The following is a 115343-nucleotide window of genomic DNA, read 5'->3' as shown; positions in this document are numbered from 1 at the left end:
AGATAACTCGGCTTGCGGGACAGTCGCTCGGGACGAGGTGCCATGACCGAACTCTACCGACTCGTTGGTGTTCCCAACGAAGTCGTCTATCGTTGGCCGTACCAACGAAAGGATCCGACCATGATCACCGAGTTCCCCGACGACCGACTCGAGATCGCCGACCTCGTGGCCCGGCTGGGCTTCTGGCTCGACCGCCGCGGTGGCGACCCCGCCTCGATCTACGACCAGGACGTCGTCGTTCGCAGCCCGGGCGGAGAGTTCACCGGCTTCGACGCCGTGATCGCGTACCTGACCCGCGACGATGCCGCCGACGAGCGGGCTCAGCACTTCCACACCGACCTGATCATCGACCTCGACGGCGACCGGGCCAGGGTCCGGGGCAACCAGCTCGTGCAGGTCTTCCGGACCGGCCAGCCGCCACACCGGACCGCCGGACTCCGGCTCGACTACCGACTGATCCGGCGCGCCGAAGGCTGGCGCCTGGCCACGATCGACATCGACCTCGCCTGGGTCATCGGAGCGCTCGCGGCCGCCTGACCCAGAGGAAATCTAAGGCAGCTATATTTTTAGAGGTGCTCAATCAAGCGATGGGGAGAGCGGCCATGCCAGAACCGGCACAGCACGTCGTCGAAACCAACGGCATCGCTCTGCACGTGAGCGAGGCGGGAACCGGACCGGCCGTGTTGCTGCTGCACGGCTTCCCGGAGCTCGCCTATTCCTGGCGCCACCAGCTGAGCGGGCTCGCGGCGGCCGGCTACCGCGCGATCGCTCCCGATCTCCGTGGTCACGGCCGATCCGCTGCGCCCGCGAAGGTCGAGGCGTACGGGATGCGCACGCTGATGGCCGACCTCACCGGCCTGCTGGACGCACTCGACGTCGGCGAGGCGGTCGTGGTCGGCCATGATCAGGGTGCGCTGCTGGCGTGGGCGCTGGCCGAGGCCCATCCCGAGCGGGTGACCGCGGTCGCCGCGCTCGGGGTGCCGTACCACCCGCGGCCGCCCAAGCCGCTGACCCGACTGCTGACCGAGCACGCTCCGGACACCTTCAACGTCGTGACGTACTTCCAGCAGCCCGAGGTCCCGGAGCAGGAGTTGCAGGCCGATGTCCGGGACACGCTGCTGAAGGTGTTCGCGGCTCAGTCCGGCGATGCCGACCCGGAGCTGGTGCCGAGATGGCTGACCGGCACACCGGCCGGCTCCGGCTTTCTCGAACCGTTGCCGGCGCCGGCTCGGCTGCCGTACTGGCTGAGCGAGGAGGACCTGGACCGCTACACAGCGGAGTACCGGCGCACCGGCTTCACCGGCACGCTGAACCGCTATCGCAACATCGACGCCGACTGGTTCGACCTGCCCGAGCTCGGTACGGGCACGATCACGCAGCCGGCGCTCTATCTGACCGGCGACCTGGACTCCGCCTACCGGCTCGGCACGCTGGAACCGATGAAGGCCCACTCGGCCGATCTTCGCGCGATCATCATCCTGCCCGGCTGCGGGCACTGGACCCAGCAGGAACGGCCGCAGGCGGTGACCGATCACCTGATCGCCTTCCTGGCCGGCCTCGACCCGAAGCCCTGAGCCCCTCCGCGGCAACTCTGAGACGGTTTGTCACAGTCGTCGCCTGCAGGTAACCCGCAGCTAACCCGGGTCCCGGCATCATCGTCCACGAGGCGCTCACCACCGGGTTCGATGCCGCGGGGAACCCGGTGGGGCGCCTCACCAAGCTCGTCGATGCCGTTCCGGAGGCGAAATCAGCCACCGACCCCTTCCGTCGACCGGTCACTTCTGCAGCGACACGCCGCCAGAACGCCTGCTTTGGTGACCGGTCGGCGGAATCTTAGAGGAGGCGCTTGCGGGGGTCGGGAGCGGCGGCGAGGAGGCGTTGGGTGTACTCGTGCTGCGGGTCGGCGATCACTTGGCGGCTCGGGCCGCGTTCGACGACCTCGCCGTGATACATGACCAGGGTCTCGTCGGAGTAGGCCTCGGCGCTGCCCAGGTCGTGGGTGATGTAGAGGATCGCCAGGTTCTCCTCGCGGCGCAGGGTGTCGAGCAGGTCGAGCATCTCCTTGCGGATGCTGACGTCCAGCATCGAGACCGGCTCGTCGGCCAGCAACACCCTGGGCTCCGCGGCCAGGGCCCTGGCGAACGAGATCCGCTGTCGCTCGCCGCCGGACAGCTCGTGCGGAAAACGATCAAGGTAGCGGTCGGCCGGCTCCAGGTTGACCCGGCGGAGCAGCTCCAGCGAGCGCTCCCTGATCTCCGCGGCCGTCGAGGCCTTGCCGTGGATCTTCAGCACCCGGCCCAGCACGTGGTTGATCCGGTGCAATGGGTTCAGTGACGCGAACGGGTCCTGCAAGATCATCTGGACCGAGCCGCAGTACCGGGTGAACGCCTTGCCGCCGAGCGCTCGCACCGGTTCCCCGTCGAGCAGGATCTCGCCGGACGTGATCGGCTGCAGCTGCGCCATCAGCCGGGCCACCGTGCTCTTGCCCGAGCCGCTCTGGCCGACCAGCGCCGTCACCCGGCCCGGTATCAGGCCGAGCGATACGTCGCTGACCGCGCGGAACCGGTTCGCCGAGCCGATCCGCCGGCCGGCCCGGCGGAACTCCTTGATCAGGTTCCGGCCCTCGAGGACGTACTCGGTCACAGTCGGGCCCCCAGATCAGCCAGCGAGGTGAGCAGCGATCGGGTGTACGGGTGCCCCGGCTCGGCGTACACCTCGACGGACGGGCCGTACTCGACCAGCCGACCGGCCCGCATGATCGCGATCGAGTCGCTGATCTCCAACAGCAGGGCCAGGTCGTGGGTGGTGAAGATGATCGCGAAGCCGAACTCGTCCCGCAGGGCCATGATCTGATCCAGCACCTCGCGCTGCACCAGCAGGTCCAGCGCGGTGGTCGGCTCGTCCATGATGATCACGTCCGGGTCCAGCACCAGCGCCAGCGCGATCGCGACCCGCTGCTTCATTCCGCCGGACAGCTCGTGCGGGTAGTTGTGCACCCGGTCCGGCTCGATCCCGACCTTGATCAACATCTGCTGGGCCAGTTCGGTCCGTTCGGCGCGCGACATCCGCGGCCGGTGCACCCGGAGCACGTCGTCGAACTGCGCCCGGATCGTGGTGACCGGGTTCAGCGCGTTCATCGCCGACTGGAAGACGATCGCGATCTCGGACCAGCGCAACGAGCGGAGCTCCGGCTGGGACAGGCCGAGCACGTCGACGGCCGTGGCGTCGTCGGGTCCGGTCTGCCCTTCGACAAGCTCAGGGGACGTTCGGCCGGCACGCCGGTGGTACGTCACGGTGCCGCCGGCCACCTCCGCCGGGGCGCGGAGCAGCCGGGTCACGGTGTTGGTCAGCGTCGTCTTGCCGCTGCCCGACTCGCCGGCCAGGCCGAGGATCTCGCCGCGATGCAACGTCAGCGACACGTCCTGGACGGCATGCACCAGACCATGATCGGTCGGGTAGTCGACGCGCAAGTTGCGCACCTCGATCACCGGGGCTCCGTCCCGACCGGCCCGATCCCGGATCACCGGTTCGGCCTCGGCGAACTCCCGGCGATCGGCCTCGCGGGCTGTCTCGACCACCGGTTCCTCGCCGGCCACCGGCTCGGTCAACGCCGGCCCGGCCCCGGGCGGTGTGCTCGCCGCGGACAGGTCCAGGGCCGCGGCGCGCCGCCCGACGGCGGCCTTTCCACGCCGCTTGCCGGTCCGGAGCCGCGGGTTGGCGTACTCGTCGATGCCGAAGTTGATCAAGGCCAGGCCGGCGCCGAGCAGGGCGATCGCCAGACCCGGCGGCACGAACCACCACCAGGCGCCGTACAGGAACGCCTGTGAGCTCTGGGCGAAGTAGAGCATCGAGCCCCAGCTGACCGTGGTCAGCGAACCCAGTCCGAGGAAGGACAGGCCGGCCTCGGCCATCACGCCGCCGATCACCATGAACAGGAAGCCGGAGGCGATCAACGGCAGCTCGTTGGGGATCACCTCGGTGAAGATGATCCGCCAGCGCGACTCGCCGGTGGCCCGGGCCGCCTCGACGAAATCCCTGTTGCGCAAGGACATCGTCTGAGCCCGGAGCACGCGCGCTGAGCCAGCCCAGGAAGTGATCGCGATGACCACGGCCACCGCCTGGATGCCGCGGTTGGGCAGGTAGCCGGTCAGCACGATCAGCAGCGGCATCCCCGGGATCACCAGGAACACGGCGGTCAGGATGTAGAGCAGATCGTCGGTGACGCCGCGGACATAGCCGCCGATCACACCGATCAGCACCGCGATGATCTTGGAGATGATCGCCGCGAAGACGCCGACGGCGAGCGAGACGCGCGCTCCGTAGACGAACTGGGCGAAGACGTCCTCGCCGATCTGCGTGGTGCCGAGCCAGTGCGCCGGCGACGGCGGCTGGAGCAGGTCGCGGCTGGTCGCGTCCGGTGAGTGCTGGGCCAGCAGCGGGCCGAACACCGCGAACAGGACGAAGAAGATCGCGATGATCAGGCCGGCCCGGACCTTGCCCGACTCGGGCCAGAGTCGCCCCAATGCCGTGCGGATCGGGCTCGGCCCTTCGACAGGCTCAGGGCTCGTGTGCCGGCTCATGCCTGCTCCTGCCGGGTGCGCGGATCGAGGAAGACGTAGACCACGTCGGCGGCCAGGTTGGCGATGATCACCGCGAATGAGATCACCAGGAACATGCCCTGCATCAGCGGGAAGTCCTGGTTCTGCACGGCGGTGAACAGGGCGTAGCCGACGCCGGGATAGTTGAAGATCACCTCGGTCAGCATCGAGCCGCCGACGACGGCGCCGAGGGAGAGCGCGAACGACGTGACCGAGGGCAGGATCGCGTTGCGAGCCGCGTACCCGAGCATGACCATCCGCTTCGGCAGGCCCTTCGCCTCGGCCAGCGTCACGTAGTCCTCGCCGAGGATGGTGACGGTCATGTTGCGCATGCCCATCACCCAGCCGGCAAACGAGGCGAGCACGATCGTGATCGCCGGTAACGCGGCGTAGTAGAGCACCGAGCCGATGAAGTCACCGGTCCAGCCCGGCGTGATCGCCGGATCGTAGCCGCCGGCGATCTCGAACCAGCCCAGGGTCACGCCGAACACCAGCACCAAGATCAACGCCAGCCAGAAGTACGGGATCGCGTTGAGAAAGGTGAGCACCGGCAGCAGATGATCGGTCCAGCTGCCGCGGCGCCAGGCCAGCAGCACCCCGAGCAGCGTGCCGATCAGGAAGCTGATCACCGTCGTGGTGCCGATCAGCCCGATCGTCCAGGGCATCGCGTCCCCGACGATCTTGGCCACCGGCACCGGATAGAACCCGATCGAGAGGCCGAGATCGCCACGGAACAAGGCGAACAGGTAGTCCCGGTACTGCAACAGCAGATTCGTCTCGGTCAGCCCGTAGGCCTCGCGCAGGGCCTGCAGCGCCGCCGGATCGAGGGTGCCCTCGATCCGCTCGGTGAGCAGGTCCACCGGATCGCCCGGCATCAGCCGGGGGATCAGGAAGTTGAGCGTGATCGCGGACCACGCGATGAACAGGTAGAGCGCAATCTTGCGAAGCAGATATCGCATCGAGAACGCGGGCTACTTGGTCGGCTTCAGTTGCTTGATCACCAACAGGTTGTCCGGGTAGGAGTACGGCGCCGGCAGCGCGTACGGATTCTCCTTGGTCGGCCAGCCGTCGAAGTTGACCGTCCGGTACTGGAACCAGTTCGGGCTCTGCAGCAAGGGAATCAGCGGCAGTTCGTCGACCACGATCTGCTGCATCCCGGCGATCGCCTGCTGCTGCGCCGCGGCGTCGTTGCTGCCCTCGTACTTCGCGAACAGCGCGTCGGTCTCCGTGTCGTACCACCGGCTGTAGTTCGACGTGGCCGGCTTGCCCTCGGCCACCTTGAACTCGGAGCTCATCATCGACCGGTAGAGGAAGTACGGCGCGGTGCCGCCGGCCACCGAGGCGATGGTGATGTCGTAGTTGCCGAGGTTCCGGTTCTCCGACCAGTTCTGCGTCGCGACGCCCTGCGGCTTGAGATCGATCCCGATCTCCTTCAGCTGCTCCTGCAGCAGCTTGCTCATCGCCACCCAGTCCACGTAGCCGGACGGGATGACCAGGTCGAAGCTCAGCTTCTTGCCGTCCGGCGAGGTCCGGATGCCGTCGGCACCGCGGGTGTAACCGGCGTCGTCCAAGATCTTGTTCGCCTGGGCGGGATCGTGGACGAACTTCGCGTCCTTGTACTTCGGGTCCATCGCGGACTCGAAGGCGGGCAGCACCAGGCCGGTCGGGTGGGCCGGCGGCGTGTAGCCCTGCATCGCCGTGTCCGACAGCACCTGCCGGTCGACCCCGAGGCTGATCGCCTTGCGCAGGTCAAGATCATCGAACGGCGCCTTCTGCTGGTTGACCAACAGGTTGACCGAACCGTCGCCGGGGAACCAGTACTTGTTGTGCTGCGGGTCCTTGGCCACGAAGATCTGGTCGATGTTGGCGACGAAGCCGCCGGACCAGTCCAGCTTGCCCTGCTGCAGGCTGGTGGTGAAGGTCTGCGTCGTCGAGGCCGGGAAGGCGATCTGCTCGACCTTGATCGACTCCGCGTCCCAGTACTTCGGGTTCTTCTGCAGCGTGTAGACCTGATCACTGAAGGACTTCAGCGTGTACGGCCCGGTCCCGATCGGCTTCTCGTTGGTGAACTCGACCGGCTTCTCCTTGCCGAACACGTGTTCCGGCAGCGGAGTGGTGTTGCCGATGCTCGGCATCCGGGCGAACGCCGGCTCGGTGAAGGTCACCGTCACGGTGTCCTCGTCCACCTTCTTCGCCGACTTCACCGGCAGTGCGCCGGTGTTCGTCGCGGGCTCCTCGACGTACAGATTGAAGGTGTACGCGACGTCGTCGGCCGTGAACGGCTCGCCGTCGGACCAGGTCACCCCGGCCCGCAGGTCGAGGGTGAGCTCGGTGCCGTCGTCGTTGAACTCCGCCTTCTCGGCGAGCCACGGCTGGCCCTCGTTCGGCTTCATCGGCGTGTACGCCATCAGCGGCTCGTAGATCAGCCCGCGGGTGCCCGGCAGGAACGTGACCGAGATCGGGTTGAAGTTCGCCTGGTACGTCGGCGTCGAGCTGGCGTGCACGTTGAGCACCGGCTGCTCGCCGCCGTTCTGCCCCGGCTGCTGGCCACCACTACCGGCGGTGCTGCAGCCCGTGATCATCAACGCCGCGGCGCCGATCAGAGCAGCCGCACGGAGAGAGAACCTCCGGGGATGGAAGGTCCGGGGGTGGAACGTCATGGGTTGTCTTCTCCTCGTCGCCGCAGCCTGCCGGCAGGGTATTGAGTGACCGTAGGGGCCTGCAACCGGCCATGTCAAGGATTTACAAGATCTGTGATCAACGTGTCGTTCTACGACAAAAGATCTTGACTCACAGGTCGCGGTCGAGTCGCTGCCGGATCCGGTCCAGGGCGCGCTCGGCGGCCGCGGCGACCAGCCGGTCGGGATCGTCGGCGGCGCCGGCCAGGACCGGCAGGTGCTCGCCCTCGCCGACCGCGGCCAGGGCCCGGCAGGCGGCGGCACGGACCCGCGGCACCGGGTCGCCGGCGACCAGGTCGGCCAGCCGGTCGGCCGCGTCCGGCACCTCCCGGTTGCTGATCACCTTCCCGGCGAGCTCTCGTACCCGCCAGTGATCATCATCGAGCGCGGCGGCGACAGCCGGTCCGGCGCTGTCGTCCCAGACGTAGAGCAGGGCCCGGCAGGCCCAGACCCGGGCCCAGTAGCGGTGGCCGGGCGGCTTGCCGCCGGCCAGCCAGTCCCGGGTCGCCGCCCGCTCGGCCACGCCCTCCCGGATGTCGGTCCTGAGCATGGTGATCAACTCGAGCGGTTCCCCGGAGACGACCTCGGCCGGGTCGGTGCCCAGGGTCTCAGCCGCGACCCGGACCACGCGGTCCGCGCCCCACAGCCGGACCGCGTACGCGACCCGCTCGGCGGGCGTGCCACGGTCGTCGGCCATGGCACGTGAGCGTAGCGGCCCCCAACGCGCACTGAGCCTGTTGTCCTGGCCTCAGCGGAAGCTGCGGAGGCGGAGGCTGTTGCCGACCACGAACAGGCTGGACGCCGCCATCGCCGCGCCGGCCAGCATCGGGTTGAGCAGGCCGGAGGCGGCCAGCGGGATCGCCGCCGTGTTGTACGCGAACGCCCAGAACAAGTTGATCTTGATCGTGGACAGGGTCCGCCGAGACAGCCGGATCGCGTCCGCCGCGGCCCTCAGATCGCCCCGGACCAGGGTCAGGTCCGCCGCCTCGATCGCCACGTCGGTCCCGGTGCCCATCGCGAGGCCCAGGTCGGCCGCGGCCAGGGCGGCCGCGTCGTTCACGCCGTCGCCGACCATGGCCACGATCTTGCCCTCGCCCTGCAGCTCGGTGATCACGTCCACCTTGTCCTGCGGCAGCACCTCGGCGATCACCCGGTCGATGCCCACCTCGGCGGCGACCCGTTCGGCCACGACCCGGTTGTCACCGGTCAGCAGCACCGGGGTCAGGCCGAGTTTGGCGAACCGGCGCACGGCCTCGGCGCTGGTCGGCTTGATCGCGTCCGCGATGATCAACACCGCCCGAGCCTGGCCGTCCCAGCCGATCAGGACCGCGGTCCGGCCCTCCTGTTCGGCCTTCTCGCGGGCCGTGATCAAGTCGTCCGGCACAGTCACGGATTCCGAGACCAGGAAGGACTCCCGACCGACCAGCACCTCGCGACCGTCGACCGTCGCCCGGACGCCGCGGCCTTCGACGTTGGCGAAGCCGGACACCGGCGGCAGGTCGCCCGCCTCGGCCGCAGCGGCGGCGATGGCTCGGGCGATCGGGTGTTCGGAGGCGTCCTCCACCGCCCCGGCCAGCCGGAGCGCCTCGTCCGAGTCCGTACCCTCGGCGGCAACGACGCCGTGCAGCGCCATCGTGCCGGTGGTCACGGTCCCGGTCTTGTCCAGCACGATGGTGTCCACCCGCCGGGTCGACTCCAGCACCTCCGGACCCTTGATCAGGATGCCGAGCTGCGCGCCCCGGCCGGTGCCGACCAGCAGCGCGGTCGGCGTGGCCAGCCCGAGGGCACACGGGCAGGCGATGATCAGGACGGCGACCGCCGCGGTGATCGCGCCGGCCGGCCCGGATCCGGCGCCGAGCCAGAAGCCCAGCGTGATCGCGGAGATCCCGATCACGATCGGGACGAACACCCCGGAGACCCGGTCCACCAGGCGTTGCACCGCGGCCTTGCCGGACTGTGCGTCCTCGACCAGCCGGGCCATCTGGGCCAGCTGGGTGTCGGCGCCGACCCGGGTCGCCCGGACGACGAGCCGGCCGCCCGCGTTCACGGTCGCGCCGGTCACCGGGTCGCCCTCGGCCACCTCGACCGGAACCGACTCGCCGGTCAACATGCTCGCGTCGACCGCCGAGCGTCCCTCGACGATCACGCCGTCGGTCGCGATCTTCTCGCCGGGGCGGACGACGAACCGGTCGCCCACCGCCAGTTCACCGATGTCGATCAAGGTCTCGGTGCCGTCCCGCAGCACCGACACCTGCTTGGCGCCGAGGTCGAGCAGGGCCCGCAGTGCCGCCCCCGCCTGCCGCTTGGACCGCTTCTCCAGATAGCGGCCGGTCAGGACGAACATGATCACGCCCGCGGCGACCTCGAGATACATGTTGGCCGCGCCGTCGCTGAGTTCGATCACCAGCCGGAACGGGTGCTTCATGCCCGGCATCCCGGCCGTGCCGAGGAACAACGCGTACAAGGACCAGCCGAACGCCGCCAAGGTACCCAGCGAGATCAGCGTGTCCATCGTCGCGGTGCCGTGCCGCAGGTTGAGCAGGGCGGCCCGGTGGAACGGCCAACCGGCCCAGATCACCACCGGCGCGGCCAGGGCCAGCGAGGCCCACTGCCAGTAGTTGAACTGCAGCGCCGGGACCATCGCCAGGACGATCACCGGTACGCCGAGCACGACGGCACCGATCAGCCGGTTCCGCAGCGCGGTCAGTTCGAGATCTGCCGGCTCGGGCCGGTCCGGCTCGTCCCGGCCGGCCGGCGGTGCGGGCACCGTCGCGGAGTAGCCGGTCTGCTCGACCACGCCGATCAGGGTCGCCGGCTCGACGCCGGCCGGAGCGGTGATCGCCGCCTTCTCGGTCGCGTAGTTGACGGTCGCCGAGACGCCGTCCAGCCGGTTCAGCTTCTTCTCGATCCGTACCGCACAGGAGGCGCAGGTCATCCCGCCGATCTCGAGTTCGATGGCGCGCATCGGCTCAGACTCGGTGGTGGTCATCGCTCTTCCTGTTCTCCCGAATCGTGTCCATGATCATCGGAGTCGTCCGATTCGTGATCTTGTTCGTGGCTGTCGTCGCCGCCGAGGACGAACTCCGCGGTCCGTACCTTCCCGTCGACCTGGAAGTCGAAGTAGAGCAGGTAGCGGCTCTCGGTCGGCGCCTGCGCGATGAAGGTCACCTCGGGCCCGGACGTCTCGCCCGGCTTGGGCTCCGCCCCTTCCGGGTGGACGTGCAGATAGCCGAGATCGCCCTGACGCAGGATCACCAGGTGACCGTACGCACCCAGGTAGGGCTGCAGCTCGGTCACCGGCTTCCCGTCCTTCGTCACCGTCACGGTGAGCTCGGACTCGCCGTGAGCGGTCAGCTCGCCGGACAGCTCGGCCCGGTAGCCGTCGACGGTGCTGGTGGTCTTGATCTTGGTCGCCGGTTCCGGACGGAGTTCGCCCGGGATGTCGAAGGCGTACCCGAGTGTGGTCGGGTCGCCGGACGCGGTCGGCACGAAGTCGGCGAACATCCGGTAGGTGCCGGCGGTCGGCCACTGCCAGGCGATCGACCAGGTGCCGTCCGCGGCCATGGTCGGGTGCACGTGCCGGAACTCCCGGCCGTCGGTGCGGACCATGATCAGGTGCAGCTTCTTCTCGTGCGAGACCTCGAAGGCGGTGACCGGTTTCCCTTCGGCGTCCATGATCATGAACTCGAGGGTGCCCCGCTGGCCGGTCCGGGCCGGGGCGGTCGGCGGCGAGAGCCGGAAACCGTCCTGCTCCAGCGACAGCCCGCGGACCTCACCCGAACCGCCGGAGTTGTGACCGCCGTGGCCCTCGGACTCGCCGGGGGCCGGGGTCTCGCCCGGCTCGTCGCCGCCGTGCTCGGAGCCGCCGCCGTGGCCGGACATCGTCGGCGTCGGCGCGGCCGGCGCCGCCTGCTGCGTCGGGTCCTCCGGCAGCAGGATCCGGCCGGCCGCGAAGCTGCCCCCGACCAGCAGGACCAGCGCCGCCGCGAAGCCGCCGAGCTTGACGGCCGGGCTCACGACGCCGGGACGGCCGAGTAGCCGGCCTCGTCGACGGCGGCCAGGACCTGCTCCACCGTGAGGGGGGCCGCGGAGGTGATCACCAGGCGACCGGTCGCGGAGCTGACCTCGATGCCCTGGACCCCGTCGAGCTGTTCGACCTCGGACCTGATGGCCGCCTCGCAGTGCGCGCAGGACATTCCGCTCACCTGGTACTCGGCGACAGTCATCTCGGTTCCTTTCGTCACGTTTCATACCCCCTAGGGGTACTTCCTGACTCAATGTATACCCCTGCTGGGTATCAGAGTCAAGCGTGGTCCGATGCTGACTTCAGGGTGGGTGACCCACTTCGAAGTGCGTACTTGTGAGACCTCCGATCCGGGGTGAGGCTTGGCCTCGACGGCGCCGCAGATCTCCATCCGTACAACGAAAGTGAGCTCATGTCCGACCCCACTCCCGTGACCGTGATCGGGCTGGGCCCGATGGGCCAGGCGATGGCCCGGGCCTATCTGGATCGCGGCCATCCGACGACTGTGTTCAATCGCACACCGAGCCGCGGAGACGCCCTGGTCGCCGAGGGGGCGAAGCGGGCCGAGACGGCGGCCGAGGCGCTCGACGCCAGCCCGGTCGTCGTGCTCAGCCTGACCCACTACCAGGCGATGTACGACCTGCTCGGGCCGGCCGTGGACCGGCTGGCCGGGAAGACCCTGGTCAATCTCAGCTCCGACACCCCGAGCGCCTCGGTGCGGGCCGCGGCCTGGGCGGCCGAGCACGGTGCGACGTTCGTCACCGGCGGCGTCATGGCCAACCCGCCACTGGTCGGCAAGGAGGGCTCGTACGTCTTCTACAGCGGGCCGTCCGAGGCGGTCGAGCGGCACCGGTCCACGCTCGAGGCGCTCGGCCGCGTCGACTACCGCGGCGAGGCGCCGGAGCTGGCCCAGGTCTGGTATCAGGCGATGCTCGACCTGTTCATGACGATCCTGGCCAGCACCTCGCACGCCGCCGCGCTGGTCGGCTCCGCGGGCGTACCGGCCAAGGACTTCTTCCCGTACGCACAGGAGCTGATCGGCCAGATGCCGTACTTCATGCAGGGCATGGCGGACGAGATCGGCAGCCGGAACTACCCCGACCAGGGCGGCAACACGGCGATGATGGCGGCCGGGATGGAGCACATCACGGACGCCAGTGCCGAAGCAGGCCTGGACCCGGGCCTGCCCGCTGCCGTACGCGATCTCTACCGGCGCGCGGTCGCCGCCGGCCGTGGCGGCGAGAGCTCGACCGTGCTCTACGAGATGATCATCGACCCCGCCGCCGGCCAGTGACCCTCCGCGCGTTGTGGTTCAGAGCAGGACGAACAGCATGATCAGGGGAAGGGCGATCAGACCGGCGGCGAGGAGATAGACGAAGGCCGCCAGGGCTCGGCGGCGGGCGGGTGGCGGGTCGGGCTCGGCCAGCCGGATCACCCGGACGGCGATGTCGCGGTCACCGGCGGCCAGGGCGGCGGCCGGGCTCGGGGCGCCGGCCATGGCGACCAGGGCCCGGGCCAGCGGCAACGGACCGGTCCGGCGGCGGGCGGCGTCGTCGGCCAGCATCTCCACCAGCAGTTGGGAACGGTGCCACGGCATCTCGCTCCGCACCATCACCGGGAACGCCCGGTGCAGCGCCTGGAAGCCGTCCAGGACAAGATCATGACGAGCTCGGACGTGCGCCGCCTCGTGCTCCAGCACCGCGGTGATCTCCTCCTCGGTGAGCCGGTCCAGGGCGCCGGCGCTGAGCACCACCCGGGACTCCCGGACGCCCGGCAGGCAGTACGCCATCGGCAGCTTCTCGGCCAGGATCCGCAGCCCCCGGACGGAGCGTGAGTCGTCCGGCCGGCCGAGCAGATCGACGGCCAGCCGGTGCCGGCGCCTCCGGGCACTGGTGTCCGCACCGACCTTGATCAACGACCAGACCAGGCGGCCGATGACGATCGCCGTGAAGGCCGCCACCAGTGCGGTGATCACGGCTTCCGCGGGTGGCATCCGGGTCAGCAGCGCGGGATCGGCCAGCAGCGGCAGCGTGATCAACACTCCGGCCCCGATCACCGAGACCAGGGCCGCGACGGTGCCGGCCTGCCAGAGCACGATCGCCGCCCGGGGCACCTGTTGCAGGAAGCGCCAGCGCCCGACCCAGAGCGGACCGGGGCCGACCAGGATCACGGTCAGCAGGCCGAGCGCCGCCGCCGCGAGCGTGATCCCCATGATCACTCAGCCCTTCGGTGCGCGCGTCCTGCGCCGCCCGGTGGCCGGTTCGCCTCCTGACGTCTCCAGGGAGTCCAGGGCCGCGCGCATCGCGGCGGCCTCGGTGTCACTGACCCGCCCGACGAACGCGACCAGGGCGGCGGTCCGGTCCTGGCCCGACTCGAGCGCGGTGTGCATCAGCTCGGCCACCATCTCCTCCCGGTCCTGCACCGGCAGATAGCGGTAGGCACGGCCGTCCCGCTCGCGCCGTACCACGCCCTTCTTGGCCAGCCGGTCCAGCACCGTCATCACGGTGGTGTACGCCAGCTCCCGGTCCTGACTCAGCGCATGGTGCACGTCGCGGACCGACTGCGGGCCGGCCGCGTCCCACAGCAGCTCCATCACCTTGCGTTCGAGTTCTCCGAGTGCCACGCCGCCATCCTACTACCTGGCTTCGTACTACTTTGCTTAGTACGACACTCAGTAGTAGATTGCGAGACGAGGAGGCCACCGCACATGGACGCACTGACCTTGGCCCGCTGGCAGTTCGGGATCACGACGGTCTACCACTTCTTCTTCGTACCGCTGACGATCGGGCTGTCCGGCCTGGTGGCCGTCCTGCAGACGATCTGGCACCGCACCGGCAACGAGGCGTTCCTCAAGCTGACCAAGTTCTTCGGCAAGCTGTTCTTGATCAACTTCGCGCTGGGCATCGTCACCGGGATCGTCCAGGAGTTCCAGTTCGGGATGAACTGGAGCTCGTACTCGCGGTTCGTCGGTGACATCTTCGGCGCACCGCTGGCCCTGGAGGGGTTGCTCGCGTTCTTCCTCGAGTCGACCTTCCTGGGCCTGTGGATCTTCGGCTGGGATCGGCTGCCGAAGCGGATCCACCTCGCCTGCATCTGGATCGCATCGATCGGCACCGTGTTCAGCGCCTACTTCATCCTGGCCGCCAACTCGTTCATGCAGAACCCGGTCGGCTTCACCTACAACCCGGTGACGGAACGGGCCGAGCTCACCGACTTCGTCGCCGTCCTGACCAATCCGGTGGTGCTGGTGACCTTCCCGCACCAGATCTTCGCCTGCTACCTGGTCGCCGGGGCCTTCCTGGTTGCGGTCGCCGGTTGGCACCTGTGGCGGGCACCGCGCGCTGAGCCTGTCGAAGCGCCCGATCCGGGCAGCGAGTCGGGGGCCCTTCGACAGGCTCAGGGCACGGATCAGCATGATCATCGGGCGTTCCGTTCGGCACTGCGGATCGGGGCGGTCGTGATGATCGTCGCCGGGGCCGGGGTCGCGGTCAGCGGCGACGCGCAGAGCAAGGTGATGGTGGAGGTGCAGCCGATGAAGATGGCGGCCGCGGAGGCGCTGTACGAGACGGAGGCGCCGGCCTCGTTCTCGATCTTGACGATCGGCACGCTGGACGGCCAGCACGAGCTGTTCTCGATCCGGATCCCTTACCTGCTGTCGTTCCTCAGCACCGGTGACCCGCAGGGCGAGGTGAAGGGGATCCGCGAGCTGCAGCGGACCTATGAGGAGACGTACGGGCCGGGCAGCTACGCGCCGATCATTCCGAGCACGTACTGGACGTTCCGGCTGATGATCGGTCTCGGGATGGCCTCGGTCGGGCTCGGCGCACTGCTGCTCTGGGTGACCCGGCGGGACCGGTTGCCGAAGGCCTGGTTCTGGGGTCCGGTCCTGGTCGCCCTGCCACTGCTGCCCCTGTTCGCCAACAGCTTCGGCTGGATCTTCACCGAGACCGGCCGACAACCCTGGCTGGTCTTCGGCCTGCTGCCGACGGCGGCCGGCGTCTCGCCCGGCACCACCCTCACCGAGGTCGCGATCTCGCTCACCACGTTCACCCTGATCTACGGCGCACTGGCCGTGATCGAGGTCCGGCTGCTGCTCACCTACATCCGGGCCGGGCTGCCCGACGTCACCCCGCCGAAGGCGGAGGACGGCGAGGAAACCCCGCTCACGTTCGCCTACTAGGAGTCGATCATGGAACTCACCACGCTCTGGTTCTGCCTGATCGCCTTCCTCTGGATCGGCTACTTCGTCCTGGAGGGCTTCGACTTCGGCGTCGGCATGCTGGTCGGCCTGCTCGGCCGCAACGACCGCGAGCGCCGGCTCGTGATCAACACGATCGGCCCGGTCTGGGACGGCAACGAGGTCTGGCTGATCGTCGCCGGCGGGGCCACCTTCGCGGCCTTCCCCGAGTGGTACGCCACCCTGTTCTCCGGGTTCTACCTGCCGCTGCTGGTGATCTTGGTCTCGCTGATCCTGCGCAATGTCGCCTTCGACTACCGCGGCAAGCGCACCGATCCCGGCTGGCGGCGGCGCTGGGACTGGTGCATCATCGGCGGCTCCGCGCTGCCGGCGCTGCTCTGGGGCGTGGCATTCGGCAACCTCGTCCGCGGTGTGCCGATCGACGCGTCCGGGGAGTACGTCGGCGGGCTGGTCGACCTGCTCAACCCGTTCGCACTGCTGGCCGGGCTGGTCACGCTCACCGTCTTCCTCACCCACGGCGCGGTCTTCCTGGCGCTGAAGACCGACGGCGAGATCCGCGGCCGGGCCCGCCGGTTCGCCGCCCGGTCCGGCGTACTCGCGACCGGCCTGGCCGCCGTCCTGCTGGTCTGGGCGAACCTCCACGGCGGGACGGCGGTCGGCTGGGTACTCGCCGGCATCGCGGCAGCCGGCCTGATCGGCGGCCTCGTCGCCAACGCGGCGGGCCGGGAAGGCTGGGCTTTCCTCGGCACGGCCGCGGCGATCGTGGCGACCGTGAGCAACCTGTTCGTGATCTTGTTCCCGAACGTGATGCCGAGCAGTCTCGATCCGGCCTGGAGTCTGACCGTCAGCAACGCCGCCTCGACTCCGTACACCTTGACGATCATGACCTGGGCGGCCCTGATCGCGACGCCGGTGGTGCTGGCCTATCAGGGCTGGACCTACTGGGTGTTCCGGAAGCGGCTCACGGTCGCCTCGATCCCGGAGGACCAGCATGCCCACTGAGGTCGGCCCCGCGGAGGAGGCCGTACGGGCTCGCGGACCGGTCGATCCACGACTGCTCCGCCGGGCCCGGCCGGTCCGCCGGCTCCTTGTGCTGGCGGTGCTGATCGGCTCCGCGACCGCCGCCGCGATCGTCGGGCAGGCCTGGCTGATCGCGTCATCGGTGGGCAGCGCGTTCGCCGAGCGGACCCTGAGCCCGGCCCTGGCCGTGCTGCCCTGGCTGGCGCTCGTGATCATGGTCCGAGCCGGTCTGAACTGGCTCACCCACACCGTCGGGGCCCGCGCCGCGGCGGCGGTCAAGTCGCAACTGCGGCTGGAGATCATGACCGCTCGGCTCTCCGCACCGGACACGCCCGACGTGCCGGCCGGACGGCTGGTGACCACGATCACCGGTGGGCTGGACGCACTGGACGGCTACTTCGCCAAGTATCTGCCCCAGCTCGTGCTGGCCGTCACGGTGCCGTTGATCATCGGGGCCGCGATCCTCTCCGCCGATCCGGTCTCCGCCCTGATCGTGGCACTCACCTTGCCGCTGATCCCGCTGTTCATGATCCTGGTCGGCTGGATGACCCAGGCCCTGACCCGGCGCCGATTCGCCGCTCAGTCCCGGCTGGCCCACCACTTCGCCGACCTGGTCGCCGGGCTGCCCACGCTGCAGGTGTTCGGCCGGGCCCGAGCCCAGGCGGAAGGGCTGCGCCGGTCCGGCGAACTGCATCGGCGGGAGACCCTGCGCACGCTGCGGATCGCGCTGCTGTCCGCCCTGGTGCTCGAGCTGCTGGCCTCGCTGTCCGTCGCCCTGGTCGCGGTCGGCATCGGGCTCCGGGTCGTCGAGGGCGACCTGACCCTCACCATCGGGCTGTTCGTGCTGATCCTGGCGCCGGAGGCGTACCTGCCGCTGCGCCTGGTCGGCGCGCACTACCACGACTCCGCGGACGGCGTGGCCGCTGTCGAGCAGGCCTTCGCGATCATCGACCGAAGGTCCCCCGAACCTGTCGAAGGGCAGGCCCGATCAGTCCCCCTCGGGCCCTCGCTCATCGAGCTGACCGGCATCACCGTGCCGTACCCGGACGCCGACCATCCCGCGGTGTCGGGCGTCGACCTGGTCATCGAACCCGGCGAGCTGGTCGCGCTGGCCGGACCGAGCGGGTCCGGGAAGTCCACCCTGCTTCAGGTGCTGCTCGGGTTCCGTCGCCCCACGGCCGGCACGATCACGATCGGCGGGACCCCGTTGGCCGACCTTGATCAGGACCATTGGCGGGCCCAGCTGGCCTGGGTGCCGCAACAACCGGCCCTGATCAGCGGCACCGTCGCCGACAACGTCCGGCTCGGAGCGCCCGGGGCTCCGCCGGGACGGATCCGGGCCGCGCTGCTCCGCGCCGGCGCCCAGGGCCTCGACCCGGACCGGCCGCTGCGGGCCGCCGGCGCCGAGCTGTCCGCCGGTGAGCTGCGCCGGGTCGCCCTGGCCCGTGCCCTGCTCAAGATCGACTGCGGCGGCGCGCGCTGGCTGCTGCTGGACGAACCGACGGCCGGGCTCGACCCGGACACGGAACTGGCCGCGATCGCCGGGGTACGGCAGCTCGGCGTCGGCGGGCTGGTGATCAGCCACCGGGCCGCCGTGCTGGACGCCGCTGATCGGATCGTCGCGCTGCCGCGGGCGACACCGGCCCACCCTTCGACCGGCTCCGGGAGTGGTGAGGTTGCTGATGATCAACGTTGACCGCCGGCGGCTGGCCGGCGCCGTGGCGCTCGGCGTCCTGGCGCAAGGGGCCGCGGTCGGACTGCTGGCGACCTCGGCCTGGCTGCTGTCCCGGGCCGCCGAACACCCGCCCGTGCTCTACCTGCTGGTCGCGGTCGTCGCGGTCCGGGCGCTCGGCCTCGGCCGGGGCGTCTTCCGTTACCTGGAACGGCTGGTCGGCCACGACGTGGCGCTGCGGGCCCAGGCATCGCTGCGGCTGGACAGCTACCGCGCGCTCGCCCGGACCACCTGGCTCGGCCGCCGCGGCGGCGACCTGTTGTCCCGGATGATCAACGACGTCGAGGCCGTCCAGGATGTCGTGGTCCGGGTGATCGTCCCGATCAGTGCCGCGGCGCTGGTGATCGTCGGCGCTCAGAGCATGATCACCGTGCTGTCCCCGGCGGCCGGCCTGGCCACGCTGGTCTGCGTCGCGGTGGCCGCCGGCCTGGTTCCGGTGCTGGCCGGGCGGCTGTCGGCCGGCTTGGACCGGCGGGTCGCCGTGCTGCGCGGTGAACTGGCCGAGGCCGTTGCCGAGGCGGCCGAGGCGGCGCCCGACTTGATCGCGTACGGGCCGCAGCCGGCCCTGGACCGGATCCGCCGTGCCGACGAACGGCTGCGACGGGCCGAGCAACGGGCCGCGCTGGCTCAGGGCGTCGCCGCCGCCGGCCAGACCCTGGGCACCGGCGCCGCCGTGATCGGAGCGCTGCTGCTCGGCTCGGCCGGACTCGCCGCCGGAACCGTACCGCCGGTGCAGTTGGCCGTCCTGGCCCTCACCCCGCTCGCCCTGGCCGAGGTGATCGCCGCGATCCCGCCCGCCGTGCAGACCCTGACCCGGGCGAGGGCGGCGCTCCGCCGGGTCCGGCATGTGGTCGAGGCGCCGGCCGTCGGCTCCGGTGATCGACCGGCCGCGGCTGCAACCACCCGGCCGGGTGTCCGGCTGGACGGGGTCACGGCCGGTTGGCCGGACGGACCGGTCGTCACCACCGGGCTCGATCTCGAGCTGAGGCCGGGCGACCGGGTCGGCCTGGTCGGGCTGAGCGGCAGCGGGAAGACCACCGTCGCCGCGACGATCATGGGCCTCATCCCGGCCCGGGCCGGCACGGTCGACGTCCGCGGCCGGGTCGGCTACCTCGCCCAGGACGCGTACCTCTTCGACACGACCGTCGCCGAGAACCTCCGGCTCGGCCGTCGCGACGCCGACGACCAGGAGTTGATCATGGTGCTCGACCGGGTCGGGCTCGACCTGGCCCTGGACCGGCTGGTCGGCGTCCACGGCACCCGGCTGTCCGGCGGCGAGGCGCGCCGGCTCGCCCTGGCCCGAGTGCTGCTGACCGACCCCGACGTGTTGATCTTGGACGAGCCGACCGAGCACCTGGACGCGCCGACCGCGGAGCGACTGCTGGCCGACCTGGACCGGCTCACCGCCGACGTTGCGGTCTTGATCATCACCCACGACCCGCGGGTGGCCGGGCGCTGCAGCCGGCTGATCGAGCTCGGGCACGCCGCCGGCCGCGCGGCGCCCGGTCGTGATCGAGAACTCCCGCGGCATCGTTCCGCCGTGGAGCGCGGGTAGCCTGCCCGCGTGATCATTTCAGGCGAGGTCTGACCGTGCGGTGGCTGGTGCGGGTGTTCTGGGGTCCGCGACCCGAGCCGGTCGAACAGTTGGCCGGACGGTGGCGGACGACCCTCGAGCAGTTGAGCGAGGTGCAGCCGGTCGAGGATTGGAGCCAGGTCCACCCCGACCGCCCCGCAACGAGGATCGCCCCCGACTTCGACACCCTGCTGAGCCTGCTGACCGTGGCCCAGCGGGACGAGGCCTGGTCCGATCTCACCGGCACCGGACTACGGTTGATCGGCACCGGCGAGCCGGGCTGGCGGGTCGAGGTCAGTGGACTGGCGGGCGGTGCACCCGAGTACCTGCTCCAGTCCTACGTCGTCGCGATCGATTCGCCCGATGACCGGACCGGGACCGCGGGGGACCGCCTGCTGGCGTTGCTGGCCCAGGGCTGGGAACCGGACTTCGGCGACGTGACGGACGACGATCTGCTCGACGCGCTCGAGGACGCCGGGTACTCCGTCGGTGATCCCGTGACCGGCTGGGTCGGCTATCTTTCCCCGGCCCGCGCCGCGCTTGTCCCGGCTGCCCTGCGGATCTCCGGCGACAGGCTGCCGGACGGCGGGATGGTGCTGCGCGTCGCCCAGGACGGGAAACCGGCGGCCGTGGTCGACCTCTATCGGCAACTTCGGGAGGCCGGGGCGCTGCAGCCGTTGCCTCGACCGATGACCCGGCCTCGGCTCTGAGCGCCGCCCGCAAGCTCAGCTTGCCGACCCGAGGTCGTCGGCGCGGCGGGTCAGGTAGTCGCGCTCGACGGCGTTGTCGGTGAGCTCGGCTGCCGCGCGGTAGTCGGCGACGGCGGCGCCGGTCTCGCCCCGGCGCTCCTTCAGGTGGCCGCGGACGGCGAGCACCCGCTGCCGGAGCAGCCGGTCGTCGGACAGTCCGTACTCGTCCTCCAGCTGGGCCAGCAGGGCGAGCCCGCGCTCGGTCCCGTACGCCTGCGCGACGGCGACCACGCGGCTGAGCCGGACCGGCGCGGTCGGCTGGGCCCGCTCCAGCCAGAGGTAGAGGGTCGCGATCTGCTCCCAGTCGGTCTCGGCGGCGCTGCCCGCCTGGGCGTGCACGGCGGAGATGGCCGCCTGCAGTTGGTACGGCCCGACCGTGCGCCCGGACCAAGCCTGGTTCAGGATCGCTGTACCCTCGTCGATCAAGGCCCGGTCCCAGCGGGCCCGGTCCTGCTCCTCCAGGGGCACCAGCCCGCCGTCGGGTCCGGACCGCGCCGCCGTACGCGATTCGTTGATCAACATCAGCGCCAGCAGTCCGGCCGCCTCCGGGTCGTCCGGTAGCTGTCGGTGGAGCATCCGGGTCAGCCGGATCGCCTCGCCGGTCAGTTCGGACCGGGCCAGCCGATCACCGGCGCTCGCCGTGTAGCCCTCGTTGAAGATCAGATAGAGCACCCGCAGCACGATCGCGACCCGCTGCTGCCGCTCCTCCGGCGCCGGCAGCGCGAACCGAGCGCCGGCCTGACGCAGCTGCTGCTTGGCCCGGCTGATCCGGCTGGCCAGCGTCGCCTCCGTCGCCCCGTACGCATGGGCGATCTCGGCCGTCGTCAGACCGCCGACCGCACGCAGTGTGAGGGCCACCTGGGAGTCCGGGGTCAGCGCCGGATGGCAACACAGCAAGAGAACCTGCAGGCTGTCGTCGGTGTCGACGACAGCTGCGGCCCGGGCCGGTTCCTGCATCGCCAGGTCCGCGACGCCGAGCTCAGCCTCGCGCCGCTGCCGGGCCTGATCGGAGCGCAGCAGGTCCACCATCCGGCGATACCCGACCCTGATCAGCCAGCTCCGCGGCTCGTCCGGCACGCCCGCCTCGGGCCATTGCCGGCTGGCCGTCAGCAGGGCCTCCTGCACCGCGTCCTCGGCGACGTCGAACCGGCCGAACCGGCGGGTGAGCGCGCCCAGCACGTGCGGCGCCTCGGTGCGCAGCAGGTCCTCGACGGCCTTCGGTTCAGGCGAAGTCATCGCCCATGATCGGCCGGATCTCGATCGGCTCGCCGAGCACCTGAACGATCCGGCCGGCGATCTCGACGGCGCGCTGCTGGTCGGCGACGTCGATGATCGCGAAGCTGGCCAGCACCTCCTTCAGCTCGACGTACGGCCCGTCGGTCGCGGTCACCCCGTCGCCCGACTTCTGGACCGTGACACTGACCGCCGGGTGGCCGAGTCCCTCGCTGGAGACGAACTCGCCCGTCGCCCGGAGCTCCGCCTCGAACTTCTGGTAGGCGGCGAAGGCGGCCAGCGCCTCCTCGTTCTCGTTGTCCGGCACCCCGGCATCCCAGGCCGCGGCGGGGGTGTAGCCCAGCAGCAGATACTTCATGATCTTGAGCTCCGTCTCGTCGGCGCGATGCACATGGTCGCGACGATGGTAGCCAGGGACCCCTATCCACAGCGTATGTGACGTGGCTCACATCATCCTGGTGTCAAGGAGGGCCGGTCGGCTCCGAGGTAGCAGTGTCGCGGGGAGGCCGCGACGAACCGAGAAGGAGACCACGATGAGCACCGACGACACCACCCATGAGGAGATCCCGCAGACCCCGAGCGATGCGGTCCGTGCGCTGGACCGACTGGTCGGCACCTGGACCGTGACCGGCGGCGCCGAGGGCACCGTGCGGTACGCCTGGCAGCCGGGCGGCTTCTTCCTGATCCAGCACGTCGACATGGTCAGCGGCAGACAGCAGATCAGCGGATTCGAGGTGATCGGCCAGCTGCGGCCGTTCGGCGAGCCGGCCAGTCAGGACGTGCACTCGCGGTTCTACGACTCGCTCGGCAACACCCTCGACTACGTGTACGAGCTGGAGGGCGACACCCTGACGATCTGGGGTGGAGCCAAGGGCAGCCCGGCCTATTTCCGCGGCACGTTCAACGCCGACGACAGCGTGATGGACGGAGCCTGGGTCTACCCCGGCGGTGGCGGCTACGACTCGACGATGACGCGCAGTTGAGCGGCGGCCGATCCGTCGAGAAGCGACTCCCGGGCACGCTTCTCGACGGATGTCCGGGCCGGTCCGGATCCGTACCTTCGAAGCATGGACGTGATCAAGAAACTGCACTGGCCGCTCGTCTTCGGGCTGGCCGCCCTGGCCCTGGTCCAGCCGCTGCTCGGCATGATCACGACCGCGAGCGGGGCCCCGGCCGCGCCACCGGTGCGGGCCGGACTGGCGATCGTGATCTCGATCGTCTGGATCGCGGTCGTGGGCCTGACCCGGGTCCGGCATCCGGTGCTCACGCTGATCTTCGCCGGGATCAGCTACGGCGTCTTCGAAACCCTGCTCAGCGGGGTCATGTCGCCGGTCCTCACCGGTGAACTCCGCGGCCCGCTCGCGATGCCGTGGACCATCATCGCCGTGTTGATCAGCAACGCCATCTGGGGCGCGGTCGCCGGCTTGCTCGCGCTGGCCGTACAGCGGCTGCGGGGGTTCCGCCCGCAACAGTAGGCTCGACCCATGACCATCGGGTACGAGGCCGTGTTGATCAACGGGACCGTCGGCGTCGGCAAGACGACCGTCCTGGACGCACTGGGTGATCAACTCGCGGCCGAAGGGATCCCGGGGGTCGCGGTCGACCTGGACGAGCTGGGCCGCCTCTGGCCGAATCCGCCCGGCGACGGCTTCAACCTCGCCTTCACCCTGGCCAACCTGCGCGATCTCTCCGCCAACGCCCGGGCCGCCGGCGCCGAGAAGTTGATCATGGCCGGCGTGGTGGAGACGCCGGACCAGCGGGCCCGCTTCGCCGAGGCCGTCGGCGGTCGGCTGCACCTGGTCCGCCTGACCGCCGACCTGGAGTTGATCAAGGAGCGGATCCGGCGGCGACACGAGCAGGATCCCGAGGGCCGCGACTGGCACCTCGACCGGGTCGGCGAACTCACCGAGATTCTGGACAACGCCGCCGTCGACGATCACGTCATCGACGTCACCGAACTCGCCCCGGAGCAGACCGCGAAGCGGATCCGCACCCTCATCCCACTGTGACTCGCGGCTCACGACCCATCCCGAAACGCAGGCCCCGGAGCGAGCCCGCAGCCGGAGGTCGGACCCCGGCCCCAAGGGTGCTGCCGCTACGTCCACCGAGCCCGCCATGGTCCAAGCCCACCTCGAACGTCCCCTGAGCCCGTCGAAGGGCAAGCCCGATCTCGGTTCAACCGGACCACCAGGTCCGGCGCTCGTTCGGCTCGGCGCCTAGGGTCGAGGCCATGAACCGCCTCGTGGGTGAACTGCTGCCCGCACTGGGCCTGGACGACGGGTGGGCGGCGCGCCTCGACCTCGCGTCCGACAGCGCGCTGCCCGCCGTTCTTCCGGTCAACACGCTCGCCTGCGGCTCGGTGGCACTGGCCGCCCTGTCGGCCGAGGCGCTGCGCGGCGGCGGGGAGCGGGTGCACGTCGACCCGCGCCAGGTGTCGGTCGCGTTCCGCAATGATCAGCTCCAGACGGTCGACGGTGAGCGGGAGCCCGCGTTCGCCCCGATGTCCGGGTTCTTCGCGGCCCGGGACGGCTGGGTCCGTACGCATGCGAACTACCCGCACCACCGGGACCGGCTCGCCCGTGCCCTCGGCCTGCCGCACGACGCCGACCGGGAGGCCGTGGCCGCGGTGATCGCCAACCGCGGAGCCCAGGAACTGGAAGACGTGATCACCGCCGACCACGGCATCTGCGTACGCGTACGTACCCGTCGGGAGTGGCTGGCGGGCGAGCAGGCCCAGGCCGTCGAGCGGCACCCCGTGTTGGCGGTCGACCGACTGCCGGCCGAGGCGCCGAGCGTGGCGGTGCCGGAACGCCCCCGGATCCTCGACCTGACCCGCGTCATCGCCGGGCCGGTCGCCACCCGCACACTCGCGTTCGCCGGCTGTGACGTGCTGCGGGTCGATCCGCCCGCCATGCCGGAGCTGAGGGCGCAACACCTCGACACGGACGCCGGCAAGCGCTCCACGCTGGTGGACCTGCACGACCCGCACGCCCGCCGGCGAGTCCACGAACTGCTCGACCGCGCCGACGTGGTGGTGACCGGGTACCGCCCAGGCGCGCTGGCGGCCTTCGGGCTCGACGCCGATCACCTCGCGCGAACCCACCCTCAGGTGATCCACGCCAGCCTCTCGGCCTGGACACCCAGCGGGCCGTGGGCAGGTCGACGCGGGTTCGACAGCATCGTGCAGGCGGCGACCGGCATCGCGCTGATCGAGTCGGCCGACGGCATCCACCCGGGCGCCCTGCCGGCCCAGGCGCTCGATCATGCAACCGGCTACCTACTGGCGGCCGGGGTCCTCAGCGCCCTGCGGCGCCGGGCCGAGCAGGGCGGCACCTGGCGGGTCTCGGCCCATCTGGCCAGGACCGCCCACTGGCTGCTGCGTACCGACGCCCACGACGGCCCGGCCCACCACCTCGACGATCCCGGGCCGTGGCTCACCGAGACCAGGACGGAGCTCGGCCTGGTCCGCCAGTCACGACCGGCCTTCGGACCCGACCACCGGGCGTTCGCCTGGGTCGGGCGGCGGTTCGGCCGGGACACGGTCGAGTGGGTCGATGCCTAGGAGGGTGTCGAACGGTGGCGCAGCGATGCCGACGACCGTGACGCGGACGGTCCGCAACTCGGGCTCTCGAGGTGAGGAGGCTGGGCAAAGGCGCACGCACCGAGCCAGGCACCGAGGCGCGCCTCGGTCCCGTCAGAACCAGCCCTCGCGCGGCTGACCAGGAAGCCGCGACGGCACGGGGGCGACCAACGTACTCCAGCTCCGGCGGCCGAGTGGTGGGTTTGTCGACAACCCCACCGCGGAAGGGGCCCGGTCGGTGGGATTGTCGACAACCGCACCCTTCTCGGCGTCGGAGCAGCGCCGGGCGGGACGCTGGGCACGCCCGGCGACGGCGGTACCGGCCAGGGCTGCCAGCAGCTCGACCGGCCGCGAGCCCGGGGGCTCGGTGCCGCGTCAGGGTCCACTCGGCAACACTGCCGCGGACGGGCGGCGGGTGCTGCGCGTGACTGCCGTGACTTCGGGTCGGCAAGGGGTGATTCAGGCGGCGGTCGGGACCTTGTCCGGGTCGGCGTAGGTGGGTTCGTGGCGCTTGAGGATCGCGATCACGCGGTAGGTGATCGGCATGACCAGGACCTCGACCAGGGTCTTCCAGAGGAAGCCGACGATCACGTAGTTGATGAAGTCGGCGGCAGTGGTGATGCCGATGGCGCCGGCGGCGATGCTGCAGAAGATCAGGGTGTCGGCGAACTCGCCGACCACGGTCGAGCCGATCAGGCGGACCCAGAGGCGGCGTTCGCCGTAGCGGTTCTTGATCCAGACCAGGACGGCGGAGTTCAGCAACTGCCCGGCCAGGTACGCGATCACGCCGGCCAGCACCAGCCGCGGTACGACGCCGATCACGGCCTCCAGCGCGGCCTGGTTCTCGTAGAAGTCGGCGGCCGGGAGCTGGATCACGATCCAGAAGCAGGCCGAGGCGAGCAGCAGGGTGACGAACCCGGTGATCACGGTGCGGCGCGCGGCGCGGAAGCCGTACACCTCGCTGAGCACGTCGCCGAGGACGTACGCGAGCGGGAAGAGGAAGAACGCGCCGTCGGTGTTGATCGGCAGGATCTGCAGCGGTCCGAGCGTGAGCGACTGATCGCCGAAGAAGCTGACACCCTTGCTGGCCGCGACGTTGGAGATGATCAAGGTCGCCGTGAACAGGGCGGTGATGATCGGGTAGAAGCTGCGGGGCGGTTCGGCGTAACTCACGGGACCCTAGTCTGCCCTGCCGAGCCGCCGGGCCAGCAGCCCGATCCGCTCGATGAGAACGTCGAAGAACCGCTCCGGATCGGTACGGACCGCTACCCAGGCGTTCGGCTCGCGGCCCCACTTGCCGTCCCAGTCCGCGATCGTCGTACCCCGGGTCAAGGTCCCGGCCAGCTCCACGTCGACGGTCGCGGCGCGCAGCTCGGCCCAGTTCTGATCGAGGGCGACGGCGGCGGCGAACGGGTCGTGCAGGTGGGCGAACCAGCCCCAGTTCCAGTCCCGGTGGAACTCGAAGTAGAACCGGATCGCATCCGTCAGGTGCCGGATCAGCGGGTTGCTCGCGGTCGAGCGGGTGCCGTCAGGCCGGTCCGGCGAGGGCGCCTCGGCCGGCGTCGACCCGGCCGCCTCGGCCAGCCGGATCACGTGCTCGGGCTGCAGTGCGATGGTCTCGGTGACGTTGAGCCCGCAGACGATCGGCCGGCGGTCCTCCGGCAGTCCGCTGAAGGCGTCGAAAACGATCTTGGCCGCGTCCGGGTCGACCGCGATGTTCCACTCCGACGTCGGCGTGGTGTTGCCCGGATGATCGAACGTCCCGCCCATGATCACGATCCGCTGCAGCAGCCGGGGCAGTTCCGGATCCGTGCGTACGGCGAGCGCCAGGTTGGTCAGCGGGCCGGTGATCAGGCCGACCACCTCACCGGGATGGCGGCGCGCCACTTCGCTCCACAGCTCCACCGCGTGCCGGTCCGAGATCCGCCGGGTCGGCGCCGGCAGCTCGGCCCAGCCGATTCCCTGCGGGCCATGGGTTTCCGGCGACGTCTTGAGCGGCTGGATCAACGGGATCTCCGAGCCGAGGCAGACCTCGATCTCCGGCGCGCCGACCAACTCCAGCCAGGCCAGGTTGTTCAGCGCCACCTGCCGGGCCGAGACGTTACCGGCCGTACCGGAGATGCCGAGGATCTCCGCGTCCGGCGAGCCGAGCAGGTAGAGCAGGGCGAACGAGTCGTCGATCCCGGTGTCGACATCGAGCAGCAGCTTGGTCACCCGATGATCATGACAGGCGTCACCGAGCCGCGCCCGCCGCCCGCGCTAACCGGCCGCGGCCGCGATCAGCCGCTCGGCCGTCGCCGGGTCGGTGACCAGGCGCTTGAAATAACCGGCCTGGGCGCCGGCCAGGATGGAGTTGATCTTGTCCGGGCCGGAGGCGACGGCGATCGAGATGGGGATCCGCTGCAACTCTTCCAGGGACAGCGCGATCAGTCGCTCGCTGCCCGGGTACGGGACGGGCCGGCCCGCCCGGTCGTAGAACCGGGAACAGACGTCGCCGACCGCGTCGACCAACGAGGCCGCACCGGCGGGCACGAAGAGCGGCATGTCCGAGCGGACCATGGGCGGCGCGCCGACGCCGGTCAGCACGCAGCGGGCCCGCGGCCACAGGTGCAGCACCCGCTGGATCGACGGGTCCTTGATCAAGGTCTTGTACAGGTCGGGGCCGGGCAGCGCGGGCGCGAACAGGTAGGTCGCGCGGCCGCCGACCCGGGCCGCGATCATCCGGGTGATCTCGTTGGTCTGGTACCAGCCCTCGGGCTGATCCTGCCCGCCGACGGTCGGCGCGACGACGACGCCGGGCAGTTGCTGCAGCTCGCAGCGGGCCACCTCGTAGACGGTCCGGCCGGAGGAGACCAGCAGCACATCACCCGAGGCCAGGTTCGCCTCGGCGAGCGCCGTACTCACCGCCGGGGCCAGCGCGGGACCGAGCGTCTCGCCGACCGGCGGGGCACCGCGCAGCGACGCGGACAGATAGACCCGCTCCAGTCCCAGCGCGGCGGCCAGCCGGTCGGCCAGGCCGGCGTCGGAGTCCTCGCCGGGCGGGATGATCTCGATCCGCACGATGCCGCGCCGGCGGGCCTCGGCGAGCAGCCGGGACACCGTGGCCCGGCTGGTGCCGAGCCGGCTGGCCACGTCGGCCTGCGTCGCCTCGTCGTCGTAGTACATCTTCGCCGCCGTGTAGAGCAGCGAAGCGGGGAAGTGGCCGGCCTCGTTGGTACGGCCGCGGCGACCCAACTCCACCGGCCGCTCCGCCGGCGGCTCGGACCCGTTGGTCATTGCCATGCGGACAGTATGACCCACATCGGTACGGAATCTGAACGAATGTGCACATCTCTCTCATGTCTGCAACTTTGTTCTGGACATATGTACGAGCGCTCGCCTACAGTCGTCCTAGCACGCCGGAGCGTGGCTCTCCGGTGTTGGCCCGGACTTGGAGGAGCTCGATGTCGAACCCCGCGGAGATCCCGCAGACCATGCAGGCCGTCATCTGTCACGGCCCCGAGAATTACACGTTGGAAGAGGTTCCGGTCCCCACGCCCGGACCCGGTGAGGCCCTGGTCAAGGTCGACGCGGTGGGCATCTGCGCGAGCGACCTGAAGTGCTACCACGGTGCCGCGAAGTTCTGGGGCGACGACTCCCGGCCGGCCTGGGCGGAGACCGAGGTGATCCCCGGTCACGAGTTCGCCGGAACGGTTGTTCAGCTCGACGATCTCGCCGCCGAGAAGTGGAAGGTCGGCGTCGGCGACCGGGTGGTCAGCGAGCAGATCGTGCCCTGCTGGAAGTGCCGCTACTGTCTGCGCGGCCAGTACTGGATGTGCGGCCCGCACGACCTGTACGGGTTCAAGCGCCGCACGCCGGGCGCCATGGCCGAGTACATGATCTACAACGTCGACGCGCTGGTGCACAAGGTGCCGAACGAGATCCCGCCGCACCATGCCGCGTTCGCCGAGCCGCTGTCCTGCTCCCTGCACGCGGTCGAGCGAGCCGGCATCGGCTTCGACGACGTCGTCGTGGTGGCCGGCTGCGGCCCGATCGGGCTGGGCATGGTGGCCGGCGCCAAGTCGAAGAACCCGGCCAAGGTGGTCGCGCTGGACATGGCGCCGCACAAGCTGGAGATCGCCAAGGAGTGCGGCGCCGACGTGGTGATCAACATCGCCGAGGAGGACGCCGACAAGATCGTCAAGGACCTCACCGACGGTTACGGCGCGGACGTCTACCTGGAGGGCACCGGCCACCCGGCTGCCGTACCGCAGGGGCTGAAGCTGCTCCGCAAGCTCGGCACCTACGTCGAGTACGGGGTCTTCCGCGACGACGTCACGGTGGACTGGTCGATCATCAGCGACGACAAGGAACTCGACGTGCTCGGCGCGCACCTCGGCCCGCACTGCTGGCCGGCGGCGATCCGGCTGATCGAGTCCGGCGCGCTGCCGATGGACAAGATCTGCACCCACCAGTTGCCGCTGGCGGACTTCCAGAAGGGCCTCGACCTCGTCGGCGACGGTACCTCGTCGATCAAGGTCTCCCTGATCCCCTGACCCTTCAGCGCCCTGAGCCTGTCGAAGGGCCTTGGCTGCATGGGGCTTGGCCCTTCGACAGGCTCAGGGAGCGTTGTGGCGTTACTCAACGGAGAGGCAAGAACGATGGCTGATCACAGACTGACCCGGCGCGCGGCGCTCGGACTCGGCGCCGCGGCGGCCGCGACTCCCCTGCTCAGTGCCTGCGGCATCGGCGGTGCTCCGGCCGTCGTCAACGGCGCGGCCGGGGTGACCGGCGGCTTCGACTGGAAGAAGGCCGCCGGTACGACGATCAAGGTGCTGCAGACGCCGCACCCGTACCAGCAGTCCTTCCAGCCGCTGCTCAAGGAGTTCAGCGAGCTGACCGGCATCGAGGTGATCACCGACCTGGTGCCGGAGAGCAGCTACTTCACCAAGCTCAACACCGAGCTGGCCGGCGGCACCGGCAAGCACGACGCGTTCATGCTGGGCGCCTACTTCATCTGGCAGTACGGCCCGCCGAACTGGCTCGAGGACCTCAAGCCCTGGATCGAGAACCCGGCCGCCACCCACGACGAGTACGACTTCGAGGACATCTACGAAGGGCTGCGCCAGTCGACCCAGTGGGACTTCCAGGCCGGCAGCCCGCTCGGCAGCGGCGGCCAGTGGGCCATCCCGTGGGGCTTCGAGAACAACGTCGTCACGTACAACAAGAAGTACTTCGACAGCAAGGGAATCCGGCTGCCGGACCGGTTCGACGACTTCATCCAGCTGGCCGTCGACCTGACCGACCGGACCGAGAACCGGTACGGCGTCGCGGCCCGCGGCTCGAAGTCCTGGGCGACGATCCACCCGGGCTTCATGACCCAGTTCAGCCGGGAGGGCGGCGTCGACTACGCGTTCGAGAACGGTGCGTACACGGCCCAGATGAACTCCGACCTCTCGGTCGCCTTCCACGAGAAGTGGATCGAGCTGATGCGGCAGGCCGGACCCACCTCCTGGACGACGTACGACTACCCGCAGGCCACCGGTGATCTTGGTGACGGCGTGGCGATGATGTGTTACGACGCGGACTCCGCCACGTATCCGAAGAACCGGGCCGGAGTGGCGAAGGAGTCGGGCAACCTCGGCTGGTACGCGGGGCCGGCCGGTCCCGACGGCAACTACAAGACGAACCTGTGGACCTGGTCCTTGGCGATGAACTCGCAGGCCAAGAACAAGCTCGGCGCCTGGCTGTTCATCCAGTGGGCGACCGGCAAGCAGGCACTCAGCAAGGCGGTGTCGGGCGGCAAGTTCGCCGACCCGGTCCGCGCCTCGGTCTTCGACTCGGTGTTCAAGAGCCAGCTCGATGATCAGCCCGGTTACCTGGAGGCCTTCGAGACGGTGATCAAGGACTCCAAGATCCAGTTCTCGCCGCAGAAGAAGTTCTTCGGCACCACAGAGGACTGGGCGGTCGCGCTGCAGGACATCTACGGCGGCGAGGACGCCCGGAGCCGGCTGGACAGCCTGGCCCGTACCAACACGTCCAAGATCAATCTCTGAGGGAGGCCGATCAATGACGACGACCCAAGCGCCCACCGGCGCCCCCGCGGGCCAGGCCGCCCGGCCGGCCCCGCCGGAGGTGCCGGACTGGCGCCGCAAGCTGCGCCCCTATCTGCTGTCGGTGCCGGCGGTGGCGATCATCATCGGCATCCTCTACCCGTTCGCGATCGGCGCCATCTACACGGTGCTCAACTACGCGGCGGTGAACCCGAACCCGCGCTTCGTCGGGCTGGCCAACTTCGAGTCGGTGCTCACCGACACGAAGTTCTGGGGCAGTGTTGGGGTGACCCTGCTGTTCGCGGTCGCGGCGACCGCGCTGGAGACCGTGATCGGCGTGATCATCGCGCTGCTGCTCAACCGGTCCAGCCTGATCGGGCGGATCTTCGAGAAGGTGCTGATCCTGCCGTTGATGATCGCTCCGGTGATCGCCGGGGTGATCTGGAAGCTGATGTTCAATCCCCAGTTCGGTGTGCTGAACCACATCTTCGGCCTCGGCGCGACGTTCGACTGGCTGAGCCGGCAGAACGCGCTGGCGTCGGTGATCCTGGTCGACATCTGGATCTTCACGCCGTTCGTGGCGATCCTGGTGCTGGCCGGGATCCGGTCGCTGCCGAAGGAGCCGTTCGAGGCCTCCGACGTGGACGGGGCGAGCTGGTTCTACATGTTCCGCCGGCTGATGCTGCCGATGATCTGGCCGTACATCCTGGTCGCGGTGATCTTCCGGTTCATGGACAACCTCAAGGTGTTCGACCACATCTACGTGCTGACCTCCGGCGGACCCGGCGTTGCCACCCGGACCCTGCAGATCGGCGCCTTCGAGGACTCGATCACCAACATGGACTACTCCCGCGGCTCCACCTACATGTTGATCTTGTGGATCATCGTGTTCATCACCGCGCGCTACCTGGTCGGCGTGCTGGGCAAAGCGCAGGCCCGCGCGGCCGGAACGGAGGGCTGAACCATGGCACGCGAACTGCTGCCCGGCCAGCGCCGGTTCACTCCCGCCGGGATCGGCGGCGACCTGATCCTGCTCGGCTGGTTCCTGTTCTCGCTGTTCCCGATCTTCTGGATGGTCCTGCTGTCGTTGAAGACCGAGGCCGAGCAGACCACGACGTTCTTCGTCTTCTCGCCCACGCTGGAGAACTTCGCCACCGTGCTGTCCCAGCGCGGCACCGACCTGACCAGCGTCGACTACAAGGCGGCCCTGCTGACCAGCCTGATCAACTGCGGCGGCGCGGTGATCGTCTCGCTGGTGATCGGCATCCCGGCCGCCTACGCGGCGGGACGCTGGAAGTACCGCGGCTCCAACGACCTGATGTTCCAGATGCTGTCGTTCCGGTTCGCCCCGGAGCTGATGGTGATCGTGCCGCTGTTCGTGATCTACAACCAGGTCGGTCTGTTCGACACGCAGGTCGGCATGATCTGGGTGTTGCAGCTGGTCACGATGCCGCTGGTGGTGTGGATCCTGAGGTCGTACTTCCAGGATCTTCCCGAGGACCTGGAGCAGGCCGCGCTGCTGGACGGCTACACCCGCCGGCAGGCGTTCGTCATGGTGGCGCTGCCGCTGGTCCGGCCCGGCATCGCCGCGGCCGCCCTGCTGGCGTTCATCTTCGCCTGGAACAACTACGTCTTCCCGTTGATCTTGTCCGACACGGCGGCCAGTACGGTCACCGTGGCGATCACCAAGTTCCTCGGCGGTGGCGGCCAGGCCTACTACAACCTCACCGCGGCAGCCGCGGTGATCGGCGCCCTGCCGCCGCTGGTGCTGGCCTTGACCATCCAGCGCTACCTGGTCCAGGGCCTCTCGTTTGGGGCGGTGAAGTCCTGATGGCAACCGTGGCTGTGGCCAATCTGACCAAGCACTACGGCAAGACCGTGGGCGTCGACGATCTCTCCCTGGAGATCGGTGACGGCGAGTTCTTCGTGATCTTGGGCCCGTCCGGGGCCGGGAAGACGACGACGCTCAAGTCGATCGCCGGGCTGCTCGACATCGACGGCGGGTCGGTGCACATCGGCGGCACCGACATGACCCGGGTCGAGCCGTACCACCGCAACGTGGCGATGGCCTTCGAATCGTACGCGCTCTATCCGCAGAAGACGCTGCGGGAGAACCTCGCCTCGCCGCTCAAGTCCGGCCGGACCGGCAAGTACACGCCGGCCCAGCAGCAGGAGCGGATCGACCAGGTCACCACGACGCTCGGCATCAACCACCTGCAAGATCGTTTCCCGCGCGAGCTGTCCAACGGGCAGCGGCAGCGGGTGGCGCTCGGCCGGGTGCTGGTCCGGCCGGCCGACGTCTATCTGCTGGACGAGCCGCTGAGCCACCTGGACGCCAAGCTCCGGGCCGAGATGCGGGCCGAGCTGAAGACGCTCGGCGCAATGTCCAACACGACCACGGTCTACGTGACCCACGACTACCAGGAGGCGCTTGCGCTGGGCACCCGGATCGCGGTGATCAGGAACGGGAGACTGGTCCAGGTCGACACCCCGGCGGAGATCTGGCACCACCCCGCCGACACGTTCGTCGCCCGGGCCTTGGGCCAGCCGGAGATCAACCTGGTCGACGCGGTGATCGACGGCGGCAACGTGATCATCCCGGACACCCGGTTCGCGATTCCGGTTCCCGGTGATCTTGGTCTGGGCGCCGGCGATCGGGTGCGGATCGGCATCCGGCCCAGCGATCTTGAGCTGGCCGATCCTTCGCGCCCTGAGCCTGTCGAAGGGCACCTCACGGTGCCCGGCCGGGTCATCCTGGCCGAGCGGCTGGGCCGCAACATCGAAGTCTCGGTCGACCTCGGCGGCACCACGCTGATCGGGCTCTCGCCCGGCGGGCCGCTGGCCGAGGAGGGCGTCGACGTGTCGGTCCGGGTCGACCTCGAGCATGTCCACCTGTTCGCCGCCGGTGACGGGGACACGGCGCGGCTCGGCAGTGCCGCAGCGCAGCGGAAGGAGTCCTGATCATGAGCACCGCAACGGCCACGCAGGTGGCGCAGAGCCTCACCCTCGGCTCGCTGAACAAGATCTACAACCCGCAGGGCAAGCACGAATTCCATGCGGTCAAGGGAATCGACCTGGAGATCGAGCCCGGCGAGCTGATCGCGCTGCTCGGCCCGTCCGGCTGCGGCAAGACCACGACGCTGCGCATGATCGCCGGGCTGGAGACCGTGACCAGCGGTTCGATCAAGATCGGCGAGCGGGAGATCAGCCAGCTGCCGCCGGGCAAGCGCGGCATCGGCGTCGGCTTCGAGTCGTACGCTCTCTATCCGCCGCTGTCGGTCCGGGAGAACCTCGCGTACGGGCTGAAGGCACGGAAGGTGCCCGGCGCGGCCGAGCTGGTGACCAAGATCGCCGAGCGGCTGGAGATGACCGATCTGCTGGAGCTGCGGCCGTCCGCCCTGTCCAGCGGTCAGAAGCAGCGGGTCGCGCTGGCCCGGGCGCTGGTCCGCAATCCGCCGGTGCTGCTGCTCGACGAACCGCTGTCGCACCTGGACGCGTCCGCCCGGAACCGGGTTCGGCGCGAACTGAAACTGCTGCAGCGGGAGTTCGGCTACACCACGATCGTGGTCACCCATGATCAGGTGGAGGCGCTCAGCCTGGCCGACCGGCTGGCCGTGATGGACGGCGGCGTGATCCAGCAGTTCGGCACGCCGGACGAGGTGTTCGACGACCCGGCCAACCTGTTCGTGGCCCGGTTCGTCGGCGAGCCCCAGATCAACATCATCGAGGGGACCTTGATCGTTTCCGGTGAGCGGCGCTCGGTCCGGATCGGCGACGGCGAACTGCCGGTGACGGTCACCGGCGGCGCCGACGGTGACCGGGTGCTGGTCGGCATCCGGCCCCAGGATGCCCTGCTGGCTTCCTCGTCCCCTGAGCCTGTCGAAGGGGCCGGGGTCGAGGTCACCGTGCAGTACTTCGAACACCTGATGGAATTCGGCCAGGCCACGCTGGACCTGGCCGGTGACGGTGCCGACGTGATCGTCCAGACTCCGGCCGCCGAGACGTACGCGGTGGGTGATCAGGTGCGGCTGACGGCACCGCCGGAACGGGTCTACCTGTTCCACCCGGACACGTCGGAACGCATTCGCTGACGACGATCGACCGGTCACTTGTGCAGCGACACGCCGTCCCTTCGACAAGCTCAGGACAGGCGCCGCCGCTGCTTTGGTGACCGGTCGGCGGAAGTTTTCTTTGGGGAGGGTTTGTGACCAAGCTGTGGAATGATCCGGCGACGTTCACCGAGGACGTGGTGGCCGGGTTCCTGGACGCCAATGCCGATTACGTGGTCGGGGTGCCGGGCGGGGTGGTCCGGGCGACCGCGACGCGGCCGGGCAAGGTGGCCGTGGTCACCGGCGGCGGCTCCGGGCACTACCCGGCGTTCTGCGGAACGGTCGGGCCGGGCTTCGCCGACGGCGCGGTGATCGGCAACGTGTTCACGTCGCCGTCCGCCGCCGAGGCCGCGTCGGTGGCCCGGGCGGCCCACGGCGACGCGGGCGTGATCTTGACCACCGGCAACTATGCCGGCGACGTGCTCAACTTCGGGTTGGCCGTGCAGCAGTTGCGCGCGGACGGGATCGACGCCCGCTATCTCGCGGTCACGGATGACATCGCCAGCGCCGGCCCGGAGGAGCACGAGAAGCGGCGCGGCATCGCGGGCGACTTCACCGTCTTCAAGATCATGTCGGCGGCCGCCGAGGAGGGGTACGGCATCGACGACGTGGTCCGGGTCGGTGAGGCGAGCAACGCCGCCACCCGTACCCTCGGCGTCGCCTTCGACGGCTGCACCCTGCCCGGCGCCGACCAGCCGCTGTTCACCGTGCCGGAGGGCAGGATGGGTGTCGGCCTCGGCATCCACGGCGAGCCCGGCGTTGCCGAGCAAGATCAACCGCGGGCCGCCGACCTGGCCCGGCTCCTGGTCGACGGGGTGCTGGCCGAGGTGCCGGACGCGGCGCCGCGCCGGCTGGCAGTGATCTTGAACGGGCTCGGCCGGACCAAGTATGAGGAGCTGTTCGTGGTCTGGGGCACGGCCGCCCGGCTGCTCCGCGAGGCCGGCTTCGACCTGGTCCGCCCCGAGGTCGGCGAGCTGGTGACCAGCCTGGACATGGCCGGCTGCTCGCTGACGATCACCTGGCTGGACGAGGAACTCGAGCGGCTCTGGCTGGCCCCGGCCGACACCCCGACCTTCCGCCGCGGCTCCCTGCGTCCTGAGCCTGTCGAAGGACGACGGCGGGAGAGCGCTTCGACAGGCTCAGCGCACGTTGAGACCGTGGCCGGCGACGCCGAGTCGCAGCGGGTCGCCGCCGGGATCGCGGACGCCCTGGCGGTGATCACCGAGGCGATGGCGGCTGATGAGGAGGAACTGGGCCGGATCGACGCGGTGGCCGGCGACGGTGATCATGGTCGCGGCATGGTGAAGGGTTCCCAGGCCGCGAGCGATGCGGCCCGAGCGGCGGTCGAGGCCGGCGCGGGGGCGGGCGGAACGCTGCGGGCGGCCGGCGACCAGTGGGCGGCCCGGGCCGGCGGCACCTCGGGCGTGCTCTGGGGCGCGGCGCTGACCGCGTTCGGCGCGCGGCTCGGGGACGCCGGCCGGCCGGACGGCGCCGTGCTGGCGGAGGCGGTACGAGCCTCGTACCAGGCCTTGATCGACCTCGGCGGAGCGCAGCCGGGCGACAAGACGATGCTGGACGCCTGGCTGCCGTTCGCCGAGACCGTCGAGGCCGAGGTCGGCCGGGGTACGGACTGGCTGGCGGCCTGGACCGCCGGAGCGAAGGCCGCCACCGACGCCGCCGGGCGGACCGCCGAGTTGCGGCCGAAGGTGGGCCGGGCCAGGCCGCTGGCCGAGCGCAGTGTCGGCACTCCGGACGCGGGCGCGGTGTCGTTCGCCCGGTGTGTCACCGTGGTTGCTGAGCTGTACCGGAATCGATAGGGACTGAGATGAGTGAACCGAAGTGGCGGATCGTCGTCGGCTGTGACGACGCGGGCCTGCAGTACAAGGAGATCCTGAAGCAGGACCTGGCCGGCGACGACCGGGTCGCCGAGGTGGTCGACGTCGGCGTCGGCGCCGACGAGCACACCGCCTACCCGCACGTCGCGGTCGAGGCGGCCAAGCTGATCGCCGAGGGCAAGGCCGACCGGGCGCTGCTGGTCTGCGGCACCGGCCTCGGCGTCGCGATCAGCGCGAACAAGGTGCCGGGCGTCCGGGCCGTCACGGCGCACGACTCGTTCTCGGTGGAGCGCTCCGTGCTCAGCAACGACGCCCAGGTGCTCTGCTTCGGCCAGCGCGTGGTCGGCATCGAACTGGCCCGCCGGCTGGCCCGGGAATGGCTCGGTTACGTCTTCGACCCGTCCTCCGCCTCGGCGGCCAAGGTCGCCGCGATCGGCGAGTACGACGGGTCCTGCTGACCTGATGACCGTCTCGACCATCGAGGGCAGCCACGGCAGCATCGCGGTGCACGACTGGCCGGTCCCGGAGCCGAGCTGGATCGCGATCCTCGTGCACGGGTACGGCGAGCATCTCGGCCGCTACCCGCACGTCGCGGCCCGGCTCAACGCGGCCGGCGCCATGGTATCCGGTCCTGATCATGAAGGGCACGGCGCGTCGGCCGGCGAGCGGGTCCTGATCGAGGACTTCGAGACCGTGGTGGACGACCTGGACGCGGTCGTCTCCCGTGCCGTGGCAGTGAATCCCGGGCTCCCGGTGATCATGATCGGCCACTCGATGGGCGGCATGATCGCGGCGCGCTACGCCCAGCGGCACGGTGACCGGCTGCGGGCGCTGGTGCTGTCCGGGCCGGTGCTCGGCTCCTGGCACCCGACCGCGCTGGCCGACCTGGACGAGATCCCGGACGACCCGCTGGACACGTCCACGCTGTCCCGGGACGACGCGGTCGGCGCCGCCTACTCGGCCGATCCGCTGGTCTGGCACGGTCCCTTCAAGCGCCCGATGCTGCGGTCGATCGCCCGTACCCTGGACGTGATCAACAACGGCGGCGACCTGGGTGACCTGCCGACGCTGTGGGTGCACGGCGAGGCCGACACCCTGGTCCCGATCGGGCCCAGCCGGCAGGGCATCGAGCGGCTCCGCGGCACGGACCTGACCGAGATCGTCTATCCGGAGGCCCGGCACGAGGTGTTCAACGAGACGAACCAGGACGCGGTGCTGGACGACGTGATCGACTTCGCCCGGCACCGCCTCGGATCCGCCGACACCGGTTGACCGAACCCCGGTCCGGGAGGACCTTGGGACCATGGCCCTCCATCTCGGCCGCCGCGTCATCGAGCAGTTCGCCGAACTGCAGTACGAGCCCACGCCGAAGCGGATCCGTGCGTTCACGCGCGGCCGGGCCGTCGTCGACACCCGGAACGCCGTGCTGGTCTGGGAGCCCAAGCGGGTGGTTCCCTCCTACGCGGTCCCGGTCGCGGACCTGACCGGCGCGCTGGTCCCGGCGAACGTGGCCGCGGCAGCCGAGCACCCAGTGCGGCTCGGCGACGACGGGCCGCCGGTCCTCGACCCGCGGACCCCGTTCCCGGTGCACACGACGCCGGGTACCTCCCTGACCCTCCGCACCGATGACGCCGAGCTGCCCGGTGCCGCCTTTCGCTGCGAGGACCCCGAACTCGCCGACTACGTCGTGCTCGACTTCGCCGCCTTCGAGGAGTGGCGCGAGGAGGACGACCGGATCTACGCGCATCCGCGGGATCCGTACAAGCGGATCGACGTGCGGCAGAGTTCCCGCCATGTCGTGATCAGCCGGGACGGTCAGCGGCTGGCCGAGAGCCGCCGGCCGAAGCTCCTCTTCGAGACCCACATCACGCCGCGTTGCTACCTCCCGGCCGAGGACGTGCGGCAGGACCTGCTGATCCCCTCGGACACCCGCACGGAATGTGCCTACAAGGGGACCGCCCGCTACTGGTCGGCGCAGCTGTCCGGCGGCGTCGTACCGGATCTGTGTTGGTCGTACGAGGAGCCGCTGTCCGACGGGGTCGAGGTCCGCGGCATGATCTGCTTCTTCGACGAGCGCGTGGATGTCATGCTCGACGGGATCCCCCAGCCGCGGCCGGTCACGCCATGGTCCTGACGGGTTCAGTCCCTGTAAGGGTTGTTCGGCCCAGGCAGGTTACCTGATCATGGATGGCGTGTTGCCCCACAGATTTCCCCGCCCCGCCGGTTCGCACGGCTGGTCCGACGGAACGACCACCGAGTCGGGCCGCTGCTACCAGCGCTGCGCGTGCGGCGCCTGGCGCGTCCTGCACCAGGGCGAGGAGTTCTGGCGTTCGACCGACCGGCCGTGCCCCGAGGCTCCCCCGATCGAGCCGATCCCGCGCGGCTGGCCGTACCGCAAGGCCTGGGGCGCCGCCCGCCTCTTCTTCTGACCGACGCCCCCGCCGGGCGGGAAATCGTCCGACAAGGCAGAATCGGGCTGTGATCGAGTATCGAACCCCGGCAGAGATCGAGCAGATGCGTGCGGCGGGCCAGTTCGTGGCCTCCGTGCTGACCGCGTTGCGCAAGCACGCCGACGTCGGCGTCAACCTGCTGGAGCTGGACGAGCTCGCGCACCAGATGATCAAGGACCGCGGCGCCACGTCGTGCTACATCGACTACCACCCGTCGTTCGGCGCCAGCCCGTTCGGCAAGGTGCTCTGCACCTCGGTCAACGACGCCGTCCTGCACGGGCTGCCGCACGACTACCAGCTCGTCGACGGTGACCTGCTCAGCGTCGACTTCGCCGCCGAGGTGGACGGCTGGGTGGCCGACTCGGCGCTCTCCGTCGTCGTCGGTACGCCGCGCCCGCAGGACCTGAAGCTGATCGAGACCACCGAGGTCGCACTGGCCGCCGGGATCGACGCGGCCCGGGTCGGCAACAAGCTCGGCGACATCTCGTACGCGATCGCCCAGGTCGCCACCAAGGCCGGCTACAAGATCAACACCGACTTCGGCGGGCACGGCGTCGGCCGCACCATGCACGGCGATCCGCACGTACCCAACAACGGTCGGCGCGGCCGCGGTCTCCCCCTGAAGCCCGGCTTGGTGATCGCCATCGAGCCCTGGTTCCTGGAGACCACCGACAAGATCTACACCGATCAGGACGGCTGGACCCTGCGCAGCCAGGACGGCTCCCGCGGGTCGCACTCCGAGCACACGATCGCGATCACCGCGGATGGCCCGATCATCCTGACCCAGCGCGATTGACCGCGACCGCGTCCGCCGTCCTACGAATCCGAAACTGATTTCAAGAATCCTCCCCAAATCGTTGAACGTTTGCGCAAACTGTAGGCAGACAGGCTGCTTCGAGCGGAGCAGCGACGTTCACGGGGTGGGGGCCTGCGGTGACACTTGGAGCCATTGCGATGCGCTCGGACGCTGGTGGCTCGGCCGAGGATCAGCAATTCGACGACCGGGCGTGCCCGACGGTCAGAGGTCGACCGAGTTCCACGGATCGCAGTGCCATCGTGCCCTGCCCTCTCGGACTCAGTTCCATCACCGAGGGAGCTTGCGATGGGTGAGTTCGGACTCGGCGACCGCCACTTGGCAGAACTCGTCCGCGAGCAGAACGAGCGTTGCCTTGCGGTCTACGCCGAGGATCCGAGCCGAGTCGAACAGGACGCAAATGCGGAGCTGCGGATCTTCGAGGGCGGATACAGCGAACGGCAGCTGCACGAGCTGATCCAGAACGCAGTCGACGCTGCGCGTTCGGACGGTTCACGGGTCGAGGTTCTGCTGACTGACCAAGCCCTCTACGTCGCCAACGACGGTCAGCCCTTCACCGCTGAGGGGGTCCAGGCAGTCATGGCCTCCGACCTCTCCAGAAAGGACGACGACCGTATCGGGCGATTCGGCATCGGGATCAAGTCGGTCCTGGCGATCAGTCGCAACCCGAGGATCTTCAGCCGGTCGATCTCCTTCGACTTCGATCGTGACTGGGCAGCGCAGGTCATCCGCGACGCCGGGTTCGAAGCCCCGCGCTACCCGGTGATGCGCCTGGCCAGGCCGCTCGATCCGGATGTCGAGTCGGGCTCTGACGACCGACTCGCGGATCTCCTGAGCTGGGCCTCGACCGTCGTAGCACTCCCGCTCGCCGCACCCGCCGCCAAGTTGTCCGCTCAGCTCGCCGAGTTCCCTCGCGAATTCCTGCTCTTCTCGCCGCACGTGCAAAAAGCACGATTCCGGGACGAGACTCGAGCTGATCCGGTCGACGACGAGATCGGTCAGCGGGTCGACGGGGCCCACGTGCACCTGTCCGTGGGCGGACGGTCGTCGACCTGGTGTGTGGTCCGCGCCAGCTACCGGCCGAGCCCGCAAGCTCTGGCGGCGGCGAGTCGCATGGCGGCTCGAGAACTGATCCAGGTCCAGTATGCCGTGTCGGTCCCGCCGCGCGCCACGACGGGCCAGTTCTGGGCGTACTTCCCAACCGCGTTCGACACCACGCTGGCGGGTTTCGTGAACGCGCCCTGGCGACTCAGCGAGGACCGTACACGACTGCTCGAAGGCATGTTCAACGAGGAGATCCTGACCGAGATAGTGCCTCGACTGGTCGGGCAGAGCCTGTCCGTTGTCGCCGAAGCAGGCAACCCGATGGCGGCCGTCGATGCCCTTCCGGCTCGGGGCCGCGAGGCGCGCAACTGGGCCGACGACCGGATCAACCAGCCGATCTTCACGCACGCGCGCACCATTCCGTCGGTGCCGAACATGAACGGGACCCTGACCACGCCGTCTCGTCTGCACTGGGTCGACGGCGTGGAGCTCTCCTGGTTGGCCGCATGGGCCGAGATCCCCGCGGCCCCCCGCACGACCTGGGTCCACTCCGATGGCTATCGGACCGCGGAGCGGGTCTCGAAAATCCGCCGGCTCGTCGGTGAGGCCAGCGGGATCGAGACCTGGCTCGAGGCCCTGGTCCAGGACGGCACGGCTCAGTCGTCCGCTGCCGCGATCCATCTCGCCGCCTTCATCGTCCGCGACTGTGAACGATTCGATCGCGACCGCCGGCGGCAGGTGCAGCTGGCGGTGAGTCGAGCTCGGTTCATCCGACTCGAGAACGGGACCTTCCGACGCCCCGAGCGAGGCCGCGTGTTCGTCCGAGTGGCGGCCGCGGACGAAGGTCATGACTTCGTCGACGCGGAGCTGGCGGCTCTCCCGCGAGTGACGGAGGATCTGGCACAACTCGGCGTGGTTCTGCTGGACCGTTCGGGGGAACTCCGGGCACTGCTGCGGCAGTGTCGCGGCCTGGTGGCCCGCAAGGATTCCAGGCGGCTGGGTGACGTGTGGGACCGGATCTGGCGGATCTCACGCACGCTGGCGCCGGAGACCGCGCGGGACATCATCCTCGACGACCTCAGCGGTCAGCCCGAAGTCGCCTGTCGAGTTCACACCGCTGACGGCGGCTGGCGACCCATCGCGGAGGCCTACCTGGCCGGTGCAGTCGTCCCGGCCGACGGCAGGCGTGACCGGGATCGCCTCATCGATCCCCGTTATCACCGCGAGGACATCGAACTGCTCCGCGAACTCGGTGCGGTCGAGGGCCCGACCTGGCGCCACGATCCTCCGTTCGAGGCGTGGCGTGGCCAGTACGAGCAGGCGATCAAGGACCTCTTCATCCGAAGTCAGCGCGGCAGCAAGCCGGATCCGGCCAAGCTGGTCGTCACCGGGACACCGCCGCCGTGGCCACTCGGGCCGCTGGCGTCGATGTCGGACCAGGCCAAGGTGGAGGGCACCAAGCTGGTCCTGTCCCGCGGGCTGCCAGGATCGTGGACGGTCCATCACAGCACCAACGCCTCGTACGGCGTGCATCGGTTCAAGGCGCCCGAGATCTGGTTCCTCGCGAAGAACGGGCTGGTGGAGACGTCGTTCGGTCCGCTCCGGGCATCGCGAGCAGTCCAACCCGACGAGGCCTTCGATCCGCACATCCTGCCCGTGGTCGACCTGCCGGCCCAGGTCGCCGAACCTCTCGGTGTGCAGGAGAGCGTGGACGACTTCAGCGCCAACGACTGGACGAAGCTCAAGTCGATCGCGGACACCTGGACCGATGACGAGCGACGAGCCGCCTTCTATGCCTGGTTGCCGGGCAGGATCGCGCCGCCGGAGACCCTTGTCGTCCGGGTCGGCCCCGGGCGGCAGCCGGTGGCGCCCGAGCACATCGGCGTGACCTCCGAGCGCACGATCTACACCTCGATGATCGACGCGCGGGTGCCGGCTCTGTGGCTCGAATCCGACGAGGACGTCGGGATCCTCGTCTCGTCCTGGGACCTGCATCCGGGCAAGGACCTGCTCCAGGAGCAGGTCGAGCCGGAGGTGGCCGGTGAGGCCACCTACCTCGTCGACGAGTTCCCGCCGCTGAAGCTGTACCTCCAGAATGCCGAGGACCAGAACCTGCTCCTGCAGCCCTGCAACCGCATCGTCAAGATGATCGCGACCCCGCGCGGCCAGATCGACCGGCCGCTTCCCGCGCTGCTGGAGAATCATTGCGTCTACGTCACCGCCACGGAACCCGTTCAGCAGTTGCTGCAGATCGGGGAGGCGCTGAAGCTGCCCGGGTTTGATCAACGCGAGGCACACCGGGTCCTCGAGCAGATGAAGAACACAGCCGCCAACGAACTCCGTCACCGGATCCGGGCGGCTGCTGACGACGACCTGCGGTTGATCGAGGCCGTGGGTGTGGAAGCACTTCGTGGATGCGTTCCGGAGCAAGCGATCGCAGCGCTCGAATCCACCGCGTCACCCCTGGAACCGCGCCGGGTGGCTGCGCTGGCTCGCGCCGTGCACGGCGTCGATGTCCTCAAGACGCTGACCTCGGCACTCGAGGAACGGAGGCTGGAGCCGCCGCGGGAATGGTCCGGCAGACGGACAGCGCGCCTGTTCTGTGCCGATCTCGGCTTTCCGATCGAGTGGGCCGGCTTCCCTGGCGGATCCCGTCCCGCGATCGAGGCCGTCGAGGGGCCGGTCACGCTCCGCCCGTTGCACGAGTACCAGGCCTACGTCATCGATCGGATCAAGAGCCTTCTGCTCGGTGCCGGACCGGACAGAGGCGTGGTTTCCCTGCCCACCGGCGCCGGGAAGACAAGGGTGACGACCGAGGCTCTGGTCGGCGCTATGCGCGACGACGTGCTGCCGCGGGAGAAGCCGATCGTCTGGATCGCCGACAGCGACGAGTTGTGCGAACAGGCTGTCGAGACCTGGGCCCATGTATGGCGTGCCGTGGGGCTGCCAGCTCCACTGTCCATCGGACGGCTCTGGGCGAACAACGAGATCGTCGAGGAACCGGGCACACACCAGATCGTCGTCGCCTCGATCCAGAAGCTTGACTCGGTGCGCCAACGCACGAACACGCCGTACGAGTGGGTCCGAGACGCGTCGGTCGTCGTGATCGACGAGGCTCACGGATCGATCGCCCGTTCCTACACCCAGGTTCTGGAATGGTTGGGACGGTCCGTAAGGTCACGACAGGGTAGAAAGCCACTGCTCGGCCTGACGGCCACTCCGTTCAGCGGCCGGTCCGACGAGCGGACCCAAAGGCTGGTCAACCGCTATGACGGGAATCGCCTGGACCGTGGCGCGTTCTTCGGTGAGGACCCGTACGAGGAGCTCCAGGCCATGGGCGTGCTGGCCCGAGTCCGACACGAGCTGCTGGAGGGCGTCGACGTCGAGCTCGAGGAGTCCGACCGACAGGAGATCGAGAGGATGGGCAAGGTGCCGGCCGCGGTCGCCGAGCGATTGGGCGCCGACATGGCCAGGAACCTGCGCATCGTCGAGTCCATTGCAGCGCTGCCCCACGACTGGACGACGCTGTTGTTCGCACCCTCGGTGCACAACTCACGGATCATCGCTGCCCTGCTCGCCGACCGCGGAATCCCTGCAGTGTCCATCTCCGGCAACACCGACAGCGCCGCCCGCCGACACTACATCGAGCAGTTCAAGGCCAAGCGGATTCGCGTGCTGACGAACTACAACGTCCTGTCGCAAGGATTCGATGCTCCGGAGGTCCAGGCCGTGTACGTGACCCGACCCACCTTCAGCCCAGCGCTTTACCAGCAGATGATCGGTCGCGGGCTTCGTGGACCCAAGAACGGTGGTTCGGAGGAGGTGCTGATCGTCAACGTCCGCGACAACTTCGAACAGTACGGGGATCTGTTGGCCTTCAGGGAGTTCGAGTACCTGTGGCGACGTTGATCATGGAGTTGGACGTCGATCAGCGCCGCGCCGCGCAGATCCCGCCGGATACCCGGCAGATCGTCACCGCAGGCCCCGGCTCGGGGAAGACCGAGGTCGTGGCGGCACTCGTCGATCATCTGATCGGCGTCGAGGAAGTGGAGCCGGACGAGATCCTGGTCCTCAGTTTCTCCAATGCTGCTGTACATGCCGTGTCGCGCAGGCTACGCGAGAGCGGGCGTGACCCTGTCATGGTGCGCACGCTGGACTCACTAGCAACGACGATCCTGCGCGAGCAGAGCGGCGACGGCCAGAAACTCGCGAGCTTCGACGATCGGATCGCCGCAGCGGTTCGACAGTTGCGTCAGGACGGTTGGGACGATGCAGGATCCATGACCCACGTCATCGTCGACGAGGTCCAGGACGTCGTCGGTCTCCGTGCCGGACTTCTCGTCGAGATCCTGCGATCACTTCCCTCGGATGTCGGCTTCACTCTTCTGGGCGACCCGGCTCAGGGGATCTACGACTTCCAGCTGAAGGGGACGTCGGGACGGAACGCCGACCTGCTGGTCGCGGCGAGGTCCTTGGGCGAGGTTCTGGAAACCCGACTCACCGGGCAGTACCGGGCTCGGACCAAGGACGCTGCGACCGCAGCAAGCCTTCGGAATGAGGTGTTGACTCCGTCCGGGCCCTCCGCTGTCGGTGCCTACGAGGCCGGGATCGTGGCTGCGGGCGAGATCGCGGACGTCGTCGCTCGGATGCCCCGATGGTCCGGCACGACTGCATTCCTGACCGATGACAACGGCGAAGCACTACTCGTCGCCGCAGCCCTGTCCGATCTCGGAGTACGCGCCACGCAGCGCCGCCCGGCGCAGTCCCAGCTGCCGGCACCGTGGATCGCAGGCACGCTCGGCGACTTGGAGCACCTTTCGATCACCCGAGAGGAATTCATCAGGTCGGTCGAATCCATCGATGTCTGCTACGAACCGGCCGATCTCTGGCGGGTTCTTCGGGCCGTTGCCGGATCGCGTGGCGCAGAGCTGCAGCTCTCACGACTCGTCGATGCCCTCCGGAGCGGCCGGACGCTGCCGCCGGAGCTGCTGGTGCCGGAGACGTCGGCGGTCACAGTCTCGACGGTCCACCGCGCCAAGGGTCTCGAGTTCGACAACGTCGTGCTGATCGACTTCCCGGACCGCCGCTGCTCCGACCTCTTCACCGCCGAGGACGCGGTTCGGCGGCGATTCGTCGCAATCACCCGGGCTCGGGCCTTGATCGTCCGTGCGAAGGGTCCGGCGGCCCGAGACATCGTGAAGGACGCCGCATCGGGCCGCTGGGTCCGTCGCGGCCGACAGGCCTGGCAGACCTTCGGTTTCCAGTGTGGCCCCGGAGACATTGCGACGGACACCCCGCCGGAGGAGGCGAGCTCCGAGGCCCGTGATCATCTGTGGCGGATGCGGCCGGGTGATCGTCTCGACTTGGTGCTCGACCCGTTCCGGACCACCTTGGATGTTCCGGTGTACTCGGTGTCGCACGACGGCGCGGTGATCGGCCGGACCTCCGCGCAGTTCGGTGGCGCACTCGCTGCACGGGTCCGCTCGGCGCGGCGTCGGCAGCGCGGCAGCCTGCCCTGGCCGCGACTGAGCGGAGCGCAGTTGGAGGCCGTGATCACCGCCGCGGGTGAGCCGCGTGTGCGATCCGGAATTCCCGGCCATGGCCTCTGGCCGGCGCCGACAATGATCGGACTGCTGGACGTGATCTGGAAGGAACACGAGAGTGGCGGATGATCTTTCCCCGTGGTACCGGGCGCGACAGCTGATGGTCGAGGCTGTGGTGAGCGATCTGCAAGGGTCCTCGACCGACGAATCTCTCGACGAGAGTCCGCTGGACCGATTCATCGTGGGCGTTCTCCACCCCAGCGATGACATCGGGGAGATCGACGATCCCCGAGACCAGGCCGAGGACGCAGTCGGGACCGGAAGCGACGCAGTCTCCGACCCCGCCGTCGCGTTCGCACACCTCCGCAGGCCTGCATCGATGGGCCTCACATTCGCGGTGTCCGTCGATACCGCAGCCGTCGTCGTGGACATCGAGGCGGACCGGTACGAACCCGGCGAGGAGACCCTGCCTCCCAGCCCCGAAGGTCTGCTACACCGGCGTGGGGTCAAGACACGTTCCTGGAAGAGAGTTCCGGCCGACTGCAAGCCGGTGACCATCGACGTACGCGTGCCGCGACGCGACGACAAGCCGGTCGCGCGTGGGCTCAGATTGAGTTGGGTGGTCCGACCTCCCCGCGACGGAGTCGTCAGCGTGACTGTCGTCCTGATCAACGTCCGTGGCGAGGGCACTGAGATGCGGGATCCGGCGCGGTGTTGGTTCCGACCGAAGCTCTCGGTCCGGGCGGTCGGCGGCGGATTCGTCGACCGCAGACCTCCGCGGTCTGCTCGCCGGCTCGATCGCGACGAGCGCAGCGCGGAGCTGCTGCATCGTCGACAACGCCATCTGGCGGTCGGGCACGGATGCTCGGTGACCTGGCAGTCCGGCGAGCCTGTGGACCGGCTGGAGACGACCTTCTTCCCCGACCACGATCTTCTGATCGCCCGCGCCGACAGGAGCGACGTCCCTGAGCTCGGGATGGAGACTCTGAGCCGAACGACCAGCACGGAGTCGCTCCATGGTCTCGTGGACGCCTACGAACGGTGGATCGACGCCAAGGCGGCCCAGGTCGACCGGCTCGAGGCCGACCATGCCGAGACCGCTCGCTCCCACATCGACGAAGGACGTCGTGCGGTGGTCCGGATGCGGGCAGGCATCTTCGTGCTGGAGCAGAGCGCCCAGGCGCTGCAGGCCTTCCAGGTGATGAACCGGGCGATGCAGGAGCAACGAGCACGGCAGGAATTGATCAGGTCCGGAACTCTCCCGACGGCTGAGTTCCAGTGGCGCCCGTTCCAGCTGGCGTTCATTCTGCTCAACCTGGAAGGTCTGGCCGAGCCCGGATCACCCGACCGGGAGGAGGCCGATCTGCTCTGGTTCCCCACCGGAGGCGGCAAGACCGAGGCGTACCTCGGGCTGATCGCGTTCACGCTGGTGTTGCGTCGACTCCGAACGGGTGACGGCGGGGGCGTCGCAGTCCTGATGCGATACACCCTGCGGCTTCTCACCATCCAGCAATTCGAGCGAGCAGCCGGCCTGATCTGCGCCCTGGAGCATTGGCGCCGGAATAAGCTGCCGGACGCGGCGCCGATCTCGATCGGTCTGTGGCTCGGGCAGGGCGCCACTCCGAACGACGTGAAAACCGCGGCGAAGGTGTTGCGGCGCGCCACCGGCTCCCCCGAGGACGCGGACGAGGGGGATCCCCGACAACTACTGAATTGCCCGTGGTGCGGTGCCGGGCTGCCGCCGGAAAGTTACGACGCGGACACTCGAGCGGACCGGTTGGTCGTGCGCTGCTCCGACCAGCTCTGCGAGTTCCGGCAAGGCCTCCCGGTGCACCTGGTCGACTCCGACGTCTACCGAGAACGACCCTCCCTGGTCATCGGAACTGTGGACAAGTTCGCGATGTTGGCCTGGCAGGAACGAGCCGGACAGCTGTTCTCCGTCGACGGGAAGTTCGAACGCCCAGATCTGGTGATCCAGGACGAGTTGCATCTCATCAGCGGCCCGCTGGGGACGCTTGTCGGCCTCTACGAAACCGCGGTCGATCACCTGGCCACTGGTCGCAGCCGGCCGAAGCTCGTCGCTTCAACTGCCACGATCAGACGCGCCGACGAGCAGGTGAAGGCCGTGTTCGACCGTACGGCCAGCCTGTTCCCGCCTCCCGGGATCGACGCCGGTGACTCGTTCTTCGCGGTCGATGCGCCGCCCGAGGAACGAGGAACCCGGCACTACGTCGGAGTGATGGCGCCCGGCGCCAGCCACGCGACCCTGATGATCAGGACCTATGCCGCGCTGCTCCAGGCCGGCCAGGAACTGGAGGTGGACGACGAGGTCCGGGATGCCTACTGGACGTTGCTCGGCTACTTCAACAGCCTCAGGGTCCTCGGTGCGGCCTACATCCAGTGCGTCGACGACGTACCGGATCGGATCGGCGTCCTCGCCGGCCGCAACAACGCGACCATGCGCGGGGTCCGTGAGCCGCGGGAGATGACATCCCGCAAGCGTTCCACCGAGATCCCGCTCGAGTTGCAGGCGTTGGCGACCCGATACCCGGAGCCGGGCAGCCCGGACCTCGTGCTGGCGACGAACATGATCTCCGTCGGGGTGGACGTCGACCGTCTCGCGCTCATGGTGGTCATGGGCCAGCCGCAGACGACGGCCGAGTACATCCAGGCGACCTCCCGGGTCGGCCGTCGATTCCCAGGATTGGTCTTCACCCTGTACAACGCGGCGAGGTCGCGGGATCTGTCGCACTACGAGTCGTTCACGACCTACCACCGCACGCTCTACCAGCAGGTGGAACCCACCGGCACGACCCCGTTCGCCCGCCGCGCCCTCGATCGAGCGCTGCATGGTGTCCTGGTCAGCCTCGCCCGACACACCGTGCCGTCGTCGGCGTCGGACTCGAGCGTTGCCATCGCGGTCGACGACCCGACCCTCGACGACGTCGTCAACGCGATCATCGCCCGGGCAGAACGCGTCGATCCCGATGCCGTCGACAAGGTCGCCGAGGGACTCGAGACTCTCGTTGACTTCTGGCGGAACGCTGTCCAAGTCGGGGGTGTCCGCAAGTACGCCGGTTGGCGCGACCCCGGATCCGCGCTCATGGTCCCGGCCGGCGGCGGTCCGTTCACGTCAGGACAGCTCGCACACGAGACATTTCCCGTACGCGAAGCGCCCTGGCCGACCCTGACCAGCCTGCGCAACGTCGACCGGACCAGCAGCCTCTACCTGGCTCGAGCGCGTAGGAGGACCCGTGGCACGGATTGAGATCGGTAGCACCCGGCAGAGTCAGTTGGTGACGACCTACGGCGTCGGGTCGCTGATCCCCGCAGGTGATCAGTGTTTTATGGTCTGCGGGATCGACTCCTGGGACGAGAGACGAGCCGACCTGGTGGACGAGCCCCGGCTCGCCCTCTCCCTCGGCGTCGACGAGTTCCGAGCCCCGCCGGCCACCGGCCGTCGGGACGTGCCGGTCACCAGGTTTCCGGTGATGCACTACTGTGCAGGCTGTCGCAAGCTCGGCAAGCCCTCCGACCTCGGTGCCACCAGTGATCGCCTGGAGTGTCGTGACTGCAGCCGCGAGCTGACACCGTCACGATTCGTCGCCTGCTGCGAGGACGGCCACATCGAGGACTTCCCGTACTTCCAGTGGGTGCACAGTCGCCAGGACAGCGGCAGCGGTCGCGGGCACCAACTCAAGATCACCGCGCGCGGTCAGTCGTCGTCCCTGGCCGACATCGAGATCAGCTGCTCCTGTGGCGTCACGCCGGTGAGCATGAACGGGTCGTTCGGCAAGACCGCACTGCGGGAGGTCACCCGCTGCCACGGCCTCCGACCGTGGCTGCTGGACGCCGAACCCCAGGACTGCGACAGGCCGCTGCGAGCCCTGCAACGCGGCTCCTCCAACGTCTGGTTCGGGACGGTGCGCTCGGCGATCTCGATCCCACCGTGGTCCGGGGAAGCCGCCCGATTGGTCGAGAAGCACTGGAAGCTGCTGAGAGGAATGGATGATCAAGCACTGAGCAGAGCCGCCGAGGATCTTGCCGAGACGGAGAGGATCAAGCCCGCCGAGATCATCGGCCTGGTTCACCGGCGCAGGGGACTGACCAGTGATCACGTTCCCACCGAGAGCGAACTCCGCCGCGACGAGTACGAAGCGTTGTGCCGCGGCAACGAGACCAATGGCGCCGACAACTTCGTCTGCACCACCGGCCCGGCGGCCGACGACATCACTGACCTCGTCTTCGAGGTCGGTGAGGTGTCCCGGCTCCGAGAGGTCCGCGCACTTCAGGGCTTCTCGCGCGTCAATCCCGTCCCGTTGCGGGATCAGGCGAGGAGCAACGGGACCGCACTGTCGTTGCAGCGACCGTCGTGGCTCCCCGCTGTCGAAGTACTCGGCGAGGGCGTCTTCGTCCGAACCCACAACGACATCCTCGTCGACTGGGAGCATGCTGAGTCGGTCAGGAACCGGATCCGGATGATCAACGACGCCCAGGCGCGGCGCGATCAGGAGCTCAAACTGCCGCCGTCACCTCCGGTGTCGGCCCGCTTCGTGGTACTCCATTCACTGGCGCACGCAGTCCTCCAGGAGATGAGCATGGACGCCGGCTATCCCGCCGGCTCGCTCCGAGAACGGGTCTACGCCGAGGACGATCAATCCGGCTTCCTGATCTACACCGCGTCCTCCGACTCCGCCGGCAGCCTCGGCGGCCTCGCCGCACTCGCCGAGGAGAACCGCTTCGGGAAAGTGATGATGAACGCGCTCCGACGTGCCGAGTGGTGCTCCGCGGATCCGGTCTGCGCCGAGTCCGGCCCGTCCGGAGCCGACAGCCTAAACCTTGCCGCCTGTCACGCCTGCCTGCTGCTGCCGGAGACGAGTTGCGAACACCGCAACCAGTTCCTCGACCGAATCATGATCATCGGAGATTTTGATCTTCCCGGATCCGGGCTCGCAGAGATGATCCTGGAGTAGCGGTATGTCAATGTCCGTCTTGCTCCAGCGCAGCCACGACCGTTTCGACGGCCTCCGGCAAGGGGGTGCACTCCCAGATCCGGACCGGGGTCCAGCCGGCCTGCCGCAGCCGCTCGTCGGTGTCGCGATCGCGATCGCGGTTGGCCGCCAGCTTCGCCGCCCACCACGCGCCGTTCGCCACCGGCGCGGTGGCATGGACCGGACAGCTGTGCCAGAAACAGCCGTCCACGAAGATCGCGACCTTCGCCCGGGTGAACAGCAGATCGGCTCGCCGCCGCGGCATTCCGGGCAACGGAGCATCCACGCGATAGCGGTAGCCGCTACGGTGCAGCAGCTTGCGCAGACCGAGCTCCGGCGAGGTGTCACGCCGACGCTGACGCGCCATCCTCGCCGCCACCGAAGCGCTCGAGGCCACGACCGGCTCCACCCTGGATGTTCTACACCCCTCCGCATCCAGCCGGCGAGTCCCGTCAAGATCGTCAGCCTGCCCGATTACCGTGAGCACATGACCCTCGCGTCCACTCGCGCCCATGGCTGAGAGGCAGATCCGCGTCCTGGACCTGTTCAGCGGCGCCGGGGGCCTCACAGCCGGCTTCCATCGGGCCGACAAGAGATTTCGCACCATCGCCGCCGTCGAGCACGATGTCGCCGCCGCCGCGACTTTCCACGCGAACCATCCGGAAGCCGACGTCCACTGCGGCGACATCGCCGACTGGCTCGACGAGGGATCGGTGCCCGAGGTCGATGTCGTCGTGGGTGGTCCGCCCTGCCAGGGGTTCTCATCCCTGGGGAAGCAGGACGTGAACGACGATCGGAATCAGCTGTGGGAGCAGTATGCACACACCCTGTTGCGGTCCCGGCCGAGCTACTTCGTCGTCGAGAACGTCAGCATGTTCCTGCGCAGTCCGCAGTTCGAGAAGTTCCGGGAGCGGATCGAGCACGGAGACCTGCGGGACTGGGACGTCAGGGCCGTGGTGCTCAATGCGGCCGACCACGGTGCCGGCCAAGAACGCAAACGCGCCGTGATGATCGGACATCTCCGTGACCTCCCGTTCCCCGGATGGCCGACCACGACGCACGACAAGGACCACCGGGTCCATGTCAAGGATCGCCTGCAGGGGTTGCCAGAGGTCGTCGTTCACCAAGCACTGCCCAACCGCTGGACGCAGTTCTCCGGCCAGGAACTCCCAGGAGTATTCACAAGCGCCGAACTGCATCTGACCAGGCGGTACGAAGACCTGTCACTGCGCCGGTTCGCCGCCATTCCGGAGGGCGGCAATCGACACAACATTCCGGATGAGCTGCTCGCGCCGTGCTGGCGCCGGCACAGGAGCGGCTCATGGGACGTGATGGGCCGGCTGCACTGGAACAAGCCATCGGTGACGATCAGGACCGAATTCTTCAAGCCGGAGAAGGGGCGCTACTTGCATCCGACCGAGCACCGGGCGATCACACATCACGAGGCTGCTCGGCTTCAGGGTTTCCCCGACGACTATCGGTGGGTCGGGAGCAAGGTGGCCATCGCCCGTCAGATCGGGAACGCGGTGCCGCTGGAGCTGGCAACAGCTATCGGTAAGCTCATCGCCACAGCCGTTCCGTGAGCGGGCAGGGGGTGGCATGGGAGACGACCCGCTGCAGCTGTCATTCGATCCGGCGACGATCGAGCACCTCGGATCCAACATGTATTCGCGATTGCCGAACGCCGTCGCCGAACTGGTCGCCAACGCGTTCGACGCCGACGCCAGTGTCATCGAGGTGGTCGTCAATGGCAGAGGTCCGGATCAGACCATCGCTGTCCGGGACAACGGTCACGGGATGTCTCGCGACGACGTCCAGGACAAGTACCTGAGGATCGGCCGCAATCGACGTGCCCACATGGACAGCGATGTCTCGGAATCGGGCCGGCGGAAGGTCTCCGGCAAGAAGGGGCTCGGCAAGCTCGCGCTCTTCGGCATCGGCGGAGTCGTCGAGGTGCGTACCGGCCGAGCTGATCACTCGTACGGCACCTCCATCACGCTGGACTGGGACGAACTGCGTGGCGGCGGTGCGGTGTACTCGCCTCAGGAAACGCCCTTTCCCAAGGATCCGCGGAGTCACGGGACCACCGTTACCATTCGGCGCCTCGATCGCAAGAGCGACATCAGTCCGGCCGATCTCGCGGCCAGCCTCTCGCGGCTGTTCAACTACGCCGACAATGACTTGGCCGTGTCCGTCGTAGGCCGGGACCGCCAGGCTCATCCTGTGAACGCGACGATCCGCCTCGAAGGGATCGATGCGGAGTTCGAGTGGGAGCTGCCGGACTGCGGCGTCCTGTCGGACGAGCTGCGGACCGGCCTTGCCGCCAACGGCGTCGCCGGTCGGATCGTGGCGGCTCGCAAGCCGCTGCCGACCCAGGTCCGCGGGATCACCGTGTACGCGAACGGTCGCATGGTCAACGAGCCCGAGTTCTTCGCCGCCTCCGACTCGAGCTATGCCTATGCCTATCTGACGGGGTACGTACAGATCGACAGACTCGACGAGATCAAGCCCGACGTGATCGCGACGGATCGCCGAGCCGTGAACTGGGAGATGCCCGAGTCCCGCATCTTTGCTGCGATCCTGCGGGAGACGGTGATGGCTATCGCGCAGGATCGCCGCCGACAGCGGGATGCTGCCCGGGTGAAGGTGACTCGGGACAAGACCGGGATCGACCCGGGTGAGTGGAAAGCATCGATCAAGGACCGGTCCAAGGCTCGCAACGTCGGTCGACTGCTTGACATCCTGACGTCTGAGGAGTCGGACCTTTCGGACACGGCGATGAGCAACGCGGTGTCGGAGCTGCAAGAACTGGCGCCGCTCTACGCCGATCTGTTCTGGCGCACTCTCCATCCCGTGGTGCAACAAGCGGCGGCGCCCTTCTACCGGAGTGAGCAGTATCTTGCTGCGGTTGTCGAAGGCTTCAAAGCCTTCGTCGAGCTGCTCCGCGAGGTGACAGGTGACTACGACACGGCTGAGGATCGACTGATCAACGATTGTTTCGGCCGGGAGGAGTCCCGTCGTCTGACGCTCCTGGGATGTTTCGACACGACGCGGATCGCTCAGGCCTCACGCCACTCGTTCGAGGACGGCCACGGGAACCTCGCACGCGGCGTCCTGGCCGCCTTCCGCAATCCTTCGAGCCACCAGTCGATCCGCCACCTCGAGAAGGTCGGTGTCTACTCCTGGCACGACTGTCTCGATGCTCTCAGCATCATCTCTTACCTCTGTCGAAGGGTGGCTCGAGCGACAGGGTGGAAGTCCGCGACGGCCGACCCGGCATGACCGAGATCTGATCCGAGGCCAACGAAGTGATCGCAATTTCGTCGAATCCGCCCGCCGACGCAACCGGTTGCTCAGAATGGACCCAGCTTCAGGACCGCTCGCTGCATGGTCGTGTTAGCTTCGGCGACGGGAGTGGGAGGCACTGCGGTGGAGATTGCACCTGGTTCGGTCATTGTTGTCCGGGACGAGGAGTGGTTGGTCTCGTCGATCGACAACACGGCGGACGGTCCACTGTTCCATGTCCAAGGCCTGTCCGAACTGGTTCAGGGAACCACGGCGTCGTTCTACAGTTCGCTGGACACGATCACCACCCAGGATCCGGGGAATCTGATCTTGGTCGGCGACGATTCGCCGTCCTACCGGCGTTCGAAGCTCTGGCTCGAGGCGACGGTTCGCAAGACGCCGGTGCCGATTGCCGATCCAGAGCCGGTGATCACCGACAAGATGCTGGCTACTCCGCTGGTCTACCAGCAGACGGCCGTACGTCGCGCGCTTGATCCGGACAATCTGCGTCCACGGATCCTGCTGGCCGATGCCGTGGGTCTCGGCAAGACGCTTGAGATTGGCTTCATCCTGTCCGAGCTGGCGCGGCGAGGTCGCGCCGATCGGGTGCTGATCGTGACCCCGCGCCATGTGCTGGAGCAGATGCAGCACGAGCTGTGGACCAGGTTCGCACTGCCGTTCGTCCGGCTGGACTCGGTCGGAATCCAGCGGATCAAGCAGGAGTTGCCGGCGACTCGGAACCCGTTCAGCTACTTCCAGCGGGTGATCATCTCGATCGACACGTTGAAGCAGGAGCGGTTCGCGCAGAATCTTCGCCGGCATCACTGGGATGCGGTGGTGATCGACGAGTCGCACAACGTCACCAACTCCGCGACGCAGAACAATCAGCTGGCTCGGACCCTGGCACCCAAGACCGACGCGCTGATCTTGGCGTCGGCGACGCCGCACAACGGGACCAAGGAGTCCTTCGCCGAACTGATCCGGCTGCTGGAACCGACCGCGGTGACCCCGGAGGGTGAGCTGAACCCCGAAGAGGTCAAGCGGATCGTCGTACGGCGGCATCGGCACAGTCCGGAGGTGGCCGAGGTGGTCGGCGGCGACTGGGCTCAGCGCAAGGAACCGCGCCACCTGCTGGTCGACGCCTCTCCGGCGGAGGACGCGGTGGCCGAGGAGCTGGAGCGGACTTGGCTGTATCCAGATTCGGGCCGCAATCCCTATTCCGGACGGGCGAGCACGCTGTTTCCGTGGACGCTGGCCAAGGCGTTCCTGTCTTCGCCGGCAGCGCTGCGGGAGACGCTGGCCAATCGCCGGAGCCGGCTCGGTGACGGCGCGGCAGCCCGCGATGAAGCCGAAGCCTTGGATCGATTGGACGAGTTGAACGACGACTGTCTCCGCTCTGCCGGCGGCAAGTACGACCGGCTCGTCGACTACCTCGGTGAAATCGGGATCGGGCGTGCCTCCGATGAACGCGCCGTGATCTTCGCCGAACGGGTCGCAACACTGACCTGGCTCCGCGAGCACCTGATCGCCGACCTCAAACTTGATCATGAAGCCGTCGTCGTCCTGCACGGCGGGCTGTCCGACATCGAGCAGCAGCAGATCATCGACTCGTTCAAGCAGTCGAGCTCGCCGATCCGGTTGTTGATCACCGGCGACATCGCCTCGGAGGGGGTGAACCTGCACGCGCAATGCCACGAACTGATCCACTACGACATCCCGTGGAGCTTGATCAGGATCGAGCAACGGAACGGTCGAATTGATCGTTTCGGCCAGCGGACGAGGCCGCAGATCACAACCCTGCTGCTGAATCCGGCGAGCAAGCGCTTCGCGGGCGACCTCCGGGTGCTCAGCCGGCTGCTGCAGAAGGAGGCGCAGGCCCACACCGCTCTCGGTGACTCGGCCGCGCTGATGGGCAAGTACTCGGTCGAGGCCGAGGAGGAGGAGATTCGGCGCGTCCTGGCTGGACAACGAGACCTCGACGATGCCGTGCCCGATGTCGAGGCTGTCCTGGCCGAAGCCGATTCGCTCGCCGGGCTGCTGAACGACCTCACAGCGATGGCACCGGCAGACCCCAGTGCGCTACTGACCCGGCCAGCGCTGGGCTTGTACGAGCAGGACGTGGACTTCCTCCGCGACGCGCTCGAGGAGATCTACGGCGACCCGAGCGCCGAGGAACGCGGCGACGGCGGCGGCGTCCGCTGGCGCGAGTTCCCCGACCACGGCTTGGTGCAACTGGCTCCGCCGGCTGATCTCCGGCAACGACTCCGGGTGCTGCCGCAGTCCTATCTGCGGGACCGGCAGGTCGATCGAGAACTGAAGCTGGCCGTGACCGCTCAGCGCGGTCAAGCCGCGCTCGCGGACGCGCTCACCGACTCCTCGGATTCGACCTGGCCCGAGGCGCATTTTCTCGGCCCGCTGCACCCGGTGTTGGACTGGGCCGCGGACCGGGCCCTGGCGATCTTGTCCCGGCAGCGGTTGTTCGTGGTCCGCGGCGGTGTCGACCAGCCGACCTTCGTGTTGTACGGGACGCTGACCAACAAGCGTGGCCAGGTGGTGGCCGCGAGCTTCCTGACCGTCGAGTTCCCCAATCCCGACAATCCAGGCTTCGCACTGGTGACGCCGTACCCGTCGATCGCGGCACTCGCCGACGCGACCGGACTGGCCGAGCAGCGGCACAACCCCGGCCCGGTCCGCGACCTTGATCAACTTCAGGCCCTGCTCCGGCCGGCGGTGCGGGAAGCCACTCAGCAACTCGAACTGCTGACCGAGCAAGCCAGGACCGCCGCCTTAGAACGGATCGGAGCCTGGCAGCGGCGGGCGGCCCGCTGGGTCGACGATGCCAACGCCCTGATCCAGCGATCGGAACTGAACCAGCGCCGCACCGCCGTGCAGGCCGAGGAACTGCTGACTTCCGACCTGGGTCCCGACCGGCACCTGATTCGTCCGCTGCTGGTCCTCGTACCCGAGAAGACGAAGCGGGCGAGCAAGGGAGGAAAGCGCTGATGGCCGCCAGCGACGCGCTGATCGTCGTCGAGGACTGGATCAGCGAGCACTACTTCAACTCCGAGAGCCGCAGCGAGACGTTCCACGCCAAGGTGCTGGCGCGGCGCACCGAATGGGACAAGTCGGAAGGCGGGGACACTACCCGCTCGCGATTCCTGGCCGATCGCCGGCATCTGGAGACCGAGTTCGCGGTCCTGTACGAGGCCGACACGACCGTCGATTCCTCAGCGGTCACCGACCTCTATCGTCGCCTGCGCGACATTTTCGGCTTCGGTGCCGGCGGGTTCTCCGTCAAACAGGACGGCCCGGTGCTGAGGTACGGAACGCCGGGAGTCGAGGGATTCCCGCTGGTGATCATCGAAGGACGGCCCACCGAGACCCTGGACGATGTAGTGGCCCGCGACGCGGAGACCCTGCTGGAGCCGTACCAGCCCGAGGAAGACGAGGAGGAGGTGACGTCGATCGGCCGGCTGTTGTCCCGGCTGTTCCTCGACGACTCCGGTCCATCGTTCGCGCTGGTGTTGGCCGGGCGTTGGGCGGTCGTCGCGGATCGTGATCGCTGGGCCGAGGGTCGCTACCTCGGCATCGACCTGCAGGCCGTCGCGGAACGCAACGACGGCAAGCGCGGCGGCGAGATCGACAAGGCGCTGACCTGCCTCGACGCCGCCTCGCTCGGCCCAGATGCCGACGGCGACGTCTGGTGGACAACTGTGCTGGCCGAGTCGGTGAAGCACACCGTCGGAGTCAGCAAGGACCTTCGCGAGGGCGTACGGCGATCGATCGAGATCATCGCCAACGAAGTCGTCGCCCGACGTGCCGCTCAAGGCATGCCTCCCCTGCCCCAGGACCAGGCTCAGCCGCTGGCCGTGCAATCGCTGCGGTATCTCTACCGGATCCTGTTCCTCCTGTACGCCGAGGCGTCGCCCGAGCTCGGCGTGCTGCCGGTCGGCGCACCCGAGTACGGCCAGGGCTACAGCCTGGATCGGCTCCGCGAGCTGGTACTCAATCCGATCGCTTCGCTGCAGAGCCGGAACGGCACCCACTTCTACGAGTCGCTGCAACTCCTGTTCCGGCTCGTCGACCATGGTCATCGACCCGACCATGGCGAGGACTCCGGTGCGGAAGGTCTGGAGTTCAACGAGCTGCGGGCGGACCTGTTCGCTCCGCCCGCGACCGCCCTGATCGACGAGACCGGGCTCGGCAACTTCGCGCTCCAGCAGGTGCTGCAGCGGCTGTTGCTGAGCAAGCAGTCGCGCGGCCGGGATCGCGGCTTCATCTCCTATGTTGATCTTGGGATCAACCAGCTCGGCGCGGTCTACGAGGGCCTGATGTCCTACACCGGCTTCTTCGCCGAGACCGATCTCTACGAGGTGGCGAAGAACGGCAATCCGGAGAAGGGTTCCTGGGTCGTGCCGCCGGACCGGATCGACGACATCGACGAGGACGACTTCGTCCGCGTCGAGGACCCGGACACCGGCGAACTGAAGCCGGTGCTGCACCGGCGCGGAACCTTCGTCTACCGGTTGTCCGGGCGGGAACGCCAGCAGTCGGCGTCCTACTACACCCCTGAGGTGCTGACCCGCTTCACAGTGAGTCAGGCGCTGGCCGAACTGCTTGATCAGGACGGGCACACCACCACAGCCGAGGAAATCCTCTCGCTCACGGTCTGTGAGCCGGCCCTCGGCTCGGGTGCGTTCGCGATCGAGGCGGTACGACAGCTCGCCACCGAGTACCTCGAACGCCGGCAGAACGAACTGGGCGAGAAGATCCCACCGGAGGAGTACCCGACCGAGCTGCAGCGGGTGAAGGCCTACCTCGCTCTGCACCAGGTGTACGGCGTCGACCTGAACTCCACCGCCGTCGAGCTGGCCGAGGTCTCACTCTGGCTCGACACCATGGCGAAAGGCCTGCAGGCTCCGTGGTTCGGCCTCCGACTTCGCCGCGGCAACTCGCTGATAGGCGCCCGGCACGCCTTCTATACACGTGATCAGGTGACCTCCAAGACCTGGTTGGACGCGCCGCCCAAGGACGTCCCGGTTTCTGATCTTGCAGCGGCGATCGAGAAGAACACCATGGCCGACGTGCGCGGGCGGATCCACCATTTCCTCGTTCCGGCCTCCGGCTGGGGCGCGACCGCCGAGGCGAAGGAGGCGAAGGAGCTCGCCCCCGAGGCGACCGATCGGCTCAAGGAGTGGCGGAAGCGGATCAAAGCCAAGCCGACCAAGAAGCAGGTCGACCAGCTGGTCGAACTCTCCCGCCGGGTCGAGACGCTCTGGCAGTTCGCCTACCGCCGCCTGGAGATCGCGGAACGGGAGTCCTGGCGCGACATCCCCTTGTGGGGCAGGGATGCTGAGCTGCACGGAAGCTCCGTCAGCCGCGAAGAGATCGAGCAAACCCTCGCCAATCCGGACGGCGCCTACCGACGGCTCCGGATGATCATGGACGCCTGGTGCACTCTCTGGTTCTGGCCGCTGCATGGCGAACACGGGGACCCGTCGACGTGGACCAGCCTGCCGACTCTGGACGACTGGCTGGAAGCGTGCGCGAAGATCGTCGGCCGCGATCCGGTCAAGCTGCGCAAGCCTGGCATGGACACCTTTGCTGTCCCCGGTGACTGGGCCGAGCTCGGCGACGCCGAAGACCTCGATCTTCGACTTGCTGTTACGCAACCGGTTGAGAAGGTGCTCGAGGACCACCCGTGGCTGCGGGTGTCTGCCCAAGTGGCGAAGCAACAGGGCTTCTTCCACTGGGAACTCGACTTCTCCACCGTGTTCGGCCGTGGCGGTTTTGATCTTCAGATCGGAAATCCGCCTTGGGTTCGTCCACGCACGGATGTCGACACACTCCTCGCCGAGGGCGATCCGTGGTGGCAACTAGCGCTCAAACCTAGTGAGGAGTGGCGGGCGACCAAGCGGGCTGTGACCCTAGCCCTGCCCGGCATCCGGGATCTGCTGATTCGTGGAGCAACAGACCTAGTCGCATTAGCCGAATATGTCGGCTCAGGGACAAACTTTCCACTCCTCGATGGTCTCCAACCAGACCTTTATCGCTGCTTTATCTCAGCAACATGGAATCATTCCAATGCTCACGGAATCTCAGCCGTAATTCACTACGAGACGCACTTTACTGACGAGAGAGCCGGCGCCTTTCGTGCCGAGAACTACCATCGTCTCCGGCGCCATTGGGAGTTCATCAACGAACTCCAACTCTTCGAGATCCAGGATCAGAAGCACTGGGGTTTGAGCATCTTTGGAATCCGCATGGATGTCAGATTCCTACATGCGACAAGCCTCTACCATCCTGACACAGTTGTACGATCGTTTAACCACGATGGTTCCGGCCCGGTACCCGGATTCAAGGACGAAAATGGACAATGGGACCTTCGCCCGCATCGTGACCGGATATTCACTGTAACTCAGGATACGCTTCGATCGTGGCACGACACTTTGGAGAATAGCGCCGTCCCCATCAATCAGACACGCATGCTTTATACGGTAAACACTGCGGTCGCCGGTGTGTTAAGGAAGGTCGCGCGCGCGCCAAGGCTTGTCCAGCTCGATCTTCGCTTTTCCCCCGGATGGCATGAGAAGAATGATCGAACTAAAGGCCGGTTTGTTCAGCGATGGGGCGCCCCAGATTCCTGGGCGGAGGCGATCCTGCAGGGGCCACACCTCTTCGTAAACGCCCCGCTGTACAAGTCACCGAACGCCAGCATGCGAAATCAGCAGGATTGGTCGGCTACCGACTTCGAAACGCTCGAAGCTGACGCCATCCCCGTCACCGCCTACAAGCCCGCTGGCCGACGCGCCATCTACGACGCCGCCTACACCCACTGGGGCGAGGATGGCGAGATCGCGGCGCGTGATCATTATCGACTTGCATGGCGGGCGATGGCGGCCAACACTGGCGAACGTACCCTGATTTCCGCCATCATCCCGCCCGGCACTGCACACGTTCACACCGTTAGTTCGCTGGCGGCACCTTCGCCGATGGATCTGGTTCTGCTGGCAGCGGTGACCAGTTCATTGCTCGCCGACTTCGCTGTGCGTGCTACCCCCAAGTCGGCGATCACAGGATCGACCATCTTCCGGCTCCCCGAGCTGGACTCAGAATCCGATTTGACAACACCAGTTGCGCTTCGCACGGCCAGGCTCAACGCTGTTACCGAGGCATACGCGCCACTCTGGCGCAGCCTGTTCCAGCAAGAGTTCCGAACGGACGATTGGACGAGGACTGACGAGGCCAACACTGCACACCTGAGTGCGGTGACGGCGGGATGGACATCTGCGACACCTCTGCGAATCGATTTCGATCGTCGACAGGCGCAGGTGGAGATCGATGCTCTGGTCGCACTAATACTCGGCGTCACCGCCGATGAGCTCTGCACCGTCTACCGAACCCAGTTCGCCGTCCTCTATGGCTATGACCACAACGACTACACCTATGACGTCAACGGCCGCCTCGTGCCGAACTCCGTACTCAGGGTGTGGCGGGCCAAGGGGGACAGGATCACGGAGGAGGAGCGGACGGCGACGAATCAGGCGGGGAACACCTACGTCTATGAGCTGCCGTTCCGGACGTTCGATCGCGAGGAGGACATGCGGCGGGCGTATGCGGAGTTCGAGCGGCGGATGCGGGAACGCTGATGGGACGGCTGCTCCCGACGACGCAGGCGCAGGACCTTCGCAACGCGCTGATCGACTACCTGGCGACGACGTTCGCGCTGGCCGATAGCGATGCTCGGCTCGCGTTGGAGGACTTCCTGCAGCACGAGACGGACGGGATGTTCAAGGGTCCCTATGTCCGGCTCCGGTTGCCGTTCGAGCCAGCCGCGCCGGGCTGGGAGTCATTGCTGGATTGGCTGCCGGAGACGTTCGTGCCGTATGGCCATCAGGCGGCGGCGTTCGCGCGGTTGAGCAGCCGTGGGACCACCGGCATCGAGCGGCCGCAGCCGACGCTGGTGACGACCGGCACCGGGTCGGGCAAGACCGAGTCGTTCCTCTACCCGATCATCGATCATGTGCTCCGCGCCCGGGCGGCCGGGATCACCGGGACCAAGGCGCTGATCCTCTATCCGATGAACGCGCTGGCCAACGACCAGGCGGGCCGGCTCGCCGGGCTGATCGCCGGTGATCAACGGCTGGCCGGGATCACCGCCGCGCTGTACACGGGCGACGAGCCGGATCCGGCACCCACCAAGGTGACCGCCGAGAGCTTGATCAGGTCGCGGGAGATCATCCGGGACCGGGCGCCGGACATCCTGCTCACCAACTACAAGATGCTTGATCAACTGCTGCTGCGGCACGAGGACCAGACCTTGTGGCAGCAGAGTGCGGACAGCCTGCAGTATCTGGTGCTGGATGAGTTCCATACCTACGACGGGGCGCAGGGCACGGATGTGGCGATGCTGCTGCGGCGGCTCGGGATTGCGTTGGACGCGTTTCGGGGTTCGGAGCGTTCGGAGCGGGATGTGGTTCGCCCTTCGACAGGCTCAGGGAACGAAGGGGGCGCGTCGCCGTTGGGGAAAGTTACGCCGGTGGCCACGTCGGCGACCTTGGGTGACGGCGGCGACCCCTCGGCCATGATCGAGTTCGCGACCGAGGTGTTCGGAGAGCCGTTCACGGAGGATGCGGTGATCACCGAGTCGCGGTCGTCGGTCGACGATTGGGCTCGTGATCCCGATGATCATGTCGAACGGCGCGGGCTGGTGGCGGTCGATCAGGTAACTCCCAGCTTGCTCGCAGGGCTGACCTCCGACGCTGCGGACAAGGTCATCGACGGGGCAGAGCTGGCCCAGACCGTGCTGGCCGGGCTCTACGAGCATCGCAGTGTCGACGCGGAGGGGGTGCTCGTACACGGCGACAATCTCCTGAGGGTTGCGCAGGAGCAACCATTCACCGACGCCGAACTGGTTGGATTGGCCCGATCCCATCCGGTGGTCCGACGGCTGGTCGAGGCCACGGGGCGGGCCAGAGGGCTCCGGGACCTGGCGGCCGAGGTCCTGCCTCGTGAGGTGTCCGACGCTGTCGGGCAGACCTTCATCACCCAATTGATCGCCGCTTTGAGCCACCTCCGCGGCATCGCCGGACGGGACTTCGTCAGTGTCGAAGCGCATCTGTGGGTTCGCGAACTGACCCGGATCGACCGGGTCGCCACGTCGGCGCCGGACTACCGATGGTCCGATGATGGCGCGCTGGTCCCGGACGATCCGACCACCGGCGACTCGGTGCCGCCGGCGTTCCCGGCCATTTACTGTCGCAACTGTGGCCGATCCGGCTGGGGCGTCGAGCTGGCACCGACCGGGCTCAATCTGACCGCCGACGACACCCAGATCCGGCCCAGGCACGCCGCCAGGGAAGGCCGTTTCCGCGCACTGATTCACGCGCCGAGGGAGGACGCGGCGAATGAGGAGTCCGCCGACTCGGGCAAGGGGCAGGAAGGACTGGCCTGGTTTCACACCAAACATCGCGAGCTGCTCAGGAAGCGGCCAGCGGCGAACGACGAGGATCTGCTGAGCGGTGAGATCCTGCCGGTGCTGACGCTCACCGATGACGCGGACGCCAAGTCACAGCAAGATCATTGCCCGGCCTGCGACACGACGGACAGCATCCGGTTCCTCGGTTCCGCGATCGCCACCCTGCTGTCGGTCAGTCTGTCGTCCCTGTTCGGCGCCGGCCACATCGACACCTCCGAGAAGAAGGCGCTGGTCTTCACCGACAGCGTGCAGGACGCCGCACACCGCGCCGGATTCATCGAGTCCCGCTCGCACGCCCTCACGCTGCGTTCGGCGATTCGCACCTGCATCACGGAACCGATCAGCCTCGACCTGCTCGTCGACGCCATGATCAACGATGCCGGATCGGACCGGTTCCGCCGCTACCGGCTGCTGGCGCCGGAGTTGATCGGTCGCACGCTCTTCGATCCGTACTGGAAATCCTCGGCCATCCCGAACCGAACCCGGCAAGCGGTCCGGCGACGCCTGCAGTTCGATCTTGCGTGCGAGTTCGGCGTGCACTCGCGGATCGGCCGCACCCTGGAAGCCACCGGATCACTGGTGGTCGAGGTCGATGCCGGGACCGGTGTGCGATTGGCCAGCATGGGTCGGGCTGCGTTGGAGGGAGCTGAGTATCAGGCGGAGTTGAATCCGGATGCCCTTCGACAAGCTCAGGGAACGGACATCTCGGACCGGCAGATCGTCGCATGGGTTCGCGGCGTGCTCGAGCACATGCGAACCCAGGGTGGCATCGATCATCAGTGGCTGGACAAGTACATCGCCGAGGACGGGTCGCGCTACCGGATCTGGGGCGGCCGCGATCGGGCCGGCGGAATGCCCGCGTTCCCGAAGGGCGGAACAGCGCCCGCCTTCCCCAGAGTCGGCAAGGACAGCACGAAGAAGGCCGAATCCCTGCTGGACAGCGTGACCAATCCGCAGAGTTGGTACGCCCGCTGGACCGGCCGAGTGCTCGGCGTTCCGCCCGGCCACGGCGCGCGGCTCGCCCGCGCGCTGCTGGATCGGCTCGCCCGCGACGACGTACTGCTCGCCAAACCGGCCGGCAGCGGCACCGCCTACGCGATTCCGGCCCACTCGATCGTGGTCACTCCGGCCGACCTCGACGGACTCGGCAAGGGCCATTTCCGGCTGACCTGCTCGGTCTGCCAGACCGAGCACCCGGGCAGCGCCGCCGTCATCGATCAACTGGACGAGGCGCCGTGCCTGTTGGTTCGTTGCCCGGGACAGTTGAAGCCGACGCCCGTCGAGGACAACTACTACCGTCATCTCTACGCGTCGCCGGACATGCGGCGGGTGATCTCGCGAGAGCACTCCAGTCTGCTCGAACCACAGGACCGGATCGCCTACGAGACCGCCTTCCGCGCCGCGGGCCAGGAACCGGGAGCGCCCAACGTGCTGGTCGCGACCCCGACCCTGGAGATGGGCATCGACATCGGCGATCTCTCCTCGGTGCTGCTCGCGTCGTTGCCGAAGACCGTTGCCTCCTACCTGCAACGCGTCGGACGCGCCGGACGACTGACCGGCAATTCGCTCAACCTCGCCTACGTCACGGGTCGCGGTGATCAACTTCCGCGGCTCGGTGACCCGTTGTCGATCATCGACGGTGCGGTCCGGCCACCAGCCACGTACCTCAGCGCCGAGGAGATCCTGCAGCGGCAGTACATTGCGCACCTCGTCGACGACTTCGCCCGTGACCCGGGCCGTCCGCACCCGCGCCGGGCCACGGCCGCCATCGGCTCCGTGGAGCACCGGAGCTTCCTCGGCGCGCTCATCAGGCACGCCGAGGAGCATGCCGATCGGCACCTGGACAGATTCCTGGGCCGGTTCGATCGTCTGGTCTCGGCTGCCGAACGGAGCCTTCGAACCTGGGCCACACCCACCGATGGTCCCGGCACCAGCGGGCTGTCGCGGCAACTTCACGACGCCTCGCTCCGCTGGCAAGTCACGGTGGAAACGCTGCAGCACCGGCAGAAATCGATCGAGACCGCGCTGGACGACATCCGCAAACGCGCGGAGTCACCGGCCGCGACCGAGGACGACAAACGCACCCATCGGGAGGCCGAGGCTGCGCTCCGCCAGGTCCGCGGCGCCCTGGCCGGCCTGCGCGGCGAATACTGGATCGGAGTGCTCGAGGAATACGGCCTGCTCCCGAACTACACGCTGCTCGACGACCGGGTCACGCTCGACGTCTCGCTCAGCTGGCTGGACCCGGAGACCCAGCAGTACGACAACGCCAACTCGACCCACAGCCGGGCCTCGGCCACTGCGCTGCACGAGTTCGCGCCCGGTGCGACGTTCTATGCCCGAGGCATGGAGATCACCATCGACGCGGTGGACCTCGGGTCCGACGGCGAGAAGGTCGAGGACTGGTCGCTCTGCCCAGGCTGCGGCTTTGCCCGACGGACGGCGGCCCTGCACGGTGGCGGATCCGGACCGTGTCCCCGGTGTGGGTCGAGCGCCATCACCGACAGCAGGCAGCGCTACCGCGTCGTCGAGCTGGAACGGGTCTCTGCCCACGCGCACCGCGACGACGCCCGGATCAGCGATCATCGGGACGAGCGCCGCCGAGCCAGGTTCACCATCGTGCCGGCCGCCGACATCAACCTCGACGGTGCCGAACAGTGGTTCCTCGACGGCCTGGACTTCGGGGTCCGCTATCTCCGCCAACTGACGGTCCGCTGGTTCAATCTGGGCCCGAGGTCCGGCTTCGGTCCGGCGCGGACGATCGCCGGCGAGACAATGCCGGGACAGCTGTTCCGGCTCTGTGCCGGTTGCGGCGTCCTCGATCAGACCAGCCGGACCAATCGTCCGGACGAGCACCGGCCCTGGTGCCGCTACCGGACGGCGACCGAGGAGAACACCGAAACCGTCCTCCTCTCCCGGACCTTGAAGACGCAGGGAGTCGTGATCCCGCTGCCCTGGTCGGTGACCATGGGTGACTCGTTCGCGGTGCCGAGCCTGACCGCTGCCCTGCTGCTCGGACTTCGGGAACAGTTCGGCGGATCACCGGACCACCTCGGTGTCCTGCCGACCGTCGATCCCGATCCCGATCCCGAAGGCACCAACCGCCCGGCCTTGCTGCTTCATGATCTTGTGCCCGGTGGCACCGGCTATCTGGCGGAACTCGCCCAGCCGCAGCAGGTCTGGGCATTGCTTCGCGCGGCCTGGAAGATCGTCGCCGAGTGCAGCTGCCAAAGCGAGAGCCGGCTCGCTTGCCACCACTGCCTGCTGCCGTTCGCGCCGCCGTACGCCACCGATCAGGTCTCCCGGGCCGCCGCGGAACGTCACCTGCGCGACATCCTGACCCACGGCACGACCCTCGACACCCCGGCCGAGGAGATGAGCTGGAGCTATTCCCAGGAGTCGCCGGGATCCCGGGACCCTGGCTCACACCTCGAACTTCGGTTCCGCGAGAAGTTCATCGAGCTGGCGCGCTCGCTGACCGCCACGATCAAGGAAGTGCCGGGCCCGACCGGCAACACGGTGAGCCTGGTGATGCCGGGTGGCCGGCAGTGGTTGCTCGAACCGCAGGTGATGATGCACGGCTCCAAGCCGGACTTCGTGCTCACCCCGATCGGCGGCCAGGTGCCGAGGATCGCAATCTTCACCGACGGGTACGCCTACCATGCGTCACCGACCCACAATCGACTCGCCGACGACGCCGAGAAACGCCGCACCCTGCGCGATGCCGGCTTCATCGTCCTCGGCGTGACCGATGCGGACCTTGATCATCCTCGGGCGGCGCCCTCGTGGTACCACCCAGGCGCCATCTCGAAGTTGATCAACGCACGCCCAAGCATCGTCAACATCGTCAACACACTGACCGAGGGACCGATCGGCTTCCTCCGCCGATGGCTGGAGAAGCCGGCTGCCGGCGAACAGCAGGATCTCGCCGACATCATGCCGTACCTGTTCACGATCGGCGGCGCCGTGACACCGATCGATCCGGACATCTCCCTGGTCGAGGTCGCCAGGAACTGGATCGACCATTGGCTGCCACCAGGCGGCGCCTCGCAAGCCATTTGCTGGCGTAACGGCGCCCTGACCGTGACGGCCCGGTTCGCCGGTACTCACCGGGAGATCGTCGCGCTGATCGACGACACGGACGCTGCGGTCAGCAACCAGGGTTTCGACGACGCCTGGCGGGACTGGCTGTCACTGAGCAACGCGCTGCAACGGCATTCGATCCCAGTCATGATCACGACTCGCGCCTCCGCTCCCCGAGCCGATCTGAGTACGCCGACGAAGATCACCGTCGAACTGTCGCCGGAGTGGCTGGACGTCCACGCCGCCATGATCGACGACGTCGACCGGCAACTGGTCACCGAACTCGCAGCAGCATCGGTCCCGTTGCCCAGTGCGGGCGAGGAAATCGGCCGCTACGGCATCCCGGTCGATCTCGCTTGGCCAACTCTTCGCGTCGTCTATCTGCACGGCGACGACGCACAGGACATCGACGATCTTCACGCCGACGGCTGGACCGTCATCTCCGAACCCGATCTCGAGGCAATTCAACGGGCATTGCACGATGCCGAGGAGGCCACCACGTCATGAGTGACTGCATGTTGATCATGGGCAAGGGCGCGAAGATCGACCCGACCCTTCGCAAGGAGACGATGGCGTTTCTCGAGAAGCTCACCACCGACGACTCTGCCCCCGGCCTGCACATCGAGCCGATCAAGAACTCTGCGGATACCCGAGTGCGCACCGGCCGGGTCACGCTGCAGTTCCGTGCCGTGCTGTTCCGCCTCACCGAGGTCGCCAGCCGGGCGTACGTCTTCGTCGGCGTGTGGAATCACGACGATGCGATCGAGCGGGCCCGTAAAGCGAAGATGACGGTCAACCCGGTGAACGGCATCACCGAAATCCGTTACCTCGAGGACGCGACGCCACCAGCCATCTACGCGCCACCAATCGCAGCCGCCAAGCCGAGCGACAAGCCGACCCTTCTCGGGCATACGGCTGCGGAGTTGCGCGAGGAGCTGGGCATCGACGCAGCCGCGGCCGAGGCCGCCGCGCTGATCACGTCCGAGGACGACCTGATGGACCTCGTCGAGGGTCTGCCCGAGTGGCAGGGCATGGCGCTGCTCGACCTTGCCGGCGGCACCTCCGCCGCCGACGTAAAGGCGAAGCTGAGCATCTCCTCCGCGGTGGCACCGGTCGACCGCGAAACCACCGACGCCACTCTGCTCGCCGGCCTCAGACATCCAGCCGCTCGGATGACGTACGCCTTCATCGAGGACAACGTGGAGCTCCGCCGCATCATCGAGGGAGGCAACTTCGATGCCTGGCGCACGTTCCTGCATCCCGAACAGGACCGTTACGTCACGGGGGACTACAAGGGCGCGTACCGGCTCACCGGCGGTGCCGGCACCGGAAAGACCGTCGTACTGGTCCACCGTGCGCGTCGCCTGGCCAAGGCCAGGCCGAAGGCCCGGATCCTGCTCACGACTTTCACGACGAACCTGGCCGACGATCTCGGCGAGACCCTTCGGAGGCTCGACCCGGACCTCCCCCAGGTCTCCACAATCGGATCGTCAGGCGTCTGGGCGACCGGCATCGATGCCTTGGCCAGCGCCGTCCTGAAACAGGCGAACCCCGATGATCTTGCCGCCGCCCGGCAGGAGCTGCTCGGATCGCCCGACGGGGCCATCACCGGCCGACTCACCTGGGGCACCGCGTGGCGTGATGCGATCGACTCCGCTGGTCAGGACGTCCCCGATCAGCTGCGTACGCCGGCGTTCTTCCACGCCGAGTACACGATGGTCGTGCTGCCCAACCGGGTGATCACCAAGGAGCAGTACCTCCGGATCCGGCGCCCTGGCCGAGGGATCCGTCTCAGCAGAGCCGAGCGTACGGCCGTCTGGCAGGTCATCGAGGCCTTCCGGATCTCGGCGCGTGGGGCTGGGGCGATCGACTTCGGCGAGGCAGCCGCGTTGGCCGCGCTCCATCTCGAGCGGCAGGCCCGAGCGGGGGCGGACCGTCTGTTCGACCATGTGCTGGTCGACGAAGGTCAGGACCTGTCCCCGGCGCAGTGGCAACTGATCCGCGCCCTGATCTCCGAAGGCCCGAACGACGTCTTCATCGCCGAGGACTCCCACCAGCGGATCTACGGGCAGCGGCTCGTGCTCTCCAGGTACGGATTCAAGATCACCGGTCGCTCGCGTCGACTGACTCTGAACTATCGGACCACCGCGCAGAACCTGAAGTTCGCCGTCGACGTCCTGGAGCACGCGCACTATTCCGATCTCGAGGACGAGGGCGAGATCTCCTCCGGCTACCGATCGGCGCGGACCGGCCCCCGGCCGAAGCTGCTGCCCTGTGCATCCATGGCGGACGAGTTCGATCAAGCCGCCACGATCGTCCGAGACTGGGAGGCCGAGGTCGAAGCGGAGGGACTGCCGTCTGATTCGATCGCGATTCTGGTGCGGGATCGGTACCAGCGTGATCGAGTTGTGGCGGGTCTTGCAGAGCGTGGTGTCACGGTGCGGGCAGTCGATCGCGGGCCGGTTCCGACCGGCGATCCGGTCGTCATGACCATGCACCGAGCCAAGGGCACCGAGTTCGTCAAGGTGCTGCTCTTCGGCATCTCCGACAAGTCCGTACCGAAGACGCTCAGCGACTACGACTATTCGGACGAGGAGAAGGCGGACGCACTCCTCCGCGAGCGGTCCCTGCTGTATGTGGCCGCGACCCGGGCCCGCGACGAGTTGGCGGTGAGCTGGTCGAGTACCGCGAGCAACCTGTTGCCGACGTCTGGCTAGGCCTGCCGGGCTGCGGCGGAGGCGGCATGCCGTACCGAATCATTCGTTCGCCTAGCCTGACCGAGGAACTCGGCCCGAACATCCCTCAACCGACTCCCGTCCTTCAGCGCCCAGAAGTAACCGCCATTCGTCGCCCTCCTGCGGAGGCGGCGACCCGCCCCGGAGGGCGTGGTAAACGACCTGCCGTCGACGAGGACTCGGCGGTCATCGCTATGACCGCCTCTGACCCGGGAGTCCAGGTGAGTTGCTACCAGCACGTCACCGACTGACGGCAGATCCGCTTCGATAACGGCGCCCGATCTAACGTCTCCGCGACTCATGATCCTGCCTTGACCGCACGGCACGCTCTGGTGAATTCGCTGATCTCTCAATGCCCCAGGATCTGCCGGACGCTGAGCACGAGAGGGCCGGATGCAGACGCTGAGACTCAGGTCCAGTTGCTTGGCCCACCCCACCCACCCACGAGGTTTCACGAGCAGCCGATCTAGAGTGCCCGCGTGAGAGGCTTACCCCGCGCGGTGATCGTTCTCGGGATCATCTCCTTCTGCGTCGCGGTCGGGTTCGGGGTGCTGGTGCCGGTGCTGCCGGTGTTCGCGCGCTCGTTCGGCGTCGGCAACTTCGAGGTCGGCGCCGTCATCTCCGCGTTCGCCCTGATGCGGCTGCTGAGTGCTCCACTGTGCGCGAAGTTGATCACGAGGTTCGGCGAACGGCTGGTGCTCGGGGTCGGCATGTATCTGGTCGCGATCTCGGCGGGGTTGGCCGGGCTGGCGCAGACGTACCCGCAGTTGTTGATCTTGCGCGGGATCGGCGGGATCTGGTCGGCGATGTTCACCGTCTCGGCGATGACGCTGCTGCTGGCATCGGTGGCGCCGGATCGGCGCGGACGGGCGACCGGGTTCTTCCAGGGCGGGTTCCTGATCGGCAGCATGGCCGGGCCGGCGGTCGGCGGCGGCCTCTCGACGATCTCGCTGACCGCGCCGTTCTACTTCTACGCCGGGGCCCTGGTGGTCGCGGGCACGGTCGGTTTGATCTTGCTGCGGTCCTCGGTGGCCGAGACGACGGACGGGGCGATCCCGCCCGTACCGCTGGGCACCCTGCTCCGAGACCGGCGGTTCCAGGCCGCCTGCTTCACCAACCTGGCCCAGGGCTGGACCTCGTTCGGGGTCCGCAGCTCGCTGGTCCCGGTGCTGATCGTCGACGTGCTGCACGGACAGCCGGCCTGGACCGGGATCGCCTTCGCGGTCGCCTCGGTGGTCCAGACGATCATGGTCGCGCCGGCCGCCCGGCTGACCGACACCGTCGGCCGCCGGCCCGCCATGATCATCGGCTGTCTGCTCGGCGGCGCCGCGGCGCTGGCCATCCCCTTCGCCCCGAACATCTGGGTGCTGGTCGCCGTCCTCTGCGGGTACGGGATCGCCGCGGCGTTCCTCGGCACCGCGCCGGCGGCGGCCGTGGGCGACGCGGCGGGCGGTCGGGCCGGACGTGGGGTGGCGATCTTCTCCATGTGTGCGGACTTCGGCGCGATCGCCGGGCCGCTGGTCGCCGGGGTGCTGGCCGACCACGTCTCCTACCCGGTCGCCTTCGGCGTCGGCGCGCTGCTGATCTTCGTGGCGGCGGGTCTCTCGTTCCGGATGCCGGTCGGCCGGTAGTCCGTGGCTTACAGTTCTGCTTGAAACATCGACCGGCTTGACGGGGGTTCAGGATGCCTCGGTTGGCAGCGCGCCTCGCCACGGCGGTCTTCGCGTTCGCTGTCGTCCTGTTCGGGGCCATTCCGACGGCCACCGCGGTGGTCGTCGACATCCCCGGGCCGCCGGCCTCCGGCTCCAGCACGTACGACTGGGTCGGCAGCTGGATGACCGCGGCCGAACGGCCCGGCACCAGCGGGCCGGCCGCCACCGGCTTCGCCGACCAGACCCTGCGCCAGGTGGTCGACCTGTCGCTGGGCGGCGACCTGGTCCGGGTCCGGCTGACCAACGTGTTCGGCGACCGGCCGCTGCGGGTCGGGTCGGCGTCGATCGCCCGCCGGCTCGGGGCCTCCGGAGCCGCCACGATCGGCCGGCCGATCCGGCTGACCTTCGCCGGGCGACCCGCGACGACCATCCCGGCCGGGGTCGAGGTGCTGTCGGACCCGGTTGAGCTCGCCGTACCGGATCGGGCACATCTGCTGGTCAGCCTCTATTTTCCGAAGCCCACCGGGCCGGCGACCTGGCATCGGCGCGGCTGGGCGACCACGTTCCTGGCCGAGGGCGACGCCGGGGTGGACCGCCGGGCCGATCGCTTCGCCGGAGTGGGTACGTCGACGTACTTCCTGGCCGGGGTCGACGTGCTGACCCGGTCCGCCGGAGCCGTCGTCGCGTTCGGCGACTCGATCACCGAGGGCTGCTGCGAGGAACTCTCGATCGACGCCGACACCAGCTATCCGGACCGCCTCGCCGAGGCCCTGGGCGCGCCCGGACAACGGCTGGCCGTCCTGAACGCCGGGATCAGCGGCAACGCGCTGCTCCGGGACGGTTCCGGGCCGAGCGCACTGAGCCGGTTCGACCGGGACGTGCTGAACCGGCCCGGCGTGCGGACCGTGATCATCCTGATCGGCATCAACGACCTGATCCGCAGCCAGGGGACGGTTCGGTCGGCCCAGTTGATCAAGGGGTACGGCGACCTGATCCGGCGGGCCCGGGCCGCCGGCCTGCGGGTGATCGGGGCCACCCTGACGCCGTACGGCGACTCGCGCGGCTTCACCCGCGCCGGTGAAACCCAACGACGCAACGCCAACCGATGGATCCGGACCGGTGGCGCGTTCGACGAGGTGATCGACTTCGATGCACTGCTCCGGGACCGGCGCCGGCCGGCCCGGCTGCGCGCCGACTACGACCCCGGTGATCATCTGCACCCGACGGTCGCCGGCTATGCGGCGATGGCCGAGGCGGTCCGGGACGCGACCGCCTCGACCGTCGTCGAGCCGCCGCAACGGCGGCATCCGGTGGCCACCGTCCACACCGCGATCCGGACGTTCCTGCGCGAGGACGAGCGTCACGATTGACATCGATTCGAACTTGTGTTCGTATCGAGGGGTGCGTTGGGAAGGTCGTCGAGTGGATGCGGTCGACGAGCACGCACTGCCCGGCCTGGGCCGGTTCAGCGGGCTCGTGCGGAGCGTCCGGACGCCGGAGTTCGCCGGGATCACGTTCCACGAAGTGCTGGCCCGGTCGGCACTGAACCAGGTGTCGGCGCAGAGCGCGATCATGCCGGGCGCCTGGACGATCAACCCGTATCGCGGCTGTCAGCACGGCTGCGTCTACTGCTTCGCCCGGCCGACCCACAGCTACCTCGATCTCGATGTCGGCACCGACTTCGACACCCAGATCGTGGTCAAGATCAACATCGTGGACCGGCTGCGCCAGGAACTGGGCCGGCTCGGTGACCGGGTCAGCGGGGTGAACCTGGGCACCAACACGGATCCGTACCAGCGGGCGGAGGGGCGGTACCGGCTGATGCCGGGGATCATCGAGGCGCTGGCCGACCGCGGCAGGCCCTTGTCGATCCTGACCAAGGGCACCCTGCTGCAACGTGACCTCGAACTGCTGGCGGAGGTGGGCCGGCGGGTGCCGGTCAGCCTGGCCGTGTCGATCGCGATGTACGACGATGCGATCCGGGACTCGGTCGAGCCGCACACGCCGACCACCAAGGCCCGGCTCGGCCTGGTCCGCGCCATTCGTGATCATGGTTTCGACTGCACCGTGCTGGCGATGCCGGTGCTGCCGTACCTGACCGACAGCGTTGATCATCTCGACACCGCGCTGCGGCGACTCAGCGAGGCCGGCGCCACCGACCTGCACGTCGGCGCGCTGCATCTCAAACCCGGCGTGCGGGAGTGGTACTACGGCTGGCTGGAGCGGACCCGGCCGGAGTTGCTGCCGCGCTACCGAGCCCTGTACCGGCGCGGATCCTATGCACCGAAGGAGTATCGGGAGGCCTTGGCCGCCAAGGTGGCCCCGCTGCGCCGGCGGTACCGCTTCGACCGGCCGGGCCGGCGTCAGCTGATCGTTCCCGCACCCACCGCGACCGTCGACCCGCAGGCCACCCTGTTCTGATCAGGCGAGCGGCCGGTAGCAGTCGTACGTCTCCTGGCGGGTGATCAACCCGTCCACGTCGAAGGTGAGGAACATCGCCACGTCGGCCCGCAGCTCGTGCCCGGCCGGCAGAGTCCCGAGCGGCTTGGCGAGCACCCCGGTCCACTCCACCTGCAGAACCACCCGGTCCTCGACCTCGGCCGACCAGGTCACGTCATAACGCTGGGACGCCATCAGCTCGGCGCCCTCGACCGACGCCGCCAACATCGCCGTCAACGCACGGGTCCGGCCGACCGGAGCGATCGGCGACGGGTGCTCGACCTGGATCGCCTCCGGGTGGAAATACGGCCGCAACTGCTCCCCGACCGCCCCCGCCTCGATCGCCGCCACGAGAGCCCGTGCCGCGCCAACCTTCGTCATGCGCCCACGCTAGCCGGGCTGCCCGGCTGGCGTGGAAACTCGCGGGCACCAGACCCGGCCGAAGTTTCCACGTCAACGTTCGGGGGCCGTCAGCCAGATCAGAGCCAGCGCGGCGACGCCGGTCAGGCCGGCGGCGAGGGGGAGCCAGCCGGCGCCCAGAGTGGCGACGACCAGGCCGCCGAGTCCGGACCCGAGGGCCGCGCCGGCGTAGATCGCGGAACCGTTCAGGCCGAGCGCGACGGTCGGCGCCTCGGTCTCGGCCGCGAACAGGCGGTGCTGCTGCGGCACGATCGAGATCCCGGTGGCGACACCGATCACGAGCATGATCACGATCACGGCAGGCAGCGAGTGGGTCAGCGGCTGCAAGATCAGGAACGCCGCCGCGGCCACGGCGGCGCCGACCAAGATCACCGGCAGCGCACCGCGGGAGTCGACCAGTCGCCCGGCCAGCTGATTGCCGGCGACCTGACCGGCACCGCGGACCACCAGCAGCACCACCAGGACCACGCCGGTGGCGACCGGCGCGACGATGACCGGGAGATAGGCCAGGGCCAGGAAGCCGGGGATCAACACCAGCACCGTCCCACCGAGAATCGCCAGGACCTGGGGCTTGATCAAGACCCGGAGCCGGTCCCGCAGCGAGGTCGGCGGCAGGTGGACCTTGGGCAGGACCGGCACCACGACCGCGGACAGGACGGCGAGGCCGGCGATCACCCACATGGCGCCGCGCCAGCCCCACCACTGCCCGATCAGCACACCGAAGGGGACGCCGATCACGGTCGACACGGTGGTGCCCGCGGCGATCGCCGCCAGCGCCCGGCCCCGCCGGCTCGGCGCCGCGAGCAGCCCGGCGACGGCGTACGCGTTGGCCTGGAACGCCGCCGCCCCGAGCGCGGCCAGGACCCGGCTGATCGCCACCACCAGGTACGTCGGCCCGACCGCCTGGCCGATCATGCCGAGCAGGAAGATGATCATGCCGACGCCGAGGACCAGGCGGCGGTCCAGCCGGCCGGTCACCGTGGCGATCACCGGCGACCCGAGGGCGTACGCGATCGAGAACATCGTGGTCAGCTGCCCGGCCGCCGCGACGTCGACCCGCAGGTCGGTGGCGATCTCCGGCAGCAGTCCGCTCAGCACGAAGCCGTCCATGCCGAGCGTGAACGTACCGATCGCCAACAGGCCGAGCTGGAACGTGCCGATCCCGGGCGCCCCCGCGGCCTCCGCAACATTATTCGATGCTTGTCGAACAATCACACGATGAAGCTAGAGTATTGTTCGATGAGTGTCAAAGAGTTCTGAAGTATCCGAGACACCGCCCCGCGGCCGCCGGCTCCCCCAGCCGACGGTCGATTCGATCGACCTCACGAACGTGCTGAGCGCCCTGGCCGACCCGGTCCGGCTGGAGATCATGCGCGGGCTGTACGCGAACGGCGAGCCGATCGACTGCGCCGCGATCGCCAGCCGGATGCCGGTGACCGCCTCGACGGTCTCGCACCACTGGCGCGTGCTGCGCGAGGCCGGCCTCACCTCGACCGTCGCCGAGGGCCGGAAGCGGATCATCCGGGTCCGCGACGACGACCTCGAACAACGCTTCCCCGGCCTGCTCAAGGCAGTGCTGTCGCCGCCGTCGGCCTGAGCGGGCGTGACCCGGGATCGCCAGACACCTGCCGCCTTACGACCCGGTCAGCGGATCCCACCTGACCCACCAACCCGCCCACCGACCGGTCACCAGTGCAGCGACACGCCGTCAAACCGCTGCTTTGGTGACCGGTCGGCGGAATTGTTAGGTGAGTTCGAGGAGGCCCAAGCGGCGGGTGGGGCGGGTGGCGGCGACGTAGAGGTCGGCGTGACCGCGGGAGCCGGCGGCGAGGATCTCGTCGGGGGCGACGATGATCACGCTGTCGAACTCGAGGCCCTTCGACTGCTCGGGGGTGAGGACGGCGACCGGGGCGTCGAGGAAGTCCTCGTCGGCGAACGAGGCGGCGTCCGGGACGGCCGTCCGGGCCTGGGCGAGGCGGTCGGGGGTGGTGATCACCGCGACGTTGCCCTCGCCGACCAGGTCCCGTTCCTCGGCCAGCCGGGCGGCCAGTTCGCCGGCCAGGTCGGCCTCGGCGACGGTCCGGGTCCAGGGCTCGTCGCCGTCGGGGCGGGCGGCCCGCGGGGCAGTGCCCTCGGCTCCACTGTCGGCCAGGATCTTGCCCGCGTAGGCCAGGATCGGACCGGTCGAGCGGTAGCTGACCGTGAGCGCCGCGCGGCGCCAGCGGCCGGCGGCGACCGGGTCCAGGGCGGCGGCCCAGGACTGCGGGCTGTCCGGCGCGGCGGCCTGGGCCAGGTCACCGACGGCGGTCATCGAGCCGGTCGGGCAGCGCCGGCCCAGCATCCGCCAGGCCATCGGGGACAGTTCCTGGGCCTCGTCGACGATCACGTGGCCGTACGCCCACTCGCGGTCCCGGCGGGCCCGGTCGGCGAGCGGCTCGATGATGCCCTCGTCGTAGTAGCGGGACAGCACCTCGGAGCCCTCGATCATGATCTCGCCGTGGTCCTCGTCGGCGTACTCGAGGGCCAACTCGGCCGCCTCGGCGGCGGCCAGGTCAAGCTCCAGGCTCTCCGAGTCGCGCTGCGCCTGGGCCCGGCGCTGTTCGGCGGCCTCCCGGTCGAGCAGTTCCTGGGCCGGGCCGAGGAGCTCGGCGAGCTCGTCGAGCAGGGGGATGTCGGAGATCGTCCAGGGCCCTTCGACAGGCTCAGGGCGCGGTGCGGAGTCAGGGCGTTTCAGGGCGTCGCGTTCGGCTTCGGTGAGGCCGGTCGCGACGCGGTTGCGGAAGTCGGCGTCGGTGTAGAGCTCGGCCAGCAGACGCTCCGGCGTCAGTTCCGGCCAGATCAGGTCGGCGGCTCGGGAGAACGCCTCGGACTGGGCCAGGTTGGCCCGCATCCCCTTCGGATCGAGGAAGCCGCGCAGATCCAGGTCCTCCTCGCCCTCGATCAACTCCGGTACGTCGACCTCGTCGATCATCTTCTCCAGCCGGTCCAGCTCCCGGCCGACCAGTTCGTCCAGCAGCCGCTCCACCACGAACGGGCGGATCCGGTTGTGCGGCAGCTGCAGCTGCTCGGCCCGCTCCCGGGCCCGGTCCCGCACAGTGCGGCAGAAGTCGGCGTCGAGGGTGTGCTCCTCGTCCCCGACGACCACGGTCAGCCCGTCCTCCGGGAACCGCTGATGATCAACGACGGCCGCCGCGACCAGCTCGACCATCCGCGGGTCGCCCTTGATCATCGCGGTCGGCGGCGGGTCGACCGCGGCGGTCCGCAGCGGCGGGTAGAGGTCGCCGATCGAGCCGAGCACGACGTCGGTCTCGCCGAGGCCGGGCAGCACCTGCTCGACGTAGCGGAGGAAGGTACGGTTCGGCCCGATCACCAGGATGCCCTTGTCGGCCAGCCGCTCCCGGTGCGTGTAGAGCAGGTACGCGGCGCGATGCAGTGCGACCACCGTCTTGCCGGTGCCGGGCCCGCCTTCGACGACGAGGATGCCGGACAGGCCGGACCGGATGATCTCGTCCTGCTCGGCCTGGATGGTGGCGACGATGTCGGCCATCCGGCCGGTTCGGGCCTGTCGCAGCGCGTTCAGCAGGGCGGCCTCGCCGGCCAACTGCCCATCGCCGTCGATCGCCGTGAAGTCGAGCACGTCGTCGTCGATGCCGATCACGTCGCGCTGCCGCAGGTGCAGGTGCCGACGGCGCCGGATGCCGAGCCGCTCGGCCGGGGTGGCCCGGTAGAACGCGGCCGCGACCGGGGCCCGCCAGTCGATCAGCATCGGCTCGGCATCGTCGTCGGCGATCCCGATCCGACCCAGATAGAAGCGGTCACCGGCGTCGGTGTCGAGGCGACCGATCACCAGACCGCGCTCGGCGGCGGTCAGGCCGGCGGCGCGCTGGGCCAATCGCTCGGCGAAGTGCTGCCGCTCGCGTACCCCTTGGTCGGTGTCGGAGGTGGCGGCGCGGATGGTGCCGGCAAGCTGCTCCTCGGCCTGCCGGCGCAGGTGGTCGAGGCGGTCGTAGAGGGTGGTGACGTGGGCCTGTTCGGCGGCCATCTCGGCCTGCGTGATCTCGGACTGGCTGGGCTGGGACTGTGTCATCTCGGGCTGGGCGGACGAAACACTCATGCGGAAAGTTCGCTCCTGAATGCCGGATTCCCTGGGCGCCGGATGCGGCGCGGGCGTGAGCGTACCCCATCGGGACAAGGGCACTAGGGTAGTTGAACGTCAGGAATCCGAGAGGAATTCCGTACGGGGGCCGGAATTTCCGAATCGACGAGGATCGGAGCGCTGTGGGCCGGACCACGACACGCATTTCCGCCCTGCTCGGGGCACTGCTGCTGATCACCGCGCTGGCCGGCTGCGGCGACGACGCCGCCCGGGCCAAGCAGGTCAAGGTGACGCTCGCCAACCACGTCTGGAGTACGGCGATCCAGGAGCTGATCGGCGAGTTCGAGGCCGAGACCGGCCTGGACGTCACGGTGACCACGCTCGGCGAGAGCCAGCTGTCCGACCAGTACAACGTGAAGCTCAATGCCGGCACCGATGACATCGACGTGATGATGTTCCGGCCGCTGCAGGAGGGCCGCCAGTTCATCCACAACAAGTGGCTGGCCGACGTGACCGACCGGACCGGCGACCCGGCCTACCGGTGGGACGACTTCATGGAGTCGGCCCGGGACGCGGTCAGCGACGGCGACCGGAGCTACGGGGCGCCGTTGATCACCGAGCGGGAGATCCTCTACTACAACGCCGACCTGCTGGAGCGAGCCGGCATCGACGGGCCGCCGGAGACGCTGGACGAGCTGGTCGCCGACGCGGCCCAGGTCAAGGAGCGGGTGCCGGACACGTTCGGCTTCGTCAGCCGCGGTCAGCGGTCGCCGGCGGTCACCCAGTTCTCCAGCTATCTGTTCTCCTGCGGCGGCGATTTCGACGACGGTACGACCTCGACGCTCGCCTCGCCCGAGGCGGTCAAGGCCTACCAGGTCTACACCGACCTGCTCCGCGAGTCCGGCCCGCCGGGCACCTCCAACATGAACTGGCCGGACGCGTTCGCGGTGTTCCAGCAGGGCCGGGCCGCGTTCCTCACCGACGCGGACAGCCTCTTCGCCAACGTCACCGATCCGGAGAAGTCTCGGGTCTCCGACCAGGTCGGGTTCGCCCGGTTTCCGGCCGGGAGCGCCGGGTCGAAGCCGTACAACGTGACGTCCTGGGCGCTCGGCATCAACGACGTCTCAGAGCACCAGGAGAACGCGTGGCGGTTCATCCAGTGGGCCACCTCGCCGGAGATCACGTTGCGGATGCAGCAGGCCGGTACGCCGAGCGCGCGGACCTCGGTCTGGGACGACCCGTCCGCCACCGCCGATCTGCCGCCCGAGCTGGTCACGGTGATCAAGGACAGCTTCAACGGCTCGGTCGGCCATGATCGGCCGCGGGTGATGAAGGTGCCGCAGGCACGGGACATCGTCGGCGGTCCGCTGGTCGTCGGCCAGCAGGGCGGCGACGTCGCGGCGGCGGCGGCCAAGGCGGCCGAGGAGTACGACGAGCTGCTGGCGAAGGAGCGCCGATGAGTTCCCCTTCGACAAGCTCAGGGCACGTGGGTGGCGGCTCGGGGCGCGGGGTGTCGGCCTTCCTGAACCGGCACCGCAAGTGGGTGCTGGCCGGACCGGCGTTGATCTTCGTGGTGGCGATGCTGGCGTTCCCGCTGGCCTGGACGCTCTACCTCAGCGTCACCGACGCGTCCGGCTCGGTGCGCGCGGACAAGACGTTCATCGGGCTGGCCAACTACACCGAGGTGCTCACCGACGTCGAGCGGTTCTGGCCGGCGGTCGGCCGGACGGTGATCTTCACGGTCGGCGCGATCGCGCTCGAGGTGGTCTTCGGCATGATCATCGCGCTGCTGCTGTGGCGGCCGTTCCGCGGCCAGGGCTTGGTCCGGGTGGCGATCCTGCTGCCACTGGTGGCGACGCCGGTCGCGGTCGGCATGATGTGGTTGTTGATCTTCGAACCGACGATCGGCGCGGCGAACCAGTTCCTGGAGCTGATCCGGATCCCCGCCCAGGGCTGGATCTCCGATCCGGACCAGGCGCTGCCGACGCTGATCTTCGTCGACGTCTGGCAGTGGACGCCGATGGTGACGCTGATCCTGATGGCCGGGCTGACCGCGCTGCCGGGCGAGCCGGACGAGGCGGCCCGCGTGGACGGCGCGTCGGGCTGGCAGCGGTTCTGGTTCGTCACGCTGCCGCTGCTGGCGCCGACGGTGATCGCCGCGGTGCTGTTGCGCAGCATCGACGCTCTGAAGACGTTCGACATCCTGTACGCCACCAAGGGCAAGGGCGGCGGCTCGGCGCACGAGGTGGAGACCCTGAACATCTACGCCTACGGGCTCAGCTTCGACTACAACGAGTACGGCCTCTCTTCGGCCGTGTTGATCATCTTCTTCCTGATGATTGTGGCGGTGGTCGCCGTACTCGTGTTGCGGCGAGGAAAGGCGGCACCATGACCCGGACCCGTTGGCTGACGGTCGGCCGCGGCGTCGCGCTGGCCGTGATCGTGATCGGCTTCGCCGTACCGCTGCTCTGGATGGTGCTGGCCTCGTTCAAGACCAGCCTGGACATCACCGACCCGGCCCGGACGTTGATCTTCACGCCGACGCTGGACAACTACCGAACCGTGTTCGGACAGCAGAACTTCCTGCCGTTCATCGGCAACAGCCTGGTCGTTGGCGCCCTGTCCACGCTGTTGTCGCTGCTGCTCGGTGTGCCCGCCGCGTACGCGATGAGCCGGTTCCGGATGGGTGGCTCGGCCGGCGTCGTGCTGCTGGCCCGGATCATCCCCGGGGTCAGCCTGCTGGTGCCGTGGTTCTACGTGTTCGCCAACCTGCGCCTGGTCGGCAACTACTCGGCCCTGGTGCTGTCGCACATGTTCGTCACGCTGCCGCTGATCGTCTGGATCATGATCGGCTACTACGACCAGATCCCGGAGGAACTGGAGGAGTCGGCGCAGGTCGACGGGCTGACCCCGCTGGCCGCGTTCGGCCGGATCACGCTGCCGCTGTCGACGCCGGGCATCGCGACGGCGAGCATCCTGGCCTTCATCTTCTCCTGGAACAACTTCATGTTCGCCCTGGTCCTGTCCGGCGAGAACACCCGCACCCTGCCGGTGGCGATCTTCAACTTCATCGCGTACGCCAGCATCGACTGGGGCGGTCTGATGGCAGCCTCGGTGATCATCACCGTACCGATCATGATCATCGCCCTGTTCACCCAGCGCTACATCGTGGCCGGGATGACCGCGGGGGCGACGAAGGGCTGACATCCTCCGAGCGGTTCCCCACCGTTTGCCCTGCCGCCCCGGCGACAGTGCCCTTCTGGACGGCTTGCGTCCGGATTCGCACGAGAATGGGGGAAAGTCATGGGCCGAGTGCGTCGAGGACGGATGCTGCCCGCTGTCATGATCACGGTGGCACTGATCGCCGCGAGCCTTCTGGGGGCGCTACCGGCCCGGGCGGCGCAGCCTCCGGAGTCGCCACCGGGGCGGGCGGCCGGGGAGATCTCCGTGCTGACCCGCAACCTGTTCGTCGGCGCCGACCTGCGGCTGGCGCTGTCCGCCACCGATCAACCGACGTTTCAGACCGCGATCCGGGCGGCGCTGCACCGGATCGCCGACAACCGGTTCCCGCAGCGAGCCCTGGCCCTCGCCCACCAGATCGCGAAGGCCAGGCCGGACGTTGTCGCGCTGCAGGAGGTCTACGACCTCCGGCGCAACGGTGCTCACGCCTCGGGCCCGTACGTCGATCACCTCGCCGTGATGCTGCAGGCGCTGAAGCTCTTCGGCGACGACTACCGGCTGGTCGCGCAGGTCCCGACCCTGTCCGCCACCTTCCCGGTCGACCTCGACCGCAACGGATCCCGGGAGACGCAGGTCAGCCTGACCGATCGCGACGTGCTGTTGGTCCGCAAGGGCATCCCGGTGACGCCGACGCCGTACGGCTCGACGTGCGCCCGGCCGGCCGGCGACGGCTGCCGCTTCCAGATCGTCGACATCGCTGAGAACCTGCCGAATGGACGCGTCGTCATCGAGCAGGGCTGGATCGGGGTCGATCTGACGCTGAACGGCCGCGACTTCCGGGTCGTCACGACCCGGCTGGAGGACCGCGACCGGCAGACCTCGAACACACCCCGGCCGACCGATCCGGTCTTCGCGACGTTCCAGACATTGCAGATGATCGAATTGTTCACCCAGACCGACAAGATGCCGGGGACTCCGACCATGATCGTCCTCAGTGACCTCGCCTCCCGCCCCGAGGACGAAACCGTCGTCGTCGGCTCCTTGCCGGTCGTCCCGCCGCACCTCCTGCTGCGCACGAACGGCTTCCGCGAGGTATCCGTGCTCGATCCCAGCCCGCCACTTCCGGGGCACACGTGCTGCCAGGCCGAGAATCTCCGGATCGGGCAGTCGCGGCTCAACCGGCGCACCGACCACGTCTTCGCCACCGGGACGCCGGCCGAGGTGCAGACCGAGGTGCTCGCTGACACCTCACTCGACCGGCTGCTCGCCGGCCGTCGCTGGCCGTCCGATCATGCCGCGGTCTTCGCGAAACTGCGCTACTGACCCGTCGATCCCAGCCTGTCGAAGGGATTGCGACCCTTCGACAGGCTCAGGGAAACGGAGGAGAACGGAATCAAGGGACAGTCGCGCCGTGGCGGAGCAGCGCGAGGAGTTCCGAGGTGGCGGCCACGGCGTCGGCGGTGGGTTCGGCGAGGAAGCGGGCGGCGATGCCGTCGACGGCGCCGCCGAGGGTGACGGCGAGCCAGTCCGGATCGAGGTCCTGCCGGTACGCGCCGGACCGCTGGGCGGACTTGATCAAGGTCGCCAGGGCGGCGTTCTTCGCGGCCGGGTCGGGGTTGCCGGCGGCCTCGCTCGCGCCGGTTTCGATCATGGTCTCGGTGAGCAGCCGGGCCTGCGCGGGATGCGCGGCGACGTAGTCGATCATGCCGGCCAGATACGCCTCGACGGCCCCGGCCGGATCCTCCGCGGCGTCGACCCGGGCGCCGACGTGCTCGACCAGGCCGGCGATGACGAAGTCGTACGCCGCCTTGATCACGGCGTTCTTGCTGGCGAAGTGGTAGATCACCGCCGCCTTGGTGATCCCGGCGGCGTCGGCGATCCGCTGCAGCGAGGTGCCGGCGTAGCCGTGCCGGGCGACCAGCTCGATCGTCACCTCGACCAGCTGGGCCCGCCGGGCCTCCTCGGTGAAGGTACGCCGACGGGGCATCAGCGGAGCCCCTCGGCGAAGGCGGCAAGATCATCGGCGATCTCCTGCGGATACTCGCCGTTGATCGCGTGCGAGGCCTCCGGATAGACCTTGACCGTGCCGTGCCGCAGCGTCTGCTCGGCGAATCGGGCGGCCTCGGCGGAGTCGTGCATGACGGAGCGTCCGGCCATGATCACCAGGATCGGCACCTCGATCGCGGCGAGCTGCTCGGCCGGGAAGCGGGTCGGGGACGGCAGCTGCTTGGCGTAGCTCTGCATGCCGACCTCGATCAGGTCCGCGACCGGCACCTCCTCGACCGGCGCGCCGTTGGCGGTCCAGCTGTTGAAGTCGTCCCGCCAGCTCTTCGGTGCGAACGGCAAGGCCACCGGGATGGACCGCAGGATCACCGAAAGCGGCAGGTCGTTGAAGGTGGTGGCCGGATCCAGGACGACCGCGCCGGCCACCTTCCCGGTCCGGTGCACGACGTGGTTCATCACGTTCCAGCCGCCCAGCGACACCCCGAGCAGCAGCACCTTCTGCTCGGGCAGCTGGGCCAGCGCCTCGTCCAGCCAGCGCGCCTGGTCCTCACCCGAGGTGACCGGCCGCTCCTGCACGCTCCGGCCGGGCTCGCCGATCATGTCCAGCGCATAGACGTCGGCGACCTCGAGCAACGAGGGCAGGTTGTCCGCCCACATCGGCGTCGACGCCGAGGTGCCCGGCAACAGGACCACCGGCGGCGTTCCCGTCCCGGCCCCGGTGCCGGTCCAGCGATAGAGCCGGACCACCCCGAAGCTCGTCCGCAGATCGATCACCCGCTCGGGCTTCGGCAGTTCGGCCATCGCCCGTGCGTAGGCGGCGGCGAACCGGTCGTACCCCTCGGCCGAGCGGAAGTGCCCGACCGGCGACGGTTCCCGCAGCACGAACGTCACGACCCCCGCAGCCACCAGCAGACCGGCCAGTACGGGGATCAGGACCCGCCCTCGTCGCTTCGCCATTCCAGCCTCCTAACCGTATGGTCAGTGAACTTACCACATGGTCAGTCAGAAGGTCGTACGGTAGCCTGCCGGGAACTTCGGGGGTCCACGGAACTGCGACCGGGCCCTCGTCCCAGCCCGCCCGACGTCGAGTAGGTGCCATGTCCCCACCTCGTTCCAGGCCGAAGCTGATCGGCATGATCGTCTACGCGATCGTGTTCGTCGTGGCGACCACGACCGCCGTGGTCTTCTCGGTCCGGTCGGCGAGTTCCGGGACCGATCTGCGGTCCAACCTCACCTACATCGCGCCGGCCGGGGTCGGCGGCGGCTGGGACTCGTTCGCCCGAGAACAGCAGCAGGCCATGCGGACCGAGGGCATCGTCAACAACGTCCAAGTGGTCAACATCCCCGGCGCCGGCGGAACGATCGGGCTGAGCAAGTTCACCACCATGACCGGCCAGTCGACCAATGTGCTGGCGACCGGGACGGCGATGCTCGGCGGGATCGAACTGAACGACTCCCCGGTGGATCTGAGCGACGTCCGGCCGATCGCCAAGGTGGCCGAGGACTACGACGCCGTCGTGGTCGCGGCCGACTCCCCGTACCGGAGCATCGACGACATCGTCGCGGCCTGGCGCAAGGACCCGAAGGCCGTCACCTGGACCGGCGGGTCGGCCGGGTCGATCGACCATCTGATCATCGCGGCGCTGGCCCTGGACGTCGGCGTCGACCCGGCTGGGATGACGTTCATCCCCAAGTCCGGCGGCGGCGAGGCGATGCAGACCCTGCTCAACGGCACCACCGATGTGGCGGTCACCGGCTACAACGAGATCGCCGACCAGGTGGAATCGGGACGGGTCCGGGCGCTGGCGATCTCGGCACCGGACCGGCTGCCCGGGGTGGACCTGCCGACGCTGGTCGAGGCCGGCTACCAGGTCGACCTGGTCAACTGGCGCGGCGTGCTGGCCCCGCCCGGCATCACCGACGAGGAACTCACCGAACTCAAGGCGATCATCGAGGAGACCCGGAACTCGGCCGCCTGGCACGATGCGCTGACCCGCAACAAGTGGATCGACTCCTACCTCACCGGCACCGAGTTCGACGCGTTCATCGCTCAAGATCAACAACGGATCGCCGAACTGATCAAGGAGTTGGGACTGTGAGCGCCGCGGCCGTGCGCCGGTGGGGCGAAGGACGATCCGGATTGATCATGGCCGCGATCATGGCCGGGTTCGCCACCTATCTGATCATCGGCGTCGCCGTGATGGAGGTCCCCGAGGGCACCGATCCGCCGGGGCCCGAGGTGTTCCCGTTGATCATCGCCGTCGCCGGGTACGTGATCGCGGTGCTGCTGGCGATCAGCTGGCTGCGCACCCCGACCCCCGCCGAGCCGGCCACCTACGCCGAGGACGACGACGTCTCCGACGAGGAGCGCCGAGCGGCCGAGGAGGCGGCCAGGGTGCCGTACCGGACCTTCTCCGACTGGCGCTCGATCGCCTGGGCGTTCGGCGGCTTCGCCGCGTTCGCCGCCCTGCTGGAGTTCGCCGGCTGGATCGTCGCCGCGGCCCTGCTGTTCTGGTGTGTGGCCCGCGCCATGGGCAGCCGCCGGCCGCTGTTCGACCTGACCGTGGCGCTGACCGTGAGCAGCCTGGTCTACCTGGCCTTCGACGTGGCACTCGGGCTCAATCTTCCGTCCGGGATCCTCGGAGGTGGTGCGTGATGGAAGCCCTCGGACTGCTGATGGAGGGGTTCGCGCACGCGTTCACCCCGCTCAATCTGCTCTTCGTCGTGGTGGGCTGCCTGCTCGGCACCGCGGTCGGCGTGCTGCCCGGGCTCGGCTCGTCGATGGCGGTGGCGCTGCTGCTGCCGATGACGTTCGCGCTCGACCCGACCGCGGCGTTCATCATGTTCGCCGGCGTCTACTTCGGCGGCCTGTTCGGCGACTCGACGATGGCGATCCTGATGAACACGCCGGGCCAGGCGTCGGCCATCGCGTCCACGTACGAGGGACACAAGATGGCCCGCGGCGGCCGCGCACCGCAGGCCCTGGCCACGGCCGCGATCGGTGCGTTCATCGGCGGCATGGTGTCCTGCGTCGTCGTCGTCTTCCTCGCCCCGGTGCTGGCCGACATCTCCACCAGCTTCGGCCCGGCGGAGTATTTCGCGCTGGCCCTGTTCGCGTTCGTGGCGACGTCGTCCGTGGTCGCCGACTCGGTGCTGAAGGGGATCGCCTCGCTGGTCCTCGGGCTCGGCATCGCCACGATCGGGATCGACTCGGTGACCGGCACCGAGCGGCTCAGCTTCGGCGTCCCGGACCTGTTCGACGGCATCTCGCTGGTCACCGTGACGGTGGCGCTGCTGGCGCTGGGCGAGGTGTTCCACATCGCCTCGCGGATCCGGCGCGACCCGGCGTCCAGCACGATCCGGCGCTCCGGCCGGCCGTTCCTGTCGCTGCGCGAGTTCCGCGAGGCGCTGCCCGCCTGGTTGCGCGGCACCGGCATCGGGCTGCCGTTCGGCGTGATCCCGGTCGGCGGCGCCGACGTTCCGACCTTCATCGCGTACGGCGCCGAGCGGGCCCTGGACCGACGGCGCCGGGACCCCCAGTTCGGCAAGGGCGCGATCCGCGGCCTGGCCGCTCCGGAGGCCGCCGGCAACGCCACCACCGGCACGGCGATGGGCGCGCTGCTGGCGCTCGGCCTGCCGGTCTCCGCGACGGCGGCGATCATGCTCGCCGCGTTCCGGCAGTACGGCCTGCAGCCGGGACCGCTGCTGTTCGAGCGAGCACCGGAGCTGGTCTGGGGCCTGCTGGCCAGCTTCTTCCTGGCCATGATCGTGCTGTTGATCTTGAACCTGCCGTTCGCACAGCTCTGGGCCAAGCTGCTGCTGATCCCGAGGCCGTACCTCTATGCGGGGATCGCCGTCTTCTGCGGTCTCGGCGTCTACGCCACGTCGTCGTCGGTGTTCGATCTGTTCCTGCTGCTCGGCATCGGCGTGCTGGCCTTCCTGATGCGCCGGTACGAGTTCCCGATCGCGCCGCTGCTGATCGGGATGGTGCTCGGCCCGCTGGCCGAGACGAGCCTGCGGGACGCGCTGCTCAGTTCGGGCGGCGACTACGCCGTCTTCGTGGGCAGCCCGATCGCCGTCGCCATCCTCAGCCTGCTGGTGGTCGCGGTCCTGATCTCGATCATCGGCCGGCTCCGGGCCCGGCAACGGAAGGACTTCTGAGCGTCAGTCGGCCTTCCGCCAGACGCCGACGATCACGCCGTACTCGGCTTCCGGGGCACGGGCCGGGCGCAGGTCGGTGATCACCTGCTCCAGATGTTCGGTGAGCGCCGCCGCCTGCGCGGCCGTCAGCCGCAGGTGCCGGTGGTTCAGCAGATGATCATCGGGCGGGATCTCGTCGGCGACGTTGGCCAGCATCACCCGGAGCGCCGCGCCGTCCCGGCCGCCGCCGAAGCGGACCCGGCGGCTGACCGGCACGAAGTACTGCTCGGTGCCGCCGCGCACGGTCCGGGTCCGGCCCTTGCGGACCAGCCCGGCGGTGACCAGCACGCCGAGATGGTGCGCCACGTTGCCCTTGTTGGTCCGCAGCCGGTTGGCCAGCTGACTGATCGTCGCGCCGTCCCGGTCCAGCGTGGTCAGGATGCGGTTCCGCAACGGGTGCGCGAGGGCTCGCAGCCGAGCGGGCGAGGTGGCGTCGAGTACGTCCGCGAGGTCCTGGTCCATCCATCAAGCGTCAAGAACTGTTGTCGCTTGGTCAAGACCGTTGCTGGACTTCGGTCATGACGACGAACCCGCTGCTGGACGACCTGGAACGGCTCGTCCGGGACCACTACATCCTCGAACCCGCGATCGACCCCATCGTGACCGCGCTGCACGACGGCGGTCCGCTGCCTGCTGAACCCGACCGGATGGCCGGCGAACTGACCCGGCGGCTCCGGTCGGTCAACCACGACGGGCACCTGCAGGTCCGGCATCGACCGGACGGTGCGATCGACGGCTTCGACTCCGACGCGTACGAACGGAAGTACGCGGCCGAGGCACGGGTGAACTCCGGCGGCATCACGGAGGTGCGCCGGATCGAGGACGGCGTCTGGGTGCTCACCATCGCTCCGTACCTGTCCGAGGTCCACCTCGCCGCCCCGTACGTCGAGGCGGCGTTCACCCTGCTGGCCGACGCCCGGCACCTGCTGATCGACGTCCGCGAAGGGCGCGGCGGCACCCCGGAGACGGTGGCCCTGCTCTGCTCCCACCTGACCGGCCGGGAGCCGGTACACCTGCAGGACATGGTGTTCCGGGGCCGGCCGACCCGGCAGTTCTGGACCCGTCCGGTGCCCCGGCCGCTGCGTCCCGACCTGCGGGTCGATGTGCTCACCAGTGCCCGGACCGTGTCGGCCTGCGAGGAGCTGGCGTACGACCTGCAGGCCCTGGGCCGGGCGACCGTGATCGGCGAGACCACCGGCGGCGGCGCCCACCCGGTCGAGGCGTTCCGGCTCACCGACGTCCTCGAGGCGCTGATCCCGATCGCCCGGTCGGTGAACACCGTGACCGGGACGAACTGGGAACAGGTGGGCGTCGTCCCGGACCGCCCCTGTGCCGCGGCCGACGCGCTCGACGTCGCCCTCGGCGGAGCCGGTCAGCGCGGGTTGTCGGTACGCCAGGCGACGTAGTCGGCGACCGCCCCGGCCACGTCGAACTCGGGTTCGAAGCCGGTCTCGGCGCGGAGGCGCGCAATGTCGAGGTACGGGTGCTCCGCCGTACTCGCGGACGGGGTGCCGGCGACCTCGATCTCGGCCCCGGGCAGGGCGGCCGTCAGCGCGTCCGCGAGTTCGCGGTGGGTGTGCGGGAAACCGCTGCCGACGTTGTAGGCGGTGTGGGCGAGCGAGTCCGCGGTGACCAGGAGCGCGATCGCCCGGCCGGTGTCGCGCGCGTAGCCGAAGTCGCCGCCCCCGTCGGCCTGCAGGGCCCGCGGTTTCTCCCCGCGCAGCACGGCGCTGACCAGCGGCGGCACCGGATTGAACGGCGATTCCGGATGCATCAGCGGGCCCCAGGTGCTGCCGATCCGCAGCAGCACCGGGTGCACCTCGGTGCCGGCGAGCGCAGACTGGGTGATCGGTTCGACGGCCTTCTTGAAGGCCGCGATCGCATGCGGCGGTACGGCGAGCGGCAGGTCGAGGTCCTCGCTCCACGGCCGCTCCGGCCGTCCCTCGTACACGCTGATGCTGCTGGCGACGGCGAACCGCCGCACCCGCCAGGCCCGCGCCGCCTCCAGGGCGTTGACGAGTCCGGCCAGGTCGTGCCGGAAGAAGTCCAGCGGATCCGGGTCCGGGATGCTGCCGGCCAGGTGCACGATCGCGTCGATGGCGTATCGGTCACCGAGGGCCAGGAACGCCTCCCGGTCGGTGAGGTCGAGGTTCTCGACGGCGACCCGCCCGGCCAGGAAGGTCGGCAGGTCGGTCGTCCGGTGCGCCGTCACGACCACCTCTTCGCCGGCGTCGACCAGTGCAGCGGCCGTGTGCGCGCCGATCATGCCGAGGCCTCCGGTGACGAGGATCATCGCTGGGCCAACTCAGAATCAGTCATGACTCGACGCTAGGGAGCGATGAACCGGAAGGCTTGAACAGAACCAGCATCCTGGTCGATCTTTGATCCGACCCGCCGGACGATCGCGCGTCGCCCCTTGGCACGGGGAGCGGTTCTGCCAAGAATGGGAGCCTGCGAACCGAAGGAGACGGCGATGTCCGATCGAGTGTCCCGACGAACCCTGATCGCGGCCGGAGCTTCGGCGGCAGTGGGCGCGACCACGATCGGCGCGCCGGTGGCCTACGCCGACCGCCGCGGCCGTGGCGGTGGTGGCGACGGGCCGGTCCCGGAACCGCTCAAGGTTCGGGAGGCGATCGGCCGTGGCGGTGCGGTCGCCTCGGTCGACCCGTACGCGAGCGAGGTCGGGATCCGGGTGCTCAAGGCCGGCGGCAACGCAGCCGACGCGGCGGTCGCGATGGCGGCCACGCTCGGCGTCACGGAGCCGTACTCCTGCGGGCTCGGCGGCGGCGGCTTCTTCGTCTTCTACGACGCGCGGAGCGGCAGGATCAGGACGATCAACGGCCGCGAGACCGCACCGGCGAGCTTCACCGAAGATCAGTTCACCGACGGCAGCGGCAAGCCGCTCGACTTCGACACGGTGGTCAGCTCCGGGCTCTCGGTCGGCGTGCCGGGCACCCCGGCGACCTGGGCCGTCGCGGCGCGCCGGTTCGGCACCCGGCGGCTGGCCGACCTGCTCCGGCCGGCCGAGGAGCTGGCCCGGCGCGGCTTCGTCGTCGACGCGAACTTCAACTCCCAGACCGCGGCCAACGCCGAGCGGTTCGCGATGTTCCCCGAGACGGTCCGGGTGTTCCTGCCCGGCGGCGAGGTGCCCGCGGTGGGCAGCGCACTGCGCAACCCGGACCTGGCCGACACCTACCGGCGGCTCCGGGAGCGCGGGATCGGCGACTTCTACCGCGGCCGGCTGGCCCGCGCCGTGGTCTCCGAGGCTCGCCGGCCGTCCACCGCGCCGGGCGTCGAGGTGCTCGGCGGCCAGCTCACGCCGGGCGACCTGCGGCGCTACTCGGCCCCCGTCCAGGACCCGACCAGGAGCAAGTTCGGCCATCTCGACGTGTACGGGATGAGCGTGCCCAGCTCCGGCGGGATCGCGGTCGGCGCGGTGCTCAACCTGCTCGACGCCTACCTCGAGGTGTCCGGGCTGCCGCTGTCCGAGCTGTCCGAGGTGGAGTATCTGCACCAGTTCTCGGAGGCCTGCGCGACCGCCTTCGCGGACCGGAACCGCTGGGTCGGCGACGTACCGGACGTGCCGGTGAAGGAGCTGCTCAGCAAGGGCTTCGCGCATGAGCGGGCACAGCTGTTCGATCCGGACAAGGCGCAGCCGCGGCCGATCCCGTTCGGCTTCCCGGACGGCGACTACGAGGACCCGCCCGGCACCGGCGACCGGCAGCCGGAGCCGTACGAGGGACGGTCGACGACCCACCTCAACGCGGTGGACCGGTGGGGCAACGTGGTCGCGTACACGCTGACCATCGAGCAGACCGGCGGCTCCGGGATCACCGTGCCGGGCCACGGCTTCCTGCTCAACAACGAGCTGACCGACTTCAACTTCACACCCGTGACGCCGGGGGTGCCGGACCCGAACCTGCCCGGGCCGGGCAAGCGGCCGCGGTCCTCGATGAGTCCGACGATCATCCTCGAGGGCGACCAGCCGGTGCTCGCGGCCGGAACGCCGGGCGGCGCGACGATCATCACCAGCGTGGCCCAGATCATCGCCGGCCACCTCGGCCGCGGGCTGCCGCTGGTCGAGGCGATCGCGGCACCGCGACTGAGTTCCCGCAACGGCACCGAACAGGGCGACCTGGGCCTGGTCGACTCCGAGACCGGCGCCGCGCTGCGGTCGCTCGGGCACAACCTGGAGGCGGCGACCTGGATCGGCAACGCCTCCGGCATCGCCGTCGACGGGAAGCGGCTGACCGCTGCGGCCGAGACCGAACGCGGTGGCGGCGGCGCGGCCCGTGTCGTCAAGCCGGAGTGAGAAGGAGCCGGGGATGAGTTTCGCCAGCACGATGATGGACGTCCCGCTGCAGGTCCGGCGGCTGCTCGAGCACGGGTCCCGGATCCACGGGGCCAGCCGGGTCGTCACGGCCACCGACGACGGGGTACGGACCCGGACGTTCGCCGAGATCGGGGGCCGGGCGGCTCAGCTGGCGCACGCCCTGCGCGATCTCGGCATCGGCGACGGCGACCGGGTCGGCACCTTCCTCTGGAACAACGACCGGCACGTCGAGGCCTACCTCGCGGTGCCCTCGATGGGCGCCGTGGTGCACCCGCTCAACATCCGGCTCTTCCCGGAGCAGTTGATCTTCACCGCCAACCACGCCGGCGACCGGGTGATCATCGTCGACGACTCGCTGGTGCCCGGCTTCGCCAAGCTGCTGCCGGCGCTGCCGAAGGTGGAGCACGTGATCGTCGCCGGCGACCGGGCCGATCTCGCCGTGTTCGATGATCTTGATGTCGCCGTGCTGTCGTACGAGGAGTTGATCAAGGACCGGGGGACGAGCTACGACTGGCCCGACGTCGACGAACGCAGCGGTGCCGCGATGTGTTACACCTCCGGCACCACCGGCGATCCGAAGGGCGTCGTCTACAGCCACCGCTCGATCTACCTGCACGCGCTGGGCGAGTCGCTGCCGGACGTGTTCGGGCTGTCCTCGCGCGACCTGATCCTCGGCGTCGTGCCGCAGTTCCACGTGCTCGCCTGGGGGCTGCCGTACGCGGCGTTCGCGACCGGCTGCTCGATGGCGATGCCGGACCGGTTCCTGGCGCCGGAGCCGCTGGCCCGGTTCATCGCCGAGGCCCGGCCCAACAAGGGCGCCGGGGTGCCGACGGTGTGGGCCAGCCTGCTGCAGTATCTGGCCGCGACCCCGGACGCCGACGTGTCCTCGCTGGAGGAGCTGGTGGTCGGCGGCTCGGCGCTGCCGCCCGGCATGCTCAGGGCGTACGAGGATCGCGGCATCACCATGGTGCACGCCTGGGGGATGACCGAGATGAGCCCGCTCGGCACCCTGGCCCGGCCGCCCGCCGGCGCCGCCCCGGTCGACGTCGAGCGCTACCGGCTCAGCCAGGGTCGGTTCGTCGCGTCGGTCGAGCCGCGGCTGATCGGGCCGGACGGCGACGTGCTGCCCTGGGACGACGCGTCGGTCGGCGAGCTGGAGGTGCGCGGGCCGTGGGTGGCGGATGCGTACTACGGCGTCGACGATCAGGAGAAGTTCCACGACGGCTGGCTGCGCACCGGCGACGTCGGCGTGATCAGCCCGGACGGCTATCTGCGGCTGACCGACCGGTCCAAGGACGTGATCAAGTCCGGCGGCGAGTGGATCAGTTCGGTGGAGCTGGAGGGCCAGCTCGCGGCGCATCCCGACGTGGTCGAGGCGTCCGTCGTCGGCGTACCGGACGAGAAGTGGGGCGAGCGGCCCCTGGCCGCCGTCGTCGTCCGGGAAGGCGCCACCGTGTCGTTCGAGGACCTGCGGGAGTTCCTGACCGGCAAGGTGGCCCGCTGGCAGCTGCCGGAACGCTGGACGATCGTGGCCGAGATCCCGAAGACCAGCGTCGGCAAGTTCGACAAGAAGCGCCTGCGCCGGTCCTACCGCGAGCAGGAACTCGACGTCACGACGCTGACCACCGATTCATGATCGATGATCATCGAGTACGGGAGAAGGTGGCCTGGATCCTGCTCCGGGAAGATCGACTTCTGGTGACCCGCGTGCACGGCCGGGACCTGTTCTACCTGCCCGGCGGCATGCGTGAGCCCGGCGAGACCGACAGCCAGACGCTGGTCCGCGAGATCGACGAGGAGCTGCAGGCCGTGATCGATCCCGCGACGATGCAGCACGTCCACACCGCCGAGATCCCGCCCGGCCATCCCGCACACGGGCCGTTCCGGATGATCTGCTACTCCGCTGATCATCGCGGCGAGCTGGTGCCGTCCCGGGAGATCGCCGAGAAGGCGTGGTTCCGTCATGAGGACCGGAACCGGGTGTCCGTCGTCGACGCGCTCGTCCTCGACGCCCTGCACGAGACCGGCCGATTGCCCTAGGAGTTGCGCGAGGCCGCGCCGTCGGGCTGCGGAAGCCCCAACGATGACGCGGCCCACGCCAGGTCGATCGCGATCAGCCGGGTCATCACCGCCGCCAGCCAGCCCGGCAGGGAATCGCGAAGAACGCGCTGGGCGAGCGTGGCGGCACCGGCGGCGGCCCAGGGAGCCCCGTCGGGCATGACGTCGTAGGGAAGCGCGCCGCCTTCCAGGTGCAGGGTCGGGAGCAAACCGGCCAGATCATGGACGGCGCTGCCGCGGGTGGTCTGCCTCCAATCGACGAAGATCACCCGGTCGCCGTCGATGCAGATGTTGTCGCTGCGAAGATCTCCGTGCACCAGGCTTGTGCCGTCCTCGTCGCAACGGGCCTCGGCAGCGACGAGCTGCGGTCCGGCGTTGTCGAGCCAGTCCTCCGAGCACAGCTGCAAGGCGAGGAAGGCCGTTCGCTCCGGGCCGGACAGCAGGGTGGGCCAGCGAGCGTCGATCCGCGGCGTGGCCGGGAAGACGTCCGGTGCCTCGACCTGGGCGAGCTCGGCGACAGCGGTGAGCAGAAGATCGAGATCGCCGGGACGCCAGACCACGCCGTGATGGTTGGCCGGCCAGTGAGCCCGGCTGAGGTCTTCCGTGACGAGGATCGGGCGGCCGGGCTCGTCGAGCCACGCGATGATCTTCGTCGCGAAACGCTCGGGAACGTGTTGCAGCGAAAGGTGCTCGGTGCGTAGCCAGTGCTCGGTGTCGTCGTCGGTGGCGGCTTTGACGAAGACGCGGGTGCCGTCGGCCAATCCGACCGAGTGCCGGCTCGCGCTCGACAATCCGGTTTCGGGGACGGCCCAGGTCGTCGTCGGCCGACCCAGGGCCCGTTCGACCCGGCGTCGGATCTCGGCATCGGGTTCGGCCGGCATCAGACCCCTCCCCTTCGATCGTTGGTGAGATTCATCAGCTAGTAGCTCCCCTTGGCGTTGATGATCAACTTCGCCTCGATCTCCCGCCGGCGCGGGGCTGCGGCGGGATCGGCCAAGCGGCCGAAGAGGAGCTCGGCGCCGGCCCGTCCGACCTCCAACGGTTGGCTGTCGATCACGGTGATGCCGAAGGCCGCGGCCAGGGGGAAGTCGTCGAAGCTGACCACGTCGGGCCGCGCCGCGACGAACGCCTCGGACTGGATCAGGCCGACGCAGAGGCGGTTGTTGTCGACGAAGATCGCGTCCGGCGCGGCCTTGATCAACAGGTCACCGGCGGCCCGCCGGGCGTCCTCCTCGGTGATCAACTCGTCCCGGACCAGGGCAGGATCGACGGGCAGGCCGGCGGCGGTCAGGGCGGCGACATAGCCGGCCCAGCGTTCCATCGCGCCACTGCCCCGGCGCGGGTGGCCGAGGAAGGCGATCCGCCGCCGGCCGGCCGCCAGCAGGTGCTCGACGCCGTGCCGGGTGCTGGCCTCGTTGCTCGTGGTGACCGAGTCCAGCGAGCCGCCGAGGCCGGGCGGCGGCGAATCGACGAACACGATCGCCGAGCCGTACGCGGCCTCGTGCGCCAGATAGCCGAGGTCGTCGCCGACCGGCGCGATGATCAGGCCGGCCACCCGGTGCGCGAAGAACGACTGGATCTGGCGGCGCTCCAGCTCCGGGTCGTTCTGCGCGTCGGCGGTCAGCACCAGGTAGCCGCGCTCGGCGGCGACGGAGTGGATGCCGCGCAGGATCGGCGCGAAGAACGGGTTCATGCAGTCGCCCAGGGTGACGCCGATCGTCGTCATGGCCTGGCCCTTGCGGCGCAGCCCGGCGGCCACGTCGTTCAGCTGGAAGCCGAGCCGGTCCGCCTCGGCGACGATCCGCTGCCGGGTCGAATCCCGTACACCGGCGTCGCCGCGGAGCGCCCGGGACACGGTCTTGATGCTGACCCCGGCCGCCTCCGAGACCTCCTGCAGCCGCGGTCGCCGCGGCACGGGCGGCTCGGTGGTCATCTCGGGATTCTAAGCCGGTCGTTGACACCCGAAACAGCCCCGCCTAAGGTCGTGCCACCGCGATGACAACGTTGACATTTCGTGTTCGGGAAGGACGACCTGCCATGGCTGGATCTCCGAAGACCGTCGGCGCCGCGCTCCTGGCCGGCGTCACCCTGGCCGGCCTCCTCGGTACGTCGGCGCTGGCCGAGACGACCGGGCCTGCGGCCGGGACCGTACCGGCGGAGCGGTGCAGCGCCGGCGCGCCGTACCACTCCGCCGCACCGCTCGGCACCCCGGCCGCCACGGCCGACACCGAGGTGACCGAGGCGTTCCGGACCTTCGGCAACAACGGCGGCGGCTGGCCGAACCGGGGCGGCTGGGCCGCCTCCGACGGGGTGTACTCGACGACCGTGCCCGGGAAGGGCGTGGTCTGGCTGATGAACGACACGTTCCTCGGCCCGGTCAACGCCGACGAGAGCATGACTGAGCCCGGCTTCATCCACGGGTCGATCCTGCTCGGCGGCCGGGACGGGCTGCCGGACACGACGATCACCGGCGGCAGCCGGGAGGAGCCGGCGTCGATCGCCGACCCGCCGGGCGCGGTCGACGGCGACCCCTGGTACTGGAACGGTGACGGCATCGTCGACGGCGGCAAGCTGCGGGTGTTCGAGTACCGGACCGGGAAGACCGACGGCGAGCCGCCGTGGAACTTCGGCTGGATCAGCACCGACATCGTCACGTACTCGCGGGACTTCAAGGTCCGGGAGGTCACGACGACCTACGGCTCGGCGGGCGGCGTCAGCTGGGGCACCGAGCTGGTCCAGTGCGGCCGGCACACCTACATCTACGGCCTCAAGGACAGCGCCATCCACCTGGCGCGGGCCCGGGCGGGTGCGTTGACCGGCAAGGACTGGGAGTTCTGGAACGGTTCCGCCTGGACGACCGACCCGGACTCCACCGTGGCGATCACGAGCGACGTCGGCGCCTCCTACAGCATCACCCCGATGGGCGGCCGGTTCGTGCTGACCACCACCTCGGCGGCGATCTTCACCGATCACCGGATCTACGTCTCGACCGCACCGACGCCGCTCGGGCCGTGGAGTCCGCGGACCGCCGTCTACACCGCGCCCGAGGGCGGCGTCGGCAACCTGTACGCGCCGTACAACGTGGCCGCGCATCCCGGCCTGAGCAGGCCCGGCGAGCTGGTGATCTCGTACAACGTCAACAGTCAGAAGGGCGAGGACCTGTTGGCGAACGCCAACAACAACCGGCCGCGGTTCGTCACCATCCGCTTCTGATCATGATCATCGGCTGATCATGATCACCAGCCCAGGATGCCGTCGTCCTCGCGGAAGATGCCGGTCGGCCCGTCCGGGCCGATGCAGGCCAGCTCGGCGACGAGTTCGGCGCTGACCTCCGCAGGACGGCCCGGATGGCTGCCCGGGTCGCCGCCGCCGAGCCGGGTCGCCGTGATGCCTGGTTCGACCGCGTTGAACTTCACCTCGGGCACGGCCTTGGCGTACTGCACCGTGATCATGGAAACGGCGGCCTTGCTGGAGCCGTACGCGATCGACGGGAAGTGCGCCGCCGGCCGGGACGGCTCGTGGGTGGCCCAGAAGGAGCCGAGCGCGCTCGAGACGTTGACCACGACCGGGTTGGCGGAGCGACGCAGCAGCGGCAGGGCGGCCTCGGTGACCCGGATGACGCCGACCGCGTTGGTGTCGAAGACCGAGAGCACGCTGGGACCGTCGAGCGCCTCAGCGCCTCCACCGCCGGTGCGCTTGGCGATGCCGGCGTTGTTGATCAAGACGTCCAGGCCGCCGCCCGCCTCGATCCGGGCGAACGCCGCGGCGACCGAGGCGTCGTCGTTCACGTCGAGCCGGACGAACCGGACGCCGAGTTCGTCCGCGGCGGCGATGCCGCGGGCCTCGTCGCGGGCGCCCAGGTAGACGGTGTGACCGGCCGCAGCGAGACGGCGGGCGGTTTCCTTGCCGATCCCGGCGTTGCCGCCGGTGATGAGTGTTGTCGTCATGCGGCCAGCCTGCGTGCCGGCCCCGGGCCCGAACAGTCGTCGGATCGACCGTAGGAACGACAGGGCCAGGTTGATCACCATGCCGGCGGGCAGACTGGTCGGGTGGAGCAGCGCGACTTCGGAACGGCCGTCCGCCGGTGGCGGGACCGCGTGGCGCCGGCGGCCGTCGGCCTGCCGGACGGCGGGCACCGGCGCGCGGCCGGCCTGCGCCGTGAGGAGTTGGCGAACCTGGCCGGGATCTCGGTCGACTACTTGACCCGGCTGGAGCAGGGCCGGGCCACCTCACCGTCGGCCCAGGTGCTGGAATCGCTCGCCCGGGCCCTCCGGCTCTCCGGACCCGAGCGCGAACTGCTGTTCCGGCTCGGCGGCCAGGCCGCGCCCGGACCTGAGTTGATCCCGCAACGCATCCCGCCGAGTGTGCAGCGCCTGCTCGACCGGCTGTCGGGCACGCCCGTGGTGGTGTACGACGCCCTCTGGAACCTGATCGACGCCAACGCCCCGTACGACGCCCTCACCGGTTCCTCCGGCTGGCGGGGCATCGAGCGCAACGCGGTCTGGCGGAACTTCGTCGGCCCCGGCCCGGCCGCCGTGCACACCCCGGAAGGCCTCGCCGACCAGCAGGCGGGGCTGGTCGCCGACCTGCGGATGACCGCGGCCCGCTATCCGAACGACCCGCGGATCGACCGCCTGGTGGCCGAGCTCCGGCGCACCAGTCCGCGCTTTGCGGAACTCTGGGCCGGCGCCGACCTGCAACCGCAGGAACCCTCACGGCACAAGGAATTCGACCATCCCGAGGTGGGCCGGATCGCCCTCGACTGCGACACCTTGATCGTCGCCGCGGATGATCTTCGCATCATGGTCTACACCGCCGAGCCCGGCAGCGAGGACGCCGAGCGGCTCGCGCTCGCCGCCGTCCTCGGTAGCCCGTCGCTGACCTGATCAGGAGTAGACGATCACCTTGTCGCCGACCCGGGCCTGCGCGTAGAGGGCGACGATCGCGTCCCAGTTCCGTACGTTCACGCAGCCGTGCGAGGCGCCGTTGTAGCCGCGGGCGGCGAAGTCGGCCGAGTAGTGCACGGCCTGGCCGCCGCTGAAGAACATCGAGTACGGCATCTTGGTGTGGTACAGGTTCGAGATCACGTCCTTCTTCTTGCGCAGAACGGAGAACGTGCCCTCGCGGGTGGGCAGCTCGTCCGAGCCGAACCGGACGTCCATCTCGAGTTCGGCCTTGCCGTCGATCAGCCAGACCAGGTGGTTGGTGCGCTTGCTGATGCAGATCGCGCGGCCGGTCAGGCAGCGCTCGTCCAGGTCCTTGGCAGAGCCGGTCGGCACGGCGTCGGCCAGCTCGGCCGAGGTCGGCTTGCGAGTCAGGCCGAGCAGCGTGTCCCAGGTCTTCTGGTCCACCGCACCGGTCACGTCCAGCTTCCGCTTCTCCTGGAACCCCTCGACGCCGACCTGCGTGACCGGCCCGTAGGTTCCGGTGATCAACTCGTCGAACCAGTCCAGTTGCTTGAGCCGCGCCTGCAGCTCCTTGACCTTGTCGCCGGCGTCGCCGCGGGACAGGATCGCCGGCTTGGCGGGCTTGTCGGCGAGCTCGGCCTTGGTCGGCGTACGGGTCCGCTCGAGCAGCGCGTCCCAGGTCTTCTGGTCGACCTCGCCGGTGACCATCAGCTCGCGCTTCTCCTGGAACCCCTTGACGGCGGCGGTGGTGACCGGGCCGTACGTCCCGGTGATCTTGTCGCCGAACCACTCCAACTGCTTCAGCCGCGCCTGCAGCTCACGTACCTGATCACCGGAGTCGCCCGCGGCCAGGATTGCCTTGGGCTTCGGGGTCTCCGTGGGCTTCGGCGGCTTCGTCGGCGACGGCGACGGCGCGGGCGTCGACGCGGACGGCTTCGGCGCCGGAGCTGAGGTCGACGGTGCCGACGCGGAGGGCGACGGCGTCGTAGGGGTCGACGTCGTGGGTGTCGGCGTCGGGGCGACCGGGCCGGGCTGCTTCACCGCGGGGCGGGCGACCGGAGTCGGTTGACCGGCCAGCGGGTCGGCGAACTGGATCTGCGAACTGCAGCCGGCGACCAGCAGCGATCCACCGACGGCCAGTCCGGCCAGCAGCCGGATCCCGCGACGGAACCGGGCAGCGACAACGACCATGTGAGTACGGCCTCCCCTTCGACCGGGACGCGCGTCGCGTGCAAGTTTCCCGCAACCCATGCGTCACACCAGTCACAGAAGTTACACGCGTTGGGTCAGCTCAGCGAGGTTTCGCGGCGTGTCGTGACGCGACCGGTACGAACCGGTGTGAATTTCCGCCGGTTACTCCCGGCGGAAATCAACAAGGGACGGGCGGGTCAGGACCGGGCGGCGCCCACCCGGGTGTCGGCCGTGTCGCCGTCGTCCTCCGTGGGCGCGGCGAGGGTGAGCTCGACGTTGTCGATCAGACGGGTGCCGCCGACCATCGCGGCGGCGGCGAGCAGGGCCGGGCCGCTGTCCTCGTCGTCCAGCACCGCGAAGGTGTCGGGATCCACCACCTCGGCGTAGTCGAGGACGAAGTTCGGGTTGTCCAACGCGGCCTGGTCGAGCACCTCGAGCGCCGTACGCCGAGCGGCCGACGCGGTCACCTCGTCGCTGGCCGCCTTGAGCGCACGCCAGATCGCCTGTGCGGACTGCCGGTCCGGCGGCGACAGGTACTGGTTCCGGCTGGACATCGCCAGCCCGTCGGCCTCCCGGACGATCGGCGCCGGCACGATCTCGACATCGACATTGAGGTCGGTCACCATCCGCTTCACGCTGGCCAGCTGTTGCGCGTCCTTCCGGCCGAACAGTGCGATGGTCGGCCGGACCAGGTTGAGCAGCTTCAGCACGACCGTCAGCATCCCGTCGAAGTGGCTCGGCCGCGCCGCGCCCTCGAACACGGTGCCCAGCGAGCCGGCCTGCACGCTCACCTGCCGCGCGGCCGGGAACAGGTCGTTGACGCCCGGGTTGAAGACGATCTCGACGCCGGCCTTCTCACAGGCCTCCAGGTCCTGCTGCAACGGCCGCGGGTAGCGGGCGTAGTCCTCCTCCGGACCGAACTGGAGCGGGTTGACGAAGATGCTCAGGACGACCACGTCGGTCAGCTTGCGAGCGATCTCGACCAGCGACAGGTGCCCAGGGTGCAGCGCACCCATGGTCGGCACCAGTCCGACCTGGGCGTCGCCGAGTTGGGCCCGGGCCAGCTCCAGTTCGTGGATCGAGTGAATGACTTTCATGCTGCGTCCCCTAGGAAGGATTCGTCCGGCCGTTGCCGAAAGTGTGCTCGGCGGTGGGAAACCTGCCCTCCCGCACGTCGCCCGCGTACGTCTCCGCGGCCCGCCGCAGTTCGCCGGCGAGGTCGGCGTACTGCTTGACGAAGCGCGGCAGCGGACCGGTGCGCAGTCCGGCGAGATCCTGCCAGACCAGCACCTGGGCGTCGCACTCCGGTCCGGCACCGATGCCGACGGTGGGAATGGACAGTTCCTTGGTGACCCGGCCGGCCAGTTCGCCGGGCACCATTTCGAGGACGACGGCGAACGCGCCGGCCGTGGCCACCGCGTGGGCGTCGGCCAGCAGTGACTCGGCCGCCACCCCGCGACCCTGCACCCGGTAGCCGCCCAGCGCGTGCTCGCTCTGCGGCGTGAATCCGATGTGCGCCATCACCGGGATCCCGGCGGCGGTGATCGCCTCGATCTGCGGCGCGGTCCGGACGCCACCCTCGAGCTTGACCGCGTGACAGCCGGTCTCCTTGAGGAAGCGGACCGCGGTGGCGAGCGCCTGGTCCGGCCCGCTCTCGTACGAGCCGAAGGGCAGGTCTGCCACCACGAACGCGCGCCGGGTGGACCGGACCACGGCTCGGGCCAGCGGGATCAGCTCCTCGACGGTGACCCCGATCGTCGTCTCGTAGCCGTACACATTGTTGGCCGCCGAGTCGCCCACCAGCAGGACGTCGATCCCGGCCGACTCGAAGATCGCGGCCGTGTACTGGTCGTAGCTGGTCAGCATCGCCCACGGCCGGCCGTCCTGCTTGGCCCGCTGGAGGTCACCGATCCGGACCCTGCGTTGAACAGGGTCCTGGGATTGGCCGTACGGTGCGGGTTCCGACATCAGCCGTCCCGCTGCAGGACGAGACCGGGCGCGGCTTCGGCGGGATCGTGGCCGACGGTGATGATCGCGTTGCCGGCGTCGACGTGGACGACGGTCGGATCGTAGCTGCGGGCCTCCTGGTCGGACATCGCCGCATAGGAGATGACGATCACCAGATCACCGACCTGCACCAGGTGCGCCGCCGCGCCGTTGACCCCGATCACCCCGGAGCCGCGTTCGCCCGGGATCAGGTACGTCTCCAGCCGGGCGCCGTTGGTGATGTCGACCACCGAGACCTGTTCGCCGGGCAGCAGGTCCGCCGCGTCCATCAGGTCCTCGTCGACCGTGAGCGAACCGATGTAGTTCAGGTCCGCCTGGGTCACCGTGGCGCGATGGATCTTCGACTTGAACATGGTGCGTAGCAACGGTCACGGCTCCTCAGGGGTCTGACCCGAGGCGGTTGGTTCCAACACAGCACCCAAGCTTAGGACCTCGGGCCAGTGCCTGCTCCCCGAGCCGGGAGGGATGGACGTTCCCTGAGCCTGTCGAAGGGCAGAGCGCCTTCGACGGGCTCAGGACACGGGGTCAACCGCGAAGAAGGTCGATCACGGCCGTTCGATCCTGACCCTCGCCCGCCGCGTGCGCGGCCCAACCCAGCGCGGTGGCGCGGTGGTCGGTGTCCTGCAGGGTCGGGTCGGCACCCAGGTCGAGCAGGGTTCGGACCAGCTCGGCGTCGCCGCGATAGGCGGCCTCGTGCAGCGCCGTGTGACCGCCGCGCTCGCCGCCGGCCCGGCCCCAGCCGGTCTCGATCCAGCCGCCGTCGACCGGCACGTCGGACCGGCCGAGGGAGTTGACGGCGAGCCCGAGTCCCACCAGCAGCCGTACGGTCTCGCTGCGGCCGTCCGCCGCTGCGGCCCAGGGCAGCAGGTTCCAGCCCCGCGGCCCGCGCACCGCCTCGACGGCCTCCGGATGGTCCCGGACCAGCGCCTCGACCGCCGCGCGATCAGCCCGGAACACGGCCGCGACCAGGGCATCGGCCGGGTTCTCGGCCGTCGGCTGATCGACTCCGGCGCCCCGGATCGCCTCGACCACGTCCGGCCCGCCGTACAACTCGGCGATGGCCAGCGGCGTCCGTCCGTCCTCGTACGGCGCCCGAACGTCGACGCCGTTCGCCGCGAGCAGCCGGACCCTTTCCGCGAACCGGTGCTCGATCGCCCAGCGCAGTTGGACGCGAAGCTTCTTGGCCGGATCCGCGGCCATGTCGACCATCCGCTCCCGCCATGGACCCGGCCGGGCACCGGTGCCGAGTCCGTACGCGAACAACAGCTCGAGGTGATCGTTGTCCGGCCGGAACTGCCGGTTGTACAGGGTTTGGTCATCCACGGGATCGGCACCGGCCTCGAGCAGCAGCCGGGCCAACGCGATCGAGTGCGGGTGCCGCGGCTGTCGCTTCGGACCCTGCTCACCCTCGCCGAACGCACCGGTGAGCAGCGTGAACACGTTCGGCCACCCGTTCCAGAGATAGCCCTCGTTCGGGTCGGCTCCGGCGTCGAGCAGTAGGCGGGCGGTGCCCAGCACCCGGTCCGCGGAGACCTCCGGATCGAGCCGGGAGTAGACGAGCTGGAACAGCGGCGTCCACCGGTTCGCGCCGCCGCGTCGCCGAGCCAGCGACGGGTCGGCCGCGAGCAGGCGAGTGACCGCGGGAAGGTCGGCCGCCGTGGCCGCGACCCACACGTCGTCCCGGGCCAGGCCGGGGTTCGCGGCCAGGATCGATCGGGCCAGTTCCCATTGGTCGGGGCCGTCGTCCGGCGTGTAGGTGAGACAGGCCAGCCGACAGAAGTCGGCGGCCGGATCGGTCCGGCCGTGGCTCGTGTCCGGATCCCAGCGGAACTCGGTCACGACGTCCAGGTAGCGCTTCAGCCGCGGCCAGCTCGGGAACCCGTACTCGCGGGCGACCACCAACTGGGCCTCGCTGAGCCCGAACTCCGCGGGATCGGCGGGTACGCCGCCCGGATAGCACTCGGCCACCCGTCCGGCGGCCTCGCCGTCGCCGGAACGCACGGCGCGCTGCAGCGCCTTGGCCTGCTGGCGGAGGTGATCGAGATTGGGCTGATCGGGCAGATGCTTGGTCGGCATGCCGACCTCCTTTCGACGGGCCCGATGTCCGTGTCGTCGGGCGAAAGGAGGCAGGTGTGTGCCAACTCCAAGATCAAGATTCAGGTGGACTGAGCCCTTCCCACGGACCGGGGGCTGCCTGATCAACCGTCACGACCATAACCCCGACCGCCCGGAATGATCAAGCATCACGGTTTGCGGGAACAAGCCGGCGCCGACCGCGGTTGTGACGGACATGGAGGCGCCCCGGGAGATCGACATCGTCGTGATCGGGGCCGGCCAGGCCGGCCTCTCGGCCGCCTACCATCTGCGTCGGCTGGGCGCCGACTTCGTTGTCCTGGATGGGAATGCGCGGGCCGGCGGCGCCTGGCAGCACCGCTGGGAGACCCTCACCATGGCCGACGTGCACGGGGTTGCCGCGCTGCCCGGGATGGCGGTCCCGGCGCATGACGAGCGGCGGCCGGCGCGCGAGGTCGTACCGGACTATTTCGAGCGGTACGAGGAGCGCTTCGAGCTCCCGGTGGTCCGGCCGGTACGGGTCGAACGGGTCGAGAGCGAGCCGGCTGGGACCCTGCTCGTGCGCACCGACCGGGGTGTCTGGCGGGCCCGGGCGTTGATCAACGCGACCGGGACCTGGCGAACTCCGTTCCTGCCGTACTACCCGGGCCAGGAGACGTTCCGCGGACGGCAACTGCACCCGGTCGACTACCCCGGCCCGGAGGCCTTCAGCGGGCAGCGGGTCGTTGTGGTCGGCGGTGGTGCGTCGGCCGTCCAGCTCCTCGGCGAACTGGCCCCGGTGGCCGAGACGCTCTGGGTGACCCGGCGCCCGCCGGTCTGGCGGACGGACGAGTTCACCGAGGACGCCGGCCGGGCCGCCGTCGCGCTGGTCGAGCAGCGGGTCCGCGAGGGCCTGCCGCCGCAGAGCGTCGTCTCGGTGACCGGCCTGCAGCTGCGGCCGCAGGAGCAGCGGGCGCTGCAGCTCGGCGCCTATGACCGGCAGCCGATGTTCGCCTCGATCGAGCCGGACGGGGTGCGCTGGGCGGACGGCCGGTTCGAGCGGGTCGACGCGATCATCTGGGCCACCGGCTTCCGGCCTTCGGTCGGCCATCTGGCGCCGCTGCGGCTGCGCGAGGAGAGCGGCGGGATCCGGCTGATCGCCCGGCTGGATCAGCACACCCCGACCACAGCCGCTCGTGATCATCGGATCCAGTTCGTCGGGTACGGCCCGTCCGCCTCGACGATCGGCGCCAACCGGGCCGGCCGGGTGGCCGCCCTGGCTGCCGTGCGTACCGTACAGTCAGCGGCGGAATCCGTGGTGGCGTAGGCGTTCCAGCAGATCGGCCATGATCAACAACAGGCCCGGGACGACGAAGGTCAGGAACCCGCCGGGCCCGACCAGATAGCTGCAGAGCGCCGCCCAACCGAGCAGTGCATAGCCGATGACCGGATGGTTGCGGCGACCCGCGCGAGCGGTCCGGATGATCATGACGCCGAGCAGAGCGACCGGCACCGCGAAGCCGCCGATCCCGGCCCAGAACGCACCCAGCGCCGGATCGCCCGGGACCGCCGACCGCAGGTCGCCGGCGAACCAGCCGACCCACAGCCCGTGCACGCTCATGGTGATCAGGTGCAGCGCTGCGATCACCAGCAGCGCCACACCACCGGCGATCGCGAGTCTCCCGGCCGCGACCGATCGGGTGTCCGGCTCGACGAGTTCGTACGTCTGCGAAGTCATGCCACCACCGTCCCCGAGCCGCCCGCCGGACACCTCCCCCGTGCAAGCGGATCGGCGCCCCGTCCCGGGTGAACCGGCGCCGCGGTTTTTCACGTCCCGTGAAAAACTGTCGCTTCCCCACAGATGCTTCTCGTGTAAAGCGCCATTTTCTCGCGGGTGGTGGGGCTGCTGTGGCGGCTGGGAGGTGCCGGCCGGATCTGATTGGCTGGCCCCTATGCAGAAGTTCGGCCCGTCGTCCCGTTCCCAGGTGCCGCCGTTCACGGTGATGACCGTGCTGGCCCGGGTGGCCGAGCTGCGCGCCGCCGGCCGCGAGGTGATCTCGCTGTGTGCGGGCGAGCCGTCGCAGGGTGCGCCGTCCCCGGTCCGGCGCCGGATGGCCGAACTGATGACCGAGCCGATCCCGCTCGGCTACAGCGAGTCGTTCGGGATCCGGCCGCTGCGGGAACGGCTGGCCGGCCACTACGCCCGCTGGTACGGCCTCGAGGTCGACCCGGCCCGGATCGCGATCACCACCGGCTCGTCCGGCGCGTTCCTGCACACGTTCCTGGCCGCGTTCGATCCCGGCGACCGGGTGTTGCTGGCCCGGCCCGGCTATCCCGCCTACCGCAACATCCTGGCCTCGCTCGGCTGCACCGTGGTCGAGCTCGACTGCGGGCCCGAGCTGCGCTTCCAGCCGAGTGTCGATCAACTGGACCGCGCCCTGGCCGACGGTCCGGTGGCCGGGCTGGTGCTCGCGTCTCCGGCCAACCCGACCGGGACCATGATCGACGATGATCAGCTCGCCGCGCTGGCCGGTTGGTGCCGTGATCATGACGTACGGCTGGTCAGTGACGAGATCTACCACGGGATCAGCTACACCGGATCGGTCGGGAGCTGTGCGCTGGCTCATGATCAACGGTCGGTGATCGTCTCCTCCTTCTCCAAGTACTGGGGGATGACCGGCTGGCGGCTCGGCTGGACCGTGCTGCCCGAGGACCTGGTGCCCGGCTTCGACGCCCTGGCCGGCAACATCGCGCTCTGCCCTCCGGTGCCGGCCCAGCACGCCGCGATCCAGGCGTTCGCCGAGGAGTCGTACGCGGAGGCCGATGCTGCCGTCACCGGCTACGCCCAGGCTCGCCAGTTGATCTTGGATGCGGTCGACGACCTGGGCTGGACCGGGCTCGCCCCGGTGGACGGCGCCTTCTACGTCTACGCCGGCATCCATGATCAACTCGGGACCCGCTACCGGACCAGCGCCGACTGGGCGGCCGCCCTGCTGGACGACCAGGGTGTCGCGATCACCCCCGGGCTGGACTTCGACGGCGTGCACGGCGACGACTGGATCCGACTGTCCCTGGCGGCCGGCCCGGCCGCGGTGGGCGAGGCCGTCGGCCGCATCCTGGCCTTTCAGCAACGCGGCCGCTGACCGAGCACCGTCCCGCTCACCGAGGCCGAAGGCTCGCCGCTAGCCGCCGATCGACCCGGTGAACCGCCAGACGCCTGAGCTCACGGCGAACTCGCCGGCCGCGTCCACCGCGACACCGGCCGGCGGCTCCAGCTCGGCGCCGGGCACCGAGACGGCGGCCGTCGATCCCGGCGGTACGGTCACGTCGAGTTCGACCCGGCCGCCGGAGCGGGACCAGCGCACGCCGACCCGGCCGCGGACCGTGTCGATCGAATGCGACGCATGATCAAGATCGCCGAGCAGCCAGGGCCGGACCCGGAACGTACGCCAGCCATGATCACCGCAGGTCAGCCCGGCCAGATCCTCGATCAGCCATTGCACGACGGTGCCGTGGAAGTAGTGATCACGGGACCGGGTGGTGGCCTCCCAGAACTCCCACATCGTGTCCGCACCCTGGTCGAACCAGTAACCCCAGCTGGGATACGTGCGCTGCCGGGCCAGCGCGAGCGCCAACTCGCCGTGGCCGTTCCAGGTCAGCGCCTTGAGCAGCGTCTGGGCCCCGATGCAGCCGACGTTGTGGTGCCGGCCGCGGCTCTCGACGTCGGCGACCAGCCGGGCCACGACGGCGGGCACCGCATCGTCCGGGATCAGGCCGTGCACCAGCGCGGTCGCGTTCGCCGTCTGGCTGTAGTGATCACCCACGACGATCGCGTCCCGCTCCGGCGCCAGGCAGCGCTGCAGCAGTCGCTCATGGAGCTCGTCGGCCGCGGTGGCGAACCGGGCGCCGTCGGCCGGCGTTCCGATCAGGTCCGCGATCTCCACCGCGGAGCGGAGCGCGCGGATCAGGAACGCGGTCGCCGTCAGCACCGAGTCGTCCGGACCGTTGCCCTGGGTGCCGGGCGCCAGGTAGTCGCCGAGCTCGGAGACCGGCAGCCCGTCGACCAGCTTGCCCAGTTCCCAGTCCAGGTAACGGGCCACCGCCGGCCAGTGATCGTTCAGCAGGGAACGATCACCGTAGTGGCGGTACAACTCCCGCACCAGGTACGGATAGACGGTGGTCCATTCCGGCGACGGCGCGAGCTGGTTGTAGCCCCAACCCGCCGTCGGTGCGATCACCGGCAGTGCGCCCTCCTCGAGCATCCCGTCCCGAAGATCATCGAGCCACTTGCCCAACAAAGACCGCAGGTCGAAGAAGTTGATCATGGTCGGCGCGCCCAGCTGGGCGTCGCCGGTCCACCCGTTCTTCTCGTACACCGGGGTGTCGGTCGGCACGTGGTGCAGGTTGTTGGTGATCGTCCGGGCCATCGCGTCGGCGAACGTGACGAACAGCGGCTCGGCACAGTCGAAGACGCCGACCCGGTCGACGTCGTTGTGCGCGGCGCAGGCGGTCAGGGTACGGGCGTCCGGCAGGTGGGTCAGCCCGTCCAGCTGGACGTACCGGAATCCCTTGTACGAATAGCGAGGCTCCCACTGTTGATCAAGCTCACCGTTGCCCCGGTAGCTGTCCACCTGGAACCGGTCGCCCTCGACGTGCACACTGCGCGGCCTGAGCAGACCGTCCTCCTCGACCGCCTCGGCGTAGGTGATCATGACCTCCTGCCCGGCCGCCTGGTCGGTCCGCAGCCGGACCCAGCCGGCGATGGTCCGGCCGAAGTCGGCCACCCAGGAATCCCCGACCCGGGTCCAGGTCGGACCGCCGGTCCAGGTCACCCGGACCGGCGGATGCGCCTGCGGCCGGAGCTCACCAGCCGGCGGGTCGAGCGGAACCGCCGGCACCGGGTCGCCCGGCGGCAGGGTCGCATCGAACGCCTCACCGGCGTAGTAGCAGTTCAGCGTGGTGCCGCCCCGCGTCACCGTCCAGGACTCGTCGGTGCCGATCAGCTCCCGGCTCCCGTCGGCGTACCGCAGCTCCAGTTCGGCGACCGCGCGCAGCGGACCCAGCCAGGGCGGTGTGTGCCAGTTCCAGACGTTCGGCGTCGGCACCGCGAAGAAGCCGTTGCCCAGCGCGATCTCGAGTTCGTGCTCGCCGAGGCCCAGCCGGTCGGTGACGTCGCTCGGCACGTACCAGACGGTCCGGTCGAACGCCGCGAACGGCGGACTGAGCCGGTGATCGTTGGCGGGGCGGCCGTCGATCGCCGGACGCTGCAGCCCGAGTCCGCAGACGTACCAGATCGCCTCGGTGACCGGCCGGTCGATCCGGAGCGTGCGCCGCAGCACCGGCTCGCCGAACTCGGCTCCGCCCGGCGCGCCGATCCACCGGCCGACCGTCGGGAAGGCCGCCGGCGCGGTCCGGAACTCGGCCTCCGCCCGCTCGTCGTCCGCCTCGACCCGCCAGCGGTAGCGGGTGCCCGGCCGCAACGGGCTGCCGGCGTAGGCCACCCCGACGGCCGGATCGCCCAGCTCGGTCGCCTCCCAGGCCGGGTTCCCGGGGTCGTCGGCCGGCCAGACCACGATCCTGGCCTCCGTCCCGGTGCCGGCCCAGCTGAACCGGGGGTGTTCGCCGGCCACGGCCAGCGGTGCGGATTGATCATCGACGCGGAGCCGGCGAGTCATGGCGCCCATCCTGCCGAACCCGATTGAAACGTGCCACTGACCTTGCTCGGCGTCCCGAAGGCCGGGCCTGGCGTCGCTCGCGTACAGCCCGACCTTGATATGCAGGCATTTACCTGCATATTGTGGCGTCATGGCTGAGGACGTGGACCTGGTGTTCCGGGCACTGAGCGATCCGACCCGGCGACAACTGCTCGACCGACTGCGCGAGCGGAACGGTCAGACGCTCGGCGAGCTCTGCTCCGGGGTCGCCATGACCCGCCAGTCCGCGACCCAGCACCTGGCCCTGCTGGAAGGGGCCAACCTGGTCAGCATCGTGTGGCAGGGGCGGCGCAAGCTGCACTACCTCAACCCGGTGCCGATCAACGAGATCCAGGAGCGCTGGATCGGCCGGTTCGAGCAACCCCGGCTGGCCGCGCTCGCCACCATCAAGGAAAGGGCGGAAGCCATGACCGACCGACCGAACTTCGTGTACGTCACCTACATCGAGAGCACGCCCGAACGGGTCTGGCAGGCGATCACCGATCCGGACCTGTCGGCCGCCTACTGGGGCCACAGCAACGTCTCGACCGACTGGCAGGTCGGCTCCCACTGGGAGCACCGGCGCAGCGACGGCAGTGGACTGAACGACGGCGGCGGCACCGTGCTCGAGTCGGACCCGCCGCGCCGGCTGCGGTTCAGTTGGGTCGACGACGGGGCGCCGGAGAACGAGGACTCGGAGCGGGTCGCGTTCGACATCGAGCCGTACGGCAGCATCGTCCGGCTGACCGTCACGCACGAGAACATGGCCCCCGAGGCCGGCGCCGCCAGCGGCTGGCCCGCCGTGTTGTCCAACCTGAAGTCGTTCCTGGAGACCGGCCGGCCGCTGCCCCAGGCGCCGTGGGAGATGCCGTGAGACTGGCGTCACTCTGCCGGTGGCGAAATTCCGGTGACGCCTGTCAGTGACGGCCCGTAGGGTTGACGGCATGTGAGTTTCACGCTGCCCGCAGGCCGCCGGAGACCCGGATTTGCGCCGACGGGCCAGAATGGCGGGACTATCCGGGCTCGGCCCGACGTTCCCACCGATGACTTTCGGTCCGCCGACCAGTCTCAACCTCTGACCACACAGCGCCGCTGCTGCCCGACCCCCAGCCCGACGTCACGAAGGACCACCGGATGACCGCGCCAACCCAACCCGTCGACGCGACCTCACGGGACGGCCAACCCGTCTCCCACACGAAGATCATCATCACGCTGCTGGTCGCCGCGTTCGTGGTGATCTTGAACGAAACGATCATGGGTGTCGCCCTGCCCAAGCTGATGGGCGAGCTGCAGATCACGCCGGGCGTCGGTCAGTGGCTGTCCACGGTGTTCATGCTGACCATGGCCGTGGTGATCCCGACCACCGGGTTCCTGCTGCAGCGGCTGACCACCCGGACCGTGTTCCTGCTGGCGATGTCGCTGTTCTCCGCGGGCACCCTGCTGGCCGGGCTGGCGCCGGGCTTCACCGTGCTGCTGATCGCCCGGGTGATCCAGGCATCCGGCACCGCGATCATGATGCCGCTGCTGATGACCACGGTGCTCGGGCTGGTGCCGGTCGCCAAGCGCGGCGCGGTGATGGGCAACGTCAGCATCGTCATCTCGGTCGCCCCGGCGATCGGGCCGACCCTGTCCGGGCTGATCCTGCAGTTCCTGTCCTGGCGGTTCATGTTCCTGCTGGTGCTGCCGATCGCCCTGATCGCGCTGGCGTACGGGGCCGTGAAGCTGGTCAACGTCGGCGAGCAGTCCCGACCGAAGCTCGACGTCCTGTCCATCCTGGTCTCGGTGCCCGGTTTCGGCGGCATCGTCTTCGGCCTCAGCCAGCTCGGTGAGGCCAGCCACGGCGGCAGCATGGTCGTCGCGATCGGCGCGCTGGTGATCGGTGTCGTCTCGCTGGTGATCTTCGTCTGGCGGCAGACCCGGCTCTACACGCCGGGCAACCCGCTGCTGGACCTGCGGGTGTTCCGGTTCCCGATGTTCCGCGCCGGCGTCGGCCTGCTCTGCGTGGCAATGCTGGCCCTGTTCGGCACCGTGATCCTGCTGCCGATCTACCTCCAGAACGTCCGCGGACTGGATCCGCTGACCACCGGCCTGCTGGTGCTGCCCGGCGGCGTCCTGATGGGTGTGCTGGCGCCGATCGTCGGCCGGTTGTTCGACCGGTACGGGCCGAAGGGCCTGGCCATGTTCGGCGCGACGGTCATGGTGCTGGTGATGTGGGGCCTGACCACGGTCAACCCGACCACGCCGATCTGGCAGTTGCTCGGCCTGCACCTGACCCTGTCGCTGGGCCTGGCCGCGATGTTCACGCCGGCGTTCACCACCGCGCTGAACCCGCTGCCGGTGCACCTGCACTCGCACGGCAGCGCGGTGCTGAGCACGCTGCAGCAGGTCGCCGGCGCCGCCGGCACGGCGCTGCTGGTGACGATCATGACGATCCGCAGCCAGGCCGCACTGGGCACCGGCACCCCCGAGGTGCTGGCGCAGAACCAAGGCATCCAGCTGGCCTTCGGCGTCGCGGCCCTGATGGGGATCGCGGCGATCGTCCTGGCCGCCTTCCTGCGCACCACCAAGGCCGAGCCCGATGAGCCGGGCGAGCCGACCATCGAGCCAGAGGTGGAGCCGGGAGCCGCCGAGCTCCGCTGAGTCTCACCGCACCCGGGTCGCCGTCCGCGACCCGGGTGTCGGCTTTCCCGGGTCAGGAATCCAGCGACTCCGCCGGGTAGCGCGGCTTGATCACGGTGTTGACGTGCCGCCCCATCGACTCGGCCGCCAGCAGTTCGCGGTACGCCGATGGCGGGACCCCGTAGTAGACGTAGCGGCCGCCGCCGGCGAAGTCGATCACCAGGCGGGCGTGCTCGTCGTCGTACCCGACGGCGCGGATGCTGCTGGACTCGACGCGCTGCATCGGCGGAAGCCCGTCCCGTTCACGAGGCATGGTGCCGATTCTGCCGACCGATCAACGTCTTGGCGACCCTCCGGCGTCTCGGATCCGGGCGGTGCTGCCGGTACGCCGTGCAGAATGGCCGACGTGGATCGTGCTGCGTTCCTTCGTCGCCAGGCGTTCGGCCAGGGGTCGGGACCGGACGTCGAGCGGCTCGTCGAGGCGCTCGGCGGCCTGAACGCGCAGACGGCACGCGGCCCACTGGTCGGGCTGTGGACCCGGCTGGCCGAGCTCTCGCTGCCCGCCGTCGACGCGGCCCTGCAGGACTACCGCCTGGTCAAGGCCAACCTGCTCCGCGGCACCGTCCATCTGGTGACGCGCCGGCAGTACGTGACCTGGCGCCGGGCCCTGCAGCCGATGCTGGAACGGGTGGTCCGCGGCTTCAATCC

At 69.2% G+C, this 115343-nt stretch carries 91 protein-coding genes (2 of these 91 only partly in view); 56 read left to right on the top strand and 35 right to left on the bottom strand.

The window, feature by feature from the left end; all coding sequences use genetic code 11:
• A protein-coding gene (locus tag AC6CCG_RS20810; protein ID WP_496656550.1) for a MarR family winged helix-turn-helix transcriptional regulator crosses the window boundary here: on the bottom strand, positions 1–44 show its start. It extends 412 nt beyond the left edge of the window; the window shows 44 of its 456 coding nt (coding positions 1–44); its start codon is at positions 42–44; its stop codon lies beyond the left edge, outside the window.
• A gap of 76 nt (positions 45–120) precedes the next feature.
• Between AC6CCG_RS20810 and AC6CCG_RS20805 the strand changes: the two genes are divergently transcribed.
• Together AC6CCG_RS20805 and AC6CCG_RS20800 are read left to right on the top strand one after the other, a co-directional pair.
• The gene (locus tag AC6CCG_RS20805; RefSeq protein ID WP_496656549.1) at positions 121–537 is read left to right on the top strand and encodes a nuclear transport factor 2 family protein; all 417 of its coding nucleotides are present in this window, start codon (positions 121–123) and stop codon (positions 535–537) included.
• A 65-nt stretch (positions 538–602) separates the two neighbouring features.
• Positions 603–1574 (top strand): alpha/beta fold hydrolase, encoded by a 972-nt coding sequence (locus AC6CCG_RS20800; protein WP_496656548.1) that lies wholly within the window; start codon positions 603–605, stop codon positions 1572–1574.
• Positions 1575–1833: 259 nt separating this feature from the next.
• Here the strand turns inward: AC6CCG_RS20800 and AC6CCG_RS20795 are convergent, their stop codons facing one another.
• The 8 genes from AC6CCG_RS20795 to AC6CCG_RS20760 form a co-directional block, all read right to left on the bottom strand.
• Positions 1834–2643 carry an ABC transporter ATP-binding protein gene (locus tag AC6CCG_RS20795; RefSeq protein ID WP_496656547.1) on the bottom strand — a complete coding sequence of 270 codons (810 nt, stop codon included), beginning with the start codon at positions 2641–2643 and terminating at the stop codon, positions 1834–1836.
• On the bottom strand, positions 2640–4580 hold the full coding sequence (locus tag AC6CCG_RS20790; protein ID WP_496656546.1) for a dipeptide/oligopeptide/nickel ABC transporter permease/ATP-binding protein: 1941 nt from the start codon (positions 4578–4580) through the stop codon (positions 2640–2642). Before AC6CCG_RS20790 ends, AC6CCG_RS20795 begins: the two co-directional genes overlap by 4 nt.
• Positions 4577–5557 carry an ABC transporter permease gene (locus tag AC6CCG_RS20785; protein ID WP_496656545.1) on the bottom strand — a complete coding sequence of 327 codons (981 nt, stop codon included), beginning with the start codon at positions 5555–5557 and terminating at the stop codon, positions 4577–4579. Before AC6CCG_RS20785 ends, AC6CCG_RS20790 begins: the two co-directional genes overlap by 4 nt.
• A gap of 12 nt (positions 5558–5569) precedes the next feature.
• Positions 5570–7258, bottom strand: coding sequence for an ABC transporter substrate-binding protein (locus tag AC6CCG_RS20780; protein ID WP_496656544.1), 1689 nt, complete (start codon positions 7256–7258; stop codon positions 5570–5572).
• A 130-nt stretch (positions 7259–7388) separates the two neighbouring features.
• Positions 7389–7973 (bottom strand): HEAT repeat domain-containing protein, encoded by a 585-nt coding sequence (locus AC6CCG_RS20775; RefSeq protein WP_496656543.1) that lies wholly within the window; start codon positions 7971–7973, stop codon positions 7389–7391.
• A 51-nt stretch (positions 7974–8024) separates the two neighbouring features.
• A complete protein-coding gene (locus AC6CCG_RS20770; protein ID WP_496656542.1) occupies positions 8025–10265 on the bottom strand; it encodes a heavy metal translocating P-type ATPase in 2241 nt (746 codons plus the stop codon).
• Positions 10262–11293 carry a DUF8832 domain-containing protein gene (locus AC6CCG_RS20765; RefSeq protein ID WP_496656541.1) on the bottom strand — a complete coding sequence of 344 codons (1032 nt, stop codon included), beginning with the start codon at positions 11291–11293 and terminating at the stop codon, positions 10262–10264. The genes AC6CCG_RS20770 and AC6CCG_RS20765 overlap by 4 nt, the downstream gene beginning before the upstream one ends.
• A complete protein-coding gene (locus AC6CCG_RS20760) occupies positions 11290–11502 on the bottom strand; it encodes a heavy-metal-associated domain-containing protein (protein WP_496656540.1) in 213 nt (70 codons plus the stop codon). Before AC6CCG_RS20760 ends, AC6CCG_RS20765 begins: the two co-directional genes overlap by 4 nt.
• A gap of 210 nt (positions 11503–11712) precedes the next feature.
• On the opposite strand from AC6CCG_RS20760, the gene AC6CCG_RS20755 reads away from it, so the two are divergent.
• Positions 11713–12594 carry an NAD(P)-dependent oxidoreductase gene (locus AC6CCG_RS20755; protein ID WP_496656539.1) on the top strand — a complete coding sequence of 294 codons (882 nt, stop codon included), beginning with the start codon at positions 11713–11715 and terminating at the stop codon, positions 12592–12594.
• Positions 12595–12612: 18 nt separating this feature from the next.
• Here the strand turns inward: AC6CCG_RS20755 and AC6CCG_RS20750 are convergent, their stop codons facing one another.
• Together AC6CCG_RS20750 and AC6CCG_RS20745 are read right to left on the bottom strand one after the other, a co-directional pair.
• Positions 12613–13512: a M56 family metallopeptidase gene (locus AC6CCG_RS20750; protein WP_496656912.1), complete on the bottom strand. Its 900-nt coding sequence runs from the start codon at positions 13510–13512 to the stop codon at positions 12613–12615.
• A gap of 6 nt (positions 13513–13518) precedes the next feature.
• On the bottom strand, positions 13519–13923 hold the full coding sequence (locus AC6CCG_RS20745; RefSeq protein ID WP_496656538.1) for a BlaI/MecI/CopY family transcriptional regulator: 405 nt from the start codon (positions 13921–13923) through the stop codon (positions 13519–13521).
• An 84-nt stretch (positions 13924–14007) separates the two neighbouring features.
• Between AC6CCG_RS20745 and AC6CCG_RS20740 the strand changes: the two genes are divergently transcribed.
• Genes AC6CCG_RS20740 through AC6CCG_RS20720 form a run of 5 tightly spaced genes read left to right on the top strand, consistent with a single transcriptional unit; the run spans position 14008 to position 20533 of the window.
• Positions 14008–15480 carry a cytochrome ubiquinol oxidase subunit I gene (locus AC6CCG_RS20740; RefSeq protein ID WP_496656537.1) on the top strand — a complete coding sequence of 491 codons (1473 nt, stop codon included), beginning with the start codon at positions 14008–14010 and terminating at the stop codon, positions 15478–15480.
• A gap of 9 nt (positions 15481–15489) precedes the next feature.
• Positions 15490–16500, top strand: a complete 1011-nt coding sequence (gene cydB / locus AC6CCG_RS20735; protein WP_496656536.1) for a cytochrome d ubiquinol oxidase subunit II — start codon at positions 15490–15492, stop codon at positions 16498–16500.
• Positions 16490–18214 (top strand): thiol reductant ABC exporter subunit CydD, encoded by a 1725-nt coding sequence (gene cydD / locus AC6CCG_RS20730; protein WP_496656535.1) that lies wholly within the window; start codon positions 16490–16492, stop codon positions 18212–18214. The genes cydB and cydD overlap by 11 nt, the downstream gene beginning before the upstream one ends.
• Entirely contained in the window at positions 18201–19805 is a 1605-nt protein-coding gene (gene cydC, locus AC6CCG_RS20725) for a thiol reductant ABC exporter subunit CydC (protein WP_496656534.1), read from the top strand. The genes cydD and cydC overlap by 14 nt, the downstream gene beginning before the upstream one ends.
• A 35-nt stretch (positions 19806–19840) precedes the next feature.
• Positions 19841–20533: an Imm52 family immunity protein gene (locus AC6CCG_RS20720; protein ID WP_496656533.1), complete on the top strand. Its 693-nt coding sequence runs from the start codon at positions 19841–19843 to the stop codon at positions 20531–20533.
• 15 nt (positions 20534–20548) lie between these two features.
• Here AC6CCG_RS20720 and AC6CCG_RS20715 read toward each other — a convergent pair whose 3' ends face one another.
• Positions 20549–21808: an RNA polymerase sigma factor gene (locus AC6CCG_RS20715; protein WP_496656532.1), complete on the bottom strand. Its 1260-nt coding sequence runs from the start codon at positions 21806–21808 to the stop codon at positions 20549–20551.
• A complete protein-coding gene (locus tag AC6CCG_RS20710; protein ID WP_496656531.1) occupies positions 21795–22196 on the bottom strand; it encodes a YciI family protein in 402 nt (133 codons plus the stop codon). Before AC6CCG_RS20710 ends, AC6CCG_RS20715 begins: the two co-directional genes overlap by 14 nt.
• A 142-nt stretch (positions 22197–22338) precedes the next feature.
• Between AC6CCG_RS20710 and AC6CCG_RS20705 the strand changes: the two genes are divergently transcribed.
• The 4 genes from AC6CCG_RS20705 (at position 22339) to AC6CCG_RS20690 (ending at position 25367) form a co-directional block, all read left to right on the top strand.
• Positions 22339–22788: a hypothetical protein gene (locus AC6CCG_RS20705; protein WP_496656530.1), complete on the top strand. Its 450-nt coding sequence runs from the start codon at positions 22339–22341 to the stop codon at positions 22786–22788.
• 84 nt (positions 22789–22872) lie between these two features.
• Complete coding sequence (locus AC6CCG_RS20700) at positions 22873–23280, top strand: hypothetical protein (protein WP_496656529.1); 408 nt, start codon at positions 22873–22875, stop codon at positions 23278–23280.
• A gap of 9 nt (positions 23281–23289) precedes the next feature.
• The gene (locus tag AC6CCG_RS20695; protein WP_496656527.1) at positions 23290–23814 is read left to right on the top strand and encodes a P-loop nucleotide/nucleoside kinase family protein; all 525 of its coding nucleotides are present in this window, start codon (positions 23290–23292) and stop codon (positions 23812–23814) included.
• 221 nt (positions 23815–24035) lie between these two features.
• Positions 24036–25367, top strand: coding sequence for a CoA transferase (locus AC6CCG_RS20690; protein WP_496656526.1), 1332 nt, complete (start codon positions 24036–24038; stop codon positions 25365–25367).
• A gap of 477 nt (positions 25368–25844) precedes the next feature.
• On the opposite strand, the gene AC6CCG_RS20685 is transcribed toward AC6CCG_RS20690, so the two are convergent.
• The 3 genes from AC6CCG_RS20685 to AC6CCG_RS20675 are packed head-to-tail and all read right to left on the bottom strand — an operon-like array spanning position 25845 to position 28667.
• Entirely contained in the window at positions 25845–26558 is a 714-nt protein-coding gene (locus AC6CCG_RS20685; protein WP_496656525.1) for a queuosine precursor transporter, read from the bottom strand.
• A 6-nt stretch (positions 26559–26564) separates the two neighbouring features.
• A complete protein-coding gene (locus tag AC6CCG_RS20680; RefSeq protein ID WP_496656524.1) occupies positions 26565–27599 on the bottom strand; it encodes a nucleoside hydrolase in 1035 nt (344 codons plus the stop codon).
• Positions 27600–27644: 45 nt separating this feature from the next.
• Positions 27645–28667 carry a sugar-binding transcriptional regulator gene (locus AC6CCG_RS20675; protein WP_496656523.1) on the bottom strand — a complete coding sequence of 341 codons (1023 nt, stop codon included), beginning with the start codon at positions 28665–28667 and terminating at the stop codon, positions 27645–27647.
• Positions 28668–28828: 161 nt separating this feature from the next.
• Here AC6CCG_RS20675 and AC6CCG_RS20670 point away from each other — a divergent pair, with 161 nt between their 5' ends.
• The 16 genes from AC6CCG_RS20670 (at position 28829) to drmB (ending at position 52185) form a co-directional block, all read left to right on the top strand.
• A complete protein-coding gene (locus AC6CCG_RS20670) occupies positions 28829–29920 on the top strand; it encodes a zinc-binding dehydrogenase (protein WP_496656522.1) in 1092 nt (363 codons plus the stop codon).
• Positions 29921–30025: 105 nt separating this feature from the next.
• On the top strand, positions 30026–31420 hold the full coding sequence (locus AC6CCG_RS20665) for an ABC transporter substrate-binding protein (RefSeq protein ID WP_496656521.1): 1395 nt from the start codon (positions 30026–30028) through the stop codon (positions 31418–31420).
• Between the two features lie 13 nt (positions 31421–31433).
• The gene (locus AC6CCG_RS20660; protein ID WP_496656520.1) at positions 31434–32378 is read left to right on the top strand and encodes a carbohydrate ABC transporter permease; all 945 of its coding nucleotides are present in this window, start codon (positions 31434–31436) and stop codon (positions 32376–32378) included.
• Positions 32379–32381: 3 nt separating this feature from the next.
• A complete protein-coding gene (locus AC6CCG_RS20655; RefSeq protein ID WP_496656519.1) occupies positions 32382–33248 on the top strand; it encodes a carbohydrate ABC transporter permease in 867 nt (288 codons plus the stop codon).
• Entirely contained in the window at positions 33248–34378 is a 1131-nt protein-coding gene (locus AC6CCG_RS20650; RefSeq protein WP_496656518.1) for an ABC transporter ATP-binding protein, read from the top strand. Before AC6CCG_RS20655 ends, AC6CCG_RS20650 begins: the two co-directional genes overlap by 1 nt.
• A 2-nt stretch (positions 34379–34380) precedes the next feature.
• Positions 34381–35508, top strand: coding sequence for an ABC transporter ATP-binding protein (locus AC6CCG_RS20645; RefSeq protein ID WP_496656517.1), 1128 nt, complete (start codon positions 34381–34383; stop codon positions 35506–35508).
• 113 nt (positions 35509–35621) lie between these two features.
• On the top strand, positions 35622–37343 hold the full coding sequence (locus AC6CCG_RS20640) for a dihydroxyacetone kinase family protein (RefSeq protein ID WP_496656516.1): 1722 nt from the start codon (positions 35622–35624) through the stop codon (positions 37341–37343).
• A gap of 8 nt (positions 37344–37351) precedes the next feature.
• Complete coding sequence (locus tag AC6CCG_RS20635) at positions 37352–37819, top strand: ribose-5-phosphate isomerase (RefSeq protein WP_496656515.1); 468 nt, start codon at positions 37352–37354, stop codon at positions 37817–37819.
• Between the two features lie 4 nt (positions 37820–37823).
• Positions 37824–38633: an alpha/beta hydrolase gene (locus AC6CCG_RS20630; RefSeq protein ID WP_496656514.1), complete on the top strand. Its 810-nt coding sequence runs from the start codon at positions 37824–37826 to the stop codon at positions 38631–38633.
• A gap of 31 nt (positions 38634–38664) precedes the next feature.
• Positions 38665–39495, top strand: coding sequence for a DUF427 domain-containing protein (locus AC6CCG_RS20625; protein ID WP_496656513.1), 831 nt, complete (start codon positions 38665–38667; stop codon positions 39493–39495).
• A 58-nt stretch (positions 39496–39553) separates the two neighbouring features.
• Positions 39554–39790 carry a hypothetical protein gene (locus AC6CCG_RS20620; protein WP_496656512.1) on the top strand — a complete coding sequence of 79 codons (237 nt, stop codon included), beginning with the start codon at positions 39554–39556 and terminating at the stop codon, positions 39788–39790.
• 49 nt (positions 39791–39839) lie between these two features.
• On the top strand, positions 39840–40607 hold the full coding sequence (gene map, locus AC6CCG_RS20615) for a type I methionyl aminopeptidase (RefSeq protein WP_496656511.1): 768 nt from the start codon (positions 39840–39842) through the stop codon (positions 40605–40607).
• A 306-nt stretch (positions 40608–40913) separates the two neighbouring features.
• Positions 40914–45578 (top strand): sacsin N-terminal ATP-binding-like domain-containing protein, encoded by a 4665-nt coding sequence (locus AC6CCG_RS20610; RefSeq protein WP_496656510.1) that lies wholly within the window; start codon positions 40914–40916, stop codon positions 45576–45578.
• Positions 45566–47341 carry a UvrD-helicase domain-containing protein gene (locus AC6CCG_RS20605; RefSeq protein WP_496656509.1) on the top strand — a complete coding sequence of 592 codons (1776 nt, stop codon included), beginning with the start codon at positions 45566–45568 and terminating at the stop codon, positions 47339–47341. Before AC6CCG_RS20610 ends, AC6CCG_RS20605 begins: the two co-directional genes overlap by 13 nt.
• Positions 47342–48080: 739 nt before the next feature.
• Positions 48081–50480, top strand: coding sequence for a helicase-related protein (locus AC6CCG_RS20600; RefSeq protein WP_496656508.1), 2400 nt, complete (start codon positions 48081–48083; stop codon positions 50478–50480).
• Entirely contained in the window at positions 50467–52185 is a 1719-nt protein-coding gene (gene drmB / locus AC6CCG_RS20595; RefSeq protein ID WP_496656507.1) for a DrmB family protein, read from the top strand. The genes AC6CCG_RS20600 and drmB overlap by 14 nt, the downstream gene beginning before the upstream one ends.
• A gap of 7 nt (positions 52186–52192) precedes the next feature.
• On the opposite strand, the gene vsr is transcribed toward drmB, so the two are convergent.
• Complete coding sequence (gene vsr / locus AC6CCG_RS20590; RefSeq protein ID WP_496656505.1) at positions 52193–52612, bottom strand: DNA mismatch endonuclease Vsr; 420 nt, start codon at positions 52610–52612, stop codon at positions 52193–52195.
• 103 nt (positions 52613–52715) lie between these two features.
• Here vsr and AC6CCG_RS20585 point away from each other — a divergent pair, with 103 nt between their 5' ends.
• The 9 genes from AC6CCG_RS20585 (at position 52716) to AC6CCG_RS20545 (ending at position 75857) form a co-directional block, all read left to right on the top strand.
• A complete protein-coding gene (locus AC6CCG_RS20585; protein ID WP_496656503.1) occupies positions 52716–53786 on the top strand; it encodes a DNA cytosine methyltransferase in 1071 nt (356 codons plus the stop codon).
• Positions 53787–53802: 16 nt separating this feature from the next.
• Complete coding sequence (locus AC6CCG_RS20580) at positions 53803–55485, top strand: TIGR02391 family protein (protein WP_496656502.1); 1683 nt, start codon at positions 53803–53805, stop codon at positions 55483–55485.
• A gap of 105 nt (positions 55486–55590) precedes the next feature.
• On the top strand, positions 55591–58491 hold the full coding sequence (locus AC6CCG_RS20575; protein WP_496656501.1) for a helicase-related protein: 2901 nt from the start codon (positions 55591–55593) through the stop codon (positions 58489–58491).
• Entirely contained in the window at positions 58491–63137 is a 4647-nt protein-coding gene (locus tag AC6CCG_RS20570; RefSeq protein WP_496656500.1) for an Eco57I restriction-modification methylase domain-containing protein, read from the top strand. The genes AC6CCG_RS20575 and AC6CCG_RS20570 overlap by 1 nt, the downstream gene beginning before the upstream one ends.
• Positions 63137–69556 (top strand): DEAD/DEAH box helicase, encoded by a 6420-nt coding sequence (locus tag AC6CCG_RS20565; RefSeq protein WP_496656499.1) that lies wholly within the window; start codon positions 63137–63139, stop codon positions 69554–69556. The genes AC6CCG_RS20570 and AC6CCG_RS20565 overlap by 1 nt, the downstream gene beginning before the upstream one ends.
• The gene (locus tag AC6CCG_RS20560; RefSeq protein WP_496656498.1) at positions 69553–71766 is read left to right on the top strand and encodes a UvrD-helicase domain-containing protein; all 2214 of its coding nucleotides are present in this window, start codon (positions 69553–69555) and stop codon (positions 71764–71766) included. Before AC6CCG_RS20565 ends, AC6CCG_RS20560 begins: the two co-directional genes overlap by 4 nt.
• A 497-nt stretch (positions 71767–72263) precedes the next feature.
• On the top strand, positions 72264–73415 hold the full coding sequence (locus AC6CCG_RS20555; RefSeq protein WP_496656497.1) for an MFS transporter: 1152 nt from the start codon (positions 72264–72266) through the stop codon (positions 73413–73415).
• 62 nt (positions 73416–73477) lie between these two features.
• Positions 73478–74806 carry a GDSL-type esterase/lipase family protein gene (locus AC6CCG_RS20550; RefSeq protein WP_496656496.1) on the top strand — a complete coding sequence of 443 codons (1329 nt, stop codon included), beginning with the start codon at positions 73478–73480 and terminating at the stop codon, positions 74804–74806.
• A 31-nt stretch (positions 74807–74837) separates the two neighbouring features.
• Positions 74838–75857: an Rv2578c family radical SAM protein gene (locus AC6CCG_RS20545; protein ID WP_496656495.1), complete on the top strand. Its 1020-nt coding sequence runs from the start codon at positions 74838–74840 to the stop codon at positions 75855–75857.
• Here the strand turns inward: AC6CCG_RS20545 and AC6CCG_RS20540 are convergent, their stop codons facing one another.
• On the bottom strand, positions 75858–76256 hold the full coding sequence (locus AC6CCG_RS20540; RefSeq protein ID WP_496656494.1) for a nuclear transport factor 2 family protein: 399 nt from the start codon (positions 76254–76256) through the stop codon (positions 75858–75860).
• A 72-nt stretch (positions 76257–76328) separates the two neighbouring features.
• The gene (locus tag AC6CCG_RS20535) at positions 76329–77510 is read right to left on the bottom strand and encodes an MFS transporter (protein WP_496656493.1); all 1182 of its coding nucleotides are present in this window, start codon (positions 77508–77510) and stop codon (positions 76329–76331) included.
• 115 nt (positions 77511–77625) lie between these two features.
• Between AC6CCG_RS20535 and AC6CCG_RS20530 the strand changes: the two genes are divergently transcribed.
• The gene (locus tag AC6CCG_RS20530) at positions 77626–77892 is read left to right on the top strand and encodes an ArsR/SmtB family transcription factor (RefSeq protein WP_496656492.1); all 267 of its coding nucleotides are present in this window, start codon (positions 77626–77628) and stop codon (positions 77890–77892) included.
• 147 nt (positions 77893–78039) lie between these two features.
• On the opposite strand, the gene AC6CCG_RS20525 is transcribed toward AC6CCG_RS20530, so the two are convergent.
• Positions 78040–80409 (bottom strand): HelD family protein, encoded by a 2370-nt coding sequence (locus AC6CCG_RS20525; protein WP_496656491.1) that lies wholly within the window; start codon positions 80407–80409, stop codon positions 78040–78042.
• 164 nt (positions 80410–80573) lie between these two features.
• Between AC6CCG_RS20525 and AC6CCG_RS20520 the strand changes: the two genes are divergently transcribed.
• The 4 genes from AC6CCG_RS20520 to AC6CCG_RS20505 all read left to right on the top strand — a co-directional run bounded on the left by AC6CCG_RS20520 (position 80574) and on the right by AC6CCG_RS20505 (position 84894).
• Positions 80574–81851, top strand: a complete 1278-nt coding sequence (locus AC6CCG_RS20520) for an ABC transporter substrate-binding protein (protein ID WP_496656490.1) — start codon at positions 80574–80576, stop codon at positions 81849–81851.
• Positions 81848–82783 (top strand): carbohydrate ABC transporter permease, encoded by a 936-nt coding sequence (locus AC6CCG_RS20515; protein WP_496656489.1) that lies wholly within the window; start codon positions 81848–81850, stop codon positions 82781–82783. The genes AC6CCG_RS20520 and AC6CCG_RS20515 overlap by 4 nt, the downstream gene beginning before the upstream one ends.
• Positions 82780–83595 (top strand): carbohydrate ABC transporter permease, encoded by an 816-nt coding sequence (locus AC6CCG_RS20510; RefSeq protein ID WP_496656488.1) that lies wholly within the window; start codon positions 82780–82782, stop codon positions 83593–83595. Before AC6CCG_RS20515 ends, AC6CCG_RS20510 begins: the two co-directional genes overlap by 4 nt.
• Positions 83596–83718: 123 nt before the next feature.
• The gene (locus AC6CCG_RS20505) at positions 83719–84894 is read left to right on the top strand and encodes an exonuclease/endonuclease/phosphatase family protein (RefSeq protein WP_496656487.1); all 1176 of its coding nucleotides are present in this window, start codon (positions 83719–83721) and stop codon (positions 84892–84894) included.
• A 70-nt stretch (positions 84895–84964) separates the two neighbouring features.
• Here the strand turns inward: AC6CCG_RS20505 and AC6CCG_RS20500 are convergent, their stop codons facing one another.
• Both AC6CCG_RS20500 and AC6CCG_RS20495 read right to left on the bottom strand, forming a co-directional pair.
• Positions 84965–85558 (bottom strand): TetR/AcrR family transcriptional regulator, encoded by a 594-nt coding sequence (locus tag AC6CCG_RS20500; protein ID WP_496656486.1) that lies wholly within the window; start codon positions 85556–85558, stop codon positions 84965–84967.
• On the bottom strand, positions 85558–86532 hold the full coding sequence (locus tag AC6CCG_RS20495; protein ID WP_496656485.1) for an alpha/beta fold hydrolase: 975 nt from the start codon (positions 86530–86532) through the stop codon (positions 85558–85560). Before AC6CCG_RS20495 ends, AC6CCG_RS20500 begins: the two co-directional genes overlap by 1 nt.
• A gap of 140 nt (positions 86533–86672) precedes the next feature.
• Between AC6CCG_RS20495 and AC6CCG_RS20490 the strand changes: the two genes are divergently transcribed.
• Genes AC6CCG_RS20490 through AC6CCG_RS20480 form a run of 3 tightly spaced genes read left to right on the top strand, consistent with a single transcriptional unit; the run spans position 86673 to position 89736 of the window.
• The gene (locus AC6CCG_RS20490; RefSeq protein ID WP_496656483.1) at positions 86673–87674 is read left to right on the top strand and encodes a Bug family tripartite tricarboxylate transporter substrate binding protein; all 1002 of its coding nucleotides are present in this window, start codon (positions 86673–86675) and stop codon (positions 87672–87674) included.
• Entirely contained in the window at positions 87671–88231 is a 561-nt protein-coding gene (locus tag AC6CCG_RS20485; RefSeq protein WP_496656482.1) for a tripartite tricarboxylate transporter TctB family protein, read from the top strand. The genes AC6CCG_RS20490 and AC6CCG_RS20485 overlap by 4 nt, the downstream gene beginning before the upstream one ends.
• Complete coding sequence (locus AC6CCG_RS20480) at positions 88231–89736, top strand: tripartite tricarboxylate transporter permease (RefSeq protein ID WP_496656481.1); 1506 nt, start codon at positions 88231–88233, stop codon at positions 89734–89736. The genes AC6CCG_RS20485 and AC6CCG_RS20480 overlap by 1 nt, the downstream gene beginning before the upstream one ends.
• A gap of 3 nt (positions 89737–89739) precedes the next feature.
• Here the strand turns inward: AC6CCG_RS20480 and AC6CCG_RS20475 are convergent, their stop codons facing one another.
• Complete coding sequence (locus AC6CCG_RS20475) at positions 89740–90237, bottom strand: ArsR/SmtB family transcription factor (RefSeq protein ID WP_496656480.1); 498 nt, start codon at positions 90235–90237, stop codon at positions 89740–89742.
• Positions 90238–90293: 56 nt separating this feature from the next.
• Here AC6CCG_RS20475 and AC6CCG_RS20470 point away from each other — a divergent pair, with 56 nt between their 5' ends.
• Entirely contained in the window at positions 90294–91181 is an 888-nt protein-coding gene (locus tag AC6CCG_RS20470) for a S41 family peptidase (RefSeq protein WP_496656479.1), read from the top strand.
• On the opposite strand, the gene AC6CCG_RS20465 is transcribed toward AC6CCG_RS20470, so the two are convergent.
• Positions 91148–92068: an NAD-dependent epimerase/dehydratase family protein gene (locus AC6CCG_RS20465; protein ID WP_496656478.1), complete on the bottom strand. Its 921-nt coding sequence runs from the start codon at positions 92066–92068 to the stop codon at positions 91148–91150. The genes AC6CCG_RS20470 and AC6CCG_RS20465 overlap by 34 nt on opposite strands.
• Positions 92069–92248: 180 nt before the next feature.
• Here AC6CCG_RS20465 and ggt point away from each other — a divergent pair, with 180 nt between their 5' ends.
• Genes ggt through AC6CCG_RS20450 form a run of 3 tightly spaced genes read left to right on the top strand, consistent with a single transcriptional unit; the run spans position 92249 to position 96148 of the window.
• Positions 92249–94087 (top strand): gamma-glutamyltransferase, encoded by a 1839-nt coding sequence (ggt, locus tag AC6CCG_RS20460; RefSeq protein WP_496656477.1) that lies wholly within the window; start codon positions 92249–92251, stop codon positions 94085–94087.
• 13 nt (positions 94088–94100) lie between these two features.
• Positions 94101–95744, top strand: coding sequence for a long-chain fatty acid--CoA ligase (locus tag AC6CCG_RS20455; protein ID WP_496656476.1), 1644 nt, complete (start codon positions 94101–94103; stop codon positions 95742–95744).
• Positions 95741–96148, top strand: a complete 408-nt coding sequence (locus AC6CCG_RS20450) for an NUDIX hydrolase (protein ID WP_496656475.1) — start codon at positions 95741–95743, stop codon at positions 96146–96148. Before AC6CCG_RS20455 ends, AC6CCG_RS20450 begins: the two co-directional genes overlap by 4 nt.
• Here the strand turns inward: AC6CCG_RS20450 and AC6CCG_RS20445 are convergent.
• Complete coding sequence (locus AC6CCG_RS20445; protein WP_496656474.1) at positions 96145–96927, bottom strand: phosphotransferase; 783 nt, start codon at positions 96925–96927, stop codon at positions 96145–96147. The genes AC6CCG_RS20450 and AC6CCG_RS20445 overlap by 4 nt on opposite strands.
• A 158-nt stretch (positions 96928–97085) precedes the next feature.
• Positions 97086–98099 (bottom strand): LacI family DNA-binding transcriptional regulator, encoded by a 1014-nt coding sequence (locus AC6CCG_RS20440; RefSeq protein ID WP_496656473.1) that lies wholly within the window; start codon positions 98097–98099, stop codon positions 97086–97088.
• Between the two features lie 104 nt (positions 98100–98203).
• On the opposite strand from AC6CCG_RS20440, the gene AC6CCG_RS20435 reads away from it, so the two are divergent.
• A complete protein-coding gene (locus AC6CCG_RS20435; RefSeq protein ID WP_496656472.1) occupies positions 98204–99379 on the top strand; it encodes a DUF5005 domain-containing protein in 1176 nt (391 codons plus the stop codon).
• 23 nt (positions 99380–99402) lie between these two features.
• Here AC6CCG_RS20435 and AC6CCG_RS20430 read toward each other — a convergent pair whose 3' ends face one another.
• Positions 99403–100113, bottom strand: coding sequence for an SDR family NAD(P)-dependent oxidoreductase (locus AC6CCG_RS20430; RefSeq protein WP_496656471.1), 711 nt, complete (start codon positions 100111–100113; stop codon positions 99403–99405).
• A gap of 102 nt (positions 100114–100215) precedes the next feature.
• Between AC6CCG_RS20430 and AC6CCG_RS20425 the strand changes: the two genes are divergently transcribed.
• The gene (locus AC6CCG_RS20425) at positions 100216–101052 is read left to right on the top strand and encodes a helix-turn-helix transcriptional regulator (RefSeq protein WP_496656470.1); all 837 of its coding nucleotides are present in this window, start codon (positions 100216–100218) and stop codon (positions 101050–101052) included.
• Here AC6CCG_RS20425 and AC6CCG_RS20420 read toward each other — a convergent pair whose 3' ends face one another.
• The 5 genes from AC6CCG_RS20420 to AC6CCG_RS20400 form a co-directional block, all read right to left on the bottom strand.
• The gene (locus tag AC6CCG_RS20420) at positions 101053–102264 is read right to left on the bottom strand and encodes a L,D-transpeptidase family protein (protein ID WP_496656469.1); all 1212 of its coding nucleotides are present in this window, start codon (positions 102262–102264) and stop codon (positions 101053–101055) included.
• Positions 102265–102461: 197 nt separating this feature from the next.
• The gene (panC, locus tag AC6CCG_RS20415; protein WP_496656468.1) at positions 102462–103361 is read right to left on the bottom strand and encodes a pantoate--beta-alanine ligase; all 900 of its coding nucleotides are present in this window, start codon (positions 103359–103361) and stop codon (positions 102462–102464) included.
• A 10-nt stretch (positions 103362–103371) separates the two neighbouring features.
• On the bottom strand, positions 103372–104232 hold the full coding sequence (panB, locus tag AC6CCG_RS20410; protein ID WP_496656467.1) for a 3-methyl-2-oxobutanoate hydroxymethyltransferase: 861 nt from the start codon (positions 104230–104232) through the stop codon (positions 103372–103374).
• Positions 104232–104624: an aspartate 1-decarboxylase gene (gene panD / locus AC6CCG_RS20405; RefSeq protein ID WP_377487597.1), complete on the bottom strand. Its 393-nt coding sequence runs from the start codon at positions 104622–104624 to the stop codon at positions 104232–104234. Before panD ends, panB begins: the two co-directional genes overlap by 1 nt.
• A 172-nt stretch (positions 104625–104796) precedes the next feature.
• Positions 104797–106347 (bottom strand): ankyrin repeat domain-containing protein, encoded by a 1551-nt coding sequence (locus tag AC6CCG_RS20400; RefSeq protein WP_496656466.1) that lies wholly within the window; start codon positions 106345–106347, stop codon positions 104797–104799.
• A 214-nt stretch (positions 106348–106561) separates the two neighbouring features.
• Here AC6CCG_RS20400 and AC6CCG_RS20395 point away from each other — a divergent pair, with 214 nt between their 5' ends.
• A complete protein-coding gene (locus AC6CCG_RS20395) occupies positions 106562–107650 on the top strand; it encodes an FAD-dependent oxidoreductase (RefSeq protein WP_496656465.1) in 1089 nt (362 codons plus the stop codon).
• Here the strand turns inward: AC6CCG_RS20395 and AC6CCG_RS20390 are convergent.
• The gene (locus AC6CCG_RS20390) at positions 107624–108061 is read right to left on the bottom strand and encodes a hypothetical protein (protein ID WP_496656464.1); all 438 of its coding nucleotides are present in this window, start codon (positions 108059–108061) and stop codon (positions 107624–107626) included. The two genes, AC6CCG_RS20395 and AC6CCG_RS20390, sit on opposite strands and share 27 nt — an antisense overlap.
• Before the next feature lie 214 nt (positions 108062–108275).
• Here AC6CCG_RS20390 and AC6CCG_RS20385 point away from each other — a divergent pair, with 214 nt between their 5' ends.
• On the top strand, positions 108276–109466 hold the full coding sequence (locus tag AC6CCG_RS20385; protein ID WP_496656463.1) for a pyridoxal phosphate-dependent aminotransferase: 1191 nt from the start codon (positions 108276–108278) through the stop codon (positions 109464–109466).
• Positions 109467–109505: 39 nt separating this feature from the next.
• Here the strand turns inward: AC6CCG_RS20385 and AC6CCG_RS20380 are convergent, their stop codons facing one another.
• A complete protein-coding gene (locus tag AC6CCG_RS20380) occupies positions 109506–111998 on the bottom strand; it encodes a family 78 glycoside hydrolase catalytic domain (protein ID WP_496656462.1) in 2493 nt (830 codons plus the stop codon).
• 130 nt (positions 111999–112128) lie between these two features.
• Between AC6CCG_RS20380 and AC6CCG_RS20375 the strand changes: the two genes are divergently transcribed.
• Entirely contained in the window at positions 112129–112890 is a 762-nt protein-coding gene (locus AC6CCG_RS20375) for an ArsR/SmtB family transcription factor (protein ID WP_496656461.1), read from the top strand.
• 260 nt (positions 112891–113150) lie between these two features.
• Positions 113151–114656 carry an MDR family MFS transporter gene (locus AC6CCG_RS20370; protein WP_496656460.1) on the top strand — a complete coding sequence of 502 codons (1506 nt, stop codon included), beginning with the start codon at positions 113151–113153 and terminating at the stop codon, positions 114654–114656.
• Between the two features lie 52 nt (positions 114657–114708).
• Here AC6CCG_RS20370 and AC6CCG_RS20365 read toward each other — a convergent pair whose 3' ends face one another.
• Entirely contained in the window at positions 114709–114948 is a 240-nt protein-coding gene (locus tag AC6CCG_RS20365; protein WP_496656459.1) for a KTSC domain-containing protein, read from the bottom strand.
• 93 nt (positions 114949–115041) lie between these two features.
• Between AC6CCG_RS20365 and AC6CCG_RS20360 the strand changes: the two genes are divergently transcribed.
• Positions 115042–115343 carry the beginning of a winged helix DNA-binding domain-containing protein gene (locus AC6CCG_RS20360; RefSeq protein ID WP_496656458.1) on the top strand. It continues 697 nt past the right edge of the window, so only the first 302 of its 999 coding nucleotides appear in the window; its start codon is at positions 115042–115044; its stop codon lies off the right edge, out of view.

This window comes from Microlunatus sp. YIM B11417, assembly GCF_059617205.1.
Note: the sequence above shows the minus strand (reverse complement) of the source record. Positions and strands in the feature narration are given on the sequence as shown.

Excerpts from the sequence above, each read along its gene's own strand:
- AC6CCG_RS20715 (WP_496656532.1), bottom strand. The coding sequence starts at position 21,808 with ATGACTTCGCCTGAACCGAAGGCCGTCGAGGACCTGCTGCGCACCGAG.
- AC6CCG_RS20490 (WP_496656483.1), top strand. The coding sequence starts at position 86,673 with ATGTCCCCACCTCGTTCCAGGCCGAAGCTGATCGGCATGATCGTCTAC.
- AC6CCG_RS20430 (WP_496656471.1), bottom strand. The coding sequence starts at position 100,113 with ATGACGACAACACTCATCACCGGCGGCAACGCCGGGATCGGCAAGGAA.
- AC6CCG_RS20655 (WP_496656519.1), top strand. The coding sequence starts at position 32,382 with ATGGCACGCGAACTGCTGCCCGGCCAGCGCCGGTTCACTCCCGCCGGG.
- panB (WP_496656467.1), bottom strand. The coding sequence starts at position 104,232 with ATGTCGGAACCCGCACCGTACGGCCAATCCCAGGACCCTGTTCAACGC.
- AC6CCG_RS20400 (WP_496656466.1), bottom strand. The coding sequence starts at position 106,347 with ATGCCGACCAAGCATCTGCCCGATCAGCCCAATCTCGATCACCTCCGC.
- AC6CCG_RS20660 (WP_496656520.1), top strand. The coding sequence starts at position 31,434 with ATGACGACGACCCAAGCGCCCACCGGCGCCCCCGCGGGCCAGGCCGCC.
- AC6CCG_RS20475 (WP_496656480.1), bottom strand. The coding sequence starts at position 90,237 with ATGGACCAGGACCTCGCGGACGTACTCGACGCCACCTCGCCCGCTCGG.
- AC6CCG_RS20585 (WP_496656503.1), top strand. The coding sequence starts at position 52,716 with ATGGCTGAGAGGCAGATCCGCGTCCTGGACCTGTTCAGCGGCGCCGGG.
- AC6CCG_RS20705 (WP_496656530.1), top strand. The coding sequence starts at position 22,339 with ATGAGCACCGACGACACCACCCATGAGGAGATCCCGCAGACCCCGAGC.
- AC6CCG_RS20690 (WP_496656526.1), top strand. The coding sequence starts at position 24,036 with ATGAACCGCCTCGTGGGTGAACTGCTGCCCGCACTGGGCCTGGACGAC.
- AC6CCG_RS20630 (WP_496656514.1), top strand. The coding sequence starts at position 37,824 with ATGACCGTCTCGACCATCGAGGGCAGCCACGGCAGCATCGCGGTGCAC.
- AC6CCG_RS20565 (WP_496656499.1), top strand. The coding sequence starts at position 63,137 with ATGGGACGGCTGCTCCCGACGACGCAGGCGCAGGACCTTCGCAACGCG.
- AC6CCG_RS20790 (WP_496656546.1), bottom strand. The coding sequence starts at position 4,580 with ATGAGCCGGCACACGAGCCCTGAGCCTGTCGAAGGGCCGAGCCCGATC.
- AC6CCG_RS20465 (WP_496656478.1), bottom strand. The coding sequence starts at position 92,068 with ATGATCCTCGTCACCGGAGGCCTCGGCATGATCGGCGCGCACACGGCC.
- cydB (WP_496656536.1), top strand. The coding sequence starts at position 15,490 with ATGGAACTCACCACGCTCTGGTTCTGCCTGATCGCCTTCCTCTGGATC.
- AC6CCG_RS20625 (WP_496656513.1), top strand. The coding sequence starts at position 38,665 with ATGGCCCTCCATCTCGGCCGCCGCGTCATCGAGCAGTTCGCCGAACTG.
- AC6CCG_RS20375 (WP_496656461.1), top strand. The coding sequence starts at position 112,129 with ATGGCTGAGGACGTGGACCTGGTGTTCCGGGCACTGAGCGATCCGACC.
- AC6CCG_RS20560 (WP_496656498.1), top strand. The coding sequence starts at position 69,553 with ATGAGTGACTGCATGTTGATCATGGGCAAGGGCGCGAAGATCGACCCG.
- AC6CCG_RS20510 (WP_496656488.1), top strand. The coding sequence starts at position 82,780 with ATGACCCGGACCCGTTGGCTGACGGTCGGCCGCGGCGTCGCGCTGGCC.
- AC6CCG_RS20570 (WP_496656500.1), top strand. The coding sequence starts at position 58,491 with ATGGCCGCCAGCGACGCGCTGATCGTCGTCGAGGACTGGATCAGCGAG.
- AC6CCG_RS20390 (WP_496656464.1), bottom strand. The coding sequence starts at position 108,061 with ATGACTTCGCAGACGTACGAACTCGTCGAGCCGGACACCCGATCGGTC.
- AC6CCG_RS20395 (WP_496656465.1), top strand. The coding sequence starts at position 106,562 with ATGGAGGCGCCCCGGGAGATCGACATCGTCGTGATCGGGGCCGGCCAG.
- AC6CCG_RS20480 (WP_496656481.1), top strand. The coding sequence starts at position 88,231 with ATGGAAGCCCTCGGACTGCTGATGGAGGGGTTCGCGCACGCGTTCACC.
- AC6CCG_RS20380 (WP_496656462.1), bottom strand. The coding sequence starts at position 111,998 with ATGACTCGCCGGCTCCGCGTCGATGATCAATCCGCACCGCTGGCCGTG.
- AC6CCG_RS20610 (WP_496656510.1), top strand. The coding sequence starts at position 40,914 with ATGGGTGAGTTCGGACTCGGCGACCGCCACTTGGCAGAACTCGTCCGC.
- AC6CCG_RS20695 (WP_496656527.1), top strand. The coding sequence starts at position 23,290 with ATGACCATCGGGTACGAGGCCGTGTTGATCAACGGGACCGTCGGCGTC.
- AC6CCG_RS20700 (WP_496656529.1), top strand. The coding sequence starts at position 22,873 with ATGGACGTGATCAAGAAACTGCACTGGCCGCTCGTCTTCGGGCTGGCC.
- AC6CCG_RS20575 (WP_496656501.1), top strand. The coding sequence starts at position 55,591 with ATGGTCGTGTTAGCTTCGGCGACGGGAGTGGGAGGCACTGCGGTGGAG.
- AC6CCG_RS20750 (WP_496656912.1), bottom strand. The coding sequence starts at position 13,512 with ATGGGGATCACGCTCGCGGCGGCGGCGCTCGGCCTGCTGACCGTGATC.
- cydC (WP_496656534.1), top strand. The coding sequence starts at position 18,201 with ATGATCAACGTTGACCGCCGGCGGCTGGCCGGCGCCGTGGCGCTCGGC.
- AC6CCG_RS20785 (WP_496656545.1), bottom strand. The coding sequence starts at position 5,557 with ATGCGATATCTGCTTCGCAAGATTGCGCTCTACCTGTTCATCGCGTGG.
- AC6CCG_RS20740 (WP_496656537.1), top strand. The coding sequence starts at position 14,008 with ATGGACGCACTGACCTTGGCCCGCTGGCAGTTCGGGATCACGACGGTC.
- AC6CCG_RS20675 (WP_496656523.1), bottom strand. The coding sequence starts at position 28,667 with ATGGCAATGACCAACGGGTCCGAGCCGCCGGCGGAGCGGCCGGTGGAG.
- AC6CCG_RS20495 (WP_496656485.1), bottom strand. The coding sequence starts at position 86,532 with ATGGCGAAGCGACGAGGGCGGGTCCTGATCCCCGTACTGGCCGGTCTG.
- AC6CCG_RS20580 (WP_496656502.1), top strand. The coding sequence starts at position 53,803 with ATGGGAGACGACCCGCTGCAGCTGTCATTCGATCCGGCGACGATCGAG.
- AC6CCG_RS20455 (WP_496656476.1), top strand. The coding sequence starts at position 94,101 with ATGAGTTTCGCCAGCACGATGATGGACGTCCCGCTGCAGGTCCGGCGG.
- AC6CCG_RS20505 (WP_496656487.1), top strand. The coding sequence starts at position 83,719 with ATGCTGCCCGCTGTCATGATCACGGTGGCACTGATCGCCGCGAGCCTT.
- panD (WP_377487597.1), bottom strand. The coding sequence starts at position 104,624 with ATGTTCAAGTCGAAGATCCATCGCGCCACGGTGACCCAGGCGGACCTG.
- AC6CCG_RS20800 (WP_496656548.1), top strand. The coding sequence starts at position 603 with ATGCCAGAACCGGCACAGCACGTCGTCGAAACCAACGGCATCGCTCTG.
- AC6CCG_RS20775 (WP_496656543.1), bottom strand. The coding sequence starts at position 7,973 with ATGGCCGACGACCGTGGCACGCCCGCCGAGCGGGTCGCGTACGCGGTC.
- AC6CCG_RS20500 (WP_496656486.1), bottom strand. The coding sequence starts at position 85,558 with ATGCCCCGTCGGCGTACCTTCACCGAGGAGGCCCGGCGGGCCCAGCTG.
- AC6CCG_RS20665 (WP_496656521.1), top strand. The coding sequence starts at position 30,026 with ATGGCTGATCACAGACTGACCCGGCGCGCGGCGCTCGGACTCGGCGCC.
- AC6CCG_RS20805 (WP_496656549.1), top strand. The coding sequence starts at position 121 with ATGATCACCGAGTTCCCCGACGACCGACTCGAGATCGCCGACCTCGTG.
- AC6CCG_RS20435 (WP_496656472.1), top strand. The coding sequence starts at position 98,204 with ATGGCTGGATCTCCGAAGACCGTCGGCGCCGCGCTCCTGGCCGGCGTC.
- AC6CCG_RS20440 (WP_496656473.1), bottom strand. The coding sequence starts at position 98,099 with ATGACCACCGAGCCGCCCGTGCCGCGGCGACCGCGGCTGCAGGAGGTC.
- AC6CCG_RS20770 (WP_496656542.1), bottom strand. The coding sequence starts at position 10,265 with ATGACCACCACCGAGTCTGAGCCGATGCGCGCCATCGAACTCGAGATC.
- AC6CCG_RS20755 (WP_496656539.1), top strand. The coding sequence starts at position 11,713 with ATGTCCGACCCCACTCCCGTGACCGTGATCGGGCTGGGCCCGATGGGC.
- AC6CCG_RS20760 (WP_496656540.1), bottom strand. The coding sequence starts at position 11,502 with ATGACTGTCGCCGAGTACCAGGTGAGCGGAATGTCCTGCGCGCACTGC.
- AC6CCG_RS20515 (WP_496656489.1), top strand. The coding sequence starts at position 81,848 with ATGAGTTCCCCTTCGACAAGCTCAGGGCACGTGGGTGGCGGCTCGGGG.
- AC6CCG_RS20450 (WP_496656475.1), top strand. The coding sequence starts at position 95,741 with ATGATCGATGATCATCGAGTACGGGAGAAGGTGGCCTGGATCCTGCTC.
- AC6CCG_RS20470 (WP_496656479.1), top strand. The coding sequence starts at position 90,294 with ATGACGACGAACCCGCTGCTGGACGACCTGGAACGGCTCGTCCGGGAC.
- ggt (WP_496656477.1), top strand. The coding sequence starts at position 92,249 with ATGTCCGATCGAGTGTCCCGACGAACCCTGATCGCGGCCGGAGCTTCG.
- AC6CCG_RS20670 (WP_496656522.1), top strand. The coding sequence starts at position 28,829 with ATGTCGAACCCCGCGGAGATCCCGCAGACCATGCAGGCCGTCATCTGT.
- AC6CCG_RS20420 (WP_496656469.1), bottom strand. The coding sequence starts at position 102,264 with ATGGTCGTTGTCGCTGCCCGGTTCCGTCGCGGGATCCGGCTGCTGGCC.
- AC6CCG_RS20525 (WP_496656491.1), bottom strand. The coding sequence starts at position 80,409 with ATGAGTGTTTCGTCCGCCCAGCCCGAGATGACACAGTCCCAGCCCAGC.
- AC6CCG_RS20540 (WP_496656494.1), bottom strand. The coding sequence starts at position 76,256 with ATGACGAAGGTTGGCGCGGCACGGGCTCTCGTGGCGGCGATCGAGGCG.
- AC6CCG_RS20385 (WP_496656463.1), top strand. The coding sequence starts at position 108,276 with ATGCAGAAGTTCGGCCCGTCGTCCCGTTCCCAGGTGCCGCCGTTCACG.
- AC6CCG_RS20650 (WP_496656518.1), top strand. The coding sequence starts at position 33,248 with ATGGCAACCGTGGCTGTGGCCAATCTGACCAAGCACTACGGCAAGACC.
- AC6CCG_RS20645 (WP_496656517.1), top strand. The coding sequence starts at position 34,381 with ATGAGCACCGCAACGGCCACGCAGGTGGCGCAGAGCCTCACCCTCGGC.
- AC6CCG_RS20635 (WP_496656515.1), top strand. The coding sequence starts at position 37,352 with ATGAGTGAACCGAAGTGGCGGATCGTCGTCGGCTGTGACGACGCGGGC.
- AC6CCG_RS20780 (WP_496656544.1), bottom strand. The coding sequence starts at position 7,258 with ATGACGTTCCACCCCCGGACCTTCCATCCCCGGAGGTTCTCTCTCCGT.
- AC6CCG_RS20370 (WP_496656460.1), top strand. The coding sequence starts at position 113,151 with ATGACCGCGCCAACCCAACCCGTCGACGCGACCTCACGGGACGGCCAA.
- cydD (WP_496656535.1), top strand. The coding sequence starts at position 16,490 with ATGCCCACTGAGGTCGGCCCCGCGGAGGAGGCCGTACGGGCTCGCGGA.
- panC (WP_496656468.1), bottom strand. The coding sequence starts at position 103,361 with ATGAAAGTCATTCACTCGATCCACGAACTGGAGCTGGCCCGGGCCCAA.
- AC6CCG_RS20365 (WP_496656459.1), bottom strand. The coding sequence starts at position 114,948 with ATGCCTCGTGAACGGGACGGGCTTCCGCCGATGCAGCGCGTCGAGTCC.